At 59.8% G+C, this 114,718-nt stretch carries 96 protein-coding genes, 1 tRNA gene and 1 pseudogene (2 of these 98 cut by a window edge); 47 read left to right on the top strand and 51 right to left on the bottom strand.

The window, feature by feature from the left end:
• Positions 1-963, bottom strand: partial view of a prephenate dehydratase gene (gene pheA / locus Q0K10_RS00960; protein WP_294501952.1) — the 5' portion only. It extends 105 nt beyond the left edge of the window; 963 of the gene's 1,068 nt are visible here — the first part of the coding sequence; the start codon lies at positions 961-963; its stop codon lies off the left edge, out of view.
• Positions 964-1,106: 143 nt separating this feature from the next.
• Here pheA and Q0K10_RS00955 point away from each other — a divergent pair, with 143 nt between their 5' ends.
• The 3 genes from Q0K10_RS00955 to Q0K10_RS00945 are packed head-to-tail and all read left to right on the top strand — an operon-like array spanning position 1,107 to position 3,818.
• Positions 1,107-2,147: a hypothetical protein gene (locus tag Q0K10_RS00955; RefSeq protein ID WP_294501949.1), complete on the top strand. Its 1,041-nt coding sequence runs from the start codon at positions 1,107-1,109 to the stop codon at positions 2,145-2,147.
• Positions 2,148-2,150: 3 nt separating this feature from the next.
• Complete coding sequence (gene nrdR, locus Q0K10_RS00950; RefSeq protein ID WP_294501948.1) at positions 2,151-2,597, top strand: transcriptional regulator NrdR; 447 nt, start codon at positions 2,151-2,153, stop codon at positions 2,595-2,597.
• A 36-nt stretch (positions 2,598-2,633) separates the two neighbouring features.
• Entirely contained in the window at positions 2,634-3,818 is a 1,185-nt protein-coding gene (locus Q0K10_RS00945; RefSeq protein WP_366942914.1) for a class I SAM-dependent methyltransferase, read from the top strand.
• Positions 3,819-3,829: 11 nt separating this feature from the next.
• Here the strand turns inward: Q0K10_RS00945 and Q0K10_RS00940 are convergent, their stop codons facing one another.
• The 4 genes from Q0K10_RS00940 to Q0K10_RS00925 all read right to left on the bottom strand — a co-directional run bounded on the left by Q0K10_RS00940 (position 3,830) and on the right by Q0K10_RS00925 (position 8,144).
• A complete protein-coding gene (locus Q0K10_RS00940; RefSeq protein WP_294501945.1) occupies positions 3,830-5,650 on the bottom strand; it encodes a PQQ-binding-like beta-propeller repeat protein in 1,821 nt (606 codons plus the stop codon).
• A 129-nt stretch (positions 5,651-5,779) separates the two neighbouring features.
• Positions 5,780-7,372 (bottom strand): flotillin family protein, encoded by a 1,593-nt coding sequence (locus Q0K10_RS00935; protein ID WP_294501943.1) that lies wholly within the window; start codon positions 7,370-7,372, stop codon positions 5,780-5,782.
• 21 nt (positions 7,373-7,393) lie between these two features.
• A complete protein-coding gene (locus Q0K10_RS00930; protein ID WP_294501941.1) occupies positions 7,394-7,555 on the bottom strand; it encodes a hypothetical protein in 162 nt (53 codons plus the stop codon).
• A 13-nt stretch (positions 7,556-7,568) separates the two neighbouring features.
• Complete coding sequence (locus Q0K10_RS00925; RefSeq protein ID WP_294501938.1) at positions 7,569-8,144, bottom strand: hypothetical protein; 576 nt, start codon at positions 8,142-8,144, stop codon at positions 7,569-7,571.
• Positions 8,145-8,345: 201 nt separating this feature from the next.
• On the opposite strand from Q0K10_RS00925, the gene Q0K10_RS00920 reads away from it, so the two are divergent.
• Positions 8,346-9,029, top strand: a complete 684-nt coding sequence (locus Q0K10_RS00920) for a hypothetical protein (protein ID WP_294501936.1) — start codon at positions 8,346-8,348, stop codon at positions 9,027-9,029.
• A 21-nt stretch (positions 9,030-9,050) separates the two neighbouring features.
• On the opposite strand, the gene Q0K10_RS00915 is transcribed toward Q0K10_RS00920, so the two are convergent.
• The 9 genes from Q0K10_RS00915 to lnt form a co-directional block, all read right to left on the bottom strand.
• Positions 9,051-11,474 carry a hypothetical protein gene (locus Q0K10_RS00915; RefSeq protein WP_294501934.1) on the bottom strand — a complete coding sequence of 808 codons (2,424 nt, stop codon included), beginning with the start codon at positions 11,472-11,474 and terminating at the stop codon, positions 9,051-9,053.
• Between the two features lie 16 nt (positions 11,475-11,490).
• On the bottom strand, positions 11,491-12,198 hold the full coding sequence (locus tag Q0K10_RS00910; RefSeq protein ID WP_294501932.1) for a prepilin-type N-terminal cleavage/methylation domain-containing protein: 708 nt from the start codon (positions 12,196-12,198) through the stop codon (positions 11,491-11,493).
• A gap of 12 nt (positions 12,199-12,210) precedes the next feature.
• Complete coding sequence (locus Q0K10_RS00905; RefSeq protein WP_294501930.1) at positions 12,211-13,254, bottom strand: LacI family DNA-binding transcriptional regulator; 1,044 nt, start codon at positions 13,252-13,254, stop codon at positions 12,211-12,213.
• Between the two features lie 143 nt (positions 13,255-13,397).
• Entirely contained in the window at positions 13,398-14,705 is a 1,308-nt protein-coding gene (locus tag Q0K10_RS00900) for an MFS transporter (protein WP_294501928.1), read from the bottom strand.
• 370 nt (positions 14,706-15,075) lie between these two features.
• A complete protein-coding gene (locus tag Q0K10_RS00895) occupies positions 15,076-15,399 on the bottom strand; it encodes a putative quinol monooxygenase (RefSeq protein WP_294501926.1) in 324 nt (107 codons plus the stop codon).
• A 15-nt stretch (positions 15,400-15,414) separates the two neighbouring features.
• Positions 15,415-15,948, bottom strand: a complete 534-nt coding sequence (locus tag Q0K10_RS00890; protein ID WP_294501924.1) for a DUF2059 domain-containing protein — start codon at positions 15,946-15,948, stop codon at positions 15,415-15,417.
• Positions 15,945-16,811, bottom strand: a complete 867-nt coding sequence (locus tag Q0K10_RS00885) for a S1-like domain-containing RNA-binding protein (protein ID WP_294501922.1) — start codon at positions 16,809-16,811, stop codon at positions 15,945-15,947. Before Q0K10_RS00885 ends, Q0K10_RS00890 begins: the two co-directional genes overlap by 4 nt.
• A 3-nt stretch (positions 16,812-16,814) precedes the next feature.
• Complete coding sequence (locus tag Q0K10_RS00880) at positions 16,815-17,672, bottom strand: ARMT1-like domain-containing protein (protein WP_294501920.1); 858 nt, start codon at positions 17,670-17,672, stop codon at positions 16,815-16,817.
• Between the two features lie 3 nt (positions 17,673-17,675).
• The gene (lnt, locus tag Q0K10_RS00875) at positions 17,676-19,445 is read right to left on the bottom strand and encodes an apolipoprotein N-acyltransferase (protein ID WP_294501918.1); all 1,770 of its coding nucleotides are present in this window, start codon (positions 19,443-19,445) and stop codon (positions 17,676-17,678) included.
• Positions 19,446-19,610: 165 nt separating this feature from the next.
• On the opposite strand from lnt, the gene nadB reads away from it, so the two are divergent.
• The 6 genes from nadB to Q0K10_RS00845 are packed head-to-tail and all read left to right on the top strand — an operon-like array spanning position 19,611 to position 26,996.
• Positions 19,611-21,263: an L-aspartate oxidase gene (gene nadB, locus Q0K10_RS00870; RefSeq protein ID WP_294501915.1), complete on the top strand. Its 1,653-nt coding sequence runs from the start codon at positions 19,611-19,613 to the stop codon at positions 21,261-21,263.
• A gap of 9 nt (positions 21,264-21,272) precedes the next feature.
• A complete protein-coding gene (gene pcnB / locus Q0K10_RS00865) occupies positions 21,273-22,544 on the top strand; it encodes a polynucleotide adenylyltransferase PcnB (RefSeq protein WP_294501913.1) in 1,272 nt (423 codons plus the stop codon).
• Positions 22,545-22,551: 7 nt separating this feature from the next.
• Positions 22,552-23,910: a family 10 glycosylhydrolase gene (locus Q0K10_RS00860; RefSeq protein WP_294501911.1), complete on the top strand. Its 1,359-nt coding sequence runs from the start codon at positions 22,552-22,554 to the stop codon at positions 23,908-23,910.
• 39 nt (positions 23,911-23,949) lie between these two features.
• On the top strand, positions 23,950-25,131 hold the full coding sequence (locus tag Q0K10_RS00855) for a hypothetical protein (protein WP_294501909.1): 1,182 nt from the start codon (positions 23,950-23,952) through the stop codon (positions 25,129-25,131).
• A 2-nt stretch (positions 25,132-25,133) separates the two neighbouring features.
• Positions 25,134-26,126, top strand: a complete 993-nt coding sequence (locus tag Q0K10_RS00850) for an aldo/keto reductase (RefSeq protein ID WP_294501907.1) — start codon at positions 25,134-25,136, stop codon at positions 26,124-26,126.
• A 12-nt stretch (positions 26,127-26,138) separates the two neighbouring features.
• Entirely contained in the window at positions 26,139-26,996 is an 858-nt protein-coding gene (locus Q0K10_RS00845) for a hypothetical protein (protein WP_294501905.1), read from the top strand.
• A 4-nt stretch (positions 26,997-27,000) separates the two neighbouring features.
• Here Q0K10_RS00845 and dut read toward each other — a convergent pair whose 3' ends face one another.
• Positions 27,001-27,435: a dUTP diphosphatase gene (gene dut, locus Q0K10_RS00840; protein ID WP_294501903.1), complete on the bottom strand. Its 435-nt coding sequence runs from the start codon at positions 27,433-27,435 to the stop codon at positions 27,001-27,003.
• A gap of 138 nt (positions 27,436-27,573) precedes the next feature.
• On the opposite strand from dut, the gene Q0K10_RS00835 reads away from it, so the two are divergent.
• Positions 27,574-29,784, top strand: a complete 2,211-nt coding sequence (locus Q0K10_RS00835; RefSeq protein ID WP_294501901.1) for a type IV pilus twitching motility protein PilT — start codon at positions 27,574-27,576, stop codon at positions 29,782-29,784.
• Between the two features lie 91 nt (positions 29,785-29,875).
• Here Q0K10_RS00835 and Q0K10_RS00830 read toward each other — a convergent pair whose 3' ends face one another.
• Together Q0K10_RS00830 and Q0K10_RS00825 are read right to left on the bottom strand one after the other, a co-directional pair.
• Positions 29,876-32,986: an efflux RND transporter permease subunit gene (locus Q0K10_RS00830; protein ID WP_294501899.1), complete on the bottom strand. Its 3,111-nt coding sequence runs from the start codon at positions 32,984-32,986 to the stop codon at positions 29,876-29,878.
• Positions 32,987-32,996: 10 nt separating this feature from the next.
• A complete protein-coding gene (locus tag Q0K10_RS00825; RefSeq protein ID WP_294501897.1) occupies positions 32,997-34,250 on the bottom strand; it encodes an efflux RND transporter periplasmic adaptor subunit in 1,254 nt (417 codons plus the stop codon).
• Between the two features lie 188 nt (positions 34,251-34,438).
• Here Q0K10_RS00825 and Q0K10_RS00820 point away from each other — a divergent pair, with 188 nt between their 5' ends.
• The 4 genes from Q0K10_RS00820 to Q0K10_RS00805 all read left to right on the top strand — a co-directional run bounded on the left by Q0K10_RS00820 (position 34,439) and on the right by Q0K10_RS00805 (position 37,843).
• The gene (locus Q0K10_RS00820) at positions 34,439-35,839 is read left to right on the top strand and encodes an RsmB/NOP family class I SAM-dependent RNA methyltransferase (protein ID WP_294501894.1); all 1,401 of its coding nucleotides are present in this window, start codon (positions 34,439-34,441) and stop codon (positions 35,837-35,839) included.
• Positions 35,836-36,315 (top strand): tRNA (cytidine(34)-2'-O)-methyltransferase, encoded by a 480-nt coding sequence (locus Q0K10_RS00815; protein WP_294501892.1) that lies wholly within the window; start codon positions 35,836-35,838, stop codon positions 36,313-36,315. The genes Q0K10_RS00820 and Q0K10_RS00815 overlap by 4 nt, the downstream gene beginning before the upstream one ends.
• A gap of 13 nt (positions 36,316-36,328) precedes the next feature.
• Complete coding sequence (locus Q0K10_RS00810) at positions 36,329-36,616, top strand: hypothetical protein (RefSeq protein ID WP_294501890.1); 288 nt, start codon at positions 36,329-36,331, stop codon at positions 36,614-36,616.
• Positions 36,617-36,772: 156 nt separating this feature from the next.
• Positions 36,773-37,843: an ADP-ribosylglycohydrolase family protein gene (locus Q0K10_RS00805; protein ID WP_294501889.1), complete on the top strand. Its 1,071-nt coding sequence runs from the start codon at positions 36,773-36,775 to the stop codon at positions 37,841-37,843.
• 43 nt (positions 37,844-37,886) lie between these two features.
• Here Q0K10_RS00805 and Q0K10_RS00800 read toward each other — a convergent pair whose 3' ends face one another.
• Genes Q0K10_RS00800 through Q0K10_RS00790 form a run of 3 tightly spaced genes read right to left on the bottom strand, consistent with a single transcriptional unit; the run spans position 37,887 to position 41,533 of the window.
• Complete coding sequence (locus tag Q0K10_RS00800; protein ID WP_294501886.1) at positions 37,887-40,325, bottom strand: hypothetical protein; 2,439 nt, start codon at positions 40,323-40,325, stop codon at positions 37,887-37,889.
• Positions 40,326-40,335: 10 nt separating this feature from the next.
• Positions 40,336-40,983: a type II secretion system protein gene (locus tag Q0K10_RS00795; protein WP_294501884.1), complete on the bottom strand. Its 648-nt coding sequence runs from the start codon at positions 40,981-40,983 to the stop codon at positions 40,336-40,338.
• 22 nt (positions 40,984-41,005) lie between these two features.
• Complete coding sequence (locus Q0K10_RS00790) at positions 41,006-41,533, bottom strand: LacI family DNA-binding transcriptional regulator (RefSeq protein WP_294501882.1); 528 nt, start codon at positions 41,531-41,533, stop codon at positions 41,006-41,008.
• Between the two features lie 43 nt (positions 41,534-41,576).
• On the opposite strand from Q0K10_RS00790, the gene Q0K10_RS00785 reads away from it, so the two are divergent.
• On the top strand, positions 41,577-41,942 hold the full coding sequence (locus tag Q0K10_RS00785; RefSeq protein ID WP_294501880.1) for a hypothetical protein: 366 nt from the start codon (positions 41,577-41,579) through the stop codon (positions 41,940-41,942).
• Here Q0K10_RS00785 and Q0K10_RS15545 read toward each other — a convergent pair.
• The 3 genes and pseudogenes from Q0K10_RS15545 to Q0K10_RS00775 form a co-directional block, all read right to left on the bottom strand.
• Positions 41,937-42,101 (bottom strand): annotated as a pseudogene (locus Q0K10_RS15545) (GntR family transcriptional regulator); the annotation flags it as partial. The gene Q0K10_RS00785 and the pseudogene Q0K10_RS15545 sit on opposite strands and share 6 nt — an antisense overlap.
• 155 nt (positions 42,102-42,256) lie before the next feature.
• A complete protein-coding gene (locus tag Q0K10_RS00780; protein WP_294501878.1) occupies positions 42,257-43,624 on the bottom strand; it encodes an NCS2 family permease in 1,368 nt (455 codons plus the stop codon).
• Positions 43,625-43,820: 196 nt separating this feature from the next.
• Positions 43,821-44,300: a hypothetical protein gene (locus Q0K10_RS00775; protein WP_294501876.1), complete on the bottom strand. Its 480-nt coding sequence runs from the start codon at positions 44,298-44,300 to the stop codon at positions 43,821-43,823.
• A 200-nt stretch (positions 44,301-44,500) separates the two neighbouring features.
• Between Q0K10_RS00775 and Q0K10_RS00770 the strand changes: the two genes are divergently transcribed.
• From Q0K10_RS00770 to rfaP, 3 genes are read left to right on the top strand one after another with little or no spacing between them, the layout of a single operon-like run.
• On the top strand, positions 44,501-45,289 hold the full coding sequence (locus Q0K10_RS00770) for a glycosyltransferase (protein ID WP_294501874.1): 789 nt from the start codon (positions 44,501-44,503) through the stop codon (positions 45,287-45,289).
• Positions 45,286-46,425, top strand: coding sequence for a glycosyltransferase family 4 protein (locus Q0K10_RS00765; RefSeq protein WP_294501872.1), 1,140 nt, complete (start codon positions 45,286-45,288; stop codon positions 46,423-46,425). Before Q0K10_RS00770 ends, Q0K10_RS00765 begins: the two co-directional genes overlap by 4 nt.
• Positions 46,409-47,227: a lipopolysaccharide core heptose(I) kinase RfaP gene (gene rfaP, locus Q0K10_RS00760; RefSeq protein ID WP_294501870.1), complete on the top strand. Its 819-nt coding sequence runs from the start codon at positions 46,409-46,411 to the stop codon at positions 47,225-47,227. The genes Q0K10_RS00765 and rfaP overlap by 17 nt, the downstream gene beginning before the upstream one ends.
• Here the strand turns inward: rfaP and Q0K10_RS00755 are convergent.
• The 3 genes from Q0K10_RS00755 to Q0K10_RS00745 are packed head-to-tail and all read right to left on the bottom strand — an operon-like array spanning position 47,218 to position 51,067.
• Positions 47,218-47,742, bottom strand: coding sequence for a Fe-S-containing hydro-lyase (locus Q0K10_RS00755; RefSeq protein ID WP_294502018.1), 525 nt, complete (start codon positions 47,740-47,742; stop codon positions 47,218-47,220). The genes rfaP and Q0K10_RS00755 overlap by 10 nt on opposite strands.
• A 5-nt stretch (positions 47,743-47,747) precedes the next feature.
• On the bottom strand, positions 47,748-48,602 hold the full coding sequence (locus tag Q0K10_RS00750; protein WP_294501868.1) for a fumarate hydratase: 855 nt from the start codon (positions 48,600-48,602) through the stop codon (positions 47,748-47,750).
• The gene (locus tag Q0K10_RS00745; protein WP_294501866.1) at positions 48,599-51,067 is read right to left on the bottom strand and encodes a Na/Pi symporter; all 2,469 of its coding nucleotides are present in this window, start codon (positions 51,065-51,067) and stop codon (positions 48,599-48,601) included. The genes Q0K10_RS00750 and Q0K10_RS00745 overlap by 4 nt, the downstream gene beginning before the upstream one ends.
• Positions 51,068-51,232: 165 nt before the next feature.
• Between Q0K10_RS00745 and Q0K10_RS00740 the strand changes: the two genes are divergently transcribed.
• From Q0K10_RS00740 to Q0K10_RS00715, 6 genes are all read left to right on the top strand, one after another.
• The gene (locus Q0K10_RS00740; RefSeq protein WP_294501864.1) at positions 51,233-52,153 is read left to right on the top strand and encodes a DUF362 domain-containing protein; all 921 of its coding nucleotides are present in this window, start codon (positions 51,233-51,235) and stop codon (positions 52,151-52,153) included.
• A gap of 2 nt (positions 52,154-52,155) precedes the next feature.
• Positions 52,156-53,736, top strand: coding sequence for a 4Fe-4S binding protein (locus tag Q0K10_RS00735; protein WP_294501862.1), 1,581 nt, complete (start codon positions 52,156-52,158; stop codon positions 53,734-53,736).
• Between the two features lie 42 nt (positions 53,737-53,778).
• Positions 53,779-54,549, top strand: a complete 771-nt coding sequence (locus Q0K10_RS00730) for a 1-acyl-sn-glycerol-3-phosphate acyltransferase (protein ID WP_294501860.1) — start codon at positions 53,779-53,781, stop codon at positions 54,547-54,549.
• A complete protein-coding gene (locus Q0K10_RS00725; RefSeq protein WP_294501858.1) occupies positions 54,542-55,324 on the top strand; it encodes a hypothetical protein in 783 nt (260 codons plus the stop codon). Before Q0K10_RS00730 ends, Q0K10_RS00725 begins: the two co-directional genes overlap by 8 nt.
• Before the next feature lie 21 nt (positions 55,325-55,345).
• Positions 55,346-56,527, top strand: a complete 1,182-nt coding sequence (locus Q0K10_RS00720; RefSeq protein WP_294501856.1) for an FAD-dependent oxidoreductase — start codon at positions 55,346-55,348, stop codon at positions 56,525-56,527.
• Positions 56,528-56,639: 112 nt separating this feature from the next.
• The gene (locus tag Q0K10_RS00715) at positions 56,640-57,431 is read left to right on the top strand and encodes a NifB/NifX family molybdenum-iron cluster-binding protein (protein ID WP_294501854.1); all 792 of its coding nucleotides are present in this window, start codon (positions 56,640-56,642) and stop codon (positions 57,429-57,431) included.
• A gap of 62 nt (positions 57,432-57,493) precedes the next feature.
• On the opposite strand, the gene rbr is transcribed toward Q0K10_RS00715, so the two are convergent.
• The 7 genes from rbr to Q0K10_RS00680 all read right to left on the bottom strand — a co-directional run bounded on the left by rbr (position 57,494) and on the right by Q0K10_RS00680 (position 65,434).
• Positions 57,494-58,030, bottom strand: a complete 537-nt coding sequence (gene rbr, locus Q0K10_RS00710) for a rubrerythrin (protein ID WP_294501852.1) — start codon at positions 58,028-58,030, stop codon at positions 57,494-57,496.
• 203 nt (positions 58,031-58,233) lie between these two features.
• On the bottom strand, positions 58,234-59,457 hold the full coding sequence (locus tag Q0K10_RS00705) for a Gfo/Idh/MocA family oxidoreductase (RefSeq protein WP_294501850.1): 1,224 nt from the start codon (positions 59,455-59,457) through the stop codon (positions 58,234-58,236).
• A gap of 82 nt (positions 59,458-59,539) precedes the next feature.
• Positions 59,540-61,471 (bottom strand): penicillin-binding protein 2, encoded by a 1,932-nt coding sequence (locus Q0K10_RS00700; protein WP_294501848.1) that lies wholly within the window; start codon positions 61,469-61,471, stop codon positions 59,540-59,542.
• Positions 61,468-62,025 (bottom strand): hypothetical protein, encoded by a 558-nt coding sequence (locus Q0K10_RS00695; protein ID WP_294501846.1) that lies wholly within the window; start codon positions 62,023-62,025, stop codon positions 61,468-61,470. The genes Q0K10_RS00700 and Q0K10_RS00695 overlap by 4 nt, the downstream gene beginning before the upstream one ends.
• Complete coding sequence (mreC, locus tag Q0K10_RS00690) at positions 62,022-62,891, bottom strand: rod shape-determining protein MreC (protein WP_294501844.1); 870 nt, start codon at positions 62,889-62,891, stop codon at positions 62,022-62,024. Before mreC ends, Q0K10_RS00695 begins: the two co-directional genes overlap by 4 nt.
• 30 nt (positions 62,892-62,921) lie before the next feature.
• Positions 62,922-63,953, bottom strand: a complete 1,032-nt coding sequence (locus tag Q0K10_RS00685) for a nitronate monooxygenase family protein (RefSeq protein ID WP_294501842.1) — start codon at positions 63,951-63,953, stop codon at positions 62,922-62,924.
• Between the two features lie 98 nt (positions 63,954-64,051).
• Positions 64,052-65,434 (bottom strand): hypothetical protein, encoded by a 1,383-nt coding sequence (locus tag Q0K10_RS00680; RefSeq protein ID WP_294501840.1) that lies wholly within the window; start codon positions 65,432-65,434, stop codon positions 64,052-64,054.
• Between the two features lie 94 nt (positions 65,435-65,528).
• On the opposite strand from Q0K10_RS00680, the gene thiD reads away from it, so the two are divergent.
• The gene (thiD, locus tag Q0K10_RS00675; protein WP_294501838.1) at positions 65,529-66,386 is read left to right on the top strand and encodes a bifunctional hydroxymethylpyrimidine kinase/phosphomethylpyrimidine kinase; all 858 of its coding nucleotides are present in this window, start codon (positions 65,529-65,531) and stop codon (positions 66,384-66,386) included.
• Complete coding sequence (locus Q0K10_RS00670; protein ID WP_294501835.1) at positions 66,383-67,357, top strand: N-acetylmuramoyl-L-alanine amidase; 975 nt, start codon at positions 66,383-66,385, stop codon at positions 67,355-67,357. Before thiD ends, Q0K10_RS00670 begins: the two co-directional genes overlap by 4 nt.
• A gap of 5 nt (positions 67,358-67,362) precedes the next feature.
• Here Q0K10_RS00670 and Q0K10_RS00665 read toward each other — a convergent pair whose 3' ends face one another.
• Positions 67,363-68,262 carry a helix-turn-helix domain-containing protein gene (locus Q0K10_RS00665; protein ID WP_294501834.1) on the bottom strand — a complete coding sequence of 300 codons (900 nt, stop codon included), beginning with the start codon at positions 68,260-68,262 and terminating at the stop codon, positions 67,363-67,365.
• Between the two features lie 97 nt (positions 68,263-68,359).
• Between Q0K10_RS00665 and Q0K10_RS00660 the strand changes: the two genes are divergently transcribed.
• Both Q0K10_RS00660 and Q0K10_RS00655 read left to right on the top strand, forming a co-directional pair.
• Positions 68,360-69,481, top strand: a complete 1,122-nt coding sequence (locus Q0K10_RS00660; RefSeq protein WP_294501831.1) for a TIM barrel protein — start codon at positions 68,360-68,362, stop codon at positions 69,479-69,481.
• Between the two features lie 4 nt (positions 69,482-69,485).
• Positions 69,486-71,027 carry an FGGY family carbohydrate kinase gene (locus Q0K10_RS00655; protein ID WP_294501829.1) on the top strand — a complete coding sequence of 514 codons (1,542 nt, stop codon included), beginning with the start codon at positions 69,486-69,488 and terminating at the stop codon, positions 71,025-71,027.
• A gap of 99 nt (positions 71,028-71,126) precedes the next feature.
• Here the strand turns inward: Q0K10_RS00655 and tsf are convergent, their stop codons facing one another.
• From tsf to argH, 3 genes are all read right to left on the bottom strand, one after another.
• The gene (tsf, locus tag Q0K10_RS00650; RefSeq protein WP_294501827.1) at positions 71,127-71,936 is read right to left on the bottom strand and encodes a translation elongation factor Ts; all 810 of its coding nucleotides are present in this window, start codon (positions 71,934-71,936) and stop codon (positions 71,127-71,129) included.
• Positions 71,937-71,971: 35 nt separating this feature from the next.
• A complete protein-coding gene (gene rpsB, locus Q0K10_RS00645) occupies positions 71,972-72,811 on the bottom strand; it encodes a 30S ribosomal protein S2 (RefSeq protein ID WP_294501824.1) in 840 nt (279 codons plus the stop codon).
• 110 nt (positions 72,812-72,921) lie between these two features.
• A complete protein-coding gene (argH, locus tag Q0K10_RS00640; protein ID WP_294501822.1) occupies positions 72,922-74,295 on the bottom strand; it encodes an argininosuccinate lyase in 1,374 nt (457 codons plus the stop codon).
• A 131-nt stretch (positions 74,296-74,426) separates the two neighbouring features.
• Between argH and Q0K10_RS00635 the strand changes: the two genes are divergently transcribed.
• The 5 genes from Q0K10_RS00635 to Q0K10_RS00615 all read left to right on the top strand — a co-directional run bounded on the left by Q0K10_RS00635 (position 74,427) and on the right by Q0K10_RS00615 (position 81,634).
• Positions 74,427-74,621: a hypothetical protein gene (locus Q0K10_RS00635; protein WP_294501820.1), complete on the top strand. Its 195-nt coding sequence runs from the start codon at positions 74,427-74,429 to the stop codon at positions 74,619-74,621.
• A 97-nt stretch (positions 74,622-74,718) separates the two neighbouring features.
• Complete coding sequence (locus Q0K10_RS00630; protein WP_294501818.1) at positions 74,719-76,248, top strand: hypothetical protein; 1,530 nt, start codon at positions 74,719-74,721, stop codon at positions 76,246-76,248.
• 40 nt (positions 76,249-76,288) lie between these two features.
• Positions 76,289-77,167: a bifunctional methylenetetrahydrofolate dehydrogenase/methenyltetrahydrofolate cyclohydrolase FolD gene (gene folD, locus Q0K10_RS00625; RefSeq protein WP_294501816.1), complete on the top strand. Its 879-nt coding sequence runs from the start codon at positions 76,289-76,291 to the stop codon at positions 77,165-77,167.
• Between the two features lie 27 nt (positions 77,168-77,194).
• Positions 77,195-78,460 carry an efflux RND transporter periplasmic adaptor subunit gene (locus Q0K10_RS00620; protein WP_294501814.1) on the top strand — a complete coding sequence of 422 codons (1,266 nt, stop codon included), beginning with the start codon at positions 77,195-77,197 and terminating at the stop codon, positions 78,458-78,460.
• A 9-nt stretch (positions 78,461-78,469) separates the two neighbouring features.
• Entirely contained in the window at positions 78,470-81,634 is a 3,165-nt protein-coding gene (locus Q0K10_RS00615; RefSeq protein WP_294501812.1) for an efflux RND transporter permease subunit, read from the top strand.
• Positions 81,635-81,641: 7 nt separating this feature from the next.
• On the opposite strand, the gene Q0K10_RS00610 is transcribed toward Q0K10_RS00615, so the two are convergent.
• Positions 81,642-82,859, bottom strand: coding sequence for a hypothetical protein (locus Q0K10_RS00610; RefSeq protein ID WP_294501810.1), 1,218 nt, complete (start codon positions 82,857-82,859; stop codon positions 81,642-81,644).
• 82 nt (positions 82,860-82,941) lie between these two features.
• Between Q0K10_RS00610 and Q0K10_RS00605 the strand changes: the two genes are divergently transcribed.
• From Q0K10_RS00605 to Q0K10_RS00595, 3 genes are read left to right on the top strand one after another with little or no spacing between them, the layout of a single operon-like run.
• Positions 82,942-84,141, top strand: a complete 1,200-nt coding sequence (locus Q0K10_RS00605) for an ATP-binding protein (RefSeq protein ID WP_294501808.1) — start codon at positions 82,942-82,944, stop codon at positions 84,139-84,141.
• Positions 84,138-84,923, top strand: coding sequence for an MBL fold metallo-hydrolase (locus Q0K10_RS00600; RefSeq protein ID WP_294501805.1), 786 nt, complete (start codon positions 84,138-84,140; stop codon positions 84,921-84,923). Before Q0K10_RS00605 ends, Q0K10_RS00600 begins: the two co-directional genes overlap by 4 nt.
• The gene (locus Q0K10_RS00595; RefSeq protein ID WP_294501803.1) at positions 84,920-86,392 is read left to right on the top strand and encodes a TIM barrel protein; all 1,473 of its coding nucleotides are present in this window, start codon (positions 84,920-84,922) and stop codon (positions 86,390-86,392) included. The genes Q0K10_RS00600 and Q0K10_RS00595 overlap by 4 nt, the downstream gene beginning before the upstream one ends.
• A gap of 67 nt (positions 86,393-86,459) precedes the next feature.
• Here Q0K10_RS00595 and Q0K10_RS00590 read toward each other — a convergent pair whose 3' ends face one another.
• Together Q0K10_RS00590 and Q0K10_RS00585 are read right to left on the bottom strand one after the other, a co-directional pair.
• Complete coding sequence (locus Q0K10_RS00590; RefSeq protein ID WP_294501802.1) at positions 86,460-86,984, bottom strand: hypothetical protein; 525 nt, start codon at positions 86,982-86,984, stop codon at positions 86,460-86,462.
• An 18-nt stretch (positions 86,985-87,002) separates the two neighbouring features.
• A complete protein-coding gene (locus tag Q0K10_RS00585) occupies positions 87,003-88,292 on the bottom strand; it encodes a 3-isopropylmalate dehydratase large subunit (protein WP_294501800.1) in 1,290 nt (429 codons plus the stop codon).
• Between the two features lie 155 nt (positions 88,293-88,447).
• On the opposite strand from Q0K10_RS00585, the gene Q0K10_RS00580 reads away from it, so the two are divergent.
• The gene (locus tag Q0K10_RS00580; RefSeq protein ID WP_294501797.1) at positions 88,448-89,005 is read left to right on the top strand and encodes an XRE family transcriptional regulator; all 558 of its coding nucleotides are present in this window, start codon (positions 88,448-88,450) and stop codon (positions 89,003-89,005) included.
• 33 nt (positions 89,006-89,038) lie between these two features.
• Here Q0K10_RS00580 and Q0K10_RS00575 read toward each other — a convergent pair whose 3' ends face one another.
• The 3 genes from Q0K10_RS00575 to cysS form a co-directional block, all read right to left on the bottom strand.
• Positions 89,039-90,823 carry an ATP-binding protein gene (locus tag Q0K10_RS00575; RefSeq protein WP_294501795.1) on the bottom strand — a complete coding sequence of 595 codons (1,785 nt, stop codon included), beginning with the start codon at positions 90,821-90,823 and terminating at the stop codon, positions 89,039-89,041.
• 13 nt (positions 90,824-90,836) lie between these two features.
• Complete coding sequence (locus tag Q0K10_RS00570) at positions 90,837-91,532, bottom strand: response regulator transcription factor (RefSeq protein ID WP_294501793.1); 696 nt, start codon at positions 91,530-91,532, stop codon at positions 90,837-90,839.
• 98 nt (positions 91,533-91,630) lie between these two features.
• On the bottom strand, positions 91,631-93,040 hold the full coding sequence (cysS, locus tag Q0K10_RS00565) for a cysteine--tRNA ligase (protein WP_294501791.1): 1,410 nt from the start codon (positions 93,038-93,040) through the stop codon (positions 91,631-91,633).
• Between the two features lie 220 nt (positions 93,041-93,260).
• Between cysS and Q0K10_RS00560 the strand changes: the two genes are divergently transcribed.
• Positions 93,261-93,350, top strand: a tRNA-Ser gene (locus Q0K10_RS00560).
• A gap of 285 nt (positions 93,351-93,635) precedes the next feature.
• On the opposite strand, the gene Q0K10_RS00555 is transcribed toward Q0K10_RS00560, so the two are convergent.
• Positions 93,636-95,231, bottom strand: a complete 1,596-nt coding sequence (locus Q0K10_RS00555) for a DUF2079 domain-containing protein (protein WP_294501789.1) — start codon at positions 95,229-95,231, stop codon at positions 93,636-93,638.
• A 65-nt stretch (positions 95,232-95,296) separates the two neighbouring features.
• Here Q0K10_RS00555 and Q0K10_RS00550 point away from each other — a divergent pair, with 65 nt between their 5' ends.
• Positions 95,297-96,724: a hypothetical protein gene (locus Q0K10_RS00550; RefSeq protein ID WP_294501787.1), complete on the top strand. Its 1,428-nt coding sequence runs from the start codon at positions 95,297-95,299 to the stop codon at positions 96,722-96,724.
• Here the strand turns inward: Q0K10_RS00550 and Q0K10_RS00545 are convergent.
• From Q0K10_RS00545 to Q0K10_RS00520, 6 genes are read right to left on the bottom strand one after another with little or no spacing between them, the layout of a single operon-like run.
• Positions 96,677-97,942 carry a nicotinamide-nucleotide amidohydrolase family protein gene (locus Q0K10_RS00545; RefSeq protein ID WP_294501785.1) on the bottom strand — a complete coding sequence of 422 codons (1,266 nt, stop codon included), beginning with the start codon at positions 97,940-97,942 and terminating at the stop codon, positions 96,677-96,679. The genes Q0K10_RS00550 and Q0K10_RS00545 overlap by 48 nt on opposite strands.
• Positions 97,939-99,048 (bottom strand): glycerate kinase, encoded by a 1,110-nt coding sequence (locus Q0K10_RS00540; protein WP_294501783.1) that lies wholly within the window; start codon positions 99,046-99,048, stop codon positions 97,939-97,941. The genes Q0K10_RS00545 and Q0K10_RS00540 overlap by 4 nt, the downstream gene beginning before the upstream one ends.
• Positions 99,045-99,719, bottom strand: coding sequence for a hypothetical protein (locus tag Q0K10_RS00535; protein WP_294501781.1), 675 nt, complete (start codon positions 99,717-99,719; stop codon positions 99,045-99,047). Before Q0K10_RS00535 ends, Q0K10_RS00540 begins: the two co-directional genes overlap by 4 nt.
• A gap of 2 nt (positions 99,720-99,721) precedes the next feature.
• Positions 99,722-101,725 carry a pilus assembly protein TadG-related protein gene (locus tag Q0K10_RS00530; protein ID WP_294501779.1) on the bottom strand — a complete coding sequence of 668 codons (2,004 nt, stop codon included), beginning with the start codon at positions 101,723-101,725 and terminating at the stop codon, positions 99,722-99,724.
• 7 nt (positions 101,726-101,732) lie between these two features.
• Positions 101,733-102,254 carry a hypothetical protein gene (locus tag Q0K10_RS00525; protein ID WP_294501777.1) on the bottom strand — a complete coding sequence of 174 codons (522 nt, stop codon included), beginning with the start codon at positions 102,252-102,254 and terminating at the stop codon, positions 101,733-101,735.
• Positions 102,255-102,284: 30 nt separating this feature from the next.
• Positions 102,285-103,961 carry an AMP-binding protein gene (locus Q0K10_RS00520; RefSeq protein ID WP_366942903.1) on the bottom strand — a complete coding sequence of 559 codons (1,677 nt, stop codon included), beginning with the start codon at positions 103,959-103,961 and terminating at the stop codon, positions 102,285-102,287.
• A gap of 220 nt (positions 103,962-104,181) precedes the next feature.
• On the opposite strand from Q0K10_RS00520, the gene Q0K10_RS00515 reads away from it, so the two are divergent.
• A complete protein-coding gene (locus Q0K10_RS00515; RefSeq protein ID WP_294501773.1) occupies positions 104,182-105,180 on the top strand; it encodes a diaminopimelate dehydrogenase in 999 nt (332 codons plus the stop codon).
• A gap of 174 nt (positions 105,181-105,354) precedes the next feature.
• On the opposite strand, the gene Q0K10_RS00510 is transcribed toward Q0K10_RS00515, so the two are convergent.
• The gene (locus tag Q0K10_RS00510; RefSeq protein WP_294501771.1) at positions 105,355-106,416 is read right to left on the bottom strand and encodes a hypothetical protein; all 1,062 of its coding nucleotides are present in this window, start codon (positions 106,414-106,416) and stop codon (positions 105,355-105,357) included.
• 503 nt (positions 106,417-106,919) lie between these two features.
• On the opposite strand from Q0K10_RS00510, the gene Q0K10_RS00505 reads away from it, so the two are divergent.
• The 6 genes from Q0K10_RS00505 to Q0K10_RS00480 form a co-directional block, all read left to right on the top strand.
• A complete protein-coding gene (locus Q0K10_RS00505) occupies positions 106,920-107,831 on the top strand; it encodes a GNAT family N-acyltransferase (protein ID WP_294501769.1) in 912 nt (303 codons plus the stop codon).
• A 101-nt stretch (positions 107,832-107,932) separates the two neighbouring features.
• Positions 107,933-108,349 (top strand): hypothetical protein, encoded by a 417-nt coding sequence (locus Q0K10_RS00500; RefSeq protein ID WP_294501767.1) that lies wholly within the window; start codon positions 107,933-107,935, stop codon positions 108,347-108,349.
• Between the two features lie 224 nt (positions 108,350-108,573).
• Positions 108,574-111,111: a protein translocase subunit SecD gene (secD, locus tag Q0K10_RS00495; protein WP_294501762.1), complete on the top strand. Its 2,538-nt coding sequence runs from the start codon at positions 108,574-108,576 to the stop codon at positions 111,109-111,111.
• Positions 111,108-113,537: a Na/Pi symporter gene (locus tag Q0K10_RS00490; protein WP_294501759.1), complete on the top strand. Its 2,430-nt coding sequence runs from the start codon at positions 111,108-111,110 to the stop codon at positions 113,535-113,537. The genes secD and Q0K10_RS00490 overlap by 4 nt, the downstream gene beginning before the upstream one ends.
• 95 nt (positions 113,538-113,632) lie before the next feature.
• On the top strand, positions 113,633-114,292 hold the full coding sequence (locus tag Q0K10_RS00485) for a ThuA domain-containing protein (protein WP_294501756.1): 660 nt from the start codon (positions 113,633-113,635) through the stop codon (positions 114,290-114,292).
• Positions 114,293-114,320: 28 nt separating this feature from the next.
• On the top strand, positions 114,321-114,718 hold the 5' portion of the coding sequence (locus tag Q0K10_RS00480) for a hypothetical protein (RefSeq protein ID WP_294501753.1). Its footprint extends 889 nt past the window's final position; the window shows 398 of its 1,287 coding nt (coding positions 1-398); the start codon lies at positions 114,321-114,323; its stop codon lies off the right edge, out of view.

Below are 114,718 nucleotides of genomic sequence, written 5' to 3'. Positions count from 1 at the left end.
GAGGATGTCCGCGAAGAAGCAGTATTCCCAGTTGCCGCTCTTGAGCGGGCGGCTCTCGATCATCGTCATGGAGATGTTGTGGTTGCGGAACGGGCGCAGCGCGTCGTAAAGCGCGCCCGCGCGGTCGTGCAGCGCAAAGCAGAGGCTGGTTTTGTCGTCGCCCGATGGTTTGTTTTCCTGCCTGCCGATTACGAGGAAGCGCGTGATGTTGCGCGAGTTGTCCTCGATGTTTTCGGCGATGCAGGGCAGGTCGGAGTGTTCATGCGCCATCGCTCCGGCGATCGCGGCCGCATCGGATTCGCGTTCGGCCAGTTCCATCGCGCGGGTCGTGCTGGTCACTTCGATCAGCGTCGCGTGGCGCAGGTTCGCCTGAAGGTATTCACGACACTGTCCGAACGGCTGCGGATGGCTGTAGATGCAGCGAATCTCTTCGAGCGGGCCGGCGCTGTAAAGGAAGAGGTGAATCGGCAGATTGAATTCCGCGACCGCCTTCACGTTCGAGGAGACCAGCGAGTCGAGCGTCGGATTCACGACCCCTTCGGTCGTGTTCTCCACCGGTACCATGCCGTAGTCGGCGCGACCGGATTCGACGGCGCGGAAGACGTCGCTGATCGCGGATTCCGGTTGCGCATTCACGCCGCGCCCGAATTTTTCGAGCACAGCAAGGTGGGAAAAGGTCCCCTGAGGACCCATGTAGGCGACTGAAACCGGCCGCTCAAGCTTGATCGCCGCGGACATGATTTCGCGATAGATCGCCAGAAGAGAATCCCGATCGAGCGGGCCGGGATTCGCGGCGGTCAGCCGGTCGAGCAGCTGCCGTTCCCGCTCGGGCACATAGATCGGCAGGTTGTTTTCGTGTTTCCACGCGCCGATCCTGCGGCCGAGTTCGCAACGCTGGTTCAGCAGGCGGATGATTTCACTGTCGATCGAATCGATTTCGGTTCTGAGTTTTTCAATATCCATGTTCATATCCCTATTGTCGGATTTGATTTGATTTTTCAAAAAAACGCAGCCTCCGGCCCGGTTGTTCCGTAACGGGGTTGAATTAATAAACTTTGAAATGTACTTTATTTCAATGGCATATTGGGAGGAAACCGATGTTTTTTTTGAAAATTTTCATTTTTGCCGTGTTTTTCGCCGTTTTCGCGGCCGGTTGCGCGAGCTCCTCCGGCTCCGGGAACGGCATTGTCCATGCCCCGCCGTTGAGTGATCCCGCCACGATGGCCCGCCGGGCGGACGAGCTGGCGAAGGTTCTTGAACCGTGTCGCGTCCGCGGGCTGGCGTTCCGCCCCGAGACGCTGGCGGATAGCCATTTCGCTTCTCCGGCGGATTTTCTGGCGCTCGTGCGCGAGTTCGGCTTCAACCGGCTCTACGTCTACCTCGCGTCGCCGGAGTCTCTGGAGCTTCCGCAGCTCGATGAACTGTTCGTCGAGGCCGGGAAGGAGGGAATGCCGGTCGAGGCCGTCCTGCCGGAGAGCTGCTACGTGATCGGGCGGCGCGGAAACTTCATTCTCCGCAACTTCGTCTCCGGGGGAACCACGTTGGAGGAGATGCTGGCGCATCTGCGGGAATTCGAGGCGGATCATGAATCGTTCCGTTTCTCCGGAGTCACCGTGCTTGCCGAACCGCATCTCTTCACTTCCGCCAATCCCCGCCGCCCGAAAAATCTCGTTTTCGCCTGGAGCGACAAGACCTTCGGCCCGGGACTCGACAATGACAGAATCATGCGCGCCACGCTCCAAAAACTTTCCGCTTTCGGCGCGGAGCTCGGGTCCACGCCGTTTACGGTCGCGATGCCGGATTTCTACGAGGAACTCGTGCAGGAGGGGAAACTCTCCTGCGGGTCGGTCGCGGATTTCTCCGCCGCCGCACCGAAGATCATGATCCGCAACGCGGGAAACAAACCGACCGAGGCGGTCGAGGTGGTTAGAAACGAGCTCAATGCCGCAAAGCCCGGTTCGCTGCTCGTTTCGATTACGCTTGCGGAACACACCTCGGTCACCGCCGGTTCTCTGCGTCGTCGGAACTGGGCGGATTTCATCCGGTCGCTCGATTATGCGATCGGTCAGTGGAAACAGTACCCCGCCTTCGACGGTGTCGTGCTCGGCCCGTTTTCCCGGATAGAAACGCTGCATCAGGAGAAATGATTTATGCGCTGCCCGAAATGTGGATGTCTTGACGATAAAGTGATCGACTCGCGGTCGGTCAAGGACGGCGCGGGAGTACGCCGCCGCCGCGAGTGTCTGGGCTGTTCCTATCGTTACACCACGATTGAAGGAATCATCCCCGAGGAGCTCAAGGTGGTCAAACGCAACTCCGTCCGGGAGGATTTCGACCGCGACAAACTGCGGCGGGGCATTGCGAACGCCTGCTACAAACGGCCGGTCAACCCGGATGAGATCGACCGGGCGGTCGAAGATATTTCCGCCGCGATATTGCGCGACTGCGACAAGGAGGTCACGAGCGCCGAGATCGGCAGCCGCGTGATGAATGAACTGCGCAAGATCGACCAGGTCGCTTACGTCCGATTCGCCTCGGTCTATCGCAAATTCGAGGACGTCGACGAGTTCATCGACGAGATCCGTACGCTTAAGTAAAACCGAACCACACAGGCTGTTATCTTGAAAGAACCGATGCTGATTCTGGCGCCCGGCCGCGAGAAGTCGCTGTTGCGGCGTCATGTCTGGATTTTTTCCGGCGCAGTCGCCGCTGTTGAGGGCGATCCCGCTCCCGGAGAAACCGTTGTGGTGGTCGACGCCGACCGCCGTTTTCTCGCGCGGGCCGCGTGGTCGCCCGAGTCGCAACTTTCGGCGAGGGTCTGGAGTTTCGATCCGGAGGAGAGAATCGATGCGGCATTTTTCCGCCGCCGCGTTCACCTTGCCGTGGAGTTCCGCCGGTTTCTGAAGCTCGATGCTCCGACGGGCGGCTGCCGCCTCATTCACTCCGAGGGAGATGCGCTGCCGGGGGTGATCGCGGATCGTTACGGCGAATTCGTGGTCGTGCAGTTCCTGAGCGCCGGTGCCGAACGTTTCCGTTCCGAAATCGTTGAAGCGTTGCGGCAGGAGACCGGCGCGAAAGGTATTTTCGAACGTTCCGACGCCGGAGTGCGCGCGAAGGAGGGACTCTCCGAACGGTGCGGCGTCATCGCCGGCGAGGCTCCCCCGAATCCGATCGTCATCGAAGAGAACGGCGCAAAGTTCGCCGTCGACGTGCGCCACGGCCAGAAAAGCGGATTCTACTTCGATCAGCGTGACGCCAGAACCTTCGTCGCCCGGCTCGCCGCCGGGAAACGGATGCTGAACGCCTTTTCCTACACCGGCGGTTTCGGGGTTGCGGCGGCGCTCGCGGGGGCGGAGCATGTCATCAACGTCGATTCGTCCGCGCCTGCTTTGAAGCTTGCCGCACACAACATGGAACGCAACCGGATCCGCCCGGAACGGTATGAAAACCGGGAAAATGACGTTTTCGCCGAACTGCGCTCGCTTTCCGCAGCAGGACACAGATTCGATCTGATTGTGCTTGATCCGCCGAAGTTCATCGATTCGCGCAACGCCCTGACGCGCGGCTGCCGCGCCTATCAGGACATCGCCCGGCTGGGATTCGGGCTGCTCGCTCCGGGCGGGGTGCTCTGCAACTTCTCCTGTTCGGGACTCATGACGCCGGAACTCTTCCAGAAGATCACGGCGGATGCGGCGGTCGAGGCCGGAGTTCGCGGCGTGATCCTCCACCGTTTTGAGCAGGCGGCCGATCATCCGGCGGCGCTGGCGGTGCCGGAGAGCTTCTATCTCAAAGGACTCGCGACCCGGATCGACGCATAAAAACCGGCGCGTCAGTCGCGAATCCGGTAGATCCTGCCCTCGATGAGCGTGGCGTAAACTGCGCCGTCCGGCCCGCGGGTGAAGTCATTCACGGCCGAATCGCCGCCGCGGAATTTCCAGAGCAGCGTTCCACTGTCCGCGTCGACCGCGGCGATGACGCCGTTGCGGCTGCCGGCGTAGACGATGCCGTCCGACTCCAGAACCGGGCAGGGGGCGTGGTCGTAGCCGAACTTCAGATCGCACACCCATTTGAGCGTGAATTCCGGTCGTCCGGTTTCGACTGCGATGAGTTCCCCGTCCATGGTTTTGGCGTAGACGGTCGAACCGTCCTCGCTGCCTCCGAGGGATTCCCGGACTTTGTACGCATTGCTTCGCCAGACCGTTTTGCCGGTTTTGAGATCGATTGCACTCATGAACCGGTCCGGCGCGACGATGATTGCCTGACCGCGGGAGATGACCGGATTCACGTTGCCGGGCGAGTAGAGAACTTGAGAGTTCCCGTTGTTCCATTTCCAGCGGAGCTCGAGAGTTTCGGCGTCGAGCGCATAGAGATTCGTATCCCACGCGCCGAACACAACGACGCCTTCCCCGACGGCGGGGCGTCCCTGCATGGGGCCGAACTCTTCGCCGGAGGCTTTCAGACAGCTGCCGTTCGCGTCGACCCGGTAGAAGGAGTGACTGCCGCCGCCGATGTAAAGTTCACTTTCCGTGGCGCATCCTCCGCCGATGACGGGGGAGGGGGCAGGTTGCCAGTGCAGCAGCTTGCGCGCGCGCTCCGAGAAGAAGGCGATTCCGCCGCCGCCCTTCTGACCGTCCGGCGCACTGGTCGTGCCGATGGCGACCGTCCCGTCATAGGCTGCCGGCGTGGAGTGGAGGGGCGACCCAAGCTGTTTTTCCCACAGGACTTTGCCGCTTTCCGGATCAAGCGCGACGAAACGACCGTCACTGGTTCCGTAGTAGAGCCCGTTCTCCGTGACCGCCGCCCCGGTGAAAACCGAAGCCGGATCCGCGTGCAACAGTGTGACTTCAACATGATCGGGCAGGGGGGCTTCCTGCGGGAAAGGCTTTTCTTCGATCGGATCGCGCTGCTTGAACGGGAGGATTTCTCCACCGAGCCGTTTTTCGAATGCTTCGAGCGTTTTCCCGTCGGTTTGAAGCAGGTCGTAACCGCAGGTTTTATCCCAGTCGACGAGCGGACGGCAGACGATGCTGTCGAGACCGTAGATCCGCTGCCGGAACTGTACATGCGTGTGTCCGGAAACGACGCCGAGAATGTGATACTCCCGCAGAATCTTCGCGATCATCGGGCCGTTGCCGAGTTCCCCGGCCAGCGGATAGTGACAGAAAACGATGACCGGTTCCCCCGCCCCTGCGAGCCGCTTGAGAGACTCTTTCAGAAATGCGACGTCCTCGCTGCGAACGTAGCCGTCCCCCATTTTCAGATAGGGGCCGGTCGGAAAACCGATCAGCACGACTCCCTTGTGCTTAACGGCGAACCGTTCACGTCCCCAGAGTTCCGCAAAGGTCTGCCCCGCGCTTTCCGACCAGTTCGTCTCGTGATTGCCCGAAACCGCATAGAGCGGTTTGCGGATTCCGGAGAGCCGTTTGTGAACACACTTCAGCTCGGCGTCCGAACCGTGGTTTGTGAGGTCTCCGGTCACGACCACAAGGTCGGTGTCGCTCGCGTTGATCTCCGCAACCAGTTGCGGCATGAGTTTGTCATTGGCGTTTCCCGGTGAGACGTGAAGATCGGAAAGCACCGTGATCTTCAACTCCGCCGCCGATGTCAGCAGAGCGGATGCGAGCAGAAGAGAGAGCAGAACAATTCGCATAAACAATGAGCTCCTGGAATTCGGTTTTCGGGTAACTTACCGCCCGTTCATCCGGAAGTCAAGCCGCGGCACAAAAAAAACGCCCGGAATATGTCCGGGCGCCGGTTTTTTCCGGTGTGATTTTCCGGCTTATTGAGCAGCCGTCGTTTCAGCGGGTTCGGATTCCGCATTGTCGCGCTTGTCGCTCTTGACCTTGCCGAGATAATCGGGCAGGTCGAGCCCGGCCATGCCGGCGACGTCATGCAGCGGCGGCAGGCTCTGCAGCATGCCGGAGAGAAAGTTCGCCGTGGTGGTCTTGCCGTCGGCGGTCTTGCCGCCGCCGTCCCAGACGGTGACCTTGTCGATTTTGATCCCCTTGATCGCCTCGGTCTGCAGAGCGACGATCTCCTGGAGTTTTTCGATGAGCAGCATCTTCGAGGCGGCATTCGAGTCGTTATCACACGCTTCGATGATTGCGCGATAGCCGTCGCCCTTGGCTTTCAGAATCTCATAGTTTCCGCGCGCCTCGGCTTCGAGTTTCGCGAAGATGGCATCGGCCTGCCCCTTCGCCTCGCGGCGCAGTTTTTCGGCTTCGGCGTCGGCAGCGATTTCGATCTGGTTCTTCTGGATTTCGGCCGGGACGATGACTTCTGCGCGCTGGCGCTCCATCTCCATCTTCGCGCGGGAGATCTGGGCATCGGCTTCCGCTTCGAACTTCGCCTTTTCAATCTGGGCGGCCGCGACCTGGCGGGCGGCTTCGGCGCGGCGGTATGCCTCGGCTTCCTGTTCGGACCTTGTGGCGTTCGATTTTGCGATTTCGATCGCGGAAACGTTTTCCCCCTGGGTCGCGGTTGAGTCGGCCTGTTTGACGGCGATACGGCGGTCGCGGTCGGCATTCGCCTCGCCCGCGGCGGCGGCCGCTTCGGCCTCCTTGACGGCGATGCGCTGTGCACGGTCGGCGTCGGCCTCGCCCGCGATGGCGGCGGCTTCGGCCTGTTTGACGGCGATGCGCCGTTCGCGGTCGGCGTCGGCTTCGCCGGATGCGGCCTCGGCTTCGGCCTTGGCGACGGCGATGCGTTCGAGTTTATGCGCTTCAGCCGCACCGATGCTTCCCTTGCGCTGTTCTTCGGCGACATCGACTTTCGCCTTGTTGATCGCGCCGGCGGCGGCGCGCTGCCCGATGGCCGTAATGTATCCGGATTCATCGGTGATGTCGGTGATGTTCACGTTCAGGAGTTCGAGGCCGATCTTCTTGAGTTCTTCGGCCACGTTCGCTTCGACGGCGCGAAGGAAGGTTTCGCGGTCGGCGTTGATCTCTTCGATCATCATCGAAGCGATGACCAGACGCAGCTGGCCGAAGATGATGTCTTTCGCAAGCTCCGCGATCGCTTCGGGACTTTGCCCGAAGAGACGTTCGGCCGCGTTGCCCATGATCTCCGGACTCGTGGAGACTCCGACCGTGAAGACCGACGGCACGTTGATGCGGATGTTCTGTTTGCAGAGGGCGTTGTCGAGGTTCACCGCGATCTGCAGCGGGCGCAGCGAGATGTAACCGTAGTCCTGTACGACCGGCCAGACGAATTTCGCGCCGCCGTGAATGCATTTCGCCGCCTGATGCCCGCCGGTCTTGCCGTAGATGATCATGATTCGGTCGGAGGGGCATTTGCGATACCAGGTCACCAGCGAGATGAAGAACATCAGAATGACGAACCCGGCGATGGTGGCGATGATGATGACTCCCATGCTTGAGCACTCCTTGTTTGGTTAAAAGTGAAAGTCGTACGGTTTAGATCCGGCAATGTACCGGTGTTTCTGTTTCGCCCGTTTTTTTCTGCGGTTCAGGTAAAATGTGAGGAGATACCCTCCCGCGATTCCGGCGGCGAACCCGGCCGTGACCGGCAGAACGTTCAGCAGGATTTTCAGCACGGATTCCTCCGGATCAGTTCGATTTGACGAGGAAAGTGCCGTCGCCGAGATCTTCGGCGATGGTTACGATGCTGCCGGTCTTGAATTCCACGTCGGCGCGTGCGCTGATCTGACGCGTGCAGCCGGGCAGGTTGACCGTGACAAGGCCGCCCGGGGCGCGTTCGGCCGGAATCGTCAGATAGACGGTTCCATGCCGGCCGACGAGGGCCTCGGCGGTGATGTTTCCGGACTGCTGGAGCTTCAGCATGAGCGAGACGAGGAATGCCGTAAGAACCATCATGACCAGGCCGCTGACGATCGCGATTCCGAGTCCGCCGATGCCGAGGTGACCGTAGAAGAATCCACCCCATCCGAAGAACGTGATGAATGCGATGATCGCCTTCAGCGAGAAGAAATTCAGCCCGGCCACATCGGAGACGTCATGGGTGTTCACGTCGAAATCGATGCCGGAAGGATCCGCATCCACATCCGCGTGGAGTCCGGTCATGCTGAGGATGAACTGCAACGCGAGAACGACGCTGCCCGTGACGGCGATGAACAAATAGACACTGCGTCCGCCGGCCAGAAATTCATTGAGCTCCTGCCACATGATCCGCCTCCTTTCCTTCGGTTTCCCTGTTCAGGGCGACACTGCTTTTATGGTATCACGTTTTCCGCCAAAATCAAAGGTTTTTTCCGTTCAGACGCGAAAAAAACGAAAAATTTTTACTTCTGCTTGCATTCGGGGACACGGCGGAGTATCTTCTCTCCTGGTTTTCCTGGAGAAATCGGAAAAAACGGGGGGAAGCTCATGATTCACTGTCCTGAGTGCGGGCGCGAGATCCCGGAGAAGGATTTCAACGTCTCGACCGATCTGGCTTTCTGCAGCGTGTGCGGCACGAATTACAGTTATTCGGAACTGGTGGAGGCGGAGAAGAACTGTGAAGATGCGTACCGTTCCGACCTTCCGCCGCGCGGGATCCGGGTGACGGGCATTCCGCCGTATGACGAAGTGCTCTCCTACCGCTTCATTTCGAGCGGGGTGTGGGGGCTGCTGATTTTCGGGATTATCTGGTGCGGGGTGACAGGAGTATTCACGGTGAATATCTGGTTCGTTGAAGTCACGCCGTGGCCGGTGAAACTTTTTCTGCTCCCGTTTCAGGTGATAGGCCTCTGTATTCTGGGGGCGGTTCTTGTGACGTTGTTCGGCCGGGGGGAACTGCGGGTGCGGGATGGCGAGCTCGAAACCTTTGCCGGAATCGGCCGAATCGGCCTGATTCGCAGATGTGATCTTGCGAAAATCGAACGGGTTGCGGTTGAACCGACCGGCATCACACAGGACAACCGCCCCATCTACGGCGTGTTGATCCGCTGTGGCGGCAGGAAGCGTTTCATCGGCCGCTGGCTGAGCAGCGAAAAGCAACAGTACATCGAGAGTTTCATCCGCCATCACATCCGCCGGAACGACGCCCGGAAAAAAGGGTTCTGGGCGTAGCGTCCCGCGCGACGGAGGCTCCTACTTCACTAGTTTGAATTCCCGGATTCGGAAATCTCCAGAGGTTTCTTGGTCGGTTTGTCCATGGTAGCCGACTTTGAGTTCCATGATTTCCTGCAAATTTCGTTTTCCGTTTTGAATGTTTTTGAACTCATTCCAATTGATTTTATAACGGTTGACACCTTGTGATTGGAAGCCCTTCGGAGAGAGATCGACCCGGTCAGCAGTTCCGTCTGCATAGCTTGCAAACATAATTGGAAGTAACCCAGAGGGAATTCGGTTTTCCAGTTCCAGGAGAATTCCGGTCGATCCAGGGGTGTGTCGAATTGCTTTGGAATCCGTATAAAGGTAAATCCAGCTCCATTTCCCCGGTTCGGTAGTAAATCGTATAGATTTCCCGATCTTAACGGCCTGTTTCAAATTCGTGGAACGGGTCCAGCGGATCGTCGTGGGGGAAAACTGAACCGGTTGACGACGTTTCTTTCCGCCAAATGTGATTGTGACGGTGCTCACATTCCGCATGATCTGCACTGGTAATGTCAGCAGGTCGCCTTCCTGGGTGAAGCCAAGGCGACGGGGAGTGTTTTCTGCAAAATTGTCCAAAGTGACACTGTCAACGATTTCGTCGGAGGGGAGATGTAGTTTCAGCAACGATGTAAAGTCCTGATCGAACTGCTGATATTGTTCCATGCGCCAAAAGCCTATCACCAGAGCATTGTCTTTTCTGCGGCGCCAGGTTGTGGAATGGACAGCATCCGGATTGACAGTGAAAACCGGTTTCAACTTCCGTTCAGGCGCGAAATTGTCGGCCACGTTTCCATAACGCGTAGCCATTTTCTGCATCACAAAATAAGAAGGAAAGCGTTGAAGAAGATTTTCACTTACGAGACCGAAATTCGCTTCATTTGCCCAGACCGGATCGCATTTGAGCGAATAGACGCAATAGGCTTTCAGCGGAAACCCGTTGACAATTTCATCTGCAAGCAGGAAGGCATTGCGTCCCAGCCAGTCGGCCAGCCGAAGCCGATTCTGCTCCGTGTTCTGAGAAAATTTACTTACAAATTTACCGCGCGTGGAATAACCGTATTCCGTGATGTAGTATTCCAGTTTTTTTCCCTGCGGGCTGAAAGATTCTACCATATTGCGGAACTGCGTCAATTGCTGATGAAGACCGTTCCGAGGCATTGAAGAGGCGATTTCGTCGCGTCCGCATTCGGGCGGTCCGTATGCATAGGGGTGAAAGCTGACGCCGTCCGCATATTCCAGAATGCCCAATTTTAAAGCGGCTTCCAGCCAGGCAAAAGCCCCTTTCTGATCCGGATTGAGCTGCTTTTGATTTCCCAGGTACGCGCCATATCCCGCGCAAGTTCCTACGAGAATCTTTACATGCGGAAGCGAAGCTTGCAGAGCTGGAGCTGCTTCTTTCACCAATGTCGCGTAGCTTTCCGGGGATTTGTGGGCATTGGGTTCGTTGTCGATTTCGATGGCGGTCAGGCAGGGAAATTTTTTCCCCAGTTCGATCAGCCAGCTGTTGAACTCGTCAATAGCCTCACGAGTACGGTACGAGTACATGGCACAGATGATAACTTTGATCCCGGATTTCTGATAGAGCGAAAAAGTGTGTTCCACCCTTTCTCGGTTCTGCTTTACACTCAATTCGTTGAGTGTTTCCGGCCCTCCCACGAAGAAAGCGGAATACAATGAATCGCGGACTATCCCGAAGTTTGCGTCACGCAGGGTTGGCAGAATCATTTCGATGTTCCAGGAGGGACGGTTCCGTTTATTGTTGGGATAAAAATAATCCGTATGCAGAGTATGCAGGACAACGCCTGTTTCCGAGGAAGGTTGAAAAGAAATAGCCTGGTTCTCTTCGTCACTCAGCGGTACCGCTTGAATCTCTTCTCCGGTTGCATTCCCCGCGAAACAAATTGAAGTCGGATGGGAAACTTCTCCTGCCAGCAGCTTCAGATCGGCAATGGCAACACGTGAATGCACCGGCACCAACCCTAGCCGGAAATTTTGTACAGTCAATGTCCGCGGCAACTCGATTGAAACAGTGGAAAGTTGAGATTTTTCGTATGGGACCGTGAAAATATAATCCGGCGTGCTCGGAAAATTGCCCTTTGCATCTGGCAGATAGATTCTCAGATCCCAGGGATAGAAACTTTTTGTCCCTGCCGGAAAATCTTGTTGCGGGATGGATAACTGAACACCACGTACAGGAGTTTGATCGGAGCGCCTGATATCGATGAAAAATTCATCGATTGCTCCCGCGCTGCAGACAAACGTCTCCGCATTATCATCTGTAAGGACGGTGTTCCCCGGGTCAGTTCTTTTTGCTTCTCCGCTCGAATACTGGTTGGGATAGGAATAGGTGTAATCGGTACCGCTCAGAATGAGTGTTGACAACACTGTTGAGAAAATTAGTGATATCTTTGTAAACATTTGATGATAATCCTTTTCAGATGGTCCCGTTCCACGTCCACTTGTTGTTTTCTGTTATCCCTTTTTCTCCCAGAATATCAGCTTGATAAAAACCGGAACTTACCCCGTTGGGAGTGCGTACCGATTCGACATGACCGTCTAGAAAAAGCACAGAAGCGGAATTCCCATGACGTGGATAGACCATGTAAGTCTTATTGGTTTGCGAATATAAATAGAAGTAACCGAAATGATCCGTTGCGTGGCCTGTATCCGCACTCATGACGACGGCTGCAGCTCTTTTGATCCGATCAATTTTCTTGGCTCCGTAAAGACCGTCAATATTGTAACCATAGCTGATATAGTAGTCGAAAAAACTGCCTTCCTTGGCCGTCAGGTTGTCAGATGGACAGTAGAAAAGTTTGACAGGGGTTTTTCGCTCCGAGAATTTTTCCTGTGAAAAGTAAGGATAAAGTGCTTTGTTCCAGGCCGTGAAGGTCCCCCACGCCGGTGCATAGGGAAGCTGACCGTCATTATCCGAAACATAAAGGGCGCATGTAAGACCTAACTGTTTCATATTGGAAGCGCAATTGCTGCTTCGCGCCCTTTCCCTGGCCTGATTGAGGGCCGGCAGCAGCATCGATGCGAGAATTGCAATGATTGCTATCACAACTAAAAGTTCAATTAATGTAAAATATTTTCTCATTTGCTCCTCCCTGTCCTTATGAACGGTATGTTGCTGTTTCATGTGAATCTCCCTTCATCGATTTATTGTGGAAAAAGATCTGATCCGGGCGACGGACTCCCGGATGATGAGTTCGGTTTCAAGCATTTCTGTCGGTAGTTCATGGCGCCGCTCCTTCAGAAACTCATCGAGGCTTTTGATTGCAAGAAAGCCGAGTTCCGTCAACGGCTGTTTCACTGTGGTCAAAGCCGGATGCAGATACCGGCCATATGGGATGTCGTCAAATCCAATGATCGAAATATCTTCCGGAACGCGCAGATTTGCATCCCAGCACGCCTTGATTGCACCAATTGCCATTTCATCATTTGTGCAGAAAATCGCGGTTACTTCCGGAAACAATTTCAGAAGCTGGCAACACTGGTTGTAACCGGCTTGAGGCGTTTCGTTGGTTGGCTGATGGGGAATGATCCATTCCTTGTTGTAATCCGGATTGATCCTTGCCATCACATCGTGGTACGCCTGGAGGCGCTGTTGGTGGTTTTCACTGGCTTCGAGCGCATTGCAGAGAAAACCGATCTTGCGATGTCCGCATTCCGCCAGATATTCCATCGCTCGTATGGCTCCGTCGTAGGATTCGTTGTTTACATACCCTATCTTATTCGCCGCAATTTTCCCGTTGATCAGCATGGTCGGGATTTCCGCTTCGATCAGCTGGGGAATTTGAGCGGCGATTTTATCTACGGGGAACAGTACCACTGCATCGCATCTGCGTTCGCGGATCAACTGCAGCAGCGGCTTCGCTTCCGGCGTGATCCGGTAGAAAATCACCGTCACATCCAGCAGTCCGTCGTCACTGTAATCCGCTATCCCGTCAAGCACTTGTGAAATATATTCGTTCACCAGCGAGGAGTCCATCACCACGATGACTCCGATGTTGAATCTGCGTTCGCTCCCCTTCGTCGGAGCGAAGTTGAACTTTTCCACCACCGCCGAAACCCGTCGCCGCACCTCCTCGCTCACGTCCGTCCGGTTGTTGATCACACGCGACACCGTCGCAAGTGAAACTCCCGCCTCCTCCGCAACAAGTTTAATGTTGATCTCTTTTCTGTGCCGTGCCATTTCCGGAAGCTCTCCTGTTACGATTTATTTTCGTAAATTAATTATGACACATTCAAAGTGAAAAAGCAAGAGTGGAAAAATTTATTTTCGAAAAAAAATAATTCCCGATTTCCGCCGATGCGGAAAAAACGGGAAGGGCAGCATCAGATGGTTTCGTCCCAGCTCTTTTTGACTTTGCGCTTTTCAAGCGGAAGAGGCCGGAGACGGGCGATGACCCAGATCCCGACCGAGAGCAGAACCGTCGCAACGGCGAAGTAGATCCGGTAACCGTACAGCGGATTTCCTTCCGGGGCAAAACCGGCGCAGAGATCGAGCAATGCCCCGGTCACGGTCATTCCGGCGATTCCGGCTCCGGCGCCGTTGATGACCGCGATGAACATCGAACTGGCCACACGGCGCTCCTCCGGAACGGTCTGAAGAAAATAGTGGGTCACCGAATTCGTCGTCCCGAGATTCATGCTTCCGGCCAGCAGGAACGGCATGATCATATAAACCGGCGAGAAATTCGCCGGGGCGACGAGCCAGAGCAGGCCGATCCCGAGCATCAGAATATAGGCGTAGAGCATCGTTTTGCGCGGTCCGATCGTGTTGGCGACCTTGCCGGAGAGGAACGAGGCCGCCGCACTCGCTCCGAACTGCCCGAGCGCGAAGAGCAGCGCCCCCGTGTCGCTGACCCCGCAGCCGCGCTTCAGGGCCAGCATCGAAATCGGAATCAGCATGATGACCGCCAGATTGACGCAGAATCCCGCCGCGAGAAGCCGCAGCAGTTTCCGGTCGCGCAACACCTTGCGGAACTCTCCGGCGATCGGTTTCCTGGCCGAGTTGCGAATCCCTTCGGTTTCATCGATCCGGTTGATGAAACGAGAAGAGGTGAAGCCGCACAGCGCCCCGACGACGATGATTCCGGTCAGCATTCCGAGGCTGTCGCTCAATTTCAGCAGCAGACTGATCGTCACGAGCGCCACGAGACAGGAGACGTAAAAGAGGCCCGTGCTCACGCCGATCACCTTTCCGCGGTCCGCATCTGTCGTGATGTTTCCGATGAGCGGCTGCGACATCACGACTCCCGCCGCACGGAAGCCGTAGAAGAAAAAAGCTCCCGTGAGCAGCATCCCCATCGCCGTCGTCCGGAATCCCGAGATACATACGAGCGCCGAACCTGCCACCAGCAGCGCCGCGATGTTCCGTGCGATCCAGAAGATCGACTGACTGCGGGCGGCGCCGGTCCGGGCCGTGACGATCTTTCCGAGCGGCAGAAGCAGATAGCCGAAGTAAAGCATCGCTCCCAGGGCCGAGACGATGTAATCCGGGCAGCCGAGCCGCACCGCGAGCAGAATCAGAACCGTCTCCCCCAGGCACATGTAGGAGAGCCCGTTGATGAGGTTGAAGAGATTGTAATTACGCTGCGACTCCCGTCGCTGTTCCACCGTAAGCGGTTGTTGCCGGATCATTCCCGCCTCTGAAAGCCGTTGTGTTCCGGAAAGCCCCGCGCCTGCCGGTCTTTTGGAAGAATAATATACTCCATTCCCGGAATTTTGCCATCGACGGGAATGGATTTTTTTCGATTTTGCCGGTTGCGGCTTGCATTTGCCGCGACAGGTGATATTGTAGTTCCATTGAGCCGGTCAAGGAAGGAGGCACAGAATGAGCAAGAGCCACGATGTGAAAAAGGATGTCAAGAAACCCGCAACCAAAACCTTGAAGGAGAAACGCGCCGAAAAGCGCGCCCGGCGCGGCGAATAAAACACGCGAAACAGCAAAATCGGGGAGCCATCCGGAATGATCTTCGCGGAGGCTCCCGCTCTTTTGCTGGTTTGTTTGTCAGCACTCCTCAGGAGAGAGTCCCGGAAAATCTCCGTTCTCCTGCGGCTCGATCCGATGCAGCGTGAGCGTTCCGTCCAGATACTCGTTGATGCTTTCGGCGAAGGCGAGATAGTGCGGAGTTTGATTGTGCGCTTCCAGCGCGTCGTCGCTCTTCCAGGTCTCGAGGATGATATAGCAGTTCGGATGCAGAACGTCCGGATAGATGTCGTAGCTGATGTTGCCCTCCTCCTTGCGGGAGTTTTCGACGAGAGGCTTGACCATCTCCTCGAAGGCGGCGGCTTTTTCATTCTGAACGGGAACGGTGACGATGAGTTTGAACATGATGTTTCCTCTGTTTTATGGTTGCGCGGGGGAGGGGAGCCTCGGCCCGACGGGAGTTTGAGCTGGTTGCCGCAGCTGCTGAAGTTTCTGAAGCTCCTGCTGAAATTGCGGAAGCTGTTCGGCCATTTTCCGGCGGGTGACTTCCGCGAGGGAGACGGCAATTTTCGCGTCGGCGGCGGCTTTCCTGCGGCCGATCGGGGTCTGGTAGAACCGGATCAGTTCGCGCATTTCGTCCGGCGTATAGAGTTCGAGATACGCTTTGGCAAGCTCTTCCTTCTGCGCCTCGTAGGAAATTGTCCGGCGCAAATACGATTCGAACGCACTGCGGAACGGAAGCAGTTCCGGCGCGCTCTGCAATTGCGCGTTGAGACTGTGCTGAAGCGTCTGCTCCATGGTGTTCGGCGTCCCGGCCGCTTCGAGCAGCGCATAGGCGAGCATCATCTCCTCCGGGCGCGGCGCCGGAGTCCGGACTGGTTCATCGGCCGCGGCCGGGCCGAGCCAGAGTGCGAGGCCGAGGCCGAGTGCGGGGACGATCGGGCGGATTTTCATATGTTTTTCTCCTTCCCCGGCTTGTCGGCGAGACGGATCCCGTCGTCGGAGATCACGATCGCGCGCTCCTTGTAGAGCATGCCGATAAGCTGTTTGAATACACGTTTGCTGAACGGAAAATGCCGTTGGATCTCCTCCAGGCTGCTTTTCGCGTTGAGCGGCAGAAAGCCGCCCGCGTCGCGCAGCGCGTCGAGAATCGCCGGTTTCTCTGCGGCGACTCCCCGGAATCCATCCGGCCGGAGCCGGATATCGACCCGGTTTTCTCCGGGACGGATCGCGTGGACGAAACCGGTCAGCCGGTCGCCGATTGCGACGGACAAAAAGAGTTCATTGAAGTAGAGGATTCCGATGTATTTCTCCTCGACGACCACACGCCAGCCGAGGCGGATCTTCTCCCAGACGATCACGCCGATCTGCTGATTCTGCCGCAGCTCCGTCACATCCCCCCTGCAGAATCGTCCGAGCCGGCGGGATGCGGCGATCCGTCCGCTTTTCGGATCGACGTAAACCCGGACGAGACACTCCTCGCCCGGCGAGACCCGTTCGGGCTGCTCGCGGAACGGCAGCAGCAGATCCTTGTCCATCCCCCAGTCGAGGAATGCGCCGATTTTCGTCACCTCCTTCACGCGCAGCAGCGCGAAGCTGTCGGCTTCGGCCTTCGGTTTCCGGGTGGTGGCGACGGGACGGTCCTCGGAGTCGAGCAGCAGAAACACTTCGATCGCCTTCCCCGGTTCAAGATCGGGCGGGACGAACTTGTTCGGCAGCAGAACCGTTTCCTTACGATTGTTCCCGTCGGAGAGGTAGAACCCGGAATCGGTCCTCCGTTCCGCGACGAGCAGGCAGGTTTTTCCAATGGGCAGCATGATTTACAGATTCTTTCCGATGATTTTGATTGCGCCGAGCGGGCTTGCGACCCGGCGCGACACCACGTCGCACTTCACGCGCAGCAGGAAGAAGATCGGACGCCCGGTGAACTCCTCATCGAGCGACTCGAAGTTGCCCTGTCCCTTCGAGACGACCACATCCGCGCGGCGCATCGCTTCGAGGAGTTCAGGCCTGCTGCGGCGCAGCGAGACGCCGGGCGCACAGTCGCCCGTGTCGACGATCGGAACGCCTTCGATTCCGGAGAGCGCCGCTTCGCGCCGCGTCACGTCGTTCAGGATCGGACGCCCGCGCACGCCGACGGTGATCCTGTCGCGGTACGGTTCGATGAGCAGCCGGTCGATAACCGCTTCGCCGCAGTTGTCGAGCATGTAGAAAATCGACTTCGCCGCGTCGAGGCGGCGCTTGAATTCCGCACAGAGTTCGCGGTCGAACGGCAGAGTCAGCACCTCCCGGATTCTCGATTCGGCCTCGTCGAGCTTGAAGTTCGGATTCACGCCGTAGTCGATCACATTCCCGCCGATTGCGAGCCGGACGGAGGCCTCGAACGGATCGGCGGCCTCCTGGACCAGACGCCGCAGTTCCGGCAGCAGCGCGAGTCCGAGTTCGGTCGAACGGTCCTTGATTTCGCGCAGCGGATCGGCGACGCCGGTGAGCTCCGACATGAGCGAGTGGAACATCGCCGCGAACTCCGGCGGGGTTATCGCTTCATCCGCTTCGAATACAAGTTTCAGAAGCCGTTTCACGATCGCATGCTGCCCGGACGCGTCCGGCGCGGCCCTCTTTGCGAGTTCTGAGAGCTGCGAGAGAATGCAGGGGTAACAGTCGACTTGAACGCGCATCGCTTATGCCTCCTCCCGGGGGGCTGCGGCGTCGAATTTCCGCAGAAAGAACCGCTTCCTCATGATGAAACTGCGCACGGCGAGCCCCCACCACGCCGCGCAGCCGGCTCCAAGTACGAGCAGAATCCACTCCCCGAACCGGACGAAGAAGGTCGGTTCCGGGCGTTCCGGGACATGAACCGCAAGCTGCCGGAATCCGCGTCCGCGCCGCAGTTCAAGCCGCTTTTCAGGGCCTGGAACTTCCAGAATCTGTGTGATCTCCCCCGTCGGAAGCACCACGAGCGAGCCGCCGTTGTTGCCGCAGCGCACCATCGAAAGTCCCGTTTCCACTGAGCGCATGACCGCGTTCGCCAGATGCTGTTCGGGTTCGCTGCTGGTTGGATACCAGGCGTCGTTCGAGATCACCACAAGCACGTTCGCCCCGCGCAGCGCAAATGCGCGGGTCAGGTAACTGAAGATCCCTTCGTAGCAGATCGCCACCCCCGCGCGCACATCCTGCCGGAGCGGTACCGGGTTGAAGTTCGAGCCGGGCGCGAGGTCGCGGCTCATGTCGATGCGCCGGATGACAAATTCAGGCAGATACGCGCGGAACGGCACATACTCCCCGAATGGAACGCGGTGGATTTTATCATATTTGTGGAGCAGTTTTCCGGTTTCGTCGAAGTGGAGCGCGCTGTTGGTGACTTTGAGATCGCGCCCGTCGGCCGGGAGAGGATCCTGAAAGTCGATCGCACCGATCAGCATCGGAACATGGTACGCATACGCGAGCATCCGGATTCCCGTCCGGAACATCGTCGAAACCGGGTGCATCGCGCGGAACGGCACCGGCACCGCCGACTCCGGCCAGATCACGAGCTCCGGCTTCGGTTCGGCGGTCATCGCTTCCCGCGAGAGGGTGAGGTAAACTTCGAGCGCCTCCTGCGCTTCCCCGATGTCCGCGTTGCGCCGCTGGGAAATGTCGCCCTGAAGGACGGCCGGAAACCAGTTCGCCCTCCTGCGGGCCTCCGCCTCCGTGCGGTGCAGGTAAAGCGTGTAACCGGCCACATGCAGCAATGCGAAGCAGGCCGCGGTGAAGAGCAGGAGTTTTTTTCCGGGCATCCGGAAGCGGGTTGCCGCCGCCGTCCCGACCGCGGTTCCGAAAAAGGCGGTTGCGAACATGATTCCGAAGTGTCCCGTGAACGAGGCGAACTGGATGAGCGGCAGGTCGCGCCACATCGTGACCGAGAGGTCGTTCCACGGGAAGAGCCGCGACCGGGTCCACTCCACGAGCGTATAGAGCGCCGCGGCCGCGGCCGCGAAGCCGAGCAGACGCCCGAACGCCGCCGCAGAACCGAGGAAGCGCATGCGCGATTCATACCCTTCAAGTTCGACCGCGACCGGGAACGCCGTGTTCCGCCAGAGGAACGGCAGGAGAGCCCCCCAGAGCGCCGGCCAGAGCGAGATCGCCCACGGCATCAGAAACGGAATCGCCGGGTCGATCTCCCGCAGAAAACGGAATGCGAAGAGCGACCAGCCGAATCCCCAGACGTAACCACACAATGCCGCGAACTTCCAGCGCGAGCGGCATGCGACCGCCGTCACCGGAGCAAGCGCAACCAGGGCGAGAAGATTCCAGTTCAACGGCGGCAGCGCGGCGGCAAAACAGGCGCCCCCCGCGAAGCAGGCGAGCAGATCAAGCAGCCGGTAACGGAATGCCGCCCGGCGGATTTCATTCGGTTCCTTTTCAGCCGAAGTGTCCGGTTTTCCGGAAAAAAACTTGTGTAAATACAACATTTCGGAACGATTCCCATTGACAGAAACGTGGTTCTGGTGTAATTTACACTGCTTTACGGATAAATTCAAAAGCTCCTCCGGATTTATCTTGCGAAATGAGGAGTCAACAGCCGGTTCCGTCCTCCGGAAAGGCGGTCATCCGGTTTCAAATTTGCGGGAAGAATCATGAAAATAGCGGAAATTCAGGAATTCGATCACCTGGTGATCGGCAGCGGGCTGGCCGGACTGTCGAGCGCACTGCATCTGGCCGACTCCGGGCGGAGTGTGGCGGTCGTGACCAAGCGTGAGATCTACGAGTGCAACAGCCGTCTGGCGCAGGGCGGCGTCGCCTGCGTGATGGACAGTCTCGACTCGTTCGAGGAACATGTGAAGGATACGCTCGAAGCCGGCGCCGGTCTCTGCGACGTGGGCGCCGTGCGCGCGATCGTCGAGGCGGGACCGGAGGCGATCCGGGAGCTCATCGAGCTCGGCGCGAAATTCACGACCCGCGGCGACCTCGGCTACACCGAGGAACCGCAGGAGTATGACCTCGGGCGGGAGGGCGGCCACCACAAGCGGCGCATCCTGCACGCGGGCGACATCACCGGCGCGGAGCTCGAACGCGTGATGATCGAGGCGGTTCGGTCGAAACCGAACATCAAGGTGTTCGAATATCATGTTGCGATCGACCTTGTGGTCAGTTCGCGGCTCAATCTCGGCGGTCCGAACCGCTGCTTCGGCGCGTATGTGCTCGACGTGAAGAACGGCAACATCGTGACGTTTCTCTCGGCCTCGACCACGATCGCCTGCGGCGGTGCGGGAAAGGTTTACCTGTACACGAGCAACCCGGACGTCGCGTGCGGTTCCGGCGTGGCGATGGCCTACCGGGCGGGGGCGAAGATTGCGAACATGGAGTTCATCCAGTTTCACCCGACGATCCTCTACCATCCGACGATCCGTTCGTTCCTCATCAGCGAGGCGCTGCGCGGCGAGGGGGCCGTGCTCAAATGCCGCGATTCACGCGACTCCGAGCCGGTCGAGTTCATGCAGAAGTATCACCCGATGAAGAGTCTCGCTCCGCGTGACGTCGTGGCGCGCGCGATCGATTCGGAGATGAAGCGCACCGGTGAGGAGTGCGTCTACCTCGACATCCGCCATCTCGATGAGGAGACGCTGCGCCGCCGCTTCCCGAACATTTTCGCGAAGTGCCTCGAAGCGGGGATCAACATGGCGAAGGATCTGATTCCGGTGGTTCCTGCGGCGCACTTCGTCTGCGGCGGAATCAAGACCGACGTGAACGGCGAATCGAGCATTCAGGGTCTCTACGCGGTCGGAGAGTCCGGCTGCACGGGGCTGCACGGGGCGAACCGCCTCGCGAGCAACAGTCTGCTTGAGGCGCTCGTGGTTTCGAAATTCTCCGCGCGGGAGATCGATCGGAAGTATTCGATGTTCCTTGCGGGCCGTCCGACCGCCGAGAGCGCGCTGAACTGGACGACCGGCAATGCGACCGACTCCGATGAACAGGTCGTCATCACCCACAACTGGGACGAGATCCGCCGTTTCATGTGGGATTACGTCGGCATCTACCGGACGAACAAGCGGCTCGAACGTGCGAAAAACCGCATCAAGCTGATCCGCAAGGAGATCGAGAAATATTACTGGGATTTCATCGTGACAGCCGATCTGGTTGAACTGCGCAATATCGCAACGGTTGCGGAGCTCATCATCGATTGTTCGCTTCAGCGGCATGAGAGCCGCGGGCTTCACTACAACGCCGATTATCCCTACAAGGATCCGGAGCTGGAGTGTGTGGATACGGTTATTCAACGGAAACTGTGATTGTCTGCCATGAAACATGAATTGCCGGTGCCCGCTCACGTCGTCGACCTGATTTCGGAGCTGCAGGAAGCGGGTTATGAATCCTACATTGTCGGCGGTGCGATCCGCGACCTGCTGCTGGGGAGGCGGCCGAAGGACTTCGATATTTCGACCTCGGCCACGCCGGAGGAGGTTCGTTCCGTATTCGGCCGCCGCTCCGCGCGGATCATCGGAAAGCGGTTCCGCCTCGTGCATGTGACCTGGTGTGGAGAGTTGTTCGAAGTGAGCACCTTCCGTCAGGCTCCGGAGCACGGCGGCGCGAACGCGAAGAAGGATCTGCCGGAGAATCTGATCCTTTCGGACAACTCGTTCGGCACGGCCGAGGAGGATGCCTGGCGGCGCGACTTCACGGTCAATGCGCTCTTCTTCGATCCGGTCAAAAGCGAGCTTATCGACTTCACGGGGCAGGGGATCGAGGACATTCAGAACCGGGTGGTCCGCGCGATCGGGAATCCCGGGCTCCGCTTCGAGGAGGATCCCGTGCGCATGCTGCGTGCATTGAAACTCATCGGACAGTACGACTTCACGATGGAGTCTGCGACGGAGAACGCGCTTTTCTCCCATCTGGAGCTGATTCGGGTCGCTTCGCCGTCGCGCCTCGCTCTGGAGTTGGAGAAGATTCTCGCAAGTTCCTACGGAGACAAACACTTTCAGGCGTTTCACGACTACGGGCTTCTGCCCTATTTCCTGCCGGAGCTCAACAATGCGTGGGATACGCCGCACGGGGATTACGCGCTGAATCTGCTCAACGAACGCAACTGCCGCGTGCGCGAAGGCGTTTACCGCAACAGCATCTCTCTGGCGATGGCGACGCTCGCGCTGCCGTTCGTCGAAAAGGGGCTCGGCAGGAATCCCGGTGAATTGTGGGAACCGGGGCCGGACTCGACCGCCGCGATCCGCGGAGTGCTCGACACGCTCTTCAAGCCGCAGACGATGATGAACCGCATGACGCTTTCCGCGGAGCGGGTGCTGATTCTGCAGCCGCTTTTCGGGGACGAGCAGGCCAGAGAGAGACTCATTGAGGCGAAATCCTATCCGCACAGCCGGGAGCTTCTCCTGATTCGCACTGCGGTGGCCGAGGGCGATTCCGCGGAGATGGAGCGGTTGTGGCCGCCCGTCTCGTCGCGCCGCCGCTCCGGGGGAAAACGCGAGCGCGGAGAAAGCGGCGGCAACGGACCCAGACGGCGCAGACGCGGCGGCCGTTCCCGCAGGGAGCGCGGCGAAAAAGGAAAAGGAGAATAGCGAAGTCATGAGAGGGGGAGCCGGGACGTTTTTTTTCCGTATTCTGACGCTGCTTCCCGCGGTTTGCCTGATTCTCGGCGCGGGGGCGGGGGAGCATGTTCTCCTGAATCCCGTGACCGGCAAACCGGTGGCCTACGGCGGAAAATTTTCGAATGCGAAGGTGAGCGTTCCGGATTTTTACCGGCCGAAGGCGCGTGAAATGCGCGGGGTCTGGGTTGCGACCGTGGAGAACATCGATTTCCCGGCGCACAACAACGCCGCCGCGTTTCAGCGCGATTATTTGGCGATTGTGAACAACTTGAAGAGGGCGAACTTCAACACGATCATCTTCCAGGTTCGTCCGATGAATGACGCGTTTTACCCGTCGAATCTGAATCCATGGTCGCGCTGGATGACGGGCCGGGAGGGCGTTTCGCTCGACGGCTTCGATCCGCTCGCATTCATGGTGACCGAAGCTCACCGGCGCGGGCTCGAATTTCACGCATGGCTGAACCCCTACCGGGTGGTTGCTTCGACGAAACTGCGCAAGGCGGCTTATCTGAAAACGCTGGACAACCGGAATTTCGCCCGGCGCAATCCCCATCTCGTGCTGGAGGTGAAGCGGAAGGACGGAAGTTATTCGCTGCTGCTGAATCCCGGCGAGCCGCGTGTCGTGCGGCACATCGTTGCGACGGTGAGGGAGATTGTGCAGAAGTATCCGGTCGACGCGATTCATTTCGACGATTATTTTTATCTTTACGGCGGGGTCGGCAATGCGGACCACAGCACATTCCGGCAGTACAATCCGAAGCGGCTCTCGATCGAGGACTGGCGGCGCGCGAATGTCGATGCGGTGATTTCCGGCGTGAAGCAGGAGCTCTCCGCGCATTTCCGCCGGACCGGCCGGAAGGTCGCCTTCGGAGTGAGCCCGTTCGGGATCTGGGCAAACCGCAAGAGCATGTCGGCGGGATCGCTGACGGGAGGACTTCAATCGTTTTTTGCCCAGTATGCCGATACGCGCGGCTGGGTGAAGAAGGGGTGGATCGATTACATCGTTCCTCAGCTCTACTGGCCGTTTTCGATGGACGTCGCGGCCTATGCGGCGCTGGCAGACTGGTGGGCCGAGACGGTGAAGGGGACGAACGTGAATCTCTACATCGGCCATGGTGTCTACCGGTTGGGCGAGGATCGTTCCTGGCCGAGCCGGGAACTGGCCGATCAGTTGCGGTACAACACGAAATTGCGTGAGGTAGACGGTTCGATTTTCTTCTCTTACCGGAATGTGTTTGCTCCGTCGAATCCGGTGATGAAGGAGGGGGTCGCGCAGGTCCTGCGCAATTACTGGCGCACACCGGTTCCGGCACCGGAGTACCGGAATATCCGTTGAGTTCCGCCGGTCGAAAAAGAAGGAAGGAAACCTGGTGTCATGAAAGTTGCAGTCATTTCGAACCCCCGCCACCGGACGGGAGACCTGATCGAGTTCATGCTGTTGCGGGCCGTTCATACGTTTCACCATTTTGTCCCGGTCGATCTGCTGGTCGTCGAGGGGGAGCTCGGTGAGGCGGAGGAGGGATTTCTGTCGGAGCTCTTCCGCTCGATGAAACATCGCAAAGTCGATCTGCCGGTCGTCTGGCTGGTGCGGGGCGGGGCGGAGAGCCTGCCGCCTGCGCCGGAGCGGATCCCGGTGAATGCGGAGGAGGTCGCTCCGGCCGCTCTCGTCGAACGGATTCGTGCCGCGGCGGGCGGATTCCCGGAGTTCCATTGTTCCCCCTTCGAGGCGACGGTTGCGGAATTCGGCGCGGACGGGTCGATCCGCACCGGGCGGTGTGCGATGGTTGTTCCGGCGGTTCCGGGCGTCGGGGATTACCATATTCATACCCGCGTCGCTTATTGCAGCGAAAACATGGATATTCCGAAAGCGCTGGAGATGGCGCGTCTCTCGAACGTCGGAACCATCGCCTTCACCGAGCACTCCGGGCAGCTTTACTTCTGTGCCGACGACTACTGGAACGGACGTTACGTCTGGCGTACGCGCGGGACGGAAGCGGGATGCCGGCTCTTCCCGCGCATGGCGGAGTATGAGAAGACGTTGCAAGAGGGGGAGTCCGCCGGGAAATTTCTGCATGGGTTTGAGCTCGATGTGGATCGGAATGGCGACGTGGCTCTCGATGCGGCCGACCGGGGGCTGGCGCAGGTACGGCTCGGGGCCGTGCACCATCTGGCCGAGCGGTTTGATCCGCACATCGCCGCAAGGCAGTTTCTCTTCTGCACGGAGTCTCTGCTGAAGTATGGTGTGAACATTCTTGCGCATCCGTTCCGGATCTTCGCCTGGTCGGGGCTGCCGGAACCGCCGGAACTCTACGAACCGGTTGCGGAACTGCTGAAGCAGTACGGCGTGGCGGCTGAGATCAACTTCCATCAGAACGAACCCCGGCTGGAGTTTTTTGATCTCTGCCTGAAGAAAGGGGTGAAACTTTCGCTCGGGAGTGACTCGCACAATCTGTATGAGGTCGGTTTTTTCCTGCCGCACTTCCGTTTTCTCACGGAGCTCGGCGTGATGGGGCGGCTCGACGAAGTGTTGTTCCAGTTTCATGACAGGAAGGAGTGACAATGTTTTACAAACCGGATGAAAATCGTTATGCGTCGATGCCTTACCGCCGCTGTGGAAGGAGCGGGCTCAAGCTGCCCGCCGTTTCGCTCGGGCTCTGGCACAACTTCGGGAGCGCGGCGGTCTACGACAATGCGCGTGCGATGGTGCGGACCGCGTTCGATCTCGGGATCACGCACTTCGATCTTGCGAACAACTACGGGCCGGAACCGGGTTCGGCGGAGATCACGTTCGGGCGCATTTTGCGGCAGGATCTTCTGCCGTTTCGCGACGAGCTTGTGATTTCGAGCAAGGCGGGGTACACGATGTGGCCGGGTCCCTACGGCGACTGGGGGGCGCGCAAGTACATCATCGCAAGCTGCGACCAGAGTTTGAAACGCATGAATCTGGAGTACGTGGACATCTTCTACCATCACCGTTACGATCCGGAGACGCCGATCGAGGAGTCGATGGGGGCGCTCGATCATCTTGTGCGTTCGGGGAAGGCGCTCTATGCAGGGATTTCGAACTATCCGCCGGAGAAGGCGGCGGAGGCGTTCCGGATTCTGCGTGAACTCGGCACCCCGTGCCTGATCCACCAGATTCCGTACAATATGCTGAATCGCGCGCATGAATTGCAGGGGTCGTTCCGGCTGCTGGAGCACGAACAGATCGGAGGAATCGTTTTTTCACCGCTCGCGCAGGGATTGCTGACGAACCGCTATCTCGACGGGATTCCGGCTGATTCGCGAATCATGCGCAACGGATTTTTGAAGAAGGAGGCGCTGACCCCCGCCGTGCTCGCGAAGGTGCGCAACCTCAACGAGGTCGCCTCCGGGCGTGGCCAGACGCTTGCGGAGATGGCGATCGCGTGGCTGCTGAACCGTCCGGGCGTGACCTCCGCTCTGATCGGCGCGAGCCGTCCGGAGCAGATTCGCGATGTGGTCGCGGGACTCGCAAACCTCGATTTCACCGAAGCGGAACTCGCCCGGATCGAAGCGATTCTTGCGGAGTAGGGGAGGCGTCTCATGCGCCGCGGCGTCTGGATTCTGCTCTTATGCCTGCTGCCGGTCGTGGCGCGGGCGCTCAACTGCTCCGTGTGCGGGCGGGAGATCCATGGACAGTATCTGCGGGCGGAAGGAAAAATCCTCTGTTCCGCCGAGTGCTGGGAGAAACTTCTGCCGCGCTGTTCGCTCTGCGACGCGCCGCTTTCCGGGCGTTACGTCAAGTTCGAAACCGGAGGGAAGGAGCACCTCTACTGCATGAAGTGCGCGGAACTGCCGCACTGTTTTTCCTGCGATCTGCCGACCCGGGGAGTCCGGTTGCCGGACGGGCGGACCCTCTGCCCGGAGTGTGCGGCCACCGCTGTTCGCGATCCGGCGAAGGCAGAGGAACTTTATCGCCGGGTCGAGCAGGAGGTTTTCCGGATTCTCGGATCGTCCGGCTGCGGCCGCACCCGTTTCGGACTCTGTTCGCTTGCGGAGCTGAATCCCGGGCACGGCGTTGCCGACGGGAAGAAATTTGAGCTGGGACGCTGCCGTTACGAGCGGCGGAGCCGGAGCGATACCGGGGAGACCGTTTCTGAAAAATGCACGGTTCGGATTCTCGATTCTCTTCCCGAGGCGCAGTTCATCGAGGTCGCCGCACACGAGGCTGCGCACGACTGGCTGAACCATCATACGGAACACGTTCCCGCGCAGTGGAACGAAGGATTCGCGGAATATGTCGCTTCCCTTGTGAACGGCCGGCACGGAAACGCCTCCCGCAATCTGCGCATGGAGGAGAATCCCGATTCCGTCTACGGCGGCGGGTTCCGTGCCGTGCGCGACTTCGCCCGGCGGTACGGACTCCCCGCGCTGCTGGAAAAACTCCGGGGGGAATGGTGAGACGTCAGCTCCGCCCCGTGCTGCCGAAGCCGCCCGCGCCGCGCCCGGTTTCCGAGAGTTCGTCGGCGAATGTGAGCTCGACTTCCGGGAGTCTGGCGATCACCATCTGGGCGATGCGGTCGCCGCGTTTGACCGGGAACGGTTCGCTTCCGGCGTTGAACATGATGACGCCGACTTCGCCTCGGTAGCCGGCGTCGATCGTGCCGGGGGAGTTGGTCAGCATGAGGTTGTGTTTGAGCGCGAGTCCGCTGCGGGGGCGCACCTGCGCCTCGTACCCCGGCGGCAGTTCGAGAAAGAGACCGGTCGGAACCAGCACACTGCGTCCCGGAGGAAGCTCCATCTCCACCCGGGAGCGGAGGTCGAACGCGGCGTCATCGGGATGGGCTTTCGCCGGAGCCAGATCGGCGCAGTTTTCGGCCATTTTGATCTTTATTGACAACTTTTTCTCCATTTTATGGACTTTCGGGTTTGCTTTCATGCGATATTGCATTTAAAGTAACAGACGTACTTGTGCTTTTCAAGTCCGGCATGATTTTACTTCAGTGATTTTACATATAACAGTGAGGAAATGTAGGTTATGGACATCGGTGCTCTTCTGCAGTACGCCATGGAATCGGCGGCGTCGGATCTTTTCGCTTCCGCGGGGAAACCGCCCGCGTTCCGACGTTCCGGCCAGGTGCTCCCGGAAGGTGAGGAACTGCTGACCGCCCAGGAAATCGATGCGTTCCGCAAGCAGTGCATCTCTTCGAAGGGCGAGCAGGAGTACCGCAACCGCGGCAGCTATGACTCGGCTTATACGCTGCCGAGCGGCGAACGTTTCCGGTTGAACTTTCTCGATACGCTCACGGGACCGGCTTTCGTTGCACGGCCCGTTTATCCCGGCGAAGCGCTCTTCTTTGAAGAGCTCGGGCTGCCCGCGGCGACGTTGACCGAAATGTGCGGTCACAAGAACGGCATCATCATCGTGGTCGGTTCGACCGGCAGCGGCAAATCGACCACGCTTGCGGCGATGGTCAACTACATCAACCACAACTTCAACAAGCATATCATCACGATCGAGGACCCGATCGAATTTCTGCATCATGACATCAACTGCCTCGTGACGCAGCGTGAACTCAATTCGAGCACGACGAGCTTCTCCGACGCGCTGCGTGCGGCCCTGCGTGAAAGTCCTGATGTGATCGTCATCGGCGAAATGCGCGACATGGACACCGCGCAGGTCGCGATCACCGCGGCCATGACCGGTCACCTCGTCATCACGACCGTGCACACGGGCGACACCGTGCAGGCGGTCGAGCGTATCATCGACCTCTATCCCGAGGAACAGCGTCTCCAGATCTCCAGCGACCTCGGCAACGCACTGGTCGGCATCGTCGCACAGCGGCTGATCCCGCGCGCGGACGGACAGGGGATGATTCCGGCGCTCGAAGTCATGGTCGGCACTCCGACGATCAAGAAGCTCGTCGGCGACCGCGACATGCGTTCGCTTGCCGAGGCGCTCAAACGCGGCGCGTCGAGCGGCATGATGACCTTCACACGCGCGGTGTTCCGCCTTTACAAGGATGGATTCATCACGCTTGACGATGCGAATGCGACCGTGTCGAACCGCGATGAACTGCAGCTCATGCTCAAGGGTATGGAGTCCGGCGTCGAATCGTTTGCGAGCCAGTACGGCAGCGCCGAGGATGCGGAAGATCCGGACGTTCAGTTCATCGACATGAGCCGGCTGCTCAAGACCGCCGTCAAAACCGGCGCATCCGACCTTCTGCTTTCGGCGGGGTCGAGCCCGGTTCTGCGTATCCACGGCGAACTGCGGCCGCTGGAACTGCCGGTTCTGACCGGAACGGATACCGCCCGGCTGTTGAACAGCATTCTGAATCCCGTGCAGAAGGTCGAATTCGAGGAGAATCGCGAAGTCGACCTCGCGCTGTCGATCTCTCTGGTCATGGATCAGGAGACCGGGGAGAGCGAGAACTGGCGTTTCCGTGTGAACGGATTCCATCAGCGCGGCACGGTCGGCATCGTCTGTCGTGTGATCGTCAGCAAGATTCCGAAGCCGGAGGATCTGCATCTGCCGCCGCAGGTTCTGCAGCTCACAACCAAGCAGCAGGGGCTGATCCTGATCACGGGTCCGACCGGCAGCGGTAAGTCGACTTCGCTTGCAAGTATGATCGACTTCATCAACCGCAATCGCGCCGAACACATCATCACGATCGAGGACCCGATCGAATACGTGCACAACAACATCATGTCGCTCATCGAACAGCGCGAAGTCCACGCCGATACGCACTCGTTCGCCGCGGCGCTCAAATACGCTCTGCGTGAAGACCCCGACGTGATCCTCGTCGGCGAAATGCGCGATACCGAGACGATCGCCGCGGCGCTGACCGCGGCGGAAACGGGCCACCTCGTGTTCGGCACGCTGCATACGAACAGCGCGCCGCAGACGATCGACCGTATCATCGACTCGTTCCCGTCGCACCAGCAGAACCAGATCAAACTGCAGCTGTCGAGCGTGATTCTCGGAATCATCTCGCAGCGTCTGCTGCCGACCGTCGACGGCAAGGGGCGTGTGGCCGCGTTCGAAATTCTCGTCGGCACCCCGCCGGTGCAGGCGCTGGTTCGCGAAGGCAAGACCGCCATGTTGCAGTCGCAGCTCGAAACCGGTGCGAAGGACGGCATGATCACGATGCAGAAATCCCTCGAAACGCTGTACAGCGAAGGCAAGATCAGCCTTGAGGAGATGCAGTCCTACATGCTCGACTACAAGGCCGACGACGCCTACTGATTTTTCCCGGGAATTATCCCGGCATACGGAAGAACCCCGCCCGATCGCTGGTCGTGCGGGGTTTTCTGTATTCCGGAGCGAATGGATGGAGTTACTCTTCCGGCGGACGTTTTTTCTCCTTTTTCCGGAAGAGCGACTCCGCGACGGAGTAGACCGCCGGGATGAAGAAGAGGGTGATGAAGGTCGAACTCGAAAGTCCGCCAATCACGGCGCGTGCCATCGGCGCCTGGGTTTCGCCGCCGTCGCCCCAGCCGAGCGCGAGCGGGAAGAGCCCGAGCACGGTCGTGAGTGTGGTCATGAGGATCGGGCGGAGCCGCCGGGTTCCCGCCTCGCGGATCGCCTGGTCGAGCGGCATTCCCTCGCTTCGCAGCAGATTCGCGGTGTCGACCAGAAGAATCGCGTTGTTCACCACGATTCCCGCGAGCATGATGCAGCCGATGAACGACTGCATGTTGAAGGTCGTGTCGGTCAGAAAGAGCGCGAGAATGACGCCGAAACCCGCCAGCGGCACCGAGAACATCACCACGAGCGGATCACGCAGCGACTCGAACTGACAGGCCATCACCATGTAGACCAGAACGAGCGCGAGCACGAACGCGAACGAGAGTTCGCGGAACGACTCCTGCTGATCCTCATAGTCCCCCGAGAAGAGCAGAGAGAACGAAGGCGGCATCGGAATCTGCGCGATCTTCTCCTGGATGTCCGCGACGACCGAGCCGAGGTCGCGGTTCAGAATGTTTCCGCCGACGGTCAGCACGCGCTCCTGGTTCTTGCGTTCGATGTTGACCGGGCCCATGACGCGGTTGTAGTCGATGAGATTCCGCAGAACGATGTTTTCGCCCTTTTCGTTGCGGATGGAGAGATCGAGGATCTGGTCGAGCGTCAGCAGATCGGCGTCCTTGACCTTGACGAGGATCGTGTATTCGTCGCCGCCTTCGCGGAACTCTCCAGCCTCGGAGCCGGCGAGGATCGTCCGGAGCGCCTCGGCGATCTGTTTGACCGGAACGCCGAGATCATTCGCCTTGTCGCGGTCGATGTAAAGACGATCCTCGGGTACCCCGAGGTCGCGGGAAAGTTTCACGTCCGTGATGCCGCGGACCGACTGCATCGCTTCGCTGACCTGCGCTGCGAGCGATGCCGCCACGTCGAAGTCAAATCCGCGCACCTCCACGGCGACGCCCTCTCCGGAACCGGCGCCCATCATGCGCGAGAAGAGTCCCTGACCCGCGCGGACGCGGAAGACGGTTCCCGGCCACCCCTTCAAACGGCGGTCGAGCTCTTCGGCGATCTGCTGGTCTGACCGGGTGCGTTCCGAGCGGGGCTTGAGCCGGATGTTGTAGTTCGCCTTGTGACCGCCCGAGGCGCGCCAGGTCGATGCCCCGGCAAACGTGACCCAGCCGTTCATGTCCTCGCCGCAGACTTCGCGGATCACATCCTCGGTGGAGCGGACCATCTCGTTCACGACTTCGGGGCTCGTGCCGACCTCCATTTCGAGGAAGATGCGCACTTCGCCCTCGTCCGCCTTCGGCATGAGCTCGGTTCCGATCAGAAATACGAGCGGAATGACCGAGCAGACCAGCGCCACAAGCGCGAAAATGAACCACCCGCGGAAACGGAGCACCACATCGAGCGCATTGCCGTAGATCCGTTCAAGCCAGCGCTGGAAATATTCCGTTGAGGCGAGAATCCGTTTGACGGGCGAGAGATGCGGGTCGTCGACGCTGAAGCTCGAGCTCAGACACTTCGCCGCCATCATCGGCACGAGCGTGATCGCCGTGAAGAGCGAGCAGGTCAGCGAGAATGTCACGACGCTGGAAAACTGCTTGAACATCACGCCGGCCATCCCCTGCATGAAGAGCAGCGGCAGGAAGACCGCCAGCGTGGTCAGCGTGCTGGCCGTAATCGCGATGGCGACTTCGCCGGTTCCCTTGATCGCGGCCTGTTCGGGACTCATCCCGTGGTCGCGCAGCCGGGTGATGTTTTCGAGCACGACGATCGAATTGTCCACGAGCATGCCGACGCCGAGCGCGAGTCCGCCGAGCGTCATGATGTTCAGATTGTAGCCGCAGAAGTAGACCAGCGCGAACGTCGCGATGATCGACATCGGAATGCTGATGCTGATGACCACCGTGCTGCCGAAGTTGCGCAGAAAAAGAAAGAGCACGATGATCGCGAGCAATCCGCCCGTAATCGCCGAATCCGCCACGCCGGAGATCGAGTTCTCGATGTATTCCGCGGAGTTGAAGATCGGCATGAGCTTGAGCTGCGAGCCGAATTCGGCATTGACTTTTTCGAGCTCGTCGACGATTCCGTTGGCGACGCTGACGGTGTTGGCGCCGGACTGCTTGTAGACCTGGATCATGATGCCGTTTTTGCCGTTCACGCGAACGAACCGGGTCACTTTCTTGTGGGTGTCGATCACTTCCGCGACATCGCCGATGCGGATCTTGTCCCCGTTCTTGCCGGTGGCGATGACCGTGTCGCGGATCTGTTCGACCGAGGTGAAGGTTCCGGGGGTACGGACGCGGATCTCAAGCCGGTCCTCGCGCAGATTGCCCGCGGGGGTCGTGACGTTCGCGTTCTCCAGAACGGAGAGGACGTTTTCAAGCTGGGTGTCGAGCATGCGTGCCTTGTCGACGTCGAAGAGCACCTGGATTTCGCGTTCGAGTCCGCCGTTGATTTCGATCGAGGCGACGCCGTCGATGCGTTCGAGCCGGTACTGGATCTGGTCCTCGATGAGTTTGCGCGCATCGAGCAGATCGATGTCGGTCGCGACGCCGAGCCGCATGATCGGCGAACTCGCCGAGTCGAATTTGTAGAGGATCGGTTTGTCGGCGTCGTCCGGAAGTCGCGGCTCGACCCGGTCGAGACGGTCGCGCACGTCGGAGACGGCCGCATCGAGATTTGTCCCCCAGTTGAACGAGACGGTCACGTTGCTCGAACCTTCGCCGGAGGTGGAGGTGATCTCCTTCACGCCGGAAACCGCCGAAAGCGAGGTTTCAATTTTCTTGGAGATCAGCTCCTCGACCTCTTCTGGACTCGCGTCCTCGTAGGTCGTCACGATCGTCACGCCGGGATAGGTGATGTCCGGCATGAGGTCAACCGGCAGATACGAGAGCGCAACCCCGCCGAGGATCAGCACGATGCAGCTGACCATCGAGATGAAGATCGGTCGCTTGACGCAGAATTCCGGTATGTTCATGCGTATGTCCTCACTTCGCGGTTTCGGTTCCGGTTTCCGCTCCGGCTTCGGCCGGCGGGACTGTTTCCGCTTTCTCATTCTTCGCGGGAGATTCCGGGGCGGCCTCTTCCGGAATGAGCACCGGCACGCCGTCGGTCAGCAGATGGTTGCCGAGGGTCGCGACAGCCCGCTTGAGATCGGGGGAGAGGATCTCAACCCGATTCCCGGAAGAGATGCCGAGTTCGACCGGGACGAATTGGGCGATCCGTTTTTCCGGGTCGATTTCAAATACGCCCTGGCGTCCGTCGCGTTTCACGATCGCATTGCGCGGGATGACGACAGCATTGTCTTTCGAGGCGAATTCAAGCCGGACGCGCACGAACATGCCGGGTTTGAGCTTCAGCTCCGGATTCGGAATCTCGAGCTGCACTTCTGCCTGGCGGGTGCCCTCTTCGAGGAGCTGGGCGATCCGGGCGACTTTGCCCTTGAATTCGACGCCCGGGTAGGCGTCGGTGGTCAGAACCGCTTCCTGCCCGGCCTTGACGTACGGATAATCGCGCTCGATCACGTAGATGACCGCGCGGAGCGGATCGAGTTCGGCGATGCTGAGGATCGACTGGTTCGGCGCGAGCAGCGCGCCCTGGTCGACGTAGCGGGCGCCGACGAAACGGGGGTTGGCGTCTCCGGGCCATTCCGCCGCGATGACGCAGTCGGCAAGTTTGAGTTTCGCATTGTCGAGGATCGCTTCGCGCCGTTTCACTTCGGCTTTCTGCATGTTGAAGGTTGCCTCCTGTGCGAAGAAGGCGGTTTCGGAGGATTCGAGCAGCGCCTGGGTCGTGGCCTTCTTCTCGTCGAGAGCTTTGTAGCGTTCATATTCGCGGCGGCGCAGATCGAGCATCACCTCGGCCTGGCGCAGCTGCGCCTGCGCGACTTCGAGGTCGGCTGCTGCCTGGTCGACGCTCTGTTTGTATTCGATGTCCTCGATTTTGGCGATCACGTCTCCGCCGGAAATGGTATCGCCGACATCGAAATGAATGGCTTCCAGACGCCCGCCGACCTTCGGCGCGACCTCATAGAGCGACCATGACTTCAGTGCGCCGGTGAAAATGCGGTGATCCTGAATCGCCGCGCGTTCCGGCATGACCGTCTCCACTGCGATTGCCGCGAGCGTGCGCGGTTTGGACTGAGCCTCCTCCCGGGTTTTTTCCCAGGCGCGGTATCCGATCCAGGCGGCTGCGCCGGCGAGGAGGATGAGAATCACCAGCCAGGTCAGTGTCTTTTTCATTTTCGTGCAATAACTTTCTTTCCTGCTCAAATAAAATGTTCGGCGACGTGGGACAGAAGAACCGGTGATGTTCCCGGATTCTTACGGGTTTTTACGATAATTCCGAACCGGATGATTTTCAACTGATTTTTATCTAAAAAAAAGCAAATCTCTTGCAAAAGGGAGGATATCGGGGTTATCTTATAAGGATGACAAAACGGTTCGTGCAGATCGGAGGAGTGTGTCGGATTGTGGCAGGCGAATTGAATGTGAAAAAAATGAAGTCCCAGATGAAGGCGGCAGGGAACGCGCTGCGCGCCGTTCTCCGGGGCGTGTTCGGGGAGGGGAAACCGGCGGATCGGATCTTGTCGGGATTCTTCCGGGAGAATCGGCAGTACGGTTCACGCGACCGGCAGTTTGTGAGTGAATCGGTTTATGCGCTGCTGCGCAACTGGGGGATTCTGCGCCGGTTTCTGCCGGAGGAGCGACGTGCGGAGCTGGAGTCGGGCACGATCCGGATCGGCCGGGCGGAACTCGATGCGCTGCTGTTTGCCGCGCTCTATCTGGAAGGCATGAACCTCCCTGCGGCGGATCTGCTTGCAAAGGAGCTCGGAATCCCGTGGCCGAAGCCGGATCCGGACCACCCATCGCCGTTTCTGGCAAAAGCGGAGGCGCTGGGGAGGGCGTTCGGTACGAAATTGTGTTTCACGGATCGCGATTTTGTGCCGGAGTGGGTCTTTTCTTTGCTGCCCGGGGATTTCCCGGCGGAACGGTTTCTGGCGGACCTGCGGCGCCGTCCGCCGATGTGGCTGCGCCTCCAGTCTCCGGACGTTGACCGCATCGCGGCGGAGTTGCGCAGCTGCGGAACGAAGCTGCTGCGTCAGGCGCGAATTCCGAATGCGCTGGGCATTGTGAATCCGAAGGTCAATTTGTACACGCTCGAATCGTTCCGGCGCGGAGAGTTCGAGGTGCAGGATCTGGCGAGCCAGTGCATCGGGCTCGTCGCCGCGCCGAAGCCGGGCGAACGGTGGCTCGACACATGCGCGGGAGCGGGCGGTAAGACGCTGGAACTCGCGGAACTCATGAAACGTTCCGGCACGGTTGTCGCCTGCGACGTGCGCGCCTACAAGCTCGACGATCTGCGCGCCCGCGCGCGCCGCGCCGGATTTCCGAACATCATGACCCGCGCCTGGGACGGCAAACCGTTCCGCGGGAAACAGGCCGGGCAGTACGACGGCGTTCTTGTGGACGCTCCGTGCAGCTGTTCCGGTGTCTGGCGGCGGAATCCGGACGGCCGCTGGACGCTTTCGCCGGAAGCGGTCGGCGAGGCGGCGGAGCTGCAGAAGAAGATTCTCGAATCAGCGGCGACGGCGGTTCGTCCGGGCGGAGTGCTGGTTTACGCGACCTGTTCGCTGTTTCCGCGGGAGAACGCGGAGGTGGTCGAGGCGTTTCTTGCGGCGCACGAGGAGTTTCAGCTTGAAGTGTTCGCGCATCCGCTGACGGGCGAACCGTGCGGCGGGATGCTTCAGATATACAGCTTTGACGGCGACTGCGACTCGATGTTCGTTGCGCGCATGCGGCGGCGGAGCGGCGGGGAGGAAGAGGCATGAAACCGTTCAACATTGTTCTGGTCGCACCGGAGATTCCGCAGAACACGGGGACGATCGGGCGGCTCTGCGTTTCGACCGACACGCGGCTGCATCTGATCAAACCGCTCGGGTTCTCGCTCGACGAGAAGCATCTGAAGCGGGCGGGGATGGACTACTGGCCGCACCTCGATCTGACGGTTTACGAGACGTGGGAGGAGTTTCTTGAGGCGAATCCCGGGGCGTTCATGCACTTCATTTCGACGAAGGGGCGCACGAGTTACTGGGACATCCCGTATCCGGAGGGGTGTTATCTTGTATTCGGACGCGAGTCGAGTGGATTGCCGCCGGAGTTTTACGAACGTTACCGGGAACAGCTTGCGGTGATTCCGATGGAGGGAAAATTCCACCGCAGCTTGAATCTTGCGAATGCGGCAAGTATTGTATTATATGAGGCATTGCGTCAGGCCCGCGTCGGCGGTGCCGTAGCAGGAGAATAGATAAAGGAGTTTCATGAGCCGGGATTTCGGGAATTACGTCACCTGCGGCATATTGGCCGTGTTGTTCATCATGTTTCTGCCGGTGGTTTTGTTGCTGATCGTGGTTCTTGCGATCGTGCAGCTGCTGACCGGGCGGCGGTTGATCCGCATGAACCGTTGGTATCAGCGGCAGGCAGAACCAGAGCCGCCCGCTCAGGAGGAACTGGAACGGGAGGTCCGTGCGAGCGAAGCGATCATCGACGCCGAAGTCGTCGATCTGCCCGACGAGCCGCCCGCCGGAATCGAAAACCGCGATCGCTGATTCGCCGGTGCCCGTTTCTCTCAGATCCGGCTGAACTGCGAATTCGGGGGGGGGAACGGTTGTCGACATGCTGCCCGGCCGGATTGTCGATGGCCCGGTTTGATTTGATTTCCATTGTGAACATGATATATTGAAGTATCGCAACGGAGAATGCCAATGGAAATTGACGATCGGGAATCTCGCGTGACCGGGCTGCTGCTCGGATGTGCTGCCGGAGATTCGCTCGGGCTGCCGGGGGAGCGGCTGGGGCGGAAACGCTGGGCGAGTCGCTTCCCTGGACCGCTGCGGCAGCGGTTTCTCTTCGGTCATGGCATGGTCAGCGACGATACGGAGCTCTCGATCCTCGTCGCGCAGGCGGTGCTCTCTTCGGCGGGTGATTCGGAGAGTTTTCTGCTCTCATTGAGCTGGCGATTGCGTTACTGGCTGCTTTTTCTGCCGGGCGGCTGCGGCTGGGCGACGTTGCGCGCCGTGCTGCGGCTGTGGTTTGGAGTTTCCTGCCGGGAGAGCGGCGTGAAGTCTGCCGGCAATGGGGCGGCGGTACGCAGTGCGGTTCTCGGCGCGTTGTTTCCGGATCCGGTTGAACGACGGGATTTCGTGCGGCTTTCGACGAGGATGACGCACCGGGACGAACGGGCCTATGTCGGGGCGCTCGCAGCAGCCGAGATGGCGGCACTGACGTTGCGGATTCCCATCGGGCGGAAGCCGGAGCAGGAAGAGGTTTCCGCCCGGTTGCGGATGGCCGCTTCCGGTGACGCGGAATGGACGGAACTCGTCGATCGGATGGAAACCGGCTGGAGAAACGCGATGACAGTCGAGGCGTTCGCCGATTCTCTCGGACTGGCGAAAGGTGTCTCCGGTTACGTTTATCACACGGTTCCGGTCGCGGTCTACGGCTGGTTTCTCCACTACGGCGACGTGACTGCGACGCTCGAATCCGTGATCAAATGCGGTGGAGACACCGACTCAACCGGTGCGATTGCCGGTGCTCTTGCCGGGGCGGCCGCCGGGGAGAGCGGAATCCCTCCGGAATATCTCGACCGTATTTGTGACTATCCCTGGTCGGTGACATTTCTGCGGCGGCTGGGTGAGCAGCTTGCCCGATTTTCCAAAGGGGTTCCGGCGACGGTGGTGCCGACCGCCTACTGGGCGATTCCATTCCGGAATCTGCTGTTCGGCGCGACGGTGTACGTCCACATTCTTCTGCGGCTCCTCCTCTTCTGGCGATGAAAAGAAGAGTCGCAGCGATCGACGTCGCGAACAGGAATGCCTCTCACTTGTCAGCCGGCGTGATTTCGAGGAAGCAGAGCGCGTTCAGTTCCATCTCGAGTTCGAGAGTGAGACGACCGCTCTCGAGCCGGAATGCCGTAATTGGTTCGGCTTTGAGCTCGTTTGCTTTCCGGAAACCGGAAACGTCCGGCTGTCTTTTGTCTGTCGGTTTCCCCTGTCGGACGAATTCCGCGAACGAATTGGCCCGGGAACTGTCTACACGGGTCGCGCTGATTTCGATTTTCCGGTACGGTTTCGGCAGCTTGACTTCGAGCCGGAGTTTTGCCGGAGAGGCGGCTGCGGGCTGCCGTTCGTCGAACGAGGTGATCAGTATCCGGATGGCGTCCTCCTCCGGCGTGATACCGGCGAGGGCGTCGAACGGTTCGTTTGAACTCTCGACCTGCAGGCGTCGGCAGTCGGTCAGGCGGTTCAGCAAAATGACACTGTTGAACACCGGTTTGGGTATTCCTGTCGAGGTGAAAAGCCCGAGTCCGCCTTTGAAGTGTTTGTTGTCCCACGCCCAGAGAAAGTCGCAGACACTGAAAAAGTACGCGCGTTCGATCCCGTTGTCCAGAAAGCATTTGACAGCGCGGACGTTGAATGCGGCCGCCGTCGCCTGATCGAGTTTGGTGTCGCTCATCGTATTGGCGTTGTATTCCGTCAGTCGGAGAGGACGACGATCCATCGGCGGATTCTGCGCGGCGATTTTGCGCATGAGCGCGATTCCACCGGGAAACGCATCCATGGAGTTGACGAATCCCCCGTAGAGATGGAACGAGATGAAGTCGATCTTATCGAGCTTGCCGAGAGTTCGCGCTTTCTCGAAGATGTTGAAGAACCACGGCGTCGGGCCGGCCGCGCTCATCGTGCCGATGTCGAGATCAATCTTCTCCTCCTGCTCAATGGCGGTCAGCGTTTCGAGGTAGGTGCCGAAGATCTCGGTGAATTCCGTATCGGTTCCGCCGAAGAATGCCGAGGCGTTCGGTTCGTTCCAACACTCGAAGCTCCAGCGTTCCACGGTTTCCCGGCCGTAACGGGCGAGCCAGTGTTTGACGATCTCTTTGAGAATTTCTCCCCAGATTCTCCGGTCGCGCGGCGGATGGATGTTGGTGAAAGCGTCCGGTTTTCCGGTCGGTTTCACGGAGAGCTGATCCGGAGTCGGTTCCACCGTGAATGTCAAGTCATACTTCAAATCGCGGACCACATAGTCGAGAAGTTGGTCGGCCAGGGTGAAATCCAGCTGGAATTTACCGTCCGGAGTGAGCGACTTCACGATTTTGAGTCCCTGCATGCAGCCGCGCAGCCGAAGATGACGTACTCCGCTTTCCCGAATCCGGGCGAGTGCATACCGCATTTCGCGGTGACAGATGTCGCTGGCGTAGGACATATCCGCCGCCTGCCAGATCGGCGGGAATTCATTTGCAGGACGGCGGGCGTCGATCTTCATTGTTCCCCGGGTCTCGTCGTAGGGAGCTCTGCGTACCGCGCTGCCCTGCCGGATTGCACAGGTCATCCCCACTTGAAACGTTCCGCTCGCGCCGTCGAAAACCCGGATGTAAATGGCGAAACTCTCCGTCTGGCGCGAGACTTCTCCCGGTTCAAGCGTCATTAGATGGAACTGCCACGGTTTGTCGCCCGGTTCGAGCGGACTCAGGTCCCGGTGTCCGATCTCTTTGCCGTTCCGGTCGAACTGAACGATCTGGATGGTCGCATACGCCCAGCCGGGTTTGTCTTTGCCCTTGACCAGATTCTGCTGACGGAGCCAGGCGCCGATGAGAATCTTCTCCCCGTTGTACGGGAATACCGGGGTCGTTACGGTTCCGGCGCCGTTCAGTTCAAGCAGTCCGCCGCCGCCGGGACCGCCGGAGGAAATGAGCCGGATGCCTTTGCCATTTCCGGAGTAGGGGAGATTATCCCAATCGCGTCCGCCCCGGTGTACGATCCAGTGATCGCGGCCGAGCGCGTTCTGGAAGAGGGGGTCGCCCGTGAGCAATGCTCCTTCCACAGCAAGCGAGAGTTCCAGAAAATCGAGTCGAAGCGCTTTCTCCGAAGTGTTTGCAATCCGCAGCTCGAACCGGTCGCAGTCACCGGGCAGTCGGGCAGGGAGGAGGGTTTCGGCAAAAGCTCCGCCCCGGCAGCGGACCGGGATCGTTTTGATCTCATGGGTCCCGCGGAAAAATCCCAGGCATACGTCCAGTTGTCCGGAGGCATTTCCCCGCACCCGGAGCGTTCCCTCCGTCAATGGCAACCGTGGTGTTCTTACGGCACTTCCCGGCGGCAGTTCCAACTGCCGGTCGCGAATTGACGGAGCGGGGTTTTCGGATGGAATCAGCAATTCCGGCCAGTCGTTCCGGGAGAAGTCCGGTCGCAATCGGATCAGGTCGGCAGCGGGAACGATTGTGCAGACGAATAAACACAGCAGCGCTAAAGAAAATCGACTCATTTCCGTTCTCTCAGTTGTTGGGGTCGTTCATCATTTCCAGCGTGATCTCGTCGATCTGGAGCGAAGTCGCGTGTCCGTCGGCGAAAAGTCCGTTCATGGTGTTGTTGTGGCAGAATGCCCCATACTGTTTCAACTGAGAGTAGCGCAGAGACTCTCCATTGCGCGGGGCGGAATTCTGTCGGTTCTCGTATCCGGTAGGTGCGAACCGGCTCTCCATGACCAGGATTTGCCGGGATGGCTGCGGCAGCCGGCTCAGCTTGTAAAAACGGTCGGTCCCCTCGTAACTGTTGCAGAACGCACGCCATTGGTTGTGGTTGACCCGGCAGTAGGTGATGTCGACGGTTTCCGGCTTTGGAGCTTCCTGCAGATTGGTCTGGCAGATCCAGATTTGTTTCCTGGGCAGATATCCGAGAAGTCTCAGATTCCAGTACCACCATTCGGAGGGCTTATATCCGGATTTCCAGTAGCCGACGATCCATGAATCATAGTCTCCCGCGTAGAGTTCGATTGCGAGTCCGATCTGTTTTTCATTGTTCAGACAGTTGGTTTTTCTGCTTCTCTCACGCGCCTGATTCAGCGCGGGAAGCAGCATCGACGCCAGAATGGCGATAATTGCAATCACGACAAGAAGTTCGATCAATGTGAATTTTCGCTTCATAGGGGTGACTCCTGTTTGATGATTAACTGGTTTTCCGGACCACGAGAGTGGGCTGGATGATATGGACCGTGTTGATCGGCAGCGGACGCGGCAGATTGCGCGTGAGGATTTCAAGTGCGTTGCGGAGCTGTTCCGAGTAAGGCTGCCAGATATGGGAGATTTCCAGATTCAGTACGCGCGACGCGATGGCCGGATCGTCGTAAAGGATGAGTGAGACATCTTCCGGAATCCGGATCTTCTTTTCACGGAGTACATTGACCATGCCGATGAACGCCCAGTCACCGCGCACGATGAGTCCATCGAAAGTCTGTTTTTCATCCAGTAACCGGCGGATGGCTTCCGCTCCGCTTTCGATGGACATGGGGTCGATTTCGTAATGGCGCCGCGCTGCGGGAGAGGAGTCTATGCCCGCTTCGTCCAGCGCCCGGTTGAACCCGGTCATCTTGTCCCGGTTGACCTTGATGTCGAGCGAATCGTGGAAGAAGATGAGTTCGCGCCGCCCGCGGTCGAGCAGATGGCTGGTCGCCAGAGACGTTATCGATGGCGGCATACGAGATCTCCCGGTCATCGCACGGCTCCTGCAGAGCCACAAAGTGGCGGCGCTCCTGTTCGAGCAGGTCGAGTTCTGGTGCGGTCAGCTGCCGCGTGAAAATCAGTCCGTCGAAATCACACAGCCGGATTCCCTGCCGCGCGAACGCCCCCATGAAATTGACATCTCTCGGCTGCACGACGATGAAATTCGCCGAAAAGTCGAGCGTGTTTCCGTTCTGAAGCAGGCCGTGCATCAGATGGGAAAAATAGGGATCTACTCCCTGAAAAAAGGGATCATCGTAAGTCGCATCCACGACGAGGGCGATATTTCTGCGGCTGGAGAACCGCACCCCCTCGCTGCTGATGTAAGTCCCGTCACCGCGCACGCGCCGGATGAGTTTGAGCTCCTGAAGCTGCCGCAGGCTTGAGCGGACGGTGATTCGTGAGCAGTTATGCGCTTTCGCCAGTTCTGACTCTGAGGCCAGGCGGGATCCATGCTGGAGTTCCCCCCTCCGGATCGCATCGTAAAGATAACGGAATAACCGTTCGCTTTTGTTGAGTTCCCGTTGTTCCACGCCGTCGTACATGGATCGAATCTTTCTGTTTGATTTCCATGTTAATTATACCACGGGGAAACGTTCGAGCCAAGAGCTTGTTCTGTAAAAATCGCATTTTATATAACCAATCATACTTCTATATAACAACTTGCCCGGGAATTCTTGTGGATGCGGTGGCTTTCCGGTTATTTTCCGTTCAGCAGGATGAGGTAGAGAATCAGGAACGCTGCGGAAAGATAGGAGAACCAGTTCAGATCCCGGATTTTTCCGCTGCCGATCTTGATGAACGGATAGAGGATGAGGCCGAGGGAGATTCCGCCGACGATGCTGTTGCTGAACGGGATTCCCGCGAAGATCAGGAACGCGGGAACCGCCTCGGTGTAGTCATCCCATCGGATTTCGGAGACGGAACTCATCATCATGACTCCCACGACCACAAGCGCGGCCGAGGTGACCGGCGGATATCCCGCGATCGCCATGATGAACGGCGAGAAGAACATCGCCAGCAGAAAACAGATTCCGATCACCACGGCGGTCAGTCCGGTCCGGCCGCCCGCCTCCGCTCCCGCGGCACTCTCGAGATAGGAGGTGACGGTGCTCTGTCCGCAGAGAGCGCCCGCCACGGTTGCGGTGGCATCGGCGGCGAATACCCGTTCGAGTCGTTCGATTTCGTTGTTTTTATTGAGGAGTTTCGCGCTGGTCGCCACCCCGAGGACGGAGCCCATCGTGTCGAACATGTCCATGAAGAAGCAGATGAAGATCAGCGGCAGCAGCTGGATGATGTGCTGAAAAACCGTGACGACGTCGGCCTTGAGTACGAGCGGCATCGGATTGGCCGGCATTCCGACGATGCCGGAGAACTGGATTTTTCCGCAGAGAAACGCGACGAGTCCCGAAGCGAGAATCCCGAGCAGCACGCCGCCCTTGACCTTGAAATGGTGCAGAATCGTGATGGCGACGACTCCCGTGAAGAAGATGAGGGAAGCCGTATCGGTCACGGCGGTTTTGAGTGTCATTTGTCCGTTGGTGATGTCGATGATGCCGCCGTTCCGGAGTCCGAGCATGGCGATGAAGAGGCCGATTCCGGTCACGATGCCGTATTTGAGGGAGGGACTCAGCGAGGTCAGCATCCACTTCCGCAGTTTCGTGAACGAGGTGACGAGGAAGATGACTCCGGAGATCAGTACGACGCCCATCGTGGTCTGCCAGACGACCGGATCGCCCATTTTCCCGCCGGTGGCGGCGGCACAGCCGCCCATGACGCCGAAGAGGATGAAGAAATTCGTCCCCATGCCGGGGGCGAGTCCGATCGGATAATTGGCGAGCAATCCCATTAAAATCGTGCCGAACGCCGAGGCGATGCAGGTGGTCGTGAGCAGCGCCCCGAACGGCATTCCGGTCGGCGTCCCGGTCATCTGCCCGGAGAAGAGCGCAGGCTGGATGCAGATGATGTACGCCATCGCCGCAAAAGTCGAGAGTCCGGCGATGACCTCGGTTTTCATCGAACTGTTGTGAGCGGAGTAATGAAAGAAACGGTCGAGAAAACGATTCATGATTTCAGCAGCTGTCCCCGGTTTGGTTGGATCGTCGATCGCGAAAACGCTGCTTTACTATAGACGCTTCCCCGGGAAATTGCAACCCGGGAAATACTTCCCGGCGAGTCCGGAAACAGGTCTTTTTTTGCGGGAGTTCGACGGAGAAGAGGCTCCCCCCGGGCGCGCTGCACGGGGGGCGCAACGTTTTGCAATTTTATTGGAAGATGAGGATCGAAACGGCTCCCTCTGCGAATTTTCCGATGGCGACCGCTCCTTTCGCGTACCAGCCGATGGCGACTGCTCCCTGGGCGTTGGTTCCGATGGCGACCGCTCCGAGCGCCGACCAGATTCCGATGGCGAGTCCGCCGACGGCCAGTCCGAGCGAGAGCGCAACCCCGCCGACTGCGAACAGAAGAGCCGCTGCGATTCCGCCGATGCTGATCCCGCCGATCGCGCCGCCGCCGAATGCGACGACTCCGATCGCAACCCCGCCCGCTGCGATTCCGCCGCGCGCAACCCCGCCGAGCGCAATCACGCCGGTGGCGATGTCGCCAATGGCGATGATCCCTCTGGCGCGGCCCCGTTTCTCATCCTTTTCCGGATCCGGCCCGATCGCGATGTCGTAGAGCGGCAGCCCGAACAGTTTCTTCTCCGAACGCTTCCGCAACCCTTTCGTGCAGCACATTTGATTCATGCCCCGACCTCCTGCGGCTGATGATGAAAAAGACCCGGCTCCTCTTTCCGGTAAGGAAAAATAATGCAGAGAGGAGAAAAATGCAAGGTCGATCCCGGCGGATGCGGAGTTTTTTTTCCGCAGCTGCTTGTCAAACCGGAAAAGCAAGGGTATATTATCGAAAAAGAGTAACACGCAACCAGGGAATTCCTTACGGAAAGATGCAGAAACCGGAAGTCACCATCATCATTCCGAATTACAAGACCGCGGGGCTGACGAAGCTGTGTCTGCGTTCGCTGCGGCTGCATACGAACCTCGAACGGATCAAGGTCATTGTCGTCGACAACGACTCCCGGGACGCCTCGACCGAATATCTGCGCAGCGTTGAGTGGATCAACCTCATCGAACGGCCCGCCGTCCCCGGCGAAACCGGACCTCAGATGCACGCCCGCGCGCTCGATCTCGCACTGGCGGAGGTCGATACCCCTTATTTCATGGTGATGCATACCGACACGATCGTCATCAACGATCTCTGGCTCGATTTTCTCATCAACCGGCTCATCGCTTCTCCGAAAATCGCGGGAATCGGCAGCTGGAAGCTTGAAATCGTCTCCCCCTGGAAACGGTTCGGCAAAGGGTTCGAAACCTTCTTCCGCCGTCTGCTCGGTCGGAAGAGCAACAAGGAGGTCCGTTACCTGCGCAGCCATTGCGCGATGTACCGCACGGCTCACGTGCGTCAGGTCGGGCAGGGGTTCTTCGACGACACCACCGCCGGAAAATCGCTCCATCTTGCCCTCGTGAAGGCCGGATTCGAGATGTATTTCATTGAATCGGCCGAACTGATGAAATTCATCCGGCATCTGAACCACGCGACGATGATCCTGAATCCTCAGCCGAAAGACCGCAAAACCTCGAAGCCCGCCGCAAGGCAGCGCATCGAACGCGAACTTGAATCGCTGCATTACCGCGAGATCCTGGCCGACGATTCGCTCGACAGGTTGCAGGCATGAGGCTGCTCTTTCCGATCTTCCGCTATTTCCCTCACGGGGGGCTTCAGAGCGACATGCTGCGGATCGCAGAAGCCGCACTCCGGCGCGGTCATGAGGTCACGATCGCCACAATGGCGTGGCAGAGTGAAGATGCCCCGCCCGACGGCATTGTGCTCAAACTGTTCCCCGCGCGCGGCTTATCCAACCATGCGCGCGCAAAACACTTTGCCGCGGAGATCGGGGCGTTCGCGGCCGCCGGGCGGTTCGACCGGGTCGTCGGATTCAACCGGCTGCCCGGGCTTGACCTCTATTTCGCGGCGGACAACTGTTTTGCAAAGAGTGCGGCGGCGCGCCACCCGAAGTGGGTGCTGGCGCTTCTGCCGCGTTACCGGACGTTCCTCGCTCTCGAGCGGGCGGTGTTCGCGCCGGAGTCGAAGACGCGGATCCTCTGCCTGACGGAACGGCAGAAGCGGGAGTTCGTCGAAGTTTACGGCACACAGGAGGCGCGGTTCACGCTGTTGCCGCCCGGAATCTCTCCCGCGCACAGACGCCCGGAGAATGCGGAGGAAGTGCGCGCTGCCAAACGGGCCGAACTCGGGGTCGCTCCGGAAGAGACGCTGCTGCTCGAAGTCGGTTCCGGCTTCCGGACGAAAGGGGTCGACCGCACGCTCGAAGCATTTGCCGCCCTGCCGGAGGAGCTGCTGAGAAAGACGAAACTGTTCATCGCCGGGCGCGAGTCGAGCCGGAAGTTCGAATCGCTCGCGCGCCGGTTGAATCTGGCCGGCCGCGTGACGTTCGGCGGCGGCCGCGACGACGTCCGGGAGCTGATGCTCGCGGCCGATCTGCTCGTCCACCCGGCGCGCAATGAGGCGGCGGGGAATGTTCTTGTGGAAGCGATTGCGGCGGGAACTCCGGTTTGCTGCACGGAGAACTGCGGCTTCAGCGGCTACGTGGCCGAGTCGGGCGGAATGGTGCTGCCCGGGCCGTTCGACCAGGCGGCGTTCGCGGCGAAACTTGCGGAATTGCTGTCGATTCCCGGGCGGCTTGACGTCATGCGGCAACAGTGTGCGGAATATGGTCGGAACGCGGATTTCTACCGTCGCCCGGAGGCGGCGGTCGATGCGATCGAGGAGGCGGCACATGGCGCAATTCATTGATCTGGCCCCGGAATTCGAGCGGGCATGGCAGGGACGCGATCCGTTCGAAGCGGTCGCGGCGATCGAAGGCGAGGTGTTCCGCCACGTCAAGAGCCGCCGCACGTTCCGGTTTGAACTCGAAGGGAAGGGATATTTCGCGAAGGTTCACCACGGCGTCGGCTGGCGCGAAATCTTCAAGAACTGGCTGCGCTTCAAGAAGCCCGTGCTCGGCGCGCGCAACGAATACGAGGCGCTTGCGCTGCTGCACCGGGTCGGCGTTGACACGATGACTTCACACGCCTGCGGCTGCCGGGGTACGAATCCCGCGAAGCTCGAGTCGTTCCTCGTGACCGCAGAGCTGAAAAATATGACGAGCCTCGAGGATCTCTGCCGCGACTGGCCGGCACATCCGCCCGCGCCGCGGTTCCGCATCGGACTGACGCGGCGGCTCGCAACGATGGTGCGGACGATGCACGCGGCGGGGCTGAACCATCGTGACTGCTATCTCTGCCATTTCCTGCTCGACAACGCGACGCGGGACGAAGCGCTGCCGCACTTGTATGTCATCGATCTGCACCGGGCGGAGATCCGTTCCGCCGTGCCGTACCGCTATCGTGTGAAAGATGTGGCCGGGATCTACTTTTCAAGCATGGACATCGGACTGACGCGGCGCGACCGCTGCCGGTTCATGAAGCTCTACAGCGGCAAATCGCTGCGGCGGACGCTCGAGGAGGACGGCGCATTCTGGCGCGCGGTCGAACGGGCGGCGGTCTCTCTTTACCGTCGCGAACAGATCCGCGCCCGCCGCCGCGCTCAGCGATAGAGCGTTTCGCCGTTCGCGTCGGTCGCGACGACGAGCGGAAAATCCTCGACTTCGAGCCGGTAGATCGCCTCGGGTCCGAGATCGGGAAACGCGACGAGCTCGCACTTTTTCACGCACCGGGCGATGAGCGCCCCCGCACCGCCGGTGGCGGCGAAGTAGACCGCGCCATATTGTTTCATCGCCTCCACAACCGGGGCGGTGCGCGCTCCCTTGCCGATCATGCCGCGCAATCCGCACTCCGCGAGCAGCCGTGGCGAATAGGCGTCCATGCGGTAGCTTGTGGTCGGACCGGCGCTGCCGATCGGCATTCCGGGTTTCGCGGGGCAGGGGCCGACGAAGTAGATGACCTGTCCGTCGAGGTCGCACGGAAGCGGTTTCCCCTCGTCGAGCAGGGCGACGAGCCGCTTGTGCGCCTGGTCGCGCCCCGTCCAGATCACGCCGGAGAGCAGTACGCGGTCGCCCGCTTTCAAACTCCGCACCGTTTCGAGCGAAAGAGGAGTCGTCAGTTTGATCATCGTATTCACAGTTCCACCTCCGCATGGCGCGCCGCATGGCAGTTCACATTGATCGCGACCGGCAGACTTGCGATGTGGCACGGGAAAAATTCGATGTGCACGGCAAGGCTCGTCACCGAACCGCCGAGTCCCTGCGGCCCGACGCCGGTCGCGTTGATTTTTTCGAGGATCTCCGCTTCGAGTTCGGCGTAGCGCGGATCAGGATTCGGTTCGCCGATCTTGCGCAGCAGAGCCTTTTTCGCGAGGAACGCGGCTTTCTCAAATGTTCCGCCGATGCCCATGCCGACCACGGTCGGGGGGCAGGGGTTGCCGCCCGCCTTGCGCAACGTCTCGACCGCGAAATCGACCACGCCCTGCCGTCCGTCGGAGGGTTTCAGCATCCGGATCGCGGACATGTTTTCCGAGCCGCCGCCCTTGGGCGCGAGCGTGATGTGGAGTTTTTCCCCGGGAACGAGTTCGAGATGGATCACCGGAGGCGTGTTGTCCTGCGTGTTCTTCCGGTCGAAAAGCGGGTCGTTCACGATCGACTTGCGCAGAAAGTGTTCGCGGTAGCCGCGCGCGACACCCTCGCTGATCGCCTCGTAGACCGTGCCGCGATCGAAGCGGACGCGGTCGCCGAGTTCGACGAAACAGACCGCAAACCCGGTGTCCTGGCAGAGCGGCATGCGCTCCTCGCGGGCGATGCGGGCGTTTTCAAGATACTGCGCAAAAAAGTCGCGCCCGAGTTCGGACGTTTCGCGCGCTTCCATCTGCCGGAGACGGTCGAGCACATCCGGCGGCAGGTCGCAGGCGGCTTTGCCGCAGAGATCGGCGACGGCCTCGGCGACGGCTTCAAACGATACGATTCTGTAATCACTCATTTCTGCAACTCGATATAGTGTTTCTGAATTTCCGGCGTACGTTCCGCGATGTTCGTGAGGCGTTCGCCGATTTTGGTCATTTCGCCGAGCATCTCGATGAAGATGACGGCGTTCGCAAGCTGGCACTTGCCTTTGCGCAGCCGCTCGGTGTGGGCGTCCTCGAGTTTCGCGGCCATCTTCTGGAGTCGCCGTTCATCTTTCAACGCGAACTTGACCTGTTCGGGATTCGTGCTGCCGAGCGCGGAGATCGTGTTGCGCGCCTGGTCGTCGAGGACGTTCCAGAGTTTGCGCAGATCTTTCTTGCCGGAGAGCGAAACCTTTTTCCCGGTTTTGAGCAGCCGGTCGGTCAACTGGAGGATGAGCGCGGTGTGGTCGGCGATCCGTTCCGCATCGTTCGTGCAGTGCATCAGCAGCGGAACGAGTTCCGACTGCGGCTCGGTGAGGGGCCGGCGCGTGATCTGCACGAGGTAGGCGGTGACTTCGGCCTGCATGGCGTCAATCCGCTCCTCGGCTTCGGCGAGCGCTTCGTACTTCTCCTTGTCGGAGACCCCGGCGATGAAGTGCATGTTGACCGCCTGATCGACCATCTTCCAGGCGTCCTCGACCATCGTGTGAATGGCGGAGACCGCCTGCTTGAGCGCGATCGACGGCGTGGCCAGCAGGTTCGGTTCGAGGGGCTGGATGTGGATCTTCTCATCGGCCGGAATCGGCAGCAGCCGGTTGCAGAGCTTTGCGAACTGGCTCAGGAACGGCAGCAGAAGCACGACCACCGCGATGTTGAAGAAGGTGTGCGCCATGGCGATGTGGCGTTCGATGTTCTGCGGATCAGGCGCAAACACATTGCCCGGCGTGATTTCGTTGATGAAGTAGAGGAAGATCGGAATCCGCTGCGGTCCGAACGGAACGTAGAAGAGCACAAGCATGAGCAGCGCGCCGAAGACGTTGAAGAGCGTGTGAGCCAGCGCGGCCTGTTTGGCCACCCGGTTGGCCGTGAGCGATGCGAGCTGAGCGGTGATGGTGGTTCCGATATTTGTGCCGATGAGCAGCGGAACCGCGGTCCAGAAGTTGATGAGCCCGCCCGCGGCGAGCGCGAGCACGATGCCCATCGCCGCCGAGCTCGACTGGATCAGCACGGTCGCCACGAGCCCGATGAGGATCGCGCCGAGCACCGCTCCGATCGGCATCCAGCCGCCGATGGAGGCCGGCGTGCAGTCGAACCAGCGAAACGCTTCCCGGAATCCCGGGAAATCCGCGAGCAGCTTGAGTTCGTCGGACATCAGCGTCATGCCGAAGAATAACAGCCCGAATCCGAGGATCGATTCTCCCCACCCCTTGGCGGTGCGTTTTTTCGAGAGCGTGATGACGAATCCGATCGTGATCGCCGGCAGTGCGAGTCCGGAGAGGTTGAACGAGATGATCTGGGCGGTGACGGTCGTACCGATGTTCGCGCCGAAGATGATCCCGATCGCCTGCGTGAGATTCAGCAGACCCGCGTTGATGAAGCCGATGACCATGACCGTCGTGGCACTGGAGGATTGAATGACGGCGGTGACGAGCGTTCCTGCCAGCACTGCGACGATGCCGTTGCGGGCAAAGAACTGCAGCACTTTCTTCATGTTCTCTCCGGCGATTTTCTGGATGCCGTCGCCCATGAGCTCCATGCCGAAGATGAAGAGCGCAAGCCCGCCGAGCACGGCGATCACGACCGAGAGTACGTTGAACCCGAGCAATTTGATGGTCTTGTTCTGAATCAGGAATCCCTCTTCGGGATTCACGACGCTGATTCCGACGTTGTAGATGCCGGTTTTGTCTCCGAGCTGCACGTCGGTTTCCGCGACCCCGTCGGCATTGGTGACGGCGACGGGGGTGAGGATCTTCGCCCTGGAGCTGGCGCCTTCGCTCGTTGAGAGCAGATCGAAGTTGACGGCGACGCCGGCGGCGGGGGACCCATCGGGCTTCACGAGTTTGACCGAGAGCGGTTCCGTGGTGACCGAACCGGTTTTGTACTGCCGTTCATCGCCGTCAATTTGCATGCCGGTGATGAAACGCAGCGTGATGCTTTTGCCGGGATGATCCTTCGGAATGACGCGCAAATACTGGTCGCCCGTGTTTTTCCCGGCGGTGACTTTGAACGTCACGCCGCCGCCTTCGTCGGTCGTGACGGTCGCGGGTTCCACCTTGAGGTCGGAACCGTCGGCGGGTTCGAGGAAGACGACAGCTCCCGCTGCGGGAGCGCGACTTCCCTTGCCCCCGAGCATGCCCGGCTGCTGCGGGCCGAGAAGTTCGAGTTTGACCGGTTTCGCGAAGGGGCTGCCGGGGAGGGTGCACTGTTCCGCGCCGTCGACGACCCGGATTTTGTCGACGGTTGCGTCGGCGGATTCCCCGCAGCCGGCACCGAGCAGAAGCAGCAGACCGGCGATCAGTGTGAGCGAGTAAGACTTTACAGCCCGGAAAAATGGAAACATGGTTCTTTCCCTGATTGTTGTTCGCACTGTGATACGGTTCTATACTATACTCCTGAAACGGCGGATTCTCAAGTTTTCGAGGCTCTTTTCTTGTAAAAAGAGGGGAAGCGTGCTATAATTTATACAGTTTTCATTGTCCGAACAATTCTGCACGGAGGTCTTGTCATGGAGCGACGCGATTTTTTGAAGGGTGCAGCGGTTCTCGCCGTGGCGGCGGGAGTCGCCGGAAAACTCGGTGGCGCTGAAAAACGGGGAGGCGCTTCGGAGACGGAGGGGAAAAGCCCGGACTTGGTGGCTCTGCGCGGAGAATCCCCCGCCGACATGTTTGATACCGGAATCACCCTCTTCGGCGGGATCCAGGCGTTTGTGAAGCCCGGACAGAGCGTGGTCATCAAGCCGAATATCGGATGGGATCGTCCGCCTGAGAGCGGCGCGAACGCGAATCCCGGCCTGGTCGGGCGCATGGTGAAGCGGTGTTTCGAGGCGGGTGCGAAGGAGGTGTTCGTCTTTGATCACACCTGCGACAACTGGGTGAACAGCTATTCGACCAGCGGAATCAAGGCTGCGGTCGAGGCCGAGGGCGGTACGATGGTCTCCGGCGCCGTCGAGGAGGATTACCGCGAAATCGATGTGCCGAAGGCGCTGCGGATGAAGAGACCGAAAGTTCACCGGCTGATTCTCGACTGCGACGTGTTCTTCAATGTTCCGGTGCTGAAGCACCACGGCGGCGCGAAACTGACCTGCGCAATGAAGAATTTCATGGGGCTTGTGTGGGATCGCCGTTTCATGCACGCGAACGACCTTCAACAGTGCATCGCCGACGCGAGCCTGATCCGGCGGCCCGACCTGAATGTGGTCGATGCCTTCCGGGTTATGAGCACCGGCGGGCCGCGCGGCAACGCGAATTCGGTCGTCCGCAACATGAAGAGTCTGCTGCTCTCGCGCGACATCGTCGCGGTGGATACGGCCGGTGCGCGCCTGATCGGTTTCCCGCTTGAAACGATCGCACATATCAGGAACGCGGAGAAACTCGGGCTCGGCACAACGAAACTCAATACGCTCGACATCCGGAGGATCATGCTTTAATCATGTGGAAATACCGTCTGCTTAAAACGCTGCGCGTCCTCATCTCGCTGCTGGTGCTGCTGAGCTTCGCTGCGGGATTCTCCTCGTTGCACCGATTTGCCGCGAATGCGGCGAAGGGGGAGTTTCTGCCGGCGCTGCTGCGGATGGTGACGCAGCTTTCGCTGATTTCTGCTGTGTTTTTTCTGGTGATTGTGGCGGTTACGCTGCTGGTCGGGCGGCTTTACTGTTCGTTCTGCTGTCCGCTCGGGGTGCTTCAGGACATCGCTTCCCGGCTCGGGAAACTTCTCACGTTCAACAAATTGAAATATCGGACGATGCCGGATTTCCGGCGGACGCGGATCATCGTGCTCGTCATTCTGATCTGCTGCGCGGTTGGCGGCTGGATGTTTCCGCTCGGGCCGCTCGACCCGTATTCGCTCTTCGGACGGAACGCGGCCGGGCCGGGTCAGGCGCTCTTCACGGAGGTCAACAACGAGCTTTACGGGCGGATCGAGGCGATTCAGCCGCTTGAGCCGCGGCCGGAGTTCCCGCCGGCGCTGTCGGTGTTGTCCGGGGTGATTCTGCTGGGGATTCTGCTCGCGGCGGTCTGGCGGGGGAGGGTGTTCTGCAACACGCTCTGCCCGGTGGGGGCGCTGCTCGGAGTGCTGTCGAAGCGGGCGTTTGCGCCGCTGCGGCTCGACCCGGAGAAGTGCATGAAGTGCGGCATGTGCGTGAAAGTCTGCAAAGCCGGGTGCATCGACATCCGCGGGCGCGAGCTTGATGCTGCGCGCTGCGTCGGCTGTATGAACTGTGTGAGTGTCTGCCGCTTCGGTGCGCTCGGGTTTCATCGCCGTCCGAAGGCGGCGGAACCGGAGAAAACGGCGGAGGCCGCGGATGTTTCTGCCGAGACTCCGCTTCCCGACAAGGGGCGGCGCACGTTTCTCGCCGCCGCGGGCGTTTCCGGCGTGGCAGCTTTCTTTGTCGGGCGCCTTGCCGGAAACGCCGGGAAACTGCAAACTCCGGCGAATGGGGTTCCGCCGGTGATGCCGCCTGGCGCCGGGAACCGTGACGACTTCAACCGCCGCTGCACAGGGTGCGGCATCTGCATTGCGAACTGTACCGGGCACACGCTCAAGCCGGCGTTTCTCGAATACGGGCTGGCCGGGATGGGGCAGCCGCGGTTGTCGTTCGAGATCGGCAAATGCGAATATGAGTGCCGCAAATGTTCGGATCTGTGTCCGACCGGGGCGCTGCGCAAACTGTCCGCGGAGGAGAAGCGCCGCTGCCGGATCGGCGAGGTGCACTATTACCGGGAGCGCTGTGTGGTCGTGACCGACGGCACAAGCTGCGGCGCGTGTGCCGAGCACTGTCCGACCGGTGCATTGCAGATGGTTCCGTACAAGGGACATCTGACGATTCCGCATGTGATCCGGGATCTGTGTATCGGCTGCGGCTGCTGTCAATACATCTGCCCGGTCATGGATGAGGCGGGGAAGGCGGTCATGATTCACGGGGCTGCCGAGCAGACGAGCGCGGCGGATCCGCGTACCGTGCTTGAGCAGGCACAGCCGGTTCAGGCGGAGATGGAAGAGTTCCCGTTCTGACGGGGTGTAAAGCAACGGGAAAAAAGGGCGTTCGCAGAGGGTATGATCAGAAAATTTTTTCGCAGACTGTTTCGGTTGTTCAAGGTGATCTGGTGGTTTGTGGTATCGAGTTGCCGGGTTCACCGCGACCAGAAGGGGCGGAGCGGCTGGGATGCGATCGCGTGTTCGGCGCGGCATGCGCGGGAGTGGGCACGCGGTTCGGCGGAGATTGCCGACTTTGAACTTGTGGTTCATGGAGATCCGGAGCAGTTTCCCGGCGGGTTGCTGGTCAGCAATCACCAGGGATACCTCGATATTCTGACGCATGCGGCGATCTTCCCGATCCGTTTTGCTCCGAAGCAGGAGATGCGGCGCTGGCCGATACTCGGGCCGTTTGTCGCGCAGAGCCATCCGATCTGGATCGACCGCACGTCGCGCCAGAAGTCGAAGGAAGCTGCCGGGGAGATGATTGCGACGCTGGAACACAAAATCAATCTGCTTGTTTATCCCGAGGGCACGAGCACCGATGGCGAACATGGACTTCTGCCTTTCAAGTCGACGCCGTTTGAGGCGGCGGTGGAGGCGAAATGCGCAGTCCAGCCGTTGCTGACGTTTTTCAGCAGCGACGATCCCGGCGCGTATCCGCTCGCATGGTACGGCCATGCTGCGCTGCTGCCGCATGTCTGGAAGGTTCTGGGACTTTCTCATGTGCGCGCGGATGTGTATGTTCTCCCCGTCGTGGAACCGGTTCCGGGGGAGACCCGCAAGGAGCTGGCTGCGAGAGTGTATGAACTTATGCAGGCTGAATACAGAAGGATCAAGGGACATGACTAAACCGGAGAAACTGCTTCGCGGAATGGTCGGCGCCTGGGAGATGCTGATCGATTTTCCGCTGCCGGACGGTTTTGTGCGGAAGTTCGGCGGGCGGGTGGATGCAACCTCGAAGCTGGAAGGTTTTCCATTGGTCGGGGTTGCGATCGGTCTGCTGCTGGCGTTTGCCGCGGCATTTTGCGCGCTGGTGTTCAAGCCGTTGGCCGGGTGCGTGATATTTGCGATTCTTGCGACCGCGTTTCTGGATTTGAAGGATTCGGGGCGTGGACTGGCGCTTCTGACCTGCGGTCTGCTGCTGCGGCAGCGCGGAGTGCCGTTGCGAGAGTCCCTGCCGGGATTGACGGGGGACTGGAGCCGGATCGGCAATCCACTCGCGGCGGTTTTCGTTTCGTTGTTGGAGGTGGGCAAGGCGGCTTTGTTGTTCGCGCTGGCCTTTTCCGGGGCGAAACTCTGGATTGTGGTGATTCTGGCGGGGGCTTTTACCGTGCAGGGGATGCTTGCGCTGGAACCGGATCGCGAATCGGGGATTCCGCTGCTGCCGGTTCCGCAGGAGAATCGGCGGCGCGGTTGGTGGATTGCCGGTATCATCGGCCTCGTGCTGCTCGCTTTTTTCCCGTTCGGTGTGATTGTCGCCGGAGCGGCGGTCTATTTTGCCTCGACCGGATTTGCCGGTTTTTTCCTGCGCAACTTCAATGGAGTTTCGCCGGATCTCATCACGCTGGCCGGGGCGTTGACGGAACTGCTGCTGTTGATCGTCGGGGTGCTGTTCGCTCTTTGAATGTAGAATGGGGATTGAACGATGCGGGAGAATTTTGAGAAGAGTTACGATCTGGTTGTGATCGGCGGTGGAGTGGCCGGAGTCGCTGCGGCATTGGCCGCGGCGCGCCGCGGCCGCCGGGTGGCGCTGGTTGAGAAAACGGTTCTCTGGGGAGGCCTGGCGACAACCGGGATCATCTTCATCTATCTGCCGCTCTGCGACGGCAACGGCACGCAGGTCACGTTCGGGATCTCCGAGGAGCTGCTCAAAGCCGGCATGAAGTACGGTCCCGGCGACATCCCGGCCGGCTGGAAGGAGGGGCGCAATCTCCCGGAGGAAAAACGTTACCGCACGGTGTTTTCTCCGGCATCGATGGTGCTGGCGCTCGATGAGCTCCTGGCGGAGTCGGGCTGTGATCTCTGGCTCGACACACTGCTCGTCGACGCGGAGTGTCGCTCGGGACGGGTCGAATCGGTTACGGTGGCGAACAAGTCCGGCACGGGGAAACTCCGGGCGGCGGCATTCGTCGACGCCTCCGGGGACGCCGATCTGGCCTTTTATACGGGAGCTTCCTGCCCGGTGGCGGCGAATGCGCTTGCCAGCTGGACGCTGGAGTATTCCGAGCAGGGCGGCGGACATCTGCTCGCTCCGACGATCCGCGCCTCGATTGTCGGCGGGTCGGTCGATCCGGATTTTACGGTGCCCGGCGTCAACGGCCGGATGGTCAGTGAATTTGTGATGGCCGGCCGGGCGGAGTATCGCCGGAGGCTCTCCGAAGATTATGCGTCGGGGAAGTCGAACCGCTGCACGCGCTTTCCGCTGAAGGTTCCGGCGATGGCGGATCTGCGCCATACACGGCGGATCGACGGGGAATTCACGCTTCAACCCGGCATGGAGTGGCAGGCTTTCGAGGATTCCATCGGCGTTTGCGCGGACTGGCGAACCACCGGAAAAGTGTGGGAACTCCCGTTCCGTGCGCTGCTGCCGAAGGAACTGGAGAATGTTGTTGCGGCGGGACGCTGCATTTCTTCGCACGGCGACGCGTGGGAGGTGACCCGGGTGATCCCTGTTGCGGCGTTGACCGGCGAGGCGGCGGGAATCACTGCCTCGCTTGTGGCGGAGCGGTGCTGTTCCGCGCATGAACTTCCGGTTGCGGAGGTACAGCTCGCGATGAAACAGGCCGGAAACCCTGTTCACATTTCCGAACTCTATCCCGGGAGGTAAGCGGGGTTTTTTCCCCGCCCTCGCAGATATTCGCTTTTTCCTGATTTGACTTTGTGGAAAGTTCTGTTATATTATGTGCATATGCACGAAATAACAGAGAGGGAATCCCATCATGCCGCGCAATCGGAAGTGTCGCCGGGTCTGCCTGGATCCGGAGTGCCGGATGTTCCGGGGGGCTTTGCGGAAAGCTCCTGTGGAGCTCCGGCTCGACGAACTTGAGGCGTTGCGTCTGGTCGATCTGGAGGAACTCGATCAGCTTGAGGCAGCGGCGCGGATGGAGATTTCGCGCGGGACGCTGCAGCGGTTGCTCTATTCCGCGCACAGGCAGGTTGCGCTCGCGCTGACCACGGGGCGCAGCATCGCGATTTCGGACGCGGGGGAGGAGGTTGCCGCCCCTGTCGGATGCGACGCTTCCGCCTGCCGTTTCTGCTGTCGAAAACATCCGGGGACGGCGCCGGGCCGCCCGCCGGAAATCAGAAAGAAAGGAAATATCATGATTATCGCTGTCACCTGTGAGAACGACAATGTGTTTCAGCACTTCGGCCACACCCCCTCCTTTGCACTTTTCACGGTCGAGGACGGCCGGCTGACCGGGCGCGTCGATGCGCCGACCGGTGAAAGCGGCCACGGCGCGCTTGCGGGCTTCCTGAAAGAGCGCAACGTCGATGTGTTGATCTGCGGCGGCATCGGCGGCGGTGCGCAGCAGGCGCTCGCAAACTGCGGAATCAAGCTCGTCGGCGGCGTACAGGGCGATGTGACCGAGGCCGTCGGCCGGTATCTTGCCGGAACGCTTGAAGCCGATCCGGATTTTACCTGCAATCACCACGGTCACGGCCATGAGCATGGCGAAGGGAATTGCCACAGCCACGGGGAAGGGCACTCCTGCCACTGTGGAAAACACTGAGCGGATTGCTGTGCAGAAAAAAGCCCCGGAGAACCAGTTCCCCGGGGCTTTTTGATCAGAACTTAATAGTTCTTCGCTTCGATTTCGAAGAAGGCCTTCGGTTTCTTGCAGACCGGGCAGACTTCCGGAGCCTTGGTCCCGATGTAAACGTGTCCGCAGTTGCGGCACTCCCAGCGGTTCTCACCGGTGCGAACCCAGACTTCATTCTCCTCGACGTTCTTGAGCAGCGTGAGATAGCGCTCCTCATGGCGTTTCTCAATGGCGGCAACGCGTTCGAACGTACGGGCAAGCGCGGTGAATCCCTCCTGCTCGGCGACTTCGGCGAAGTTCTTGTACATCTCGGTCCACTCGCCGTGTTCGCCCTCGGCGGCGGCTTTCAGGTTCGCCGCGGTGTTGCCGATCAGCCCGAGCTCCTTCGCCCAGAGCTTCGCGTGCTCCTTCTCGTTGTTCGCGGTCAGTTCGAAGATCGCAGCGATCTGCTCGTAGCCTTCCTGACGGGCGACTTCGGCAAAGTAGGTGTACTTGTTGCGCGCCTGGGACTCCCCGGCGAACGCGTAAGCGAGGTTTTCGGCGGTCTTGCTGTTCTTGAGTTCGGCCATTTTCTTTTCTCCTGTGTTCTCTGAAACGTTGCTCTTTGCCGATCCTTGAACGAAAAATGCCTTTTCCGGTCCCCCGCAGAGGCATCTTTTGTTCTGGATCTTCCGCCGCTTCGCGCGATCAATCCCCGCCCGAACGGCTGCTTTACAGGTAAAATATAGTAATGATTATCAAAAATGCAAATGATGATTGAGAAAAAAAGTGATTATTTTTTGTGTTCGGCCCATTTTCCGATGAAGCCTTTGTAATGGTCGAGCCGGAAAGGCTCTCCGGGAGTGGCCCATGGGAAGTCGCGGGCATCGACGAGACGGTTTTCGTTGAAGGCGCGGCGGATCACCTCATCGATGCCGGGGACGACGCGGCGGGAGACGCCGTCGTTTCCAGTGACGATGCGGACGAATTCCGCAGGGATGTCGCGATTCGGCGTGGAGTCGAAGACGGCGTTTGAAATGAGCGTATGCTTTGAGGCGAGTTCGATCGTGCAGATGAATTGCTTCGGATCTTCCAGACGTTTCAGGAGGGCGTCATAGATGTGTTTGCGCATCTGATCGGCGGGGGTGGAGGCGAAGGTTTCCACTTCGCCGTTTTTGCGGGTGACGACGGTGCGCTCTTCGTTGTAATCGATCACTCCTTCATCGCCTTCGATGCGGGAGATGGGGTTGACGTTTTCCTCACTGACATGCGTCACATGGAAGTAGAGTTTCTGCCCGATGGAACTCGTGATGGAAATCGAGGCGAAGTCGTCGGTTTCGATCGGGTTGGCACGGAACAGGCCGGCCTGAACTTCGACCGGATCGACGGTTCCCTCGAAGCTGTTTCCCGCATAGAAGATCAGCAGATTCAGGAAGTGGGCGAACGCGTTCGTGAACGGACTGTCGAGCACCCATTTCCCGTCGACCGAAAATCTGGCAGCCCAGTTGTTGCGGTGATAATAGGCGTCGCTGCGCGGCCAGAGCGCGTAGCACTTGAATATGCGCGGTGTGCCGATCGCGCCCGAGAGCAGAAGCTCCTTGATGCGACGGGTCTCCGGTTGATACATGGTCTGGTAGCCGACAGCGACGAAACGGCCGGTGCGTTTTTCCGCCGCCTTCATGATTTCGGCCTCCTCAACGGTCGGGGCGACCGGTTTTTCGACGTAGACGTTCGCGCCCGATTCGAGGGCGGCGACCGTCATCGGACAGTGCATTGCGATTCCGGTCGGAATGAAACAGATGTCGATTTTGCCGCGGAACTCCTTAAGCATTGCACGGTAATCGGTGAAGAGACGGCAGCCGATCGATTTCAGAAAGCTGCATTTTTCGGCCTCTTCGGCTTGATTGATGATGGTTGCGGCGACCACATTCACGCGTCCGGCGGCATGCTCCCGGACGAAATCATTGTAGTGTACGGCTCCGAATCCGGAAACCCCGATGACGGCGACGTTAATCATATGGCTGGACCCCTCAAGATGATGGTAAAATGTAAAACAATCGAAATAAAATAGTGCGTTTCCGCAAGTTGTGCAAGTTCACTCACGACGTTTCAAGCAGATAACGGCGGAAAAACTCCGCCGCCAGCGGCGCGCAGCTCGCCCCGCCGGAGCTCCCCCCTTCAACCATGGCGCAACAGGCATAGGTTTTCCCCTTCCAGGTCACGAAGGAGATGAACCAGGTCGTGAGCACGCGGTTCGCTCCGGAACCGACCTGGGCTGATCCGGTCTTGCCGTAAAGTTCGAGTCCGTCGACCTTTGCTTCGCGGCCGGAGCCGCGCGGAGTATTGACCACATCGAACATGCCGCGTCTGACCTCTTCGAGGAAACGCGGCGTGGTTTTGAGGTTGCTTACGACTTCCGGTTTGCGTTCGTAGAGAACGTTTCCATTCGAGTCGACGACCCGCCAGACGACGTGCGGACGGTAAATTTTTCCGCCGTTGGCCAGCGCCGCCGCGTAGACCGCCGCCTGAAGCGGACTCAGGGTGATGACCCCCTGGCCGATCGACAGCAACCCCGTGTCATAGCTGTTCCAGCGGACGGCGTTGCGGTGGCTGCGTTTCTTGTTTTCATTGCTCGGGAATGTTCCGGCGATCTCCGGAAGTTCGACGCCGGTCTTCCGACCGATTCCCGCGCTGCGCAGCACGTCGGCGATCGGATTGAGCCCGACCGTGACGGCGTGTTCGATCATATAGTCGTTGCAGGATTTTGCGAGAGCTCCGCGCAGGTTCAACGGTCCGTGACCCGCACGGGCCGCGCAACGGATCCGGACGCCGTTGACGGTCGTTTCTCCGTCGCAGTTCACGATCTCCTCCGGGGAGACGCCCGCGTTCAGAAACGCGAGCGCCACGAGCGGTTTTAAGATCGATCCAGGGGTATAATTTCCGAGGAAAGCCCGGTTGTAGAGCGGCCGCCCCGGGTTTTTCAGGAGTTTGTCGTAGTAATCCTTCCGGATGATCGTTGAAAATCCCGCAGACAGATTGTAGGTCGGGCTGGACGCGGCGGCGATGACATCCCCGTTCGCCGCATCCAGCACCACGAACGCGGCGCGTTGACCGCTGATGATCGATTCGGCGATTTTCTGGGCGCGCGAATCGATTGCGAGAATCACATTGTTGCCATGGTGCGGTTCGATGCGGCTGATGATGTCGCGACGAACCATGCCGAGATGATCGACCTGCACGAGCGAATATCCCGGCATGCCGCGCAATCCGAGCGGAGTTTCCGGTGTGCCTGGCTGCGGGTCGTAATCCTCCTCTTCGTATGAGGTTCCGGGCAGACGGTCGAATGCACGTTCAATGCCTTCCACGCCGATTCTGTCCGGCACGTAATAGGAATACTGTTTCCGGTCGCCCGCTTCAAGCGGATTGTCGGGGTGGGCGGGCCGGGTGTAACCGATCAGATGGGCCGCGAGAGACCCTTCCGGATAGGTTCGCGATTCATCCGGTTCGACGTCGACTCCCTCGATCTCCCGGCTGCTCCGGAATACGAGTTCCAGCTGGCGCGGCGTCAGCTGCCGGAACACCACCAGCGGCAGTCCCGGCTGGTAGTTCAGATGGCGGGCGATCTCCTCTTTCGTGAGAGGATTGGGTTTCCCGATGGCGCGGGAGACGGTTTCGGCGGCCTCGAAAATATGATCGACCGTGCCGGTGCGGCTGCCTTTTTTTCGCATTTCCTGCGGATAGAAAACCAGGTTCAGATCACTGCTGCTGCCGGCGAGGAGTTTCAGATCGCGCGTGTAGATCTTTCCGCGCCGGGCGGGAATTCGGATCCGCCGCAGCGACTGATTGGAAATTGCTTCGATGCTTTTGTCCGCCGACTGGATCTGAACGTAGGCGAGCCGTACCAGCATCGCGAGAAAGACGAATGCGACAACTCCGCCGAGAATCAGAATCCGCAGCCGTTCCGTGGTGAGGATTCCGGGGACGGCTTCGCGCGGAGAGCCGTCGTTTCTGCGTTTGGCGGCGGGGCTCACGGCAGCCTCCCCGTGCGTGGTTCACGCACGCGACGCGGTCTGAGCCGGTCAAAGGTCGATTTCGGGGCGCACAGAGCTCCGGACACTCCGAGTTTTCCGCCGATCCGGTCAAACAGCAGCGTCAGGAACGGCATCAGAAAAAGGCCGATCGCTCCGAAGAAAATCAGTTTCCAGAAAAACGTTCCCGGCGTTTCCGGGTCGTTCGTGAGGGTGAGACGCACGACGTCTCCTCCGAGCAGCGCGGTCAGGGCGATTCCCATGCCGGGCAATGCGGTCTCGTACGTATGAGAGGGCGCTTTCAGCCGGATCACCCTTCCGACGGCGAGAGAGACCACCAGCACCAGTGTCGTTGTCGGCAGCTCTCTGCCGTAAGCCAGGTCGAGCACCACGCCGAAGAGAGTTGCCAGATAAAACGCCGTTCCGGTCCGTCCCGCGAGGGAGACGTAATAGATGACGAGAGCCGGCAGCAGCAACGGCAGTGCAAGTTTCCCCACCTGAAATTCAAACAGCAGCGCGAGAAACAAGAGCACGAAAAAGTAGACCGTCTTCATCATGGCCTGGCCCCGCTGCCGGAATCCGGAATCGCGATGAGCACGAACCGGAGATTGTCGAAATCAAGTTCCGGAGTCAACAGTCCCGAGACATGCTCCGTGCTTGAAAAATTCGGGTTGACTTCATCGAGCGTCGTCAGATGACCGACTTTGAGTCCGGACGGAATTCCCGCTGAAAAACCGGTCGTCACGGCCGGATCTCCGGGAGCCGCGCCGCGGTTTACCGGGATGTAGCCGACCGGTATGGTTCCGGGAAGCGCCCGTCTTTCTCCGGCGTTGAGGAACCCGTTCCCCCCTCCGGGGAAGGCGACGGAGAGCCGCAGATTCCGGGAGAAGATGGTTTCCACTTCGGCGTTTCGTTTGCCCACCCGGGAGACGACTCCGACCAGAGCGGCTTCTCCTCCATCGCCGGTCGGAGCGAGCACCACCGCTCCGGGAGAGATTCCGGAGTCCGGCTCGATTGAAACCGTGAATTTCTCCCGCCAGAAGAGCGGGTCGCGCAGCAGCACCTGCGCCGGAGCATAGCTCCACTGCGGTGAAGCCGGAAGATGGGCGAGGATGCGCAACTCACGGTTTTCCGAGGCGAGATTCCGCAGCTGCTGATTTTCCGCCTTGAGTCGTCGGTTCTCCTGGATCAGGGATTCGGTTTTGCTGGCGAGTTCCGTCCGGCTCAGCAGCAGAAGCGACTGCCGGGCGGCCGTGTCCGAGACGATCCGCGTCAAAGCAAGGTACGGATAGAAAAAGTCTCCGAGCAGAAGCCCCGCGCTGCGGCGGAGCGCCCGATACCCGGCGAATGCGAGAATCAGCGCAAGCACCACCGATGCCGCGAAAAAGACCTTGCGGTCGGACATTTTCCCTGGTTCGCTCATCGGCCGGGTTTCGGATTCCTTTCCGTTTCTTCAGCAGGAACAGAGTTTCTTTTTGAGTTCCACAAGTTCGGCTTCTGCGCCGGTGAGAAGTTCGTCGATCAGTTCCTGAACGGTGATGACCTCATCCACAAGTCCGACCGACTGTCCCGCCATCAGCGAGCCGTTGTCGACGTCGCCTTCGACGGCGGCGCGGCGCAGCGCGCCGATCCAGAACTTCTCGACCTCCTCCTGCGCCTGGGCACGATGAATCGTTCCGGCCTCAAGTTCGCGCAGCAGCCGCAGCTGGAGTTTGCCGAAGAGATCGGTTCCCTTGTTGCGCAGTGCGCGGACCGCGACGACCGGGAGTTTCTGGTCGTACTGCGGCGTGGAGATCGCATCGCGGGCGTTCGCATTCCGGAACGCCTCCTTGAAGGCCGGATGGACGTTCGACTCCTTCGTCATGACGAACCGGGTCCCGAGCTGGACGCCTGCGGCGCCCATCGTCAGCAGGTGTGCGACCATCTTGCCGGTCCCGATGCCGCCGGCGATGAAGATCGGAATCTGTTCGTGGAACTTGTAGAGCACCTGCTGGATCAGCACCATGCTCGAGACATGGCCGATGTGGCCGCCCGCTTCGCTGCCTTCGAGGATGATTCCGTCGGCGCCGAAGCGGATCATGCGTTCGGCAATCGATACGGTCGAGGCGAAGCAGAGCACTTTCGCACCTGTGGCCTTCGCCGCTGCGACTTCCTTCTCCTTCGGGAAGCTCCCCGCGAAGATGATGAACGGAACTTTGATCCGCCCGAGCATCGCAAGGTGGTCCTGATAGGCCGGCGCGATGGTGATGAGATTGACTGCGAAGTTGTTCGGCGTCAAACTTTTGAGTTCAAGGATCTGTTTTTCGAGGATGTCGCACGGTGCGTTGCCGCCGGCAAGGCAGCCGAAACCGCCGGCGTTGCAGACGGCAGAGACGAGTTTCGGTTCGGATACCCAGGTCATCGCGCCGCAGATAATCGGATACTTCACGCCGAGGAATTCGCTGCCGCGGCGCATCAACGGGGTCAACATCGTCAAATCGTTCATTGGTTTCTTTCTCTTTTTCCCTGAAAATGAAATTCTTTTTCCCTTTTTTCGCCCTTGCAGGGGGCAACCAATTAATATAGCATGATTCCGGGGGAATTTCAATCTCCGATCCACTCGGATTCGACCTGCTCGAGAAACCGTTGCGCTTCGTTTGAAAGGACCGGAGAAGGCCGCGTTGCCTCCGTGATCGCCTCTTTGTAGAATTTCCCCGGCGGAGCGAACCGGATTTCCTGAGCGGCAAGCTCGCTTTCGATCTTTTCTCTCCGGTCGAGTCCGGCGCGGAGCTGTTCGATTTTCCGCCGGAATTGTTCCGGATACGGAGACGGCTCCTCCTGTTGCTCCGGCGGAGTGAGCGGCAGAAGCAGGATTGTTTCCGCAAGTTCGGAAAGGGTGTTCTGAAAAGCCCGGTCATTTCCCGGGCCGAGTGCGAGGAATCGTTTGCGCAGATTGGTCCTCAGTTCGACGGCGTCCGGTCGCCCCGGCAGGAGTTCCGGAAGATTCGTGAGGTCGACGATTGTGGTTTCCCCGGTCGGCTTTCCATCGGGCCCGAGTACGGGAAGGTCGAATTTCATTGCCGCTTCGAAGGCGGCCTGGGTCAGATGTGCGGGTTGGGGGAAAAACTCGTTGAAAGCGAGCTGCCGGGCAAAACGTTCGAGTTTGCGCTGAATCTTTTCCTCGCCGGAGAGGGAGGGGGAGGCGGGCTCCCCGCCCCCCTCGGCGACCCCCTCGGGAGTGCTGTCCGCGAGCAGCAGCCGCCCGAGCGTCGCCTTGAAATTCTGATCCTCGATGCTGCCGGGGCGGGCGGCGAGCAGGCAGTAGTCGAGCAGCGCGTTGTTGGCGGGACTTGAGACGGTGAAGCCGCATTCGAGCATCGCGCGGCCCAGTTCGCGGTACCACCCCATCGCGGGTGGCGCAAGCAGTTCCGGCGTGAGCTGCCGCATCTGCCGGAAATCCGGGAATTTTCCCTGTTCCGCAAGTGCCCGCAACACCGGGAAATAGCGATTTCTGCTCAACAGAAGTTCGCTCTCCTTCGAACTCTGCAGCCTGGAGGCGATTCCGGCCGCGATCCAGCCGGGCAGGAAATCCGGAGAGAGCGGCGGCTCGGCGCCGGGTATCTTCGAAAGCAGCAGAACTCCCGTCAGGCGGCGCCACAACTGAAACTGCCCGTGCCACTGTCCCCCCCGGTCGTTGAAGGAGAGGAGCCACTCGCGCGGTTTGAACTCCATCCGGAGCTCCCCCGGCGGGAGCTGGCTGGAGACCTTCACGCAACACCGTCGCGGCAGCCGTCTGCCGCTGACCCGGAAGAGCGTCGTGATCTGGTTGTCGAGTGCGCGCAGCTCTTCGATTGTCGCGAGCGACTCCGGGTCGCTGCGGTCCATGTCGATTTCGAGTCCATCCGCGGTCACGACCGTCGCTCCCCGCAGCGGCACGGCAACTCCGATGAGGGCGATGAGGCACAATATCTGAAAAAACTTCAACATGCGGATTTGTTTTTTTCCCGTTGTGGATGTATCTTCAAATTGATCAAACCGATTCATGGAGCAATATAACCGTTCGGACGGACAAAAACAACTGATGATGAAAAATAATCCGAAAAACAAAATCTATCCCGCGGCTCTGACGATCGCAGGCAGCGACTCCGGCGGCGGTGCGGGAATCCAGGCCGATCTGCGCACTTTCAACGCGTTCGGCGTCTACGGTTGCACGGCGGTCACCGCCGTGACAAGCCAGAATCCGAAGCGCGTGACGAGGATCGATCCCATTGCCGCGGAAGGGGTTTCTGCGCAAATCGACGCGGTCATGGATGCCGTTGCGATTCGCCACGCCAAGAGCGGTATGCTCTTCTCTGCGGAGATCGTCGAAGCCGTGGCCGACGCCGTGAAACGGCACAAACTGCCGCTCGTGCTTGATCCGGTCATGGTCTCGACTTCCGGCAGCGTGCTGCTTGAGCAATCCGCGATCGAGGCGTTGAAGAAGGAGCTTCTGCCGCTCGCGGAGTGGATCACTCCGAATCTTCCGGAGGCGGAGCTGCTGCTCGGGCGCAAACTCTGTTCCGAGCGCGACTGTCTCGACGCCGCGCGCGAGTGTCACGAAAAGTGGGGCGCTTCGATTCTGCTCAAGAGCGGTCATGCACCGGCAGGGAAGTTCGCGGACGACTTCGTCTGCCGCGAGGGACAGCTTTACCGACTCCGCTCGCGCAGGCTGCCGGAGCGCGGCTGCTCCCACGGTACCGGCTGTACGCTCTCCGCCGCGATAACCGCCGCGCTCGCGCTCGAAATGCCGTGGAAAAACGCGCTCTGCGAGGCCAAGGCGTTCGTGCTCGGCTCGATGGAGGAGTTCGTCGAAATCGGCCGCGGGGTAACGGCGATGTATCCCCCTGTGGAGGATCGCATCGACCAGGTGCGGCTTGAAAAGGTGTCGGCGGGGAGATGAGGTCGCTCCGGAACAGGATTCTGCCGCTGCTGCTCTTCGGGGTTTTCTTCGGGAGCGCGCTGCTGGACGCCGCGCCGGTACGGCTGCGTTCGATCTGGGCGTCCGGGCGGCGCAATATCCATCTGCTCGACGGAGCATCGGGGCTTGGCGCGGTTGTTTCGCGCAGTTCTTCGCAGATTGCGCTTTCGCGTGGAAAGGAGCGGCTGGTCTTTTATCCGGATCGGCGGTACGCTTTGTTCAACAGTGTCCGGGTCAATCTCTGTTATCCGCTATTGATGCAGAAGACGAATCCCTATCTGGCGAAGGTCGATTACGACAATCTGCTCGTGCCGTTTCTCGGAACACGGCTGCCGTACAAACATAAGATCAGCAGAATCGTGATCGACCCCGGTCACGGCGGTCGCGACCGGGGAACCGCCGGACAGCATCTTCAGGAGAAGACGATCACCTTGAATCTGGCGAACCGCGTTGCGAACATCCTGCGCGCCTATGGCTACAAAGTCGAACTCACCCGCACGCGCGACACGACACTCTCCCTGGGAGCCCGCAGCGCCTATGCGAACAAGCGCGATGCCGATCTCTTCGTCTCGATCCATGTGAATTCCGCCGCGGACCGCAGCGTTCGCGGCATCGAGACCTTCTGCCTGACGCCGGAGGGGGCCGCTTCGAGCAACAGCGGCAAACCGGTTGCGAGCCGTTACACGGGCAATGCGAAGAACCCGAACAACTTTCTGCTCGCCTATCATCTGCAGCGTTCGATGCTGCTGCAGACGAAGGCATCGGACCGCGGCGTGAAATTCGCCCGTTTTGCGGTGTTGCGGGATATTCGCTGCCCGGGGGCGCTGGTCGAGGTCGGTTTCGTCTCCAACCGCAGCGACGAGGCGAATCTCGGCAGCGCGGCATATCAGGATAAACTTGCGCGCGGGATCGCGGCGGGAATTCTGAACTATCACCGTTCGCTTTCGCGCTGACCGGGTCACTCCAGGTTTCCGCGGTAGCTCCGGGGGCTTCTCCCGTAGAGCATGCGGAATCGTTTCGAGAAGTAGTTCGAATCATGGAAGCCGCAGCGGGCGGCGACCTCTCCGACGGGCAGTTCGGTCCGGCGCAGCAGTTCGGCCGCGCGGCGGAGTCGAACTTCGAGCAGATATTCGATCGGGGTGTTGCCGGTCGCGATCCGGAAGAGCCGCAGGAGATTGTTCGGAGAAGTACAGGCGATTGAGGCGAGACGCCTGAGTGTGAGCGGCGAAGCGTAGTCCCGTTCGATCCGGCTGATGACCTCCCCCATCCTCAGCAGCGCCGCCTGATTCGGGGTTTGCGAATTTCCGTAGCGGCGCGAGACGAATACGATGAGTTCAAGCAGCAGCGCGAGTGCGGCCGCCTCGTAACCCGGTTCGCGCCGTTCGAGTTCAGAGCGGAGCTTCCGGATCTGCTCCTCCGCGCGGGCGAGTCCCTCCCGGTCGAGCCGCAGGCGGTTTTCGCTGCTCCGGCTGCCGCGCATGGCCGGTTCGAGCTGGAAAATCACGTTGTATCCCGGAATCTGTCGCAGAAAATCGTCGGGCAGCGCAAGGTGTTCCGGATCAAACTGCACGTTCAGCATGCTGACCCGCCGCCGGTCCGGAAAGCAGTGGCTTGTGTATCCCCGAATGAGAAACACATCTCCGGCCGCAACCGTGCATTCGATTCCGTCGATGAGCTGCGGACCGCTCCCGGCCGTGATGAGTACGAGTTCCGAGAAGTCGTGCGAGTGTTCCCTGGTTGTGAGATCGTGCGCATGCTGAGGCTCCGCCGCGGCTCTAACTTCAGCCACTGCGATCGGAAGCGCCGGATTTTCAAAGTAATAAGTGCCGAACGCTTTTGTCGAATTTTCTTTCATCATGGTGATATAATACCTCTTTTTGTTGAAAAATTCAAGGAAATGACGGCAGATCCGAGTATATTCCTGGGTGGAAACCGTCAACAAAGGAGGTTGCGACATGGATTTCAATCAGGGATGCGTAACTTATCGGTCGATGCCGTTCTGGTGTGTGGGGAGTCCTCTGAGCGATCCGTTCGGGGGCGCGGTGCTCTCCCGGTTCGACTCGCTCGAAATCGCGAAGATCATCGCCTGGGCCGCCCGCGAGGGGTATGTCGAGGCGACAAGCTATCATGACGACGACCTCGTCCCGTGGGATCCGGAACACCCCGGGGACGACCTCGATCCGTCCAGCCCCGTCTACCGCAGGCTGCGTGAGATCAAGGCCGTGCTCGACGAGGCGGGCGTGAAGATTCACGCTTCGATCTCCAGTTTGCACGGGAACAGGCTCTTCCGCGACGGCGGGCTGTGCAATCCCGACCCGGAGATCCGCCGCCTCGCCGCCTTGAAGGTCGAGCGCACGTTGCGCATCGGGCAGTTCTTCGGCGCGAAATACTACGTCTACTGGGTCGCCCGCGACGGTTTTGAAGTTCCGGTCGTGACGCAGTGGGAACAGGTTTACGAGTGGCTCGCCGAGGGGTTGAATCACGTGACCGACTACATCCATGCAAACCGCATGACCAACTACATCGGTGCGACCGTCGAGCCGAAGCCGAATGAGCCGCGCGGCCAGATGTTCCTGCCGACCAGCGGACACGCGGTCGGTTTCATCTGCGGGAAACTCAAAGAGCCCGATTTCTGGGGCGTGAATCCGGAACTGCTTCAGCACGAGTCGATGGCGCTCATGAATGCCTGCATGACGGTGGCTTATCTCTGCAGCATGAACAAGCTGAAATTTCTGCACTTCGGCTCCCAGATCAAGGCGCAGTTCGACAACGACTTCCCGCCGCTCATCGGGCCGGAAGGCCTCAAGGAGACCGTCATGATGTTCCATGCTCTGAACCGGGTCGGCTGGAAAGGCGCGGTCGAATTCGACTGCCACATGCTGCGCGCCGAAGGAAATCCCGCCGACGAGGTCGGCTGCCGCAAGCAGTTCATCATCGACAGCGTCACGGCGCTTTCGATGGCGCTCAAGCTCGCGGAACGGATCGAACTGCCGGGCGCTTCTGTTTCGCAGTCGGCGGCGGACCTCGCGAGCATCCGCCAGATGTGTGCGCTCGGCGACGTCGATCCGCGGAGGTGAGCCGATGGCGCTCTCGCTCGGGATCGACGTCAGTACGCAGGGAGTCAAGGCCGAGCTCATCGATCCGGCGGATCCTTCACGCCGTTTCCCCGGCGTCTCGGTCCATTTCGGAACCGATCTGGCGCGTTACGGCGCGCCGGAGGGGTTTCGGCCGAATCCCGATCCGCTGATTCGACAGGCTGATCCGGCCATGTGGCTTGAGGCGCTCGATCTGCTGTTCGCGCGCATGCGGGATGCCGGGCTGCCGCTCGCAGACGTCGGCATGATCTCCGGTTCCGGGCAGCAGCACGGTTCGGTCTGTCTTTCGGAACGGTTTGAGAAGCTGCTTGCGTCGCTCAATCCCGCCCAGACGCTTGCGGATCAGCTTGTCTCCGCATTGTCGCGGCGGTATGCGCCGATCTGGATGGATCGTTCGACGTCGCGCGAGTGCCGCGAACTCGACGAGCGGTTCGGAGACCGGCTGCGCCGTGTGACCGGTTCTCCCGCCGTCGAGCGGTTCACCGGGCCGCAGATCCGCAAGTTCGCCCGGGAGAATCCCGAGGCGTATCGCGAGACGGCCGTGATCCATCTCGTGAGTTCGTTCTGCTGCTCCGTGCTCTGCGGCGTCTCCGCGCCGATCGATTACGGCGACGGAGCAGGAATGAACCTGCTGAATCTTGAGACGCTCTCGTGGGATCCGGACATCGCGGCGTTCACCGCGCCGCGACTCCTTGAAAAACTCCCCCGCGTCGTTCCTTCGGATACGATTGCCGGCGGACTTTCCTCCTATTTCGCGAAATACGATCTGAAACCGGGTATTCCGGTTACGGTCTGGTCGGGCGATAATCCGAACAGCCTTGTCGGAACCGGTGCGGCCGAGCCGGGAACCGCGGTCGTGAGCCTCGGAACCAGCGATACGTTCTTCGCGCCGATGCGCGATTTCCGCACCGACCCGGATGGATACGGTCATGTATTCGGGAATCCCGCCGGCGGATTCATGAGCCTCATTTGTTTTACGAACGGTTCGCTCGCTCGCGAGGCGGTACGGAAGGCGTGCGGCCTCTCCTATGAGGCGTTTGACCGGGAGACGCCGACTCCATCGGAGGAGCGCCTGATGCTCCCCTATTTTTCGCCGGAATCGACCCCGCTGGTGCTTACGCCCGGCGTGAAGTATAACTTCGATCCGGAAAAGGCGGATGGTTCGGCGCGTGCTCGTGCTTTGCTCGAATCGCAGATCCTTTCGATGCGTCTTCACAGCGCATGGCAGAAGCTGACGCTCCGGCGTATCCGCGTAACCGGCGGCGCTTCCCGCAGTCTGCTGTTGCGGCGGATCATTGCGGATGTGTTTCAGTCGGAAGTCGAGACGATCGCCGTTTCAAACTCCGCCGGACTCGGTGCTGCGCTTCGGGCTGTCAACGCGGTTGAAGGAGTGCCGTTTCCGGAACTTTTCCGAAGTTTCTGCAAACCTGTAGAGACCATTCGGCCGGATTTCCCGACTGCGCCGCGGTATGACCGGATGCTGGTGAAATACCGCAAACTTGAGCAGAGTGCGAAATCACTTCTCTAGAAAACAGAAATCCCCGGAAAGTTTCCTTCTCTTTCCAGGGATTTTCTTGTCAACGGGAGGAGAAGGTTTCTTCTCTCTCCCGGGATGATCTGTCGGATCTCAGAGCTCCTCGCCGACTTCCCAGCGGACGAAGCGCGTGACTTTGCAGTTCGGACGCAGCTTGCCCAGAGAGGTCTTGTCGTCACGAACCCAGGGCTGATCCATCAGGCAGACTTCGCTGAAGAACTTGCGAATCTTGCCGGCAAGAATCTTGTCGAGCATCGCGGCCGGTTTGTCCTTGAGTTTCGGATCGGCCGCAGCTGCGATTTCCTTCTCCTTGGCGATGACTTCCGCCGGAACATCCTGCTCCGTGATGTAGCGAGGACGGAACGCCGCAATGTGCAGACAGATGTCGTTCAGCACAACCGGATCGCTCTCCCCGGAGACTTCGACCAGCACGGAGACGCGCCCGCCGTCATGATGATAGCTGACGTAACGTTCGCCGCCTTCCCACTTGTAGGCGCGGCGGATCTGCATGTTCTCGCCGATCACGCCGATGTTGTCGGTGAGTGCGCTCTTCTCGGCCTCCTGAACGGCGGCGGAGATGTCACCGTTGCCCGGCATGGAAAGCATGTCCTTGGCGAACTTCTTGACCATGTCCTGGAACTTGTCGGTCTTGGCCGCGAAGTCGGTTTCGCAGAGAACTTCGATGATCGAAGCCTTCTGTCCGTCGATCGCGGTCAGGACTTTGCCCTGATTCGTGCTGCGGCCGGACTTCTTCTCCGCCTTGGCGGCGCCGGATTTGCGCAGGTTTTCAATCGCGAGCTCCATGTCGCCATCGGCGGCAACGAGCGCTTTCTTGCAGTCCATCATACCGGCCCCGGTCTTCTCCCGGAGGTCCTGAACCATTTTTGCAGTGACAGCAGCCATTATAATGATCTCCTAGTCGTGGTTACGGGGTGAAATTACTCGGCCTTGGCCTCCGGCTTGGCTTCCTCGCGGCGCGGAGCGCGGCGGCGGGGTTTGGTCTCCTTTTCCGCCTTCTCCTCGTCGTCGGCCTTCTCCTGGGCGAGCTTCTTGGCGGCCTCGGCGGCATCACGCTCCTCGGCGACCTTCTTCTGGTGAATCTCCCTGGCGATCTTCACGGCTTCCGCGAAGAGACTCGTGATGATCTGAACCGATTTGACCGCGTCATCGTTCGCGGCAACCGGGTAGTCGACCAGCGACGGATCGCCGTTGGTGTCGACGATTGCGACGATCGGAATGTTCAGCTTGTTCGCTTCGCGGACGGCATTGAGCTCGTTGCAGACGTCAACGACCACGAGCGCGGCCGGAAGACGCTTCATGCCGACGATGCCGTCGAGATCGCGATGCAGTTTTTCCGCACGGCGCGCCAGAACCGCAACCTCTTTCTTCTTCATCCCCTTGGCGGCATCGGACTCGAGAGTCTTGTCGATCTCGGCCATCTTGGAAATGCTCTTGCGAATCGTCACGTTGTTGGTCAGCGTGCCGCCGAGCCAGCGCTCGGAGACGTGGAACATGCCGGTCTCTTCCGCGAGATTCTTGATGATTTCGCGGATCTGGCGCTTCGTTCCGACGAAGAGAATGTCTCCGCCGTTCGCGACCACGCGCTGCAGAAAGTTGCAGGCTTCCGCAATCTGGTACATGGTTTTGGTCAGGTCGATGATCGAAATGCCGTTCTTCGCCCCGTAGACGTACTCCTTCATTTTCGGGTTCCAGCGACGGGTCTGGTGACCGAAGTGACACCCGGCTTCCAACAGATCGTTGATCGAGATCTTTGCCATTTTGCGGCTCCTTGTTTCTGCGGCGCTTCTTTTTTCAGCAAGACGCCATTGGTTTGGTTGTTCTTCTCCGCGGATTTATGCGGCGATTTTGCTAATATACACCGGAAACATCAGATTGCAAGTGATTTTTTCCAGAATTCGAGTTGTCCGGCAACCTGATCGAATCCGGTTCCGCCGGTGACGTTCCGCTTGGCGACGCTGCCGACCGGATCGAACAGGTTCAGAAAGTCGGGCGTCGCCTCGGGAATCGTCTCGCGCATTTCGTCGAGCGTAACCTCGTTGAGCGCCTTCTTGTGTTCGCGGCAGTATTTCACGAACGCTCCGACGCGGTGATGCGCACTCCGGAACGGAACGCCGAGCTCGACGAGTTTTTCGGCGATGTCGGTCGCCATGAGTGCCGGGTCGCTCGCCGCGGCGCGCATATGGTCGGCCTTGAGTTTCATCGTCTCGATCATCGGCGGGTAGACCTTCAGAATCATTTTGACTGTGTCGAGCGCATCGAAAATCGCGACCTTGTCCTCCTGCAGATCGCGGTTGTAGGTCAGCGGCAGCCCCTTGCACATTGTGAGCAGCGCGGTCAGCGCTCCGTACACCCGGGCGGTTTTGCCGCGGGTCAGTTCGCAGACGTCCGGATTCTTCTTCTGCGGCATCAGGGACGAACCCGTGCAGAATGCGTCGTCGAGCTCGATGAAGTCGAACTCCTGGCTGCACCAGAGAATCAAATCCTCCGAGAGGCGGCTCGTGTGCATCGCGAAAATCGCCAGATCCGAAACCAGCTCAATCGCGAAGTCGCGGTCCGCGACCGCGTCCATGCTGTTCCGCGTGACCCGGCTGAAATTGAGCGCACGGCAGACCGCCTCGCGATCGATCGGCAGCGTGCTGCCCGCGATCGCTCCGGAACCCAGCGGCATGACGTTGATGCGCCGCCGGCATTCGGCAAGCCGCTCCGCATCGCGGTCGAGCATTTCGACGTACGCAAGCAGATGGTGCGCGAACAATACGACCTGGGCATGCTGCAGATGCGTGAACCCCGGCATGATCGTGCGCGGATTCGCGTCGGCCTGCGCAACCAGAGCGCGCTGGAAATGGCGGATCCCTTCGATCAGCTTGTCGACCTCGTCGCGCAGGTAGAGCCGGATGTCGAGCGCGACCTGGTCGTTGCGGCTGCGGGCGGAGTGGACGCGCGCACCCTCCGCGCCGAGAGCGTCGATGAGGGCGCTCTCGATGTGCATGTGGATGTCCTCCATGGCGATGTCGTACTTGAAATCTCCGGCGTCGATGCGCTTTTCGATCTTGTCGAGCTCCGCGCAGATCGCCTCGGCGGTCGCTTCCGGGATGATCTTCTGCGCAGCGAGCATGGTGACGTGCGCCTTGCTCCCCATGATGTCGAAGTGGTAGAGCCTCCGGTCGAACGAAATCGATTCGGAATACTGCGTGACTTCATTCCGGGTATCGGAACTGAATCTGCCGCCCCAAAGTGCCATTTTGCCGTGCCTCCCTCAAGAAATTCGGATTTCTCAATATATTTTTATAAAATAGCCGTCCGGGGCTGGATTTTCAATCGGAACGCACTATATTATTCTCTATTATGAGTGAGATTTGCAACAATCGGTCCTTGAAACTGTCGAACGGCAATCTTCTTTGCCCGAACTGCGGCGAGCGTCTGACGCCCGCCGATCTTGAAGTTTATGCAAAGTGCCCGTACTGTGACTGGAGTTTCCCGCGCGACGCGCGTCTTGACGACTTCGTCATCAGCCCAATTGTAAACCGCTGGATGGCCCGTGCCAACAGCCAGTTCCCGCGTGACTGACGCCGGAATCCGGGTGCCGCGATTGAAACTCCGCTCGAACCGTGACAGGTCAAGACCCGGTGATTGCATCTGAGAACGGAATCGGCGGGGGGGCTGCGTGGAACGGAAATCTGAAACGGGCGGAGAGATGCGGCGTGCGCCGTGGCTGGATCGCAACGGGTGGTCTCTCTTTGTCATCACGCTGTTGTGCTTTGCTCCGTTCGCTTTCTTCGGCGTCGATCTGCATCACGACGGCGTGATGCTCAAACCTGCGATGGACGTCGCCGCCGGTCGGATCTGCTTCCGCGACACCTTCAACCAGTACGGTTTTCTTTCCACGTTCATTCAGTCGGTCATCGTCCGGATCTTCGGAGGAGAACTGCTTGCGGTCAAACTGCTGACGGTCGTTTTCTACGGGCTCTGTGCGATGGAACTCGACCGTTTCTGGCGGCGGTTTCTCTCGGTGCCGTTCCGCTGGCTCATGATGGTTCTCTTCTGGGGGCTGGCGCCGTTTTATCTTGTTCCGATGCATCCATGGTCATCGGTTTACGCGATGTATTTCATGCTGCTGGCCGGGACGATGACGGTCCGCTATCTCGACAGCGGGAGCCGGAAGCGGCTCTTCTGCGCCGGCGTCGCGGCGGGGCTCGCATTCGGCTGCCGTCAGCCTTGCGGCCTGGTGCTGGTCATTGCCGCGGCGATGACGCTCGGAGTTGAGGCGTGGGTGCGGCGCAGTTCGGGGAGAATCCTTCTGCAGAAAGCCGGCGTGTGGGCCGCGGGCGCGGTGATTGTTCCGGCCATTCTCGCTGCGTATCTGACCATTTTCGACGCATGGCCGGATTACATCCGGCAGTGTTTCATCTCGGTTGGAAAATTCGGCTGGGAACGCGGAGGTGCCGGGGCGTTGGAATCGGTTCTTCTGACGTTCTTTCCGGCGGAGGGTTTTCTCGTTTTCCCGCTGGTGTCGCTGGGCGTATTTTTTCATGCGTGTTCGGAGCTGTTCCGGCGGCGCGGGGTGCGGCTTTATCTGCCGCTGGCGGCCGCGGTTCTGATCGGGCTGGCCTCCTGGCATCAGTTTTATCCGGTTCCGTGCATCCGTCACCTCTACTGGGCAAGTGTGCCGATGATGGGAGTTCTGGCGTATCTTTGCGAGCGGGTGTGGCGGAGCGGGCGCCGCCGGGCGGTGCGCGTCGCGCTGCTGATTGTGCTGCTGATTCTGCCCGGGCTCGAGGTCGGATACCGCGCGTTCGGCGCGGCGATCCGGATCGTCTGCCTCGGGGAGCGGGAGTTTTCGACGACTCCCGGAATGCGGGGTATGCTGATGTTTCACGGCGAGGCCCGCGATTTCCGGGAACTTGAAACTGCGCTGGCGCGGGTGCCGGAACCGTTTCGCGAACGGTATTACCTGAATATGACCGCGGATGCGCTCTTCTGCCGGTTGTTCCCGGACCGTCCTGCGGTTCATCCGATGTATGTGGACTGGGGGCGTGCGGTCTATCCGGATTATCCGGAATTCATGATGGAGTTCGTGCGGGAGCATCGTCCCGTGATTCTTTCCCGGAAGCCGGAGCCGTTTCCGGGGTATCGACCGGTCGGCGGATTCCTGCGGACAAAGCCGGTTTATTTTCTTTCGATTCCGCCGTTTTAAGAGCGCGGAATCCAGTGCCGATGAGGGAGGAGACAATTATATGGCAGCGAAAATTATTGATGGAAAAGCGATCGCAGCGGCAGTGAACGAAGAGACCCGTCGCCGGGTCGAGGCATTGAAGGCCGCCGGGAAAACCCCCGGTCTGGCCGTGGTTCTGGTCGGGGAGGATCCGGCTTCGCAGGTCTATGTGAATTCCAAGGCGAAGAAGTGCGCCGAACTCGGAATCTTTTCCGACAAGCGGGTGCTTCCGGCCGATACCACGATGGAGGAACTGCTTGCGCTGATCGACGAGCTCAACCGCGATCCCGCGATCGACGGCATTCTTGTGCAGTCTCCTCCTCCGCCGCAGATCGACGAGGAAGCGGTCATCGCCGCGATCGATCCGGACAAGGATGTCGACTGTTTCTGCGAGCGCAACGTCGGCAGGCTGCTGATCGGAAAGGAGGATGGATTCCGCCCCTGTACGCCGTGGGGAGTGATGCTGCTGCTGGAGCGTTCCGGAATCGATCCGGCCGGAAAGCACGCCGTCGTCATCGGCCGCTCGAATATCGTCGGCAAGCCGATGGCGGCGCTGCTGATGCAGAAGGCGAGGGGGGCGAACGCGACCGTGACGATCGTCCACTCCGGCACGCCCGATATTGCGAAGTACACGCGCGATGCGGATATTCTCATCGCCGCGATCGGCAAGCCGGAGTTCGTGCGTGGAGATATGATCAAACCGGGAGCCGCCGTGATCGACGTCGGAATCAATCGCACGCCGAATCCCGCCGGCGGCAAAGACAAACTCGTCGGAGATGTGAAATTTGATGAAGCCGTCGAGGTCGCCGGGGCGATCACCCCCGTTCCCGGCGGCATCGGTCCGATGACCATCGCCGTGCTGATGAGCAATGCCGTGACCGCGTGTGAGCGGCGGAAATAATTTTCTGCAATTTCGGGAGGAGCTTGTATGAAAGGATGGGGGAGAGTCGGAGCGGCGGGGGTCCTCGCCGCAGTCGCGTTGTTGTCCGGATGCCGCGAGAAGGCCGCGCCTCCCGCCCCGGAACCTCCTGTGGTGAAAGTGGTTCCCGCAACGCAGGGGTATATGTTCGAGTCTTCCGTGGCGATCGCTTCGGTCAAGGCGTTCGAGGAGGTCAATTTGGTCGCCCGGGTCGAGGGGTTTCTCGTGAAACGGCTGTTCGAGGAGGGGCAGGCCGTGAAGAAGGGGCAGCTCCTCTATGAGATCGAACCGGAGGTCTATGCCGCGAAGGTCAAGGCCGCCGAGGCGGAACTCGCCAAAGCCCGCGCCAGCCAGAAGAATGCGAACATCGAATACGAACGGCAGAAAACACTCAGTACGCAGGACGCGACCAGCAAACGCGCGTTCGATTTCGCCGTCGCCGCCAAGCAGGAGGCGGATGCGGAGGTCGAGGGTGCCGAGGCAAACCTTGCACTCGCACGGCAGAATCTCGATTACACGAAGATTCTCGCTCCATTCGACGGGCAGATCGGCTTGAACACCTACAGCGTCGGCAATCTCGTCGACCAGCAGTCCGGGACGCTCGCGACGGTCGTGATGGTCGACCCCGTGCGCGTGGAGTTCGTGATTTCGGAATTCAATCTCATCAAACTTCTGAAACTCCGGAAGGACACGGAAGTTCCGGAAGTCCGTGTCCGGCTCTTCCTTCAGGACGGCTCCGAGTACAACCAGCCGGGAAAGATCGCCTTCTGGGGGAACCGGGTCAGCACGAGCACCGGCACATTTCGGCTTCAGGCGCTCTTCCCGAATCCGAAGCGCGAACTCATGACCGGCATGTTTGTGCGCGTGAGCATCGGTCCGGCAGAACCGACGAAGGCGCTGATTGTTCCGCTGGTCGCATTGATGTCCGACCAGGCGGGGGATTATGTCTACGTCGTCGAGGCGGACGGCAAGGTGAAGCGGCACAATGTGACGGCGGGCTACCGCAGTGAGGAGTTCTTCATTGCGGAGTCGGGTCTCAGGGCGGGTGACCGGATCATCGTCGAAGGCGTCCAGAAGGTGCGTCCCGGCTCTCCCGCCTCTGCTCAGGTGGATGAGACGCTTCTCGCCCGGATTCCGCAGACTCCGGAGGCCGCGCAGAAGCTCGATGCTCCGGAGGCGGTCCGGCAGGACGATCCTTCCATCCTCGGCAACACGCTTGCTCCGGTGGGCGAGGTGATCGAGGGGGAAATTCCTGCGGTGCCGGTCGGAAAGTGAGGCCGCACGATGATCAGTAAATTTTTTATCGACCGCCCGCGGTTTGCATTCGTGATTTCGATCGTGATTACGCTTGCGGGCATCGTGGCGCTTTTCGTTCTGCCGGTGACGCAGTATCCGGACATCACGCCGGGGCAGGTGTCGATCAGCGCTACCTATCCGGGCGCCGACGCAAAGACCGTGCAGGAGACCGTCATTCAGCCGATCGAGGCGCAGGTCAACGGCGTCAAGCGCATGATCTACATGTCGAGCAACGCGACCGACACCGGCGCCGCGACGATCACCGTCACCTTCGACATCGGCACCGACGGCGATTCGAACACCGTCAACACCCAGAACCGCGTGAACTGGGCCTCCGCCCAGCTGCCGGAGGAGGTTCGGCGGCAGAGCGTGATTGTGAAGGAGAAGTCTCCGAGCATGCTGCTTGTCGTTGCGCTTTTTTCTCCGGACGGGCGGTACGACGATCTTTTTCTGAGCAATTACGCGAGTATCTACCTGAAGGATGAGCTCGCGCGTATTCCGGGTGTCGGAGAGGTGCAATTGCTCGGAGAGCACAAGTATTCGATGCGCATCTGGCTCGATCCGGCGCGCATGGCGGGCATGAATATGACCGTTGACGAGGTGACGGCCGCGCTGAATCAGCAGAATGTGCAGGTTTCGGCGGGCGCGCTCGGCGAGGCGCCGACGGGCGGAAACGGGATCTTCCGCTACGCGCTTCAGACGCAGGGACGGCTGTCCGAGGTTTCGGAGTTCGAGGAGATCGTCGTGCGTTCGACCTCCGACGGCGCCCAGGTCAAGCTCAAGGACATCGCAAAGGTCGAACTCGGCGCGGAAAACTACTCGTCGACCGGAACCTACAACGGAAAACCCGCCGCTCTGCTCGCGATCTATCAGCTCAACGAGGCGAATGGAATCCAGATCAAGGAGGCGTGTGCCGCACGACTTGAGGAGCTCAAGACATACTTCCCGGAAGGGATCGATTATGGAATTCCGTTCGACACAACCGCGTTCATCACCGCCTCGATCGACGAGGTGGTCATGACGTTGATCATCGCGGTGATTCTGGTGATTGCGATCACCTATTTGTTTCTGCAGGACTGGCGCTCGACGGTGGTTCCGACGCTCGCGATTCCGGTGTCGTTGATCGGCACGTTCGCGGTACTGCTGGTGATCGGTTACACGATCAACCTCATCACGCTCTTCGGATTGATTCTTGCGATCGGCATTGTGGTGGATGATGCGATCGTGGTCATCGAAAACGTGAGCCGGCTCATGGAAGAGGAACATCTCGGTCCGAAGCAGGCGGCCGTTCAGTCGATGGAGGAGGTTACCGGGCCGGTCGTTGCGACGACGGCGGTGCTGCTGGCGATGTTCATCCCGATCTGTTTTCTGCCGGGGATCACGGGGGAGATGTACCGGCAGTTCGGCATCACGATCGCGGTGTCGGTGGTGATCTCGAGCATCAACGCGTTGACGCTCTCGCCCGCGCTCTGTTCGATCCTGCTCAAACCCGTCCGGCAGGGGAGGCGGAAGTTCTTTGTGTTCCGCTGGTTTAACGACGGATTTGAGAAGTTGACCGGCGGTTATGTGTGGCTTGTCCGGCTCATCGTGCGGCGGGCGTTTTTCACGCTGGTGCTTTTCGCGGTGATCGTCTTCGGCTGCTACTGGTTCTACATGAATCTGCCGACCGGCTTCATTCCGGATGAGGATCAGGGGAAACTTTTCGTGAACATCCAGCTGCCGGACGCGGCGTCGTTCGACCGCACACAGGCGTTCACGGAGCGGGTCGTGGAGCAGGCGCGCAAAGTCGACGGGGTCGTCGATGTGCTCGGTGTGGCCGGGTACAGCATTCTGACGGGGTCGCAGGCTTCGAACAATGCGATGGTGCTGGTTTCGCTCCTGCCGTGGAAGGAGCGGAAGTCGCCGGAACTCACGCAGAACGCGATTCAGCGGAAGCTCCAGGCGCTCTTCAACCGCGATCCCGGTGCGGTCGTGCAGGTGTTCGGCATGCCGACGATTCAGGGAATCGGAACGACGGGCGGATTTTCGTTCGTTGTCGAGGACACCACCGGGACCTACCCGGAACGGCTCGAGGCTGCCGTGAACGACCTCTGCGCGGCGGCGCGGCAGAATCCGGCGATCGGCTCGGCCTACTCGACCTTCCGGGCACAGGTGCCGCAGGTGTTTCTGAACATCGACCGCGAAAAGGCGCTTAAGCTCGGTGTTGCAATTTCCGACATCAACACGGCGCTGCAGGGGCTGACCGGATACACTTACGTGAACGATTTCAACAAGTTCGGCAAGGTTTACAAGGTCGAGATCCAGGCGACGGCGAAGGCGCGGCGCAATGTGCCGGATGTCCGGGGAATCTACGTGCCGAACAATCTCGGAGAGATGGTTCCGCTCGGGACGCTCGTCGAGGTCGAACAGCGGCTTTCCCCGCAGTATCTGAACCGTTACAACATGTACTCTTCCGCGACGATCAACGGCTCGAACGCGCCCGGCTACAGCACGGGCCAGGCGATGGAGGCGATGGAGGAACTTGCCCGGCAGGTCCTGCCGGAGGGGATGAAGTTCGACTGGACCGACATGTCCTACCAGGAGAAGGCCGCAAACAAGCCGGTCGAACTCGGCGGCGGAGTTTCGCTGAACATGACGATGATCATTTTCTCGCTGGCGCTGCTTTTCATGTATCTCTTCCTGGTGGCGCAGTATGAGAGCTGGATGATTCCGGTGGCGGTGCTGTTGTCGGTGCCGATCGCGTTTTTCGGATCGTTGCTGTTCCTCTGGGTGATGAACGTCGAGAACAACATCTACACGCAGGTCGGATTCGTGCTGCTCTTCGGCCTCGCCTGCAAGACGGCGATTCTGATCGTGGAGTTCGCGAAGGTGAGCCACGAACAGGGAAAGTCGATTTTCGACGCGGCGGTCGAGGCTGCGAAGCTCCGTTTCCGCGCGGTGCTGATGACGGCGATCTCATTCATTCTCGGCGTATTGCCGCTCGTGGTGGCGACCGGAGCGGGAGCCGCGAGCCGGGTTTCGCTCGGCAGTGCGGTGTTCGGCGGAATGATCGTCGCGGCGATCGGCGGGACGCTGCTTGTACCGATGTTTTACGCGGTCATCCAGCGTCTGATCGAACTCGGCAAAGAGAAGAGCGGCGCGGCGAACGAGTAGAGGCGGCTTATTTCGGCGCTTCGAAGATGAGCCGTTTCTGCCAGCGGCGCGGCTTCACGGTGAGGAGAAAGATGTTCGCGCGGTTGTCGACGAGAATGAGTTCCGGTTCGGCGCTCGATGTGCGCGGGAAGAGCCGGAACATCCGACCGGCCATGCGTGGGCGCAGTTCGCCCGGAGAACAGGTCGCCTCCGGTTCGATTTCATTCGGGAGGAGATAGAGATTGATCGACTCCTTCTGCTCGATGCCGAGGAAGAGTTTGCGGTCGGCGACGCGGCAGCAGCCGATTCCGGTGACTCGTCCTTCAAGTCGCCGGAAGATTCCGCCGGCGTAGAGGTATCCTTTCCCGGAGGGATCCAGAAAAATCAGGACCGAGGCATCGTTGTCGGCGGCGAGCGCCCGGGATGGTTTGAAATCGTCCGGAATTTCCCGGCTTGAAATGAGTTCGGGAACCGGGGTTCCGGTATTGTAGAGCTCCATGCGGCCGTTTCCGTAGACGACGAGGCGGCTGCCGTCGGGAGTGAGCAGCAGTTCGGGTTCGCGCACGAGGGTCTGAATTGTCTGCGGGGATTTTTCGAAGGAGTCGTGGGGAATCATGAGGATGGCGTCGTCTCCCTTCAGATTGACGAAACTGTTCGAGGCGTTGAGTGCGAATGCGCGGATTTCCGCCGCAAACGGTTGCGATTCGCGCTTGATTTCCCCCGTGCGCAGATCGATTGCGATGAGGCGGTCCGGCTGTTGAAACGCCTCCTGGGCAAGCTGCGTTGCGATGATCTGCGTCGTTCCCGGCACGAATGCCGCGCCGGAGAGTTTGCGATCTTTGACCGGAAAGGCGCGGACGAGCTTGTCGTTGAGCAGATTGAAACAGAGAATGCGGGTTGCGTTCGGCCCCTTTTTCGCGCCGGTTTTCTCCAGCAGAACCAGCAGTGTCTCATCGGGAGAGAGAAGTGCGTCGACGAGGTTCGCTCCGCCGGTTACGCGCATCGGGTCGGGGGAAGGTGCCCAGTCGTAGATGACGCCGCCCGCGGCGACGATGGCGGCAAGTGCTCCCGGGGGAGTGTTTTCCCGGTTGTCCGCATTCGGGTCGCGCAGTTCAATGAGGTGGCCGGTCTCTTCCACTTCGGGCGCGGCCTCCTCCTCGTCAATCCGGATCAGCGGAGCGTCGGCGGAAAGGGAAAACGAGGCGAAGAGGATCGTCGCGGACAAAAAGAAACGGAAGATTTTCATGGTCCCCCCTCGGGCTTATTTGAGATTCCTTCATAATATGCTATTGTTATAATAGTATGACACCGAAAGGGGATGATTTCAAATGACGGTGAAAAAAAATTTCCTGGATCGCTTCAGTGAACGATTGGATGATGTCGATTCCGGCAGTCGCCAGGCATACATTCTCCGGCTCATGCGGGAGCGCGGGTTTCTCGAGACGGTTTTCAATGCGATTGAAGAGGGAATTCTGGTGATCGACCGCAATCTGCTGATCCGCTATCACAACCGTGCTGCGCAGGAGCTTCTTGCGCTGCCGGACGATCTGTCGGAGGTGCGCGCCTCGCAGCTGCTTCAGGGGGTTGACTGGGCGCGGATTTTAGGCGCGGACGAGAAGGAGTGGGTGCGGGTTGCCCGGCAGGAATTTGAAATTCTCTACCCGGTGCGTCGCTTTATTCAGTTCTATCTGGTTCCGTACCCGGGGGACAACACGCTGGCTGCGGTGATTTTCCGGGACGTGACCGAGAGCCGCGCCCGTACCATGGATGACATCGAGCACCAGAAGGGAGAAGCGGTTTCGATGCTCGCGGCCGGAGTTGCGCACGAGATCGGCAACCCGCTCAACAGCCTCTATTTGAATCTCCAGATTCTCGACCGCGCATTTGCGGCAGAGAAGGGCGACGGGGAGGATGCGCTCTCACGAGAAGAGGCCGCCGAGATGATCGATGCATGTAAATCCGAGGTCGAGCGGCTCGACAGCATCATTCATGGATTCCTTTCGGCGCTGCGGCCCGGCAGACCGCAGTTCACGCAGGTCGATGTGACCGCGCTGGTGGCGGAGGTGTTGAAATTCATGCGCGCGGAGATCGAGGCGCGCCTGGTTTCGGTCGAATGCGAGTGGGAGGATCATCCGCGTCCGGTTTCGGGAGATCCGGGACAGCTCAAACAGGTGTTTTACAATGTGATCCGCAATGCGGTCCAGGCGATGCCGAACGGCGGGCGGCTGTTGATTCGGAGTGTGTCCGATGCCGACGGGCTCACGGTTGAGTTTGCGGACTCCGGAACGGGGATCTCTCCGGACGAGCTTGGCAGCATGTTCAAGGCGTTCAGCACGAACCGGGCCGGCGGGAACGGAATCGGCATGATGGTGATCGAGCGGATCTGCCGGGAACATGGCGCTTCATTCGGTTTGCGGTCGATTCCGGGCAAAGGAACCGTATTCGAGATTCGATTCCCGTTTCCGGACCGGCGGATCCGGATGCTTCCCCCCGCCATGGAACATACGGAAGAGGAGGGACAACGATGAAATTCACGACGCTCGGCACCAGCCACGGAGAACCGACCCTGACCCGGTTCAACACCTCGACGCTGCTGGAATCGGGAGACGCCGCGTATTTGTTCGACGCGGGGGCTCCGGTCAATGCGCTGCTGATCCGGCACGGGGTGCCGTTCGCAAAGCTGCGTCACTTGTTCGTGACCCACATGCACGAGGATCACATCGGCGGGATTCCGGGGCTTGTGAAGTCTTTCGTCAAATATCCGGTTCCCGGCCAGAGGCTGGTGATTCACCTGCCGGAGCGGGAGGGAATCGACGCTGTGCTCGGGTTTATCCGGGCGACTCATCGCGGCTGGCCGGAGGGACTGGTCTCGTTCGATGTGATTGAACCGGGCATGGTGTGGGAGGACGGGGATGTTCGGATTCGGGCGTTCCCGACCCGGCATCTGGAGAACGAGCGCCAGGCGTTTCCGAGTTTCGGATTCGTGATCGAATCGGGAGGTCGGCGCGTGGTTTACACCGGGGATCTGAAATTTGATTTCAGCGATTTTCCGCGGGACGAATTCGGTTCGGAGGCGGACTGTTTCTGCGAGTGCACGCATTTTCCGCTGGAGCGGGCGGTGGAACTGCTCGCCGGATTGCCGATCCGTTCGATGGTTTTCATCCATGTCGCAGACCGCTGGCATGGAGAGGAGGGGGAGGCGGAGTTCCGCCGGTTGACGGAGAAACTGCCTTTCCCGGTATCACTTGCGCACGATGGAGACGAATTCGTCTTCCAGGAGTTGAGTTGTGAGAGAAGGAGGTGCCTATGAAAATTGCGCTGCTGGCTGATCTGCATCTGCCCGACTCGGAGCGGAGCGTCAAGGAGGAGGTGCTCGACTGGGCGCTTGCGACGGCGAAACGTCTGCACGCGGATCGCATCGTCGGAGCCGGAGACCTGACCGCGACCGGCTCTGCCGTTTCCGCAAAACGGCTGCGCTCAAAACTCATCGCAACCGGAATCCCGTACCTCCTGACGCCGGGCAATGCCGAAATGCGTTCGCCCGTCGACCGTGCGAAGGTGGCGGAACTTCTGGCGACGCCCGTGGAGGCTGAGGGAATCGTGCTGCTGGATACCTCCCGTTCGCGACTCTCCGGCCCGGCCCGGGCTCTGCTGGAAAAAAACGCGCCGGCGGGGGCGCTTGCCGTGACCCACTGTCCGCCCGACATCTGGCCGGAGGAGGATCGTGCGCTGCTGGAAAAGGCGTTCCGCTCCGGGCGAATCCATAAACTTGTCGCGGGGCACTGGCACATCGACGGGAGCTTTGAGCGGCTTGAACTCGTGCGCGGGCTCGATCCGGACAAGGCTTCCGGCGGTGCTCCGGCGCTGGTGATCTTCGACGGGGATCAGCGGCAGGATATTGTGTTTGACGATGCCGATCCCCGCAGCTGGCCGGAGGAGGAGCGCGAGGCGTTTCTCGACCGGCTCGGATGCTCGGGCATGAAGGATCCGGTCGGAGTCCTGTCGCGCGGCGGCGAGGCGGGAATGAAGACGTTTGAGCTGCGTTTCACCTCGCCTGACCGGATGTCCGATCCGGCGTTGCTGCGGGCGCTCGGCGACTGGCGCGCGGGCGGCGGCGTGATGCTTTCGCTGCATCTGCCCGACCTCGTCTGGCGGGATGGCGCGGTGCACGGGGAGTCCGAGCTCCGGGCGGCGGTGAGAACGGCGCTCGAACTCGGCTGTTCGCACGTGACCTGGCATGTGCCGCGCGTTTCGCTCGCGGATTTCGAGGCCGCCTGTGATCAATTGCTCGATGCCGCGGAAACTCCGGTTCGGCGGCTGCTTGACGAGGGGATCAGCATCGGCATCGAGAATCTCCACATCGTTCCGGGCGAGAGCGCCGAGGTGCGGAACTTCGGCTGTACGCCCGACGAGTGCCGTGAATGGATCGAACTTCTGCGCTGGCGGCTCGACTGCTGTTCGCGTATCGGGTTTCACTTCGATCTCGGACACGCGCGGAACAACGGAGCGCTTGCAAATCGATTTACGATCAGCGACTGGTATGAGGAGCTCGGCGACGAGATCAACGGACTTCATCTGCATCAGGTCACTCCGCGTCCGGACGGGAGTTTCTGCAACCACATGCCGCTCACGGAACCGTTCGGTTCACTCATTTCGCTCGCGTCACTGTTTCTCGGCTGGAAACGCGGCACGGTGAATCCATCGCCGATGTTTCTTGAGATCCGGGACGGCGATCCGGTCGAGAGCATGTGCCGGCTGCATGCGGCATTGCAGCCCTGATCCGGAAAAAAAACAGGCGCATCCCGGCTCTTGCCGGGATGCGCTTTCGCAGCCGGTCGGCCGCGCCTCAGTATTTGCTGTCGGCGTAGCTGACCCAGCCGCCCGCCTTCACGAGTTCAAGGTCGAACTCGCCGATGGTGAACGGATAGACCTTGCTGGTTTTCGCGTTGGAAACAGTAAAGGTCTTGTTTTCGAGATCGGTCGTGAGCGTGGCGTCGGTTCCGGCGAAGAGCTTGAAAAGCTCGTCGATCACGGCCGGTTCGAGCGAAATCGCCATGAGTCCGCAGTTGAACATGTTCTGGCGGAAGATGCGCGCGAAGTTTTCGGCGATGACAATGTTGATGCCGTTGCACTCGAGCACCCACGGCGCGTGTTCGCGCGAGGAACCGCAGCCGAAGTTTGCTCTGGTCACGATGACGCTCTTGCCTGCAATGTCCTTCTTCGGATCGAAGCCGGGCAGGGAGAGATCCTCAAGGCAGTACGGTTTCAGCGCAGCCTTGGTCAGCTCGGTCAGGTATTTGGCCGGGATGATTTCATCGGTGTTGATGTCGGAACGGTCGAGAAACAGGATTTTTCCGTTGAAGTTCTTCATTTTCAGATCCTTCGCTTCTTATTTGCCGGTGAAGAGCGGCGAGTTGGTGATGACTCCGGCGATGGCGGTCGCAGCCGCGGTTGCGGGACTCATCAGGTGGACCATGCCGCCCTTGCCCATGCGTCCGTTGAAGTTGCGGTTCGTGGTCGAAGCGCACGATTCGCCGTTCGCGAGAACGCCGTTGCTCATGCCGAGGCAGGCGCCGCAGGTCGGATTCGTCACGCAGAAACCGGCGTCCATGAAGATTTCGATAATCCCTTCCTTCAACGCGTCGCGGTAGATTTTCGGCGTCGCAGGCGAGACGATCGCACGGACGTTTTCGCTGATCTTCTTTCCCTTGAGGATTCCGGCGGCGATGCGCAGGTCTTCGAGGCGGCCGTTCGTGCAGCTGCCGATGTAGATCTGGTTGACCGGAGTTCCTTCCATTTCACGGACGGTTTTGACCTGGTCGGGCTTGTAGCCGAACGTGACCATCGGCTCGAGCTCGGAGACGTCCATGGTGACGACCTTGTCGTAGACCGCGTCGGCGTCGGGCAGCCACTTCGAATACTCCGCCAGTGCCGCTTCCCTGCTCGGAAAGTCGTTCTGAATGAACGGCCAGAGGAAGTCGACCGTGACCATGTCCGGATAGCAGACGCCGCAGGTCCCGCCCGCCTCGATCGCCATGTTGCAGAGCGTCATGCGCGAATCCATCCCCATCGCGTCGACGGCCGGACCGGTGAACTCGATGACCTTGTCGGTCGCACCGTTCACGGTCAGCAGCTTGATGACTGCGAGGATCACGTCCTTCGCGAAGACGCCCGCGCGCAGCTTGCCGTTCAGCACGACTTTGATCGTGGCCGGTTCGCGCATCGTGCAGACTCCCTTGAGGATGCCGACTTCGAGGTCGGTCGTGCCGACGCCTGCGGCGAATGCGCCGAACGCGCCGTGCGTGCAGGTGTGCGAGTCACCCATGATGACCGTGAAGCCCGGACGGACAAATCCCTTCTCCGGGAAGATCGCATGGCAGACGCCGTTTGCGCCGATATCGAAGAAATCCTTGATCCCATGACGTTTCGCCCATTCGCGCATCGTCTTGCCCTGCTCGGCGGTCTTGGAATCCTTCGCCGGGGTCACGTGGTCGATCACGGCTTTGATCTTTTCCGGATCGAAGACGCGGTCCTTGCCGATGGCGACAAGGTCGTTGATCGCGATCGGGGTCGTGATCTCATGACAGAACACCCGGTCGAGCGACAACACCCGCACTCCCGGCGCGGGCGTATCGACGGTGTGGGCGTCGAAAATCTTCTGGGCCAATGTCTTTCCCATTTTTCTCAAACTCCTTTGGACATAATTGGGGTTTCGTTTGCGGTCACGTTTATACAATACCACGGAATCAAAAAAAATTCAATATTTTTATAGATTTTAAATATAATAAACAAAAGTGGCGTTATATTAATAGGGAAACAAACGGGAGGTGCGGCATGGTGGAGAGTCGGATCGGGCGGCGGATTCGCCGGTTCAGGAAAGAGAAGAACTTGACCATCAGGGAGTTTTCGGAGATTTCCGGAGTGAGTACGGCGCTGGTCAGCCAGTTGGAACGCGGCATCGGCAATCCGAGTTTGTCGGTGTTAAAGTTAATCAGCGGAACACTCGGGATTCCGCTTTCGGCGCTGTTCAACGAGGAGATCGACAACGCTTCGCTGATTCGGCGGAGGACGGAGCACGAACGCATTCACAACCCGAACGAGAAGAGCGCGGTTTACTTCAATCTGACCCCCGGCCCGCTGAAGTCGAACGTCGAACTTCTGATGATGGTGCTCGGGCCGGGCCGTGAGACGAACCGCGATTTTTCGCAGCACTTCGAGGAGGAGATCGCGTTCCTGCTCGAAGGGGAGGCGTATCTGGTTTTCGAGGATGAGGAGTTTCTGCTCGAACCCGGAGACGCGGTGCGCATCCTCCCCTCCCGCAGGCACAAACTGCGCAATGCCGGGGAGAAGCGCGTGCGCGTGCTCTTCATCAAGAGCCGGAACAACGGCTGAACATGTGTGACCTGCTTCTCCGACACTACCGCTTCAGCTTGAGGCGACCGGGAGTTTGAGGCTGAACGTGCTGCCTTCACCGGGGCGGCTCTTCACCTCGGCTGAACCGTGGTGCAGCTGCATGATGTGCTTCACAATGGCCAGTCCGAGTCCGGTTCCGCCGGCTTTGCGGCTTCGTGCCTTGTCGACGCGGTAAAAACGTTCGAACAGCCGTTCGAGATGAGCCGAGCCGATGCCGCAGCCGTGATCGATCACTTCCAGAATCGCGAATCCACTTTCCGAATGGAGGCGGATTTTCACCTCGTTCTTTTCGCCGCTGTGCTTGATCGCATTGTCGATGAGGTTGACGATCGCCTGCTCCATGAGCTGGGGGTCGATCCGGACGGGGGGATCGTCAACGATCTCGGTGACGAGCCGGATTCCGGCCTCCTCCGCCCGCGGCTCTTCAAGTTTGACCGCCGAACCGATCACCAGCGAGAGCGCGGCGTTCTCAAGTTCGCACTCTTCGCCGAGCGCGCGGCACTCGAGCTGCGAAAGACTCAGAATGTCCTGAACGAGGCTGTTCAACCGTTCGGAATGCGTCGCGATGATTTCCAGGAACCGCCTTGCATGTTCCGGTTCGTCGAGCGCGCCGTCCTGAAGCGTTTCGACCGCGCCGCGGATCACGGTGAGCGGCGTCTTGATCTCATGGGAGACGTTTGCGACGAAATCCCGCCGGAAGTTTTCGAGCTTGCGCAGCTGTGTCATGTCGTAGAACACCAGCAGAATCCCCTGGCGCGTATCCTCGTTCCAGCGCAGCGGGCAGCCGCGGACGCGCAGCTGCTTGTCCCCCTCGGGGAGCGGAAACGTGAATTCCGCTTCGGCCGGATTGCCGGTCTTGCGCAGCTGTTTCAGAAAATCGTCCAGCGCCTCGTTTCGCAGCAGGGCTGCCGCCTGGCGATTGCGCGGATCGCCGTGGATCTGAAAGATCCGGCGCGCCGCACGGTTCGTGTCGATGATGACTCCCGCCGCATCGAGCACGATGACCCCTTCGGAAAGCGCAGCAAAAATCGCATCCCGCTCGTTCTTTTCACGTGAAATCTCGTCGATTCTGGCTTTGAGTTCTTCCGCCATGCGGCTCACGCTGTCGCCGAGTTCCCGGATCGCGCCATGTTCCGGAACCGGCAGCTTCGCGTCGAGGTCGCCCGCGGCGATTTTCGCCGAAGCGCTGCGCAGTGCCCGGATCGGCTGCGTGACGGTCTGAAAGAGAAAGTAACCGATTCCCGCCGCAATCAAGATCGTGACGACTACGGCCCATACGACGTCGATCCGCGCCTTGCGGACGATCCGGTCGATCTCGTGAATCGAAAACGCCGTCCTCAGAACGTAGTTTTCCCCTTCCACGGCCAGCGGCATGGCGCAGTAGATCATCCGCTGCCCGCTGGTTGCGCTGTGGCGGATCGTCGAGAAGGTGGTTTCCCCCTGGTTGAACGCGGAGATCGCCTCGGCGATCTCCGGACGCCGCCGGTGATTGTCCATGTTCGCGGGATTTTCATCGGAGTCGGCGATGATTTTGCCGGAGTTGTCGATGAGGGTCATGCGGGTGCCGGTCGCCTTCCCCTCCATCATGAAGAACTTCTGCAGCGCGGAGAGATCCCGGTTCCGGATCAGCCGCGCCGCCTCGATGGAGAAGAGCCGGGCACGGCTCTGGAGCTCCTGCTGGGTGCGTTCAACGCTGAACTGTTCCAGCGAGGTCGACTGCCACCAGGCGAACACCGAGAGCCCCAGCGCCACGACCAGAAAAACGACGGGCCAGGAGACGAACAACGTATTTTTCATTTTGCGTGGCCCTTCACTCCTGCGCGAACCGGTAGCCGACGCCGCGAACCGTTTCAATGAGTTCACTGTGGGAACCGAGTTTGCGACGAAGACTGACCATCTGCACGTCGACGGCGCGTTCGGTCACGGGGTAGTCGTCTCCCTTGACCTCATTGACGATCTGGCTGCGCGTGAACACCCATCCCGGCCGCCGCGCGAGCAGGTAGAGGATTTCAAACTCCGAACAGGTCAGCGAAAGCGCCACCCCGTCGAGCCGCGCCTCTCGTGTGCCGCGGTTCATGAAGAGTGCGCCGCGTCGAAGCGTCGAGCCGGACTCCTCCGTCTCCGCCGGATTGGCCCGGCGCAGAACCGATTTGATCCGTGCAACCAGCACTTTCGGGCTGAACGGTTTCGTGAGATAGTCATCGGCTCCGACTTCGAGCCCGGTCACGATGTCGCTCTCTTCGGACTTCGCCGTGAGCATGATGACCGGAATCGAAGCGGTCCTCGCATCGCGCCGGAGTCGCCGACAGACCGAAAGCCCGTCCATGCCGGGCAGCATGAGATCCAGCAGAATCAGATCCGGGGCGAATTCCTGCGCCTGAGTCAGCGCCTCCTCGCCGGAGTCGCAGAGCCGGACCCGGTCGAACCCCTCCTTGTTGAGGTTGTATCGGATCAGCTCCTGGATCGCTTCCTCATCCTCAACCACGAGTATTTTCTCTTTCGCCATCAGGAAATTTTCTCCTTTGTTTAAGTTGAGGATAATGTAGTTCCGGAATGTTCGAATCCGGTGTTTCGGGTGTTAGAATTCCGTTAAACCGCTTCCTGTCACGCCTTTTTCAGCCGGTATTCGTTGCCGGGCTGATCCTCGACGACGAACCCGAGTTTCCCGATTTCGGCGCGGAGGCGGTCGCTTTCGGCAAAGTTCTTTGCCTTGCGCGCCGCTTTGCGCTCTTCGGCGAGCGCGACGACTTCCGGCGGAAACTCGGCCGTGCGGACCGCGTCGACCTCGAGCGCTCCGATCACGGTGTCGAATTTGCGGAACGCCGCAAGAATGCGCTCAGCACCTGACTTCGTAAGTTCACCGGAGTCGGCGAGTTTGTTGCCCGTGCGCAGCAGCTCGAACATGGCCGCGAGCGCTTCGGAGATGTTCAGATCCTCGGCGATCGCGGCGGAGAACGCCGCCGCCGCGGAGGCGACAACCTGTTCCGCTTCGGAGCATTCTCCCTCTTTGGTGACGGCGCGCATGCGGTCGAAGAATTCGTCGAACCGGGTGAGCGTTTCGCGCGCCTGGCCGATGGCGTCGAGTGTGAAGTTCAGTTTTTTGCGGTAGTGGGCGCCGATCAGCACCCAGCGGATTTCGCGCCCTTTCCAACCCATTTTGAGCAGGTCGCGCAGCGTGTAGAAGTTTCCGAGCGACTTGGACATCTTTTCGCCGTTGACCATCAAATGCGCGCAGTGGAGCCAGTAGTTGACCCATTTTTTGCCGGTGGCGGCTTCGCTCTGGGCGATCTCGTCCTCGTGGTGCGGGAACATGTTGTCGATGCCGCCGGTGTGGATATCGAATGCGTCGCCGAGGTATTCGCTGGACATGGCGCTGCATTCGATGTGCCAGCCGGGACGGCCCTTGCCCCACGGGGAGTCCCACGCGACATCGCCGTCGAGTTCATCCCACGCTTTCCAGAGGGCGAAGTCTGCGACGGAATCCTTGGCATATTCATCGTTCTTGATTCGCACGCCGGAACGCTGGTTTTCCCGGTCGATTCTGGCGAGTTTGCCGTAATCGGGGAATTTGTCGATGGAGAAGTAGATCGAGCGGTCCTCGGCCTGATAGGCGTACCCTTTCTCCATGAGGATCGAGATGAGCCGGATCATCTGCGGAATGTGATCCGTGGCGGCGGGATAGACCTCGGCCGGCTCGATATTGAGTGTTTTGAGGTCCTCGAAGAACGCTTGTTTGTATTTTGCGGTGAATTCGCGCAGCGGGAGTCCGGCGGCGCGGGAATCGCGGATGGTTTTGTCGTCGACGTCGGTGAGGTTCATGACCTGATGAACCTTGTAGCCGAAATATTCGAGCGTGCGCCGCAGCAGATCCTCGAACATGTAGGCGCGGAAGTTGCCGATGTGGGCGTAGTTGTAAACGGTCGGGCCGCAGGTGTACATGCCGACTTTGCCGGGGCGGATCGACTGAAACGGGACGACACGCCGCTCCATGGTATTGAAGAATTCGAGACTCATCGTATTTCTCCGTTCGGGTTGTTTGCCACTGTCACGGCTATAATTTACCGTCGCGGAGCCGGATTTACAACAAGGGGAGGGGAATTTTTCGTTTGAAATCGCGTGCGGCTGCGGAATCCGGGAGGGTCGTGGAGGAGATGCGTGGATTTTCCGTGTTTTTTTGCGGTGACGGGTTTGAATTTCCGGAAAAGGCGTGTTATTTTATGAAAACACACCAGTCGGAGAGATGGCTGAGTGGTCGAAGGCGGCGGTCTCGAAAATCGCTATATCCTTACGGGTATCGAGGGTTCGAATCCCTCTCTCTCCGCCATTCCATGTCCGAAGTATCCCCAGAAATTTCATCTCGGATTTTCTTCTCCCCCCGGCTTTTTCGTATTGGCGAATCCGGCACTTTACGATGTTTTGCGTCCATCGGTTCAGGAGCGATTGCAGGAGAGCGGCGGCGTGATCCGGCAGGCAGTGCCTGGCTGAATGGAGAGCGGCGAAACCGTTCCGGCCCCCGGAATCAAGTCCGCAATGGGCAGGGTGCGCGACCCGGAGCATCCTCCGGTATGTTTGTTCCCCCGTTATTTGGACGCCGTGTCCTTCTGCCGGACTATCGGGAGGAAGAGTCCGCAACTGCCGCGCGCCGGTAAATGACCAGCACCCCGCCGGGATCGTCGATGAGGCCGTACTCTTGCGAGGATAGAAGCGAATCGAGCAACGTGTTGAGTTCGTAGAAATTCTCAATCTTTCCGCAGTAATTGTTGCGGTCCAGGATGAAGAAGTCCGCACGGAACGGCGGCGGATTCCCCAGGCCGATGATCGGGAAATCGAAAACTCTGGTTCTGGGAAGAAAATAGACCGCCGGCTCATTCTGGCAGGCGACCGTATTTTCCGGAGTGATCGGAAGCTGTTCGAACAGTGCGCGTGCGCCGTCCGCGTGCAGCAGCCGTTTCAGCATCTCCTGCCAGTAGGAAGGACGCAGCGGCAGCGAGAGAATTCCCCCTTGCGAGGGCAGAATTCCGTCGAGCGTGTATTGCGCATAACGCGCCAGCGGCAGATCGCAGCAGAAAATGTGCGACCCCAGCATCAGCACGGCAGCTCCCGCCAGTGCCGGTTGGCGCAGCCGGCGCAGATTCCGTTTTTTCCGAAGCAGAACCCGCAGGGTCCGGGCCCCGTAAAATGCGGCGATCGGAGTCACTGCGATCAGGGCGGAACTGTAATGGCTCATGAGCCATTGCTGGTGTGGAAATTCCGATACAAGCTGAATGCCGATCACCGGCAGCCACAGCAGCACGAATCCTTTCCAATCTCCGAGCGGCAGCAGCGCAAAGGGAACGAGAACGCTCAGTACGACCCCCGGCATGCTCGGGTTGAAGAATCGTTCGATCATCGCGACGGCGTTGTTCATGGTTTCCGCGACGGTCGGCGCGAGCAGCTCATAGCGTCCATAGTGGAAATAGGGGACGTTCAGAATGTACGGATAGTAGATTTTCAACACGAAGAATACCCAGAAAAGCGACGCCGCGATCGCCCCGACGCCCCACCACCGCCTGCCGCGTTGCGCGAGCAGCCAGAGCCCGGTCGCCCCGACCGGAACGACAAAATCCTCCTTGACCAGAGGCGAGAGCGCCAGAAGCAGGAAAAATGGGATCATCCGCTTCCGTTCCAGAAAATAAAACGCTCCCAGAAAGAGCGGCGGAAAGAGGCACTCCGCATGGAAGTCGAAGAGCACGAGCCGGGAATAGTAGGGGTTGAAGAGGTACATCGCCGTCAGCAGCAGCGGGAAAATCCCCTTCCGGAAACGGAGTTTCGCCGTCGCAAAGAGCAGCGGCGCGGAGAACGCCAGCGACGCCGCCTGAATCAGAACAAGCCACATCTGAGTGTCATAGATCCAGTAGAGCGGGGCAAAAAGCAGAATCGCCGGGGAAAAATGGTCGAACGGCCCCCGGTAATCGACCATCAGGCCGCGTCCGTTCGCCGCATTGCGCAGGATGGAGTCATAAATGCCGAAATCCCAGGCCCCCATCTGCATCGCCTCAAGTTTATACCAGCCGAGAGCCGTATAGACCAGGAAAAATGCGAGTGTCAGAAACCACAGAAGACGCGTTTCCTGCTTCTCCGGAAAGGAGAACCTGAGACGCTTCGCCCCCGCGGCCGCCGCAAATGCCGCCGCAAAAAGAATGATGAGAAAAAGATAGTAGTTCATGTCTGGTAATCTAATGCGTGAATGCGATTTTTCCAGTTGTAAATCCGGATTTTGTCTGCTATTTTATGAAAAGTATGAAGTTCGATTGGAAAAAGTTCGATTATTTTCTTCTGTTTGCCGCCGCCGCGACGCTGCTTGCGTTGTGGTATCCGGGCGATACGGTGTGGCTTCGCGACGAGGCGCGGCTGATTGCCCTGGCGCTTGACGCGAATGAAGCGGGCCGCCCCGCACTGCACGGACTGCCCGGCTCGACCGGGGTCGCCTACGGCGCGTTGATCGTCTGGCTCAATCAGCTTCTTCTGCTCGCGACTTCCGATCCGGTGGTGATTGTGGCGATCAAAGGGGCTCTGCTGCTCGGGCTCTGCTGGGGAGCGCTGCTGCGGCTCGCTCGTTGTCTGCATCTTCCGGCGGGGCCGGGGGCGGCGCTCTGGTTCTGCTCCCCTTTTATCTGGTTTTATCTGCGCATGCCGTGGGACAACATCTGGCTGCTGCCGATGTCGCTCTGGTACGTGGTCTGCGCCGCACACTTTTTCCGCGACGGTCGGATGAGTATGGTGGTATGGGCGGGGGGGCTGTTTGCGTTGATGTTCTATCTGCATCCGGTTTCAGTGGCGATTCCGCTCGGATTTGCGGCGGGGGTGCTGCTGTTCCGGTTCGAACTGTTCCGGCGGGAGTGGTGGAAATTCTGCGCTGTCGGGGCGGGGGTGTTGATTGTGCTTTCCCCGTTTCTTTATCGGTGCATCCGGGGGTACTCGCCCGACGTCGGTGCGATTCGGGTTTCGTTCCTCACCGCGCTGGGCGGGGTCGTCAAATGCTGGCAGAATCTGACTGCATTCGGATTCACGGACCGGTTCGCGCCCGAGGTCGGACTGGGAATTCCGGGAATGTGGGTCGTTCTATCGATTCCCGTGATCGTGTTCTTCATGATTCTCGGTGCGATCGTGGTGATCCGGAGGTGGCGGAGGAAGGAGCTCAATACGTTCGACCGCCTCTGTGTCTGCGGTGGAATCACGGTTGTTTTTCTGGCCGTGGAGCTTCTGGTTCTCCGGGTCGAACCGCAGACGCACTACAATTCGGTCGTGGCGTTCGCGTGGCTGCTGCTGGCATGGCGTGGATTCACGGCACTGCGGGGCGACTACCGGAAAACGGCGGAGATTGTGCTCTGTGCAGCGCTGATTCTGGAACTGCTTCTGCTGGCGGATTTTTCGCGACTGGTTCATCGCTATTCGGGCGGCAGTTCGGAGTATTTCGGCACGACGCTTGCGCGGCAGTGGCGGGTCGTTCGGAGCCTGACCGCCGCGCATCTGGCGAATCCGGCCCTCACGGTCGAGCTTGAAGTAGACCGCTTCCGGGAGGAGCCGTTGCCGCTTCAGGTGTTGATCCGGCTGGCGTTGCGTTCCGAAAAGCTTCCCGACGTCGGTCCCGCGCCGCGCAGTGCGAAACTGCTACCGTCCCGCAGCGGCAGCGGTATCGACCTCGTCCTCATGGAGTAGGCGATAGAGCATCAGAAGCGCGTTCCCGCAGCTGCGTTCCCGTACGCTGTCGCGGTCGCCGGTGAAATGGAATTCCTGCACGATCCGTTTTTCTCCGGCCCGGACGCCGATGTAGACGAGTCCGACCGGTTTGTTGGTGTCGTCGCTCGCGGGGCCCGCGATGCCGGTCACGGCGACGGCGCACTCCGCTCCGAATTGTTCCGCGGCTCCGTCGACCATCGCCGTTGCGCACTCGGCGCTGACCGCGCCGAACGAATTGAAGATCTCCCGGGGCACGCCGAGCAGCCGATGTTTGAGTTCGTTGCTGTACACGACCGCGCCGCCGAGGTAGCTCCTTGAAGATCCGGGGATCGCGGTCAACGCGGCGGAGATCATGCCGCCGGTGCAGGATTCCGCTGTGACGAGATGCCACTTCCGTCGTTCGAGTTCGGCGAGAACCGGGGCCGGCAGCGCAAGTTCTCCGAAGGGGAGGGGGGCCGGTCCAGCGAGGGTTCGGGCGAGTTCCGCGGCTTTGTGCACCTGCTCCCGGTCGGCGCCGGAGACGAATACCCGCGTCCCCGACGGAGTCGCGCAGTACGCGAGTTCGACCGGAAAGGAGGAGAGCGCCTCTTCCAGACGCACCTGAAGTTGAAATTCCGGTTCTCCGGCTGCGAGGAATCCGAGGGTGTACTCGTGTCCGGTTTGTTCCGGCGTCGCTGCAAGTTCCGGCAGCAGCGCCGCCTTCACCATCGGTTCGAATTCGCGCGGCGGCCCCGGCAGCAGATAGATGCGTCGTGTGCGTCCGCCGTAAACGGTTTCGATCCGGTAGCCGGTGGCGGAACCGTTCGGATTCGGCAGAAAGACCGCTCCCTCCGGCGCGCGAGCCTGGCGCAGAACCGGTTTCGGAACCCGCCCGCGGTGGCGAAGTCCCCAGAATTGTGTGACCTTCTGCACCAGTTCCGGATGCGGTGCAAGTTCGAGGCCGAAAAAGCGGGCGGTCGCGTCAAGCGTGATGTCGTCCCGGGTGGGGCCGAGCCCTCCGGTCACGATCAGCGTATCGGCGCTGTCGAGCGCCTCCGAGAAGGCGGCATAAAGATCCCGCTCGTGATCCCCGGCCGTGAGCGCGAGGCGGATCGCAAGACCGATCGAGCCGAGTTCCCGGCCGAGAAACGCGAGATTGGTATTGAGGGTGGTTCCCTTGAGAAGTTCAGTTCCTGTGGTGATGACGGCGATGCTCATAGATGACCTTTCAGAATTCCGGCGAGACTGCGTCCCATGCGGCGCAGATTTTCCGGCGTTTGTTCAAATGCCTGCTCCAGCGTTCCCGGGCCGGAGGCGACGGAGAAACAGCCCGCGAAACACGCGGCCCGGAAATCCGGTTCGATCGAACCGGAACAGAGGATTGTGCGAACCCCCTTCGCCGCCGCTCTTGCTGCGACGACGGCGCAGAGTTTTCCGTCGAGACTCTGGAAATCGGTGCGCCCCTCTCCGGTCACGACCCAGTCGGTTCCGTCAAGATGGCGGTCGAACTGCGCGAGATCGAGCAGCAGCGCTGCGCCCGACTCCATGCGCCCTCCGAGTTTCCGCAGCAGAAAACCGACTCCGCCGGCCGCTCCGTCGCCGGGAGAGTCCCCCGGGTCGTTCCAGAGTTCCGCCCAGCGGATCAGCCCGCGTTCGAGCCGTTCGACTTCCGCGGGGGAGGCCCCTTTCTGCGGCGCGAAAATCCGGGCGGCTCCGCGCGGACCGGTGAGCGGATTGGTCACGTCCGAAGCGATGCGGATGACCGATTTGGCTACTCCCGGATGCAGCCCGGCGACATCGAGAAACGCGATGCGTTCCAGAACGCCACCCCCCGCTCCTGCCGGAATCTCCCGCCCTGCCGCGTCACGGCAGAGTCCGCCGAGCGCCTGAAAGAGCCCGATCCCTCCGTCGACGGTCGCGCTTCCGCCGATGCCGATGACGAAGTTGCGGATTCCCGCGTCGAGCAGGTTTCGCAGTTGCTCGCCGACCCCGAAGGTCGTGGTCCGCAGCGGGTCACGCCCGGATTCCGGTATCCGTTCCAGTCCGGCGGCTTCCGCCAGTTCGAGGAGTGCGCATCCGGAGGAGAGCAACGCGTGATGCGCCATGACCGGTTCTCCGAGCGGCCCGCTGACGCGACACTCTTCCAGACGCCCGCCGGTGGCGCGTGCGGCCGCCTCGACCGTCCCCTCTCCACCGTCCGCGAGCGGCAGCTCAATGATCGTATCCCCTGGCGAAATTTCCCGGATCCCTTCGGCGAGATACGCCGCTACCTGCGGCGACCGGAGACAGTTCTTGAAGGAGTCGGGGGCGAGAATCCACTTCATAATCCACTCTCTTTCTGCTCTGTATCGGCGGCGGCAGGCATGTAGACCTGATTCGCCGGGCTGGTGTAGAGCAGCGTGTCGTTGATCCGGATTCCGAACCATTCGTGGAAGGCGTTCCGCATTGCGCCGGAGGCGTTCTCCTGATATCCCGAATCGAAGTTGCTGACCGGATCGATTGCGGAGTTTCCGGTCCCCTGAACCAGATCGGCCGCGTTGTATGCGTTCGACAAGCTCCCCGTGAAGTCTGACTCGAAGCGCGTATCAAACGTGCGCGGGCTCATCCAGCGGTAGGCGTAATCGGCGTTTTCCGACGAGTGAATCTCCCCGGAAGCGGCGGACTGCACGTTGTCGACGGAGGACCCGAGCCGGGAACGAACCGTGTAATCCGCCGCCGAAAACGGTGTGACAAGATCGGAATCCGGCCCCACATCGGTCCGGGTATAGTGCCAGCCGGACACCTCCGTCAGGGCGGTGCGCGGCTCGATTCCGACCCGGGCGCCCCGTTCCGCCGCGACTTTTGCTGAGAGCAGCGTGCGGTTGTCCGCGAGCGCAAGCCCCGCAACGAAGATGACGCCGAGCATCATGGCGATGAGTCCGACCAGCATCGCGGTCAATTCGAGCATCGCCTGGCCGGATTCGGCGCAGCGTCTGGAAAAGCTGTTTCTTCTCATCGTCAGATCCTCGGTGGGCCGGGCTGCGTATCCGGCTTGTTTTGAGATCCGCCGAATCCGGGGCCGCTGCCGCCGGTTCCGCCGCCGACGCTGTACAGCACAGTCGGATCCTGTTCGTCGTTCGTCACGATGTGGCCGGTCGAGTCGACCACGATATATTCCGAACTTCCCGGCGACCGGAAAAAGCGGTTGGCGACTCCGCCGTTCAGATAGTCGGTCACCTCCTTGATTCCCCGTTCCGCGGAGGTGTACACCGTGCAGATCTGCGGCTCCTGCAGCCAGCCGGCGCCGTCCGGGTTGCTCTGCGAATAGACGAAGCTCCGGTTGTCGAAGAGCTGATCCGCCCGTGCCCGGTAGGCGCGATCGAAGGAGTCGGCATTCCACGACGGATTCCAGCCGTAATAACGGAATCCGGGGCCGTCGGTCAGATATTGCAGCGCCTGCAAATAGATTTCGGTTCCGATCGGCGGGGAATCGGTGTAGTCGAAGAGCGACTCCTGGGTCGAAAGCCAGTTCAGGAAGCGGTCGAGCGCCGAATTCGCAGTCCGCAGCACCCCGAAGCCGTAGGGCAGCGGCATGTAGGTCGGCGTGAGCGTCGTATTGTCGAACACCGGCAGGATGACCGGAACGGTGATCGGCGGGAGTTCGCCGTCGAGTTCTCCGAGCACCTTGGCGATCGCGCCGGGACGGTAATCGGTGGTGTTCTCGCCCGAAGCGGTCGAAGTCCGCCTGGCGCCGATGCGACGGCGGAAGAGGTTGTTGCCGTCGTCATCGCTCTTCCAGTCGTTGTGGCGGAACCGTTTGTCGAGCGCCATCTGCCGCGTCCCGTCGGAGGGCGAGGAGTCGTAGTCGTAGCGCGAAACCATATCCAGCACCACCGATCCCTCCGCGTAGGCGGCGGGCCCTTCGTAGACATATTGCGGCTTGACCGGCTTTCGCAGCACGCCGGCCTCGTACCACCAGCTGAAATGGTCGTCGTCGTAACTGCTGTAGTTCCGCCGGTAGTACTCCGGATACCAGAAGTTGTCGTAGAGACAGAAACGCAGCGAAGGCATCTCTCCCGGACGGTAGACGGTATGGTTCGGCAATGTGCTCTGGATCAGGTTGTAAGTCGCGTCGTCGTAACCTCCGGCGCTGAATTCCACCCCGAGCGTGAAGATTTCGCTCTCGTTCGGGAAATCCGCCATCGCGTAGTCGATGTTCCACCACCTGCCCTCATAATCCGCGTCGGTCTTCTCTTTGACGAAGGGATAGATTTCGCCGAGCCAGCTGCTCTGGGCCGGGGGATCGGCGGCTTTGATTTCCGCCCGGTGCTGAAGGATTTCCGCATACAGCGCGTTTCTGGCCAGCCCCGCCGGTTCCACGATCGGATTGCCGGCGACGCGCGCGTTCGGAAAGACCGCCACCATCTGGTCGACAATGCTCTGCACCATGTTGCGGTAGGGCTCGCGCCACTTGAAGTTGTTGACCGTCTCGACGTCGAGATAACGGCGGTTTTCATCGAGCAGGTCAACATAATCCTGCAGCGGTTTGCTTTGCGGATGGTACAGGTCGAGGCTCACTCCGCCCGGGTTGAGCCCGTTCTGCTTGGCCGCCTGCTGCGCGGCCGCGAAACCGACCAGCGGTCCGAGGAATGAGATGCGGGTCTGCATTTCAGTCAGGATTCCGACGCGGGAGAGCAGTTCTCGTTCCCGTTGTTCTTCCGCGTCAAGCCCGGCTTCCGGGAGGTATTCCGGCCAGGGATCGTCCGGTTCGAGCATGGTTTCACACGCCTTGATGAGATTGATTTCACCGATGAGGTTCAGCGACTCCTTCTGCCATTCGGCTCCCGCGAGCGCGGCGGCCTGATGGGCGGTTTCGACCTTGTATTTCGCGCGGATCACATTGTGCACATCGAAGATCAGCAGAATGCCGAGCAGCAGGATCAGCATCATGATGATCCCGGTCAGCAGAACCTGTCCCGACTCTCCGGCGCGGCGGCCCGTATGGCGTTTCCCCGACAGCATCTGCCCGTCACTCCATGTACAGCAGCGAATAGTTGTAGGTCTGAACGCTGCCGGAGGGTTCCGGATTGTCCGCGATTCCGAGCAGTGCGGCAAAGCCCGGTCCGAGCAGCGGAGCGTTCAGAAGTCGCACCGTGCCGCTTGCGATGGTTCCGGTTCCTGCGGTGAAATAGAGTTCCGGATCGTTCGACTTCTGCGGATACCAGTACTCATAATAGATGCCGCTCGCGTCGCCGGAGGTCATGTAGTTCGTCGCCCCCTGTGTTTCGGAGACGTTGCTGCTGCCGCGTCGTTTGCCGGAGATGCTGATCGCCGCTACGCGCGCGGCGCGCATGCAGAAGTTCGGCCGGTAGCCGAGCGCCGCCGACTTCGCCGTGTAGAAGGCGGCATATTCGCAGAACTGCTGCTGGATGCACCAGTAGAAAATCTGCAGCATTCCGAAAAAGAGCAGACACAGAATCAGCAGCGCGGCGACCGATTCGAAAATCGCCGCGCCGCGTTCACCGGAACGGCGGCGTTTATTTCCGGTCATGACTCCTCTTTCTCCCGGTTTCCGGAAAGGTTATTCCTCCCAGTTCTGTCCGGTCTGGGCGTGACGGCGGAGCACATCGCGCTTGATCTTGCCGGAGAAGGTCTTGGGCATGTGCGCGACAAATTCGATTTCGCGCGGATACTTGTAGGGGGCGGTCTCGCGTTTCACGAACTGCTGGAGTTCGCGCACGAGACTTTCGGTCGCTTCGAAGTCGGGCCGCAATACGATGTACGCCTTGACTTTCGCCCCGCGCAGCGGATCCGGGGCTCCGACGACGGCGACTTCGAGCACGGCAGGATGTTTCGCGAGCACGTCCTCGACTTCCGACGGGCTGATCCGGTAACCGGAGCTCTTGATGATGTCGTCGCTGCGTCCGATGAACCAGAAATAGCCGTCCTCGTCGCAGTAGGCGCGGTCGCCGGTGTAGTAGTAGTCGCCGATGAAGGAGGCGGCATTCTCTTCGGGCTTGTCGAGATATTCGACCATAAGCCCGACCGGCCGATGTGGTTCAAGGCAGAGTGCAATGCGCCCGTCCTCGCCTTTTTTAACGGGGTTGCCGTCGTCGTCGTGCAGTTCGATATCCCAGCCGGGGGCGGGTACGCCCATCGAACCGGGTTTGACTTTCATGCCGAGGAAGGTTCCGATCATGCAGACGGTTTCGGTCTGGCCGTAGGCTTCGCGGATGGTAAGGCCGGTGCTTTCCTTCCAGAGCCGGATGGTTTCGGTCTGCATGGGTTCGCCCGCGGTCGTGCAGTGCTTGAGCTCCGAGAAGTCGAAGCGGGAGAGGTCTGAGAGCGTGAGCATCCGGTAGACCGTCGGCGGGGCGCAGAAACTTGTGATCTCATATTTTTCGATGAGCGGCAGAAGCTCGTCCGCGTGGAATTTCCCGCGGATGTCGTAGATGAAGATGCAGCACCCGACGATCCACTGGCCGAAGTAATTGCCCCAGAGGTTCTTCCCCCATCCGGTGTCGGAGACGGTCATGTGCAGGTCGTTCGAAGTGAGTCCGTGCCAGAGTTCGGCCGTGACGCGGTGGCCGAGCGCGTAGGCGTGGTTGTGCAGCACCATCTTCGGATATTTGCTCGTTCCGCTTGTGAAGATGAGCAGCATCGGCATGTCGGATTTCGTGCGGATCTTGACCGGGCTTTTGACCTCGCGTTGAGAAAGTTTCGCATTGGGTCCGGCGATTTCGGCGCGGTAGCTGATCCAGTTCGGCCGCTCGCCGTCGACGAGGAGCCGCGAGGCGAGCGCGGGGCACTCATCGTAGATTTCGTCAAATTTATAGGCGTTTTCGGTATCGGTGATGATCATTTTGAACTTGCCGAACTTGACCCGGAACTCAAGGTCATGCGGCGTCAGAAGCGTCGGGGAAGGGCACTGGATCGCGCCGAGCTTGATCAGCGCCAGAGAGAAGATCCACCACTCCGGCAGCCGTGGAAGCATGATCATGACGCGGTCGCCGCGGGTGATCCCGTGTTTCAACAGCAGATTCGCCGCCTGGTTCGAGAGGCGGGAGAGGTCGTGGAACGTGAACCGTTTCTCCTCGCCCTTCTGGTTGCGCCAGATCATGGCGAGTTTGTTGCGGTCTTTCTCGGCCCACCGGTCGATGACGTCGTAGCCGAAGTTGAAGTATTCGGGGGCCTCCACCGGAAACGACTCCGGAAATGGCGGAATGACAACCGGAGTTTCGCTTTTCTTATTTATCATTTTCTGTAATATGAAATTAGGTTGACGCGGATTGGTTCCGCATTTTCAATATGATTCTGAAAAATACTATAACACCGGCAACGGCAAAACGCAACCTTCTCCCGGTTTTTTCGAATCGGTTTTCCAGAAAAAAAAGAAGGTTTCTGTTGAAAAAAAAAGGTTGCCGGAGTATTGTAAAAGGATTTTTCACCGGAACCGAATTTCAGGAGGATTGGATTTTATGGAAAAGATTCGTGTGATGATTGTCGGATACGGCAACGTCGGCCGCGGCGTGAAGCTCGCGCTCGGCCGCAATCCCGATATGGAGCTCGTCGGCGTCGTCAGCCGCTCGCCGGAGCGCGTGAAAAAGGAGCTGCCGGACGTCCCGGTCATGGCGATCACGGATGTGGAAGGGTGGCAGAAGGCGTTCCGCCCCGACGTGGCGATTCTCTGCGGCGGCTCGAAGAACGATCTGCCGGTGCAGGGACCGGAGTTCGCGAAGTATGTGAACACGGTCGACAGCTTCGACAACCACAGCCGGATTCCGGAGTATTTCGCCTCGGTCGACGCGGCGGCGAAAGCGGCGGGCCATGTTTCGGTCATTTCGACCGGCTGGGATCCGGGCATCTTTTCGCTTGAACGCGTGCTCGGCGGGGCGTTCGTGCCCGGCGCGCGCGCCTACGGATTTTACGGACTCGGCGAAAAGGGGGGACTCAGCATGGGCCACTCCGACGCGCTGCGGACGATTCCGGGTGTGAAGGACGCGCGTCAGTTCACGCATGCGATTCCCGAGGCGATCGAGCGCGTCCGGCGCGGTGAGAATCCGGCCTTCGAGCCGGGCGACATGCACACGCGCGAGTGCTTCGTCGTGCTGGAGGAGGGCGCGGACAAGGAGGCCGTCACAAAGGCGATTCTCGAGATGCCCGGTTACTTTGCTCCGTACAAGACCACGGTGAACTTCGTGAGCCAGCAGGAGCTTGACGAGAAGTACAAGGGCTTCCCGCACGACGGGCTTGCGATCGCGGTCGGCGAAACCGGAAACGGCAACGTCGCGCGTGTCGAATACCGCTGCATCTGGGGGAGCAACCCGGAGGCGACGGCGAACGTGCTCGTCGCTCATGCGCGTGCGGCGGCGCGGCTTGCGAAGGAGAAGCGTTCCGGCGCGTTCACGATTCTCGACATTCCGGCGGCCTACTTCACGACGCTTTCGCGCGAGGAGCTGCTGAAACACTGGATGTAATTCCTGATTTTTCCGCACGGCGGCGTTTCCCTGCAATCCGGGGTACGCCGCTTTTTTTATCACTCCTCAGTTTCCAGAGGCCAATAGTCGGTAAGAAATGGTTTTACTTTGCTGAAGATGTCATCTTGAATGACTCTGCCGGCAGTATTGCAGTCGATTATGAAAAAATCATGGTTATTTATTGATATTGAATTTATTAAATGATTTTTCAAGATCGACCAACCTGGTGTTTTGAATTTTCTTGATCAAGGTGTTCGTATCAATATCAAGATTTAATTTATTTTCTTTTAGCCATAAAACACATTGATCCATGTGTTCCATCGATGAATCATCCCAAAACGAGGTTGCTGGAAATTTATCATCAAGAAGAGAAAATGAGGCTGCTGCTTCGTTCCTGAGAGTTATTTTTTCAGGCATTGAATCATGGCCGAAAAATCTCTCTCTTTTATCTTCTTTCAAAAGTATAGTTAACTTCTCCATCAATGATGGCTGTTTTGTTATTGCTGCCCCTATGATGACATAAAATAAATCAAAGTTGTTGCTTGTGTCAATATGGTCTATCAGTTCAGACAATCGTTCAACAGCAGTTTTATCTCCATCAGAGGCCAGCAGAATTGTTGAAAATAATGGAACTGCATGAGATTGTTTATGACGACGACCCTGCAGTAATTTCCGGCTTTGCGATTGATAAAAATGGTATAATTTCCCCTTGTTTGCATCGGACAGGATCCAATATCCATAGAATTTGATCTTGTTCAGTTTCAGGTTGTCAACAATAAAATCCTGGGTGTTTTCTGTATATCTGCTTAGAGGACAATCTGACAAAAGCATGTGATTTACATATTTAACCGCTGAATCATTATGGGCATTTTTGATAACATAATCTATCGTCTCACTGGCGACATCGTCATCAAGTTTGTTTTGTTCCGCTATGATGAAATCAATACAGAAGAGGAAAAGTTCATTATCCGTTACGACATCATTCAGCAGTTTAACATCAGAAGGTGATTTTATCTGTGAAAATAATATTGACAACTCATACTTTATGATCGTGATTGATTTTTCTCTTATCTTTACGCGTTCTGTTGGATTAAGTTTTTCATTTGAACGCATTTCGGCTACAGCAGCAATGGCATCAGTTATATTGTCTTTTCTGAATTTACCATCTCCACTGATTTCGGTGCAAACGGCAATCGAAAAGTATAGGAATGCAGCAGTTGATAACAGTCTGCGCATGTTTTTTATATCCTCATTTTATCTGTAGAAGTTACGGCATCCTCCGGCGGTCTGCGTCTCTCACCCCTCAATGGGACAACTTTTCGCTGAAAGATCGGTGTAAAGGCCTTGGAGTTACTATATACCATTGCTTATGGATTGCAAGTCCTCTGAAATCGGCTTCGTCCAGTGTCGGGCTCAGGCAGGTTTCCATGGTACGATGCGGAACTCGACGGTACACGAGTCCTCCAGGTGATTACCGTTTGCTCACCGACTCCTGACCGAGTTCTAACTGCTTCTCCCTTTCGTTTCCGTCGCGTTGTGATATTTTATCCGAAGAAAGCCGGAAACGTATTCGCAATCCGAACTATGTGTGCATAATATGTATATCGATAGTTGTTTTTATGTACACATTTTTTCGATTCCAGGGTGGAATATACTCTTTTTTGAGCGGGAAAACGATTCTGGCACGCCGTTTGCTTAAAAAATGACAGAGACACATCTCCAAAGAGAAAGGAGCTATTATGATGACATTGATCGTACAGACGCTGTGTTCGGATAAAGTCCGGGGAAATATCGACCACTGGCTGCACCATCTCCCGGTTCGGCGGGAGTCGCCGGTTCTGGTCGAACAGGAGCACTTCCGGTTGAAACTTGCGGAGACCCCCTCCGAGGTCGCCGCGGCGCAGCGGCTGCGCTACCGTGTCTTCAAGGAGGAGCAGGGACGGCTGACGACCTGTTCCGGCGGCATCGACCGTGACCGGTTCGACCGCTACTGCCGCCATCTGCTCGTCCAGGAGAAGGCGGGCGGTGACGTGGTCGGAACCTATCGCATCCTTTCGGGAGAGGGGGCGGCCGCGGCCGGGAATTTCTATTCCGAGGAGGAGTTCGCAATTTCGGGACTTGCTCCACTGCGGCGGCGGATGTGCGAAGTGGGCCGTTCCTGTGTGGCGCCGGAGTTCCGCAGCGGCGCCGTGGTCGGGATGCTCTGGGGCGGGCTTGCCGCGCTGCGCTGCCGCCCGAAACCGTCGAAGTCGCTGATCGTGAGCTACGCCCGCCGCTGTCGTCCGCATCCGCAGACGGCGTTCGACTACCTCTTCGGCTGCGCGAGCCTCGAGGAGAGCGACCCCGCCGCCGCGCTGGCGCTCTACGAATATTTCCGGCGCAACAATATGGTCAGTGACCGGCTCTCCGCGACGCCGCGCCCCGGGTTCGAACTCGATCCGGTCGATCCGTCGGAGGTGGACCGCTGTCTCGAGGAGCGCGGCTCCGGCATGATCCGGACGCTGCCGCCGCTCTTCAAGGGATACATCAAGCTCGGGGCAAAAGTGTGCGGTCCGCCCGCTTACGACCGGGAGTTCGGGACGATCGACTTCCTGATCCTCCTCGACATGCGGGAGATTCCGGAGCGTTACGCAAAACACTTTGTCAAGTGATTTTTCACAACGGATCACCGCAAAAAAAGTTTTCCGGATTGAAAAAAACGGCCGGGTCTGCTATGTTAAATAAAAGGCAAACCCAAAGCGGCGGTTCATTGATGAAAAAACAGATCCTCCTTATTTTGACTCTTTTTTCGGCCCTGATCGGGGTCGCGGGCATCTGCCATGATGCCGGGAAAAGGGGGATTCCGGTTTCCACGCCGGTTCCGGCGGAGTGCTCCGGGGAAACGGTTGACGCGGGCTTTTTCCAGAGCCCGGTTCCGGTTTCTCCGGACGAGGCGCTGCTGCCCGGGAACTGGCTGCGGGGGGCGCGGGTCGCGCGTTCCGGCGGGACGGTCCGCCCGATTCCGCCGAGATTTCCTGCCTCCGCCTGCGAGGCGGTGAACTTTTCCGTCTGTTCCGTGCCGGAAGTGCGGGGCGTCGTCCCGGTTCCGGATTTTCCTCCTCAAATACTCTTCTGGCTCGCTTCGACGCTCGAAGTCCGGGCCGGGCCTTGTGCCGTGCGCATCGGCTGAGCGTACCGGCACTGTTTCATTTCCCGCTTCCGGCGGGCGCGTGAGATCGCGCCCAGAGTCCGGTCTGCTCTTCCGATGAGTTCCGTTTTTTTTACCGGTATTCATTCAGAGAAAGAGAGAGTATGAGACGAACTCGATTGGTTTTTGCGGCGTCCCGCATGAAGGAGGCCGTTTTGAAGTCGCAGCCGGAGGTCCCGGCGGTGAATGGCGGGAGGATTTGACGCATGGGCGGAAAATTTCTCAAGCTGCGCACCTTTGTCATCGCCGCGGTGATCGCGGTGTTCGCGTTTTCCATCCACCCGCTTACGCCGCGGGATTTCTATGAGACGTTCCGCAACACGCTTCGCGAACCGGACGATCCCGTCGCTGCCGCGCTGATTGTCGACGCAAAGGCGCTTCAGGCGTCGCAGCCGGGGCTGAATCCGTCCACGGCACTGCTCGAGGCGGCCGAGGCGAAGAAGATCGACCTCGTGTCGCTGGTTCCGCCGGACGGGAAACTCGCCGGGAATGCGGACGTGATTGCGCTGGTCCGCCGCGAAGCCTCCGGGTCGATCCGGCTCGGGCTCGACCTGAACGGCGGAGTGGAGTTCATTCTGGAACTCGTTCCCGACCGTGAGCTGCTCGCAAAATCCGCGGGCGACGCCGGAAAAGAAGGCGTCGCGGAACTGGAGCGGAAATTCGAATCCGAATTCAGCCGTTATCGCGACCAGGCGATCGACACTCTGCGGCGGCGGCTCGAATCCCAGAATATCTTCGAATCGGAGATCATGCCGTTCGGTTCGCGTTCGGTCTCGCTGAAGGCGCCGATCACATCGAAGGATGAGAAGGATCAACTTCTTTCGCTCATCCGGATGAGCTGCAAGCTGAATTTCCGCCTTGTGCATCCCGACAGCGCGCGTCTGCTCGCAAACTATGATCCGGCCACGTTCCTCGCGCCGCCCGGATACGAGGTGCTTGAGGAGAACGGGCGCGACGGCATGCGCTACCTCGTGGCACGCCGCCCGGAGATGACCGGACAGTCGGTTTCGAAGGCGATGGTCGTGCGCGACCAGTTCGGCCAGCTCAAAATCGCGCTGGAATTCAATCCGCAGGGGGCGGCGGAATTCGCCCGGGTCACTGCGGAGAATCTGCACCGCCAGCTCGCGATCGTGCTCGACGGCGAGCTCTACTGCGCGCCGGTGATCCAGTCGGTCATCACCGGAGGCAGCGCCGAGATTTCCGGCTCGTTCTCGAACGAGGAGGCACAGCAGATCGCCGACGCACTGAGCGCCGGGAGCTTCCCGTTCCGGATCAACGTGACGGCCGTCTACGACACCGCGCCGTCGATGGGCGCGGACAATGTGCGGAACGGCGTCTACGCCGGACTGCTCGCGGCGGCGTTGTTGACGATCTTCATGTGTGTCTACTACTTCCGGGCCGGGGTGATCGCGTGCATCGCACTCGCGGCGAATGTGGTGCTGATTCTTGGTGCGATGGCGGCGTTCGGCGCGACATTGACCATGCCCGGCATCGCGGGCGTGATCCTGACGCTCGGCATGGCGGTCGATGCGAACGTGCTGGTGTTCGAGCGGATCCGCGAGGAGCTGTCCGCCGGGAAGAGTCTTGCAAATGCGATTGAGCTCGGTTACGACAAGGCGTTTTCGGCGGTGTTCGACGGGAACATCACGACGCTGATCTGCGCGCTGATTCTGATGTATCTCGGGAGCGGGCCGGTGAAGGGGTTTGCGGTGAGTCTGTCGATCGGTATTCTTTCGAGCATGTTCACGGCGCTCTGCCTGACGCGGCTGATCTTCGACTACGCGCTCCGGTTCCGCAACTGGAAGACGCTGAAGATGTGCCGGGTTTTTTCGAATCCGACGTTCGATTTTCTCGGGAAACGGAAGATCGCGTTTCTCGTTTCAGGGCTGCTGATTCTCGGGAGTCTGCTGCTCTTCGAGTTCCGCGGGGAGAGAATGCTCGGCGTTGATTTCACGGGAGGAACCCGGATCAGCTGCTCCTATGAGGAGCCGGTTCCGGTCGCGGAACTCGAAAAACTTCTCGGTGCAATCGACCCGAACGTGCGGATCAACTACAAATCGAATCCCGCCGCGCACGACAACCGCAAACTTGAGATCCTGATCCGCGACCGCAGCCATGCGGACGGAGAGGCTTCGCTTTCTCTGAGCAGCCGGGTCGTTTCGCTCCTCAACGAGACGTTTCCGCAGTTGAAGGCGTCGGACGGGCAGGAGACGACCGTGGGCGGACTGGTCGGGGCGGAGACCGGCCGGGCGTCGATCATCGCGATTCTGGTGGCGCTGCTCGGGATGAGCATCTATATTTCGATCCGTTTCGAGCTCTCGTTCGCGGCGGCGGGAATTCTTGCGCTCGTGCATGACGTGATTATTTCGCTCGGACTTTTCGTCCTTCTGGGGCGCGAACTTTCGCTTCCGGTGATCGCGGCGGTGCTGACGATCATCGGATATTCAATCAACGACACGATCATTATTTTCGATCGTATTCGTGAGGATGCGCGTCTGATGCCGGAGAAACCGTTCCGGGAGATCATCAACATCTCGATCAACCGGACGCTGAGCCGCACACTGCTCACGAGCGTGACCACCTTCCTCGTGGTCGCGGTGATGTTCTGCTTCGGCGGAATCGTCATCAACGATTTCGTGCTGGTCATGATGCTCGGGATCGTGATCGGAACCTACTCGTCGATCTTCATCGCGACTCCGCTGGCGGCGATGTGGCATCGCAAAATCGGAGCGGGCAGGGTATGAGGTGGAAACGCAAAAGCCGGCTGGTACGGTTCGCTCTGGTCAGCCTGTTCGCCGCACTGCTCGCGGGGTGTTCGCCGCAGGGGGAGGGGAAAGTTGATTCGGTTCGAATCCTGCGCGGAGCCGGGCAGTCCGCGCTTCCCGGGAAACCGTTCCCGGTGGAGCTCGTGCTTGAACTGACCGATTCCGGCGGCGATCCGGTGGCGGATTGTGCCGTCACGGTCGAAGCGGAACCGGGCTCCGAGCTCACGACGCCGGAACGGGTACTGCGTTCCGACGCGGGGGGCGTGGTGCGGATTCCGGTCACGGCCGGGCGGAAACTCGGGGACAACTATCTGCGGATCACGCCGGAGGGAGCGGAACGCAGGAGTCTGGTCTGCCGCTTCGTGACCGGGATTGAACTTCTCGCCGGGCGTCGGGAGGGGGCGGCGGGGGGCCGCCTCGCGGATCCGGTCGCGGTCCGGCTGGTCGACTCCGGCGGTGCGCCGGTCGCCGGGCGCGAGGTCTACTTCGAGCCGGTGCGGGCTCCGGAGGGGGGAAGTCTGCAGTTCTCGCACTCGAAAGTGCTGACCGACCGTGACGGGGTGGCCGCCACGCGCGTCACGCTCGGGGAGGCAACCGGGGTTTACGGTATTGAGATCAAGCCGGCCGGGCAGGACGGGGGACTCCTGACCCGCGGCGTGACCGTCGAAGTCATGGGGCTGAATTTGTGGAGTCTGCTCATCGGAGCGTTCGCGGGACTTGCGATCTTTGTCTTCGGCATGCATTTGATGAGCGACGGACTTCAGAAGACCGCCGGGGAGAAGATGAAAACCATCATTCAGCTCTTTGCGCGCAATCGCTTCATCGGACTGCTCGCGGGCGCCGGGGTGACCGCCGTGATTCAGTCGTCGAGCGCAACGACGGTCATGGTGATCGGTTTCATCAACGCGGGATTGCTGAACCTCGCGCAGTCGATCGGCATCATCTTCGGCACGAATATCGGCACGACCATCACCGCGCAGATCGTTTCGTTCGACATTTCAGCATTGGCGCTCCCGGCGATCATCGTGGGACTGCTGCTCTTCTTCATTCCATATCGCAACTGCCGCGGCATCGGGGAGACCGTGCTTGGTTTCGGATTCCTCTTTCTGGGGATGGTGATGATGAGCGACGAGTTGACGCGGATTGCGGATTTCCGGATCGTGACTGATCTCTTCGCCCGCTTCGACTGCACGCCGGTCGACGGCGTGATGCCGTTCGGAGCGGTGCTGGGCGCACTGCTGATCGGGCTGGTGGTGACGATGATCATCCAGTCGAGCTCGGCTTCGACCGGCATTGTGATCGCGCTCGGTGCGGGCGGTCTCATCAATCTCTACACCGCGATGCCGCTCGTGCTCGGTGCGAACATCGGGACGACCGTCACTGCGCAGCTCGCGGCGATTCCGGCCAACCGGGTCGCAAAGCAGGCGGCGCTGGCACACACGCTCTTCAACGTGATCGGCACGGTGGTCATGCTGGTGTTCTTCTACGTGCCGTGGGGGAGTTCCGGGATTCCGGTCTTCTTCCACATCGTCGACGCGGTGACGCCGGGGGATGCGTTCGGTGCGGTGGCGCAAAATGTTCCGCGACACATTGCGAACGCGCATACGCTGTTCAACGTATTCACCGCGATTCTGCTGCTGCCGTTCGTCATGCCGATGGCCCGGGTCTGCGAACGGCTGATTCCGGTGCGCAAGAAGGTCAAGTATACGAGTCTTGATCCGTATCTGCTCGAAAATCCGCCGATCGCGCTGCATCAGGCGGTCGGCCGTCTGCGTACGCTCACGCGCGGCGCCTGGCATCTGCTCGGGAAATGCACGGAAAACGTTCTCGACGGCAGGAGCGACGGTTCGAAGCGTGAGGAGTTCCGCAAACGCACCGCCCGGATCGAACGCATCCAGCAGGAGATCACCTCCTATCTCACTCAGCTGGCGCAGCGGCCGCTGACCGCGGAACAGTCCGCGGCGATTCCTGTGCTGACCCGCTGTGTGAATGACGCCGAGTGTCTCGCGGATTATGCCGGACAGCTCGCCCGGGAGTCGGCGCGTTTCGTCGAGCGGCGCGGAAAACTTTCGAAAAAAACCGAGAAGGAGTTGCGGGAGCTCCTGCGCGAAGTCGGACGCATGGCCGATCATGTGTTCGACTCCCTTGAATTCGGGCAGACGGAGTCCGTCGCTCTGGTTCGGGAACTTGCGCCGGAGATCCGCTCGCGGATCGACCGGATGGAGGAGCTTTACCTGGAAAGCCTGCGCAAAGGGACGTGCAACGCGGAGAGCGGGATCGTTTTCCTGGCGCTGACCGGAATCCTGCGCCAGGCGTGCGGCCGGCTCGAAAACATCGCGCTGCTCTCTTCGGCGCTCGGACGGTACGAGTGGACCGGAAATCCGCACCCGGTCCGCAGGCAGTGAGCTTTTCAGAAAAATCTCCGCCGCAAAAAGTGGAAAAAAATCCGAATTTGTGCTAAAATATGAAAACGCTGTTTTAACCACACAAGGACGGAAAAATGATACTTTTTGCGGCGGACGACCATTACAATACCTCTCCCGGAAAGAACACGTACGAGGAGATTGCAACCGATTATCCGGAAATGCGGTTTTACGAGAACGACTGGTCGTGCTTCACGGCATACGATCTGGCCGGGGAGTGCGAGTTGCTGATCCTGAACATGATCGCCGACACCTGCAATCTGCCGATTCCGGACGAGGCCGCGGCGGCGTCGGTGAAACGCTACTGCGAGGCAGGCAGGCCGATGCTGCTGCTGCACGGTGCGAGTTCCGCATTCTGGCCCTACGACTGGTTCCGGGAGTCCTCCGGCTTCCGCTGGGTGCGCGGGAACGATCCGGACGGGTTCGAACCGAGCTTTCATCCGCATGAACCGTATCAGGTCGTCCCGGCGAAAACCCGTCATCCGCTTGCGAAAAAGCTCGTGCCGATGGATTTTCCCCAGGATGAGATCTACACCGGGCTGGAGCAGACCCGCCCCTTCACGATCCTGATGCAGACGACGATCAGCATGGGAACCTTTCCGCAGTGCACCGAGTCGTTCACCCGCTGGGGCGGCCGGGTCGTGAATTTCCTGCCGGGCCATCTGCCCTGCGTGACCCGTCATCCGGATTTCGTGAAGAATGTGAAGATTCTGATCGACGATCTGCTCGGGAAATGATGCGTCGCCGCGCGGGGAAGTTACAGAGATGAAAAGACGGTTGTCGCTCCTTGCAGGCCTGCTCGGGCTGTTCGCCGCCGCCGCGGTTTGCGGCGCGGCGGACTCCGGGAGTCCCGCCTCCTACCCGTGGCGGAAGATCCTGACCCGGCAGAACGGCGAAGGTGCGCTCGGCACGGTTCCGGTCGACCGTGAGCTCGCCGTGAAGGGGGTTGCTCATGCGAACAGTGCGTTGTTCACGCCGGAGGGAACCCCCGTTCCGTTCCGGTTCGAGCCGGTCACAATTTCGGTCGAACGGAAGTCGCTGGGGGCGCTCGGACTCGTATCGAAACCGTATTACTCTTCCGACCGTACGCCGGGAGTGGTCTTCGACAATCCCGCGCGCGAGACGATCGAAGGAGTGGAACTGCGCACCGCCGAGCGCGATTT

The organism is uncultured Victivallis sp., from assembly GCF_944391105.1.
GTDB lineage: Bacteria > Verrucomicrobiota > Lentisphaeria > Victivallales > Victivallaceae > Victivallis.
This window is presented reverse-complemented; position numbering and strand designations above follow the sequence as displayed.

What these genes read in the sequence shown, in the direction of transcription:
- Q0K10_RS00890 (WP_294501924.1), bottom strand. Translation starts at nt 15,948, where the DNA reads ATGAAAATCCGCCCGATCGTCCCCGCACTCGGCCTCGGCCTCGCACTC.
- nrdR (WP_294501948.1), top strand. Translation starts at nt 2,151, where the DNA reads ATGCGCTGCCCGAAATGTGGATGTCTTGACGATAAAGTGATCGACTCG.
- Q0K10_RS00590 (WP_294501802.1), bottom strand. Translation starts at nt 86,984, where the DNA reads ATGAAGAACTTCAACGGAAAAATCCTGTTTCTCGACCGTTCCGACATC.
- Q0K10_RS00705 (WP_294501850.1), bottom strand. Translation starts at nt 59,457, where the DNA reads ATGATTAACGTCGCCGTCATCGGGGTTTCCGGATTCGGAGCCGTACAC.
- Q0K10_RS00730 (WP_294501860.1), top strand. Translation starts at nt 53,779, where the DNA reads ATGATCAGAAAATTTTTTCGCAGACTGTTTCGGTTGTTCAAGGTGATC.
- Q0K10_RS00810 (WP_294501890.1), top strand. Translation starts at nt 36,329, where the DNA reads ATGAGCCGGGATTTCGGGAATTACGTCACCTGCGGCATATTGGCCGTG.
- pcnB (WP_294501913.1), top strand. Translation starts at nt 21,273, where the DNA reads ATGAAACATGAATTGCCGGTGCCCGCTCACGTCGTCGACCTGATTTCG.
- Q0K10_RS00735 (WP_294501862.1), top strand. Translation starts at nt 52,156, where the DNA reads ATGTGGAAATACCGTCTGCTTAAAACGCTGCGCGTCCTCATCTCGCTG.
- Q0K10_RS00580 (WP_294501797.1), top strand. Translation starts at nt 88,448, where the DNA reads ATGGTGGAGAGTCGGATCGGGCGGCGGATTCGCCGGTTCAGGAAAGAG.
- Q0K10_RS00945 (WP_366942914.1), top strand. Translation starts at nt 2,634, where the DNA reads ATGCTGATTCTGGCGCCCGGCCGCGAGAAGTCGCTGTTGCGGCGTCAT.
- Q0K10_RS00505 (WP_294501769.1), top strand. Translation starts at nt 106,920, where the DNA reads ATGATGACATTGATCGTACAGACGCTGTGTTCGGATAAAGTCCGGGGA.
- Q0K10_RS00850 (WP_294501907.1), top strand. Translation starts at nt 25,134, where the DNA reads ATGTTTTACAAACCGGATGAAAATCGTTATGCGTCGATGCCTTACCGC.
- Q0K10_RS00695 (WP_294501846.1), bottom strand. Translation starts at nt 62,025, where the DNA reads ATGATGAAGACGGTCTACTTTTTCGTGCTCTTGTTTCTCGCGCTGCTG.
- Q0K10_RS00600 (WP_294501805.1), top strand. Translation starts at nt 84,138, where the DNA reads ATGAAATTCACGACGCTCGGCACCAGCCACGGAGAACCGACCCTGACC.
- secD (WP_294501762.1), top strand. Translation starts at nt 108,574, where the DNA reads ATGGGCGGAAAATTTCTCAAGCTGCGCACCTTTGTCATCGCCGCGGTG.
- Q0K10_RS00545 (WP_294501785.1), bottom strand. Translation starts at nt 97,942, where the DNA reads ATGAGCATCGCCGTCATCACCACAGGAACTGAACTTCTCAAGGGAACC.
- Q0K10_RS00660 (WP_294501831.1), top strand. Translation starts at nt 68,360, where the DNA reads ATGGATTTCAATCAGGGATGCGTAACTTATCGGTCGATGCCGTTCTGG.
- Q0K10_RS00790 (WP_294501882.1), bottom strand. Translation starts at nt 41,533, where the DNA reads ATGCCGCCATCGATAACGTCTCTGGCGACCAGCCATCTGCTCGACCGC.
- Q0K10_RS00880 (WP_294501920.1), bottom strand. Translation starts at nt 17,672, where the DNA reads ATGCGCGTTCAAGTCGACTGTTACCCCTGCATTCTCTCGCAGCTCTCA.
- Q0K10_RS00820 (WP_294501894.1), top strand. Translation starts at nt 34,439, where the DNA reads ATGACAAAACGGTTCGTGCAGATCGGAGGAGTGTGTCGGATTGTGGCA.
- Q0K10_RS00535 (WP_294501781.1), bottom strand. Translation starts at nt 99,719, where the DNA reads ATGAGAAGAAACAGCTTTTCCAGACGCTGCGCCGAATCCGGCCAGGCG.
- Q0K10_RS00925 (WP_294501938.1), bottom strand. Translation starts at nt 8,144, where the DNA reads ATGTGGCAGGAGCTCAATGAATTTCTGGCCGGCGGACGCAGTGTCTAT.
- Q0K10_RS00885 (WP_294501922.1), bottom strand. Translation starts at nt 16,811, where the DNA reads ATGCTGCCCATTGGAAAAACCTGCCTGCTCGTCGCGGAACGGAGGACC.
- Q0K10_RS00720 (WP_294501856.1), top strand. Translation starts at nt 55,346, where the DNA reads ATGCGGGAGAATTTTGAGAAGAGTTACGATCTGGTTGTGATCGGCGGT.
- Q0K10_RS00530 (WP_294501779.1), bottom strand. Translation starts at nt 101,725, where the DNA reads ATGCTGTCGGGGAAACGCCATACGGGCCGCCGCGCCGGAGAGTCGGGA.
- Q0K10_RS00775 (WP_294501876.1), bottom strand. Translation starts at nt 44,300, where the DNA reads ATGAATCAAATGTGCTGCACGAAAGGGTTGCGGAAGCGTTCGGAGAAG.
- Q0K10_RS00845 (WP_294501905.1), top strand. Translation starts at nt 26,139, where the DNA reads ATGCGCCGCGGCGTCTGGATTCTGCTCTTATGCCTGCTGCCGGTCGTG.
- thiD (WP_294501838.1), top strand. Translation starts at nt 65,529, where the DNA reads ATGATGAAAAATAATCCGAAAAACAAAATCTATCCCGCGGCTCTGACG.
- Q0K10_RS00830 (WP_294501899.1), bottom strand. Translation starts at nt 32,986, where the DNA reads ATGAACATACCGGAATTCTGCGTCAAGCGACCGATCTTCATCTCGATG.
- Q0K10_RS00905 (WP_294501930.1), bottom strand. Translation starts at nt 13,254, where the DNA reads ATGGCACGGCACAGAAAAGAGATCAACATTAAACTTGTTGCGGAGGAG.
- Q0K10_RS00750 (WP_294501868.1), bottom strand. Translation starts at nt 48,602, where the DNA reads ATGAGTGATTACAGAATCGTATCGTTTGAAGCCGTCGCCGAGGCCGTC.
- Q0K10_RS00680 (WP_294501840.1), bottom strand. Translation starts at nt 65,434, where the DNA reads ATGTTGAAGTTTTTTCAGATATTGTGCCTCATCGCCCTCATCGGAGTT.
- mreC (WP_294501844.1), bottom strand. Translation starts at nt 62,891, where the DNA reads ATGAGCGAACCAGGGAAAATGTCCGACCGCAAGGTCTTTTTCGCGGCA.
- Q0K10_RS00940 (WP_294501945.1), bottom strand. Translation starts at nt 5,650, where the DNA reads ATGCGAATTGTTCTGCTCTCTCTTCTGCTCGCATCCGCTCTGCTGACA.
- rbr (WP_294501852.1), bottom strand. Translation starts at nt 58,030, where the DNA reads ATGGCCGAACTCAAGAACAGCAAGACCGCCGAAAACCTCGCTTACGCG.
- rfaP (WP_294501870.1), top strand. Translation starts at nt 46,409, where the DNA reads ATGGCGCAATTCATTGATCTGGCCCCGGAATTCGAGCGGGCATGGCAG.
- Q0K10_RS00815 (WP_294501892.1), top strand. Translation starts at nt 35,836, where the DNA reads ATGAAACCGTTCAACATTGTTCTGGTCGCACCGGAGATTCCGCAGAAC.
- Q0K10_RS00520 (WP_366942903.1), bottom strand. Translation starts at nt 103,961, where the DNA reads ATGATAAATAAGAAAAGCGAAACTCCGGTTGTCATTCCGCCATTTCCG.
- Q0K10_RS00620 (WP_294501814.1), top strand. Translation starts at nt 77,195, where the DNA reads ATGAAAGGATGGGGGAGAGTCGGAGCGGCGGGGGTCCTCGCCGCAGTC.
- cysS (WP_294501791.1), bottom strand. Translation starts at nt 93,040, where the DNA reads ATGAGTCTCGAATTCTTCAATACCATGGAGCGGCGTGTCGTCCCGTTT.
- Q0K10_RS00485 (WP_294501756.1), top strand. Translation starts at nt 113,633, where the DNA reads ATGATACTTTTTGCGGCGGACGACCATTACAATACCTCTCCCGGAAAG.
- Q0K10_RS00795 (WP_294501884.1), bottom strand. Translation starts at nt 40,983, where the DNA reads ATGAAGCGAAAATTCACATTGATCGAACTTCTTGTCGTGATTGCAATT.
- Q0K10_RS00805 (WP_294501889.1), top strand. Translation starts at nt 36,773, where the DNA reads ATGGAAATTGACGATCGGGAATCTCGCGTGACCGGGCTGCTGCTCGGA.
- Q0K10_RS00595 (WP_294501803.1), top strand. Translation starts at nt 84,920, where the DNA reads ATGAAAATTGCGCTGCTGGCTGATCTGCATCTGCCCGACTCGGAGCGG.
- Q0K10_RS00585 (WP_294501800.1), bottom strand. Translation starts at nt 88,292, where the DNA reads ATGGGAAAGACATTGGCCCAGAAGATTTTCGACGCCCACACCGTCGAT.
- Q0K10_RS00915 (WP_294501934.1), bottom strand. Translation starts at nt 11,474, where the DNA reads ATGTTTACAAAGATATCACTAATTTTCTCAACAGTGTTGTCAACACTC.
- lnt (WP_294501918.1), bottom strand. Translation starts at nt 19,445, where the DNA reads ATGTTGTATTTACACAAGTTTTTTTCCGGAAAACCGGACACTTCGGCT.
- Q0K10_RS00860 (WP_294501911.1), top strand. Translation starts at nt 22,552, where the DNA reads ATGAGAGGGGGAGCCGGGACGTTTTTTTTCCGTATTCTGACGCTGCTT.
- Q0K10_RS00825 (WP_294501897.1), bottom strand. Translation starts at nt 34,250, where the DNA reads ATGAAAAAGACACTGACCTGGCTGGTGATTCTCATCCTCCTCGCCGGC.
- Q0K10_RS00665 (WP_294501834.1), bottom strand. Translation starts at nt 68,262, where the DNA reads ATGATGAAAGAAAATTCGACAAAAGCGTTCGGCACTTATTACTTTGAA.
- folD (WP_294501816.1), top strand. Translation starts at nt 76,289, where the DNA reads ATGGCAGCGAAAATTATTGATGGAAAAGCGATCGCAGCGGCAGTGAAC.
- nadB (WP_294501915.1), top strand. Translation starts at nt 19,611, where the DNA reads ATGAAAATAGCGGAAATTCAGGAATTCGATCACCTGGTGATCGGCAGC.
- Q0K10_RS00605 (WP_294501808.1), top strand. Translation starts at nt 82,942, where the DNA reads ATGACGGTGAAAAAAAATTTCCTGGATCGCTTCAGTGAACGATTGGAT.
- Q0K10_RS00715 (WP_294501854.1), top strand. Translation starts at nt 56,640, where the DNA reads ATGCCGCGCAATCGGAAGTGTCGCCGGGTCTGCCTGGATCCGGAGTGC.
- Q0K10_RS00835 (WP_294501901.1), top strand. Translation starts at nt 27,574, where the DNA reads ATGGACATCGGTGCTCTTCTGCAGTACGCCATGGAATCGGCGGCGTCG.
- Q0K10_RS00745 (WP_294501866.1), bottom strand. Translation starts at nt 51,067, where the DNA reads ATGTTTCCATTTTTCCGGGCTGTAAAGTCTTACTCGCTCACACTGATC.
- Q0K10_RS00895 (WP_294501926.1), bottom strand. Translation starts at nt 15,399, where the DNA reads ATGTTCAAACTCATCGTCACCGTTCCCGTTCAGAATGAAAAAGCCGCC.
- Q0K10_RS00575 (WP_294501795.1), bottom strand. Translation starts at nt 90,823, where the DNA reads ATGAAAAATACGTTGTTCGTCTCCTGGCCCGTCGTTTTTCTGGTCGTG.
- argH (WP_294501822.1), bottom strand. Translation starts at nt 74,295, where the DNA reads ATGGCACTTTGGGGCGGCAGATTCAGTTCCGATACCCGGAATGAAGTC.
- Q0K10_RS00800 (WP_294501886.1), bottom strand. Translation starts at nt 40,325, where the DNA reads ATGAGTCGATTTTCTTTAGCGCTGCTGTGTTTATTCGTCTGCACAATC.
- Q0K10_RS00525 (WP_294501777.1), bottom strand. Translation starts at nt 102,254, where the DNA reads ATGACCGGAAATAAACGCCGCCGTTCCGGTGAACGCGGCGCGGCGATT.
- Q0K10_RS00670 (WP_294501835.1), top strand. Translation starts at nt 66,383, where the DNA reads ATGAGGTCGCTCCGGAACAGGATTCTGCCGCTGCTGCTCTTCGGGGTT.
- Q0K10_RS00655 (WP_294501829.1), top strand. Translation starts at nt 69,486, where the DNA reads ATGGCGCTCTCGCTCGGGATCGACGTCAGTACGCAGGGAGTCAAGGCC.
- Q0K10_RS00515 (WP_294501773.1), top strand. Translation starts at nt 104,182, where the DNA reads ATGGAAAAGATTCGTGTGATGATTGTCGGATACGGCAACGTCGGCCGC.
- Q0K10_RS00740 (WP_294501864.1), top strand. Translation starts at nt 51,233, where the DNA reads ATGGAGCGACGCGATTTTTTGAAGGGTGCAGCGGTTCTCGCCGTGGCG.
- Q0K10_RS00725 (WP_294501858.1), top strand. Translation starts at nt 54,542, where the DNA reads ATGACTAAACCGGAGAAACTGCTTCGCGGAATGGTCGGCGCCTGGGAG.
- Q0K10_RS00920 (WP_294501936.1), top strand. Translation starts at nt 8,346, where the DNA reads ATGATTCACTGTCCTGAGTGCGGGCGCGAGATCCCGGAGAAGGATTTC.
- Q0K10_RS00900 (WP_294501928.1), bottom strand. Translation starts at nt 14,705, where the DNA reads ATGATCCGGCAACAACCGCTTACGGTGGAACAGCGACGGGAGTCGCAG.
- Q0K10_RS00510 (WP_294501771.1), bottom strand. Translation starts at nt 106,416, where the DNA reads ATGCGCAGACTGTTATCAACTGCTGCATTCCTATACTTTTCGATTGCC.
- Q0K10_RS00935 (WP_294501943.1), bottom strand. Translation starts at nt 7,372, where the DNA reads ATGGGAGTCATCATCATCGCCACCATCGCCGGGTTCGTCATTCTGATG.
- Q0K10_RS00780 (WP_294501878.1), bottom strand. Translation starts at nt 43,624, where the DNA reads ATGAATCGTTTTCTCGACCGTTTCTTTCATTACTCCGCTCACAACAGT.
- Q0K10_RS00500 (WP_294501767.1), top strand. Translation starts at nt 107,933, where the DNA reads ATGAAAAAACAGATCCTCCTTATTTTGACTCTTTTTTCGGCCCTGATC.
- Q0K10_RS00755 (WP_294502018.1), bottom strand. Translation starts at nt 47,742, where the DNA reads ATGATCAAACTGACGACTCCTCTTTCGCTCGAAACGGTGCGGAGTTTG.
- Q0K10_RS00540 (WP_294501783.1), bottom strand. Translation starts at nt 99,048, where the DNA reads ATGAAGTGGATTCTCGCCCCCGACTCCTTCAAGAACTGTCTCCGGTCG.
- Q0K10_RS00610 (WP_294501810.1), bottom strand. Translation starts at nt 82,859, where the DNA reads ATGAAAATCTTCCGTTTCTTTTTGTCCGCGACGATCCTCTTCGCCTCG.
- Q0K10_RS00550 (WP_294501787.1), top strand. Translation starts at nt 95,297, where the DNA reads ATGAAAAGTATGAAGTTCGATTGGAAAAAGTTCGATTATTTTCTTCTG.
- Q0K10_RS00490 (WP_294501759.1), top strand. Translation starts at nt 111,108, where the DNA reads ATGAGGTGGAAACGCAAAAGCCGGCTGGTACGGTTCGCTCTGGTCAGC.
- Q0K10_RS00555 (WP_294501789.1), bottom strand. Translation starts at nt 95,231, where the DNA reads ATGAACTACTATCTTTTTCTCATCATTCTTTTTGCGGCGGCATTTGCG.
- Q0K10_RS00765 (WP_294501872.1), top strand. Translation starts at nt 45,286, where the DNA reads ATGAGGCTGCTCTTTCCGATCTTCCGCTATTTCCCTCACGGGGGGCTT.
- Q0K10_RS00685 (WP_294501842.1), bottom strand. Translation starts at nt 63,953, where the DNA reads ATGAACGATTTGACGATGTTGACCCCGTTGATGCGCCGCGGCAGCGAA.
- tsf (WP_294501827.1), bottom strand. Translation starts at nt 71,936, where the DNA reads ATGGCTGCTGTCACTGCAAAAATGGTTCAGGACCTCCGGGAGAAGACC.
- Q0K10_RS00615 (WP_294501812.1), top strand. Translation starts at nt 78,470, where the DNA reads ATGATCAGTAAATTTTTTATCGACCGCCCGCGGTTTGCATTCGTGATT.
- Q0K10_RS00570 (WP_294501793.1), bottom strand. Translation starts at nt 91,532, where the DNA reads ATGGCGAAAGAGAAAATACTCGTGGTTGAGGATGAGGAAGCGATCCAG.
- rpsB (WP_294501824.1), bottom strand. Translation starts at nt 72,811, where the DNA reads ATGGCAAAGATCTCGATCAACGATCTGTTGGAAGCCGGGTGTCACTTC.
- Q0K10_RS00910 (WP_294501932.1), bottom strand. Translation starts at nt 12,198, where the DNA reads ATGAAACAGCAACATACCGTTCATAAGGACAGGGAGGAGCAAATGAGA.
- Q0K10_RS00855 (WP_294501909.1), top strand. Translation starts at nt 23,950, where the DNA reads ATGAAAGTTGCAGTCATTTCGAACCCCCGCCACCGGACGGGAGACCTG.
- Q0K10_RS00770 (WP_294501874.1), top strand. Translation starts at nt 44,501, where the DNA reads ATGCAGAAACCGGAAGTCACCATCATCATTCCGAATTACAAGACCGCG.